The sequence below is a fragment of the Streptomyces sp. NPDC054834 genome (genome assembly GCF_053611185.1).
This window is the reverse complement of record NZ_JBSGZV010000007.1, coordinates 57,672-170,532: the sequence shown is the minus strand read 5'-3', so window position 1 is coordinate 170,532 and position 112,861 is coordinate 57,672. Positions and strand designations below refer to the sequence as shown.

Below are 112,861 nucleotides of genomic sequence, written 5' to 3'. Positions count from 1 at the left end.
ACTGGCTCGACCGACCACCTGGCGTCGTCCTCGGGAAGCGACTCGACGACCTTGGCGAGTTCGATGCCGCCGTGTACCTGCTCGCCTTTGAGCAGCTCCTCGGTGAGGAACGGATCGACGGCCGAGGTAGGGAGCAGCGCCAAACGCTCCGGAACGTGGTTCGGTTGGGTGATCACTTCTCACTCTCTCGGTTCGTCTGTTCCAGACTGCGGATGGCATAGGCAAGCGCCCTGGTGGCATCAGCACGGCGGACAGCCGCGTAGTGGATGCGGGTCTGGAGCTCGACCCAACCCGAGTCTCCAGTGCGCCGGCGATGGACCTGTCGCAGGGCTTCCTCGACATGCACGCCGGGAATCACGTCCGGGAGCATCTCGCGCAGGACCTCGCCCTGCCAGTCGCTCGGGAAGACCGGGCCACCACCAGGTTCCACCTCCAGATCACCGATGGCACTGTGGAACACCGCGGTCCAGACATCGGTGGCCATCTGAGCGACCAGGAGGTCACGCACCTTGCTCTCCACACCAGAACCGCTGCTGTCCAACAGCCCGATGACCCCCTCGACATCGGTGTTCACGAACACCGTGGGAACCCTGGCCGAGGTGTCCACGATCCAGGGCGCGTCGGCGTAAGCCTGCAGCCACTCCCGGGAGCTCCTCTTGAACGAGGCTTTCTGTACGTCCAGTTGGAGCCCACGGACCGGCTCCTCGGAAACCGTGTCGACGATCCAGCTCCGGTCGGTCTCGGCGATCGACCGTCCACGTATTCCGTTCACCGTCCCGACGGCATGCACGGCGAGGGAGGCCCGACCCAAGTGATCGTCACGAAGCACCTCCAGGGAGCCCGACCAGTCACGGCCGTCCTCAGCGTCACGTGTGAGGGCCGCGGAGGTGCGGACATTGGTCTCACCGTCCGTCAGAACGGCGAGGACGCGCAGATCGGACCAGGCGGCGTCCGGCGCGTTCGCCCCGGGCGGGAGCGTCGCTGAGAGGCCGATCGTGGCGCTCACCCAGTCGGTGTGGCCCGCGATGCCAAGTGCGACGGCCTGCTGCTGGGTCGAGTACGCGGTGGTCTCCAGCTGATCGCGGGTGCCGTCGGAGAGCTTGAGGGACACCGAGGTCACCCTGAGCGTGACCGGCCGGTTGAGCCGCTTGTACGGGTAGATCTTCACGCGTCACTCCCCCTTGCCGGCACGGAGTTCGAGGACGAGGCGGGTGAGCGTGGTCCTCACCGGGTGGCTGGTGACATCGGTGGATCCTCGGAACTTCGCGCGCCGCGCGCCCGGCGTGAAGCGCAGGGTCCCGTCCTCCACCTCACAGCCCTCGATGGCCACTAGTTCTGCCCAATCCAGCTTCGGGCGACCCCCGGAGCGCACGTCCAGCTGGGCGACCGGCACCATCGGGACGACCTCGTCGCCCCGCGGGATGCTCACTTCTGCGGTGATCTGCCACTCACCGCCATCGCCGATCGTGGCATCGAGCGCGTCCAGTACCGGAACCACCGGCCCGGACGGTGCCTTGGCCTTGGGCCTCTTCTTCACGGTCAACGCCTTGCGCAGGGCCTCACCGCCTTCGCGACTGCCACGCTTGGGCCTTGCGACGAGTTCCTTGACAGCATTGTTGACCTCAGTGGTCAGCGTATTGATCCGCCGGTACGCCGAGGGCGACCAGCGCAGGGTCAGCTCCTCCGTCTGCCCCCACCGGTCATGCTCAGGCGGTTCCGCCGCACGCAGAAACTCCTCGGCCTCCTCCGCAAAGGGGGCCGATTCCCCGGCTGCGTCCCCCACCAGGAGAACGGCCTGGAAAGGGTTGGTACCGAGCGGCAGGTTCGGAACTGTGGCCTTCTTGACGGTCATGCGGTTACCACGCAGCGAGTGCACCTGGTTCTTCGGCGTGTCATTGTCATTGGCGGCTTCAGTGACCAACAGGACCGCTTGGTGCGTCCCGAGAGTCCCCACGGCGCCTCCGGACAACGGAAGCTTCAACGGAACACTACGTGCCGCCACCTGCCCGGCTTCGGTGAGCCGATCCACGGTGGTCCCCTCGTAATGAGCCCTCAGGGCACGAGTCCGGGAGGGTTGCTCGACAGACGGGTCCACCTGTTCCTCCGGTACGACCACGTCGCCGTTGCGCAACGTACGGACAGAGACCTCTAGGAGGGGAAGCCTGCTGCCCCCACCGGTCATCGCGGCCCAGAAGTCACGCCCCAGCGCCTTGACCAGTCGGCGGTGCATCTTACTGATGTCACGCGTGTCCTCATTGCCCTCCTCACCCATGGTCTCGTCGTCCCCCTCGGACGATTTCTCCTCAAGACTGGCCACGTCATGCGCGCCGACGATGAGGAAGGAAGTGCCGGGTTCGTCGCTTTCCCGGGTCAGGTGCAGGTGAGCCACGGTCTCCTCGTCGGCCCACCAGGAACGGGCAACCCTGGCCCCGGGCGAATCAGGATCGGGGCGCCCGAACCAGGCAGGACCCGCGTACGGCTCGCCGTCGACCTCGCGCCACGGCAGTTCGAGGCGGCCGATGACCCGACGTTCGGTACGCCCCTCATGAGGCACGGACAGAGTGGAGTTGATGAGGACGAGTCCGAGGGCGCTGGTGGCCCACAACGTCGCCTTGCCCAGGCCGTACGAACCACCCGCGCCGTGCCCGGACTTGAGGCTCTCCAGCTGACGCCTGACCACGGCGGCGAACTTCCCGTCCGCGTAGTCGTCGCCGATGAGGCCGGAAGCGTTGTAGTCGTCGACTCGGAGCAGGACCAGACGACCCTTTTCGTACATGTCGCGCACCCCGGCGTCCACGACGCGACCGACTTTCTGGTTGCCGGCGATCTCCGAGACCGCGGAGTAGTGGGGGAAGAGGTCGTTCCAGAGAATCGCCTCACGGAAGGCGTCCAAGGCCTCGCCAGTCAGCTCGTGCAGGGTGTAACGGACACGGACCGGGCGGCCGTTCTGCGCCAGTCGCTCGTCGAGGCTGTTCTGACAGGTCTCGCGTGCGAGGACCTGGACGTCGGCGTCGAAGGCGAAGGCAGCCGCGTTACCCAGTTCACGGCCGCCGTCGGGGTAACCGGGACGGTGGTACCAGGTGACCGGGAGGCCGACCTGGGTATCGGTGGTTCGGGTGTGCACCGTGCCGAGGTCCGTGCCGAGCGCCCTGGCGATGTCCGTCATGACGGTCGGCCGGGGAGTCGACCTTCCGGTGATCCACGCGGAGACGGCAGCCCGAGTCAGCCTCAGCTCATCAGCCAGTTCGGCCTGCGTCTTCCCTGCGAGCTTGAGCTGTCGGGCCAACCAAGGCCCGAACTCCTCACCTGTCTCCACGCGCCACCTGCTCCTTCCGGGGGCCGCGTGCGGCTCGCAAGCGGCAGACCAGGAGGCTAATTTGACGATCAAGATCCTGTCAATCATTAGTTGATAGATCCGATTGCCCTGATCGCTTTCACTTCACTGCCCGTTCTGTCCCATTGCATACCAATAGGCCTCCCTGGGGTGCACTGAACGCTCTCAAGTCACGCCGATCCTCAACCAGACGCCCTCGCCCCCACCGGTGGGGGCAGGCCCCCTCGCCCGCCCCCACCGGCAGAGCAACGAGATCCCCGCCTTCCGGGCCCCTGTTCGACAGGGTCCGCCGTCTGCCCTGGCGTGCCTGGCATGAGATCAGCCTCGACCACCCCGGCAATCCGGCGGCTGAAGGCCGCCGCCTGCGGTGCTGATCGCTCGGCGTATTCGCACACTTCGAATACGCCGATGCCCGCCAGGCCCTCCAAGTCGTGCGCTGGAGGAAGGACTTCACCAGCGGCAAGCTCACCATCGAGCGCGTCTGCCTGATCACCGGCTGCCGCCCGGCGGGGTTACCGGCGCCCAGCTCGCCGAGCAAGGGACTCTGATTCCCGAGCCAGGCTCCACGAGCAGCTTGCCACGAAGGAACGACCCAACGCCCGTTTTTCCACGAGGAGTTGGTCTTGCCAGATCGCGGGACCATTCGGTAATGTCCATGACGGCGGAAGTGCCGCCTCGCTCACGAAACACCTACGGGTAGACCGGGCGGCCGAGAGAGAAGTGCGCCCATATCCCGACTTCGTAGATCAACAACGCTCGCACACCTGACACGATCAAGCATTCGCGCGGCCGCCAAGTCGGTGCGGCCTAGCAAAATTTTCCCGTTTTCTCAAAACACTGGCGACGCAAGCTCTGCGCCCGCTAGCGTGTTTTACCGGTACGCATCTCAAAAAGATGAGCTACCCATTCAGGGGGACATGAACCATAACCACCCCTGCGCGACTTGACGACTTCGACACGACAGGGGTGAAACATTCATGGACGAACAAGGATACGGCGAGTACCTGAACTCAGGCCGGGAAGTAAATGGATTTAAGCTGCAAATGCAAATAGCAAAGAACGGAGAGGAGGTGGCCGAACTCCTTGAGTGGTACTGCCTGTCCGAGGCAGATTTCATCAAGGGTTTCCCTGACCTGGCCGAGCGCGTTCTGAAGCTGCCTTCAGGCACCCACTCCTTGGGTTGAGATTTTTCAATACACCACGCTGAAGCGTATTAGAGACTCCTTGAGGGCCCCGATCGCGCCTTCCGTCGAGTCACTCCCATGAGCATTTTGCGACGCATTCTAACCCCTGCTCCAAACGTTTACGGGTCGGCTGCATCGAAGCCGGCAGCCGGCCCGTCTCCCAACTTTCCTCTCAACTCTCACTTTCCAGGAGTGCAAATAGTGCAAGCTTCGCTCTCTTCGGTGATCGACACTGTTCTCGAGCAGTCTTCCCGTGTCCTGAAGACTTACTCCGTGGACCCCGGCCTCGTAGCGGAACACGCAAATGGAGAGCGCCGTATCACGCAGGGCGGGTACGGTGACCGTCAGCTTTTCGAGCTGGTTCAGAACGCGGCCGATGAAATCGCCGGCGATCCGGGAGGCCGAGTCCAAGTCGTCCTCACCACAACCCATCTGTACTGCGCCAACGAAGGAGACCCGGTAACCCCGGAAGGTGCAGAAACAATCCTCCGGATGAGCATGTCGAGGAAGCGTGGCGGCCAGATCGGACGATTCGGTGTCGGGGTCAAATCCGTCCTCGTGGTCACGAACGCGCCGGAATTCTTCAGCCGCACCGGAAGTTTCGGATTCGACCGCGCCTGGTCGTACGCACAGATAAAGGCCGTGCCCGGTGTGACAGCGCGCTACGGCCCGGAGTTCGACGCCCCCGTCCTGCGAATGGCCCGGCCGCTCGACATGCAGGCCGAGCGGGCCGCCGACCCCGTCCTGCACGAGCTGCTGACCTGGGCGACCACCGTCGTCAGACTCCCCTTGCTACCGAAGGCGGACGACCGACTGGGACGGGACATGCACGGCGGTCGCGCCAAGGAGCACGGCGAGCCTCGCGACGAGTTCCCGGTGGGATTCCAGCTCTTCTCACCCCACGTCGCGAAGGTCGTGCTGGAGGATCGTCGGCTCCGTCCCGTGGCCCGCCGGACACTGACCACCCAGCAGGTCGGCGACCTGCACACCGTGGTCGAGGAACGGACCGGGAAGCCCGTCGCCACCGACCGATGGCGGGTGTTCACCACCACCCACGAGCCCGGTCCCGCAGCCCGCGAAGACGCTGGCGAACTACACGACCGGCTCTCGCTCGACCTCGCCTGGGGTGTCCCCGCTTTGGCGAAGGACCCGGAAAGCGGCCTGTACGTCAGCCCCCGCTCGCGCGGTCGGGGAAGGTTCTGGTCCTTCTTCCCCACCAAGTACGAGATGTCGCTGAGCGGCATCCTCAACGGCGCCTGGAAGACGAACGAGGACAGGCAGAATCTCCTCGATTCCTCACCTTTCAACCAGGAGATGATTCGAGTCGCGGCGCGGCTGGTCGTCGACTCGCTCCCCGACCTGGCACCCGCCGAGGATCCCGCTGCCTACCTCCCGTTGCTGCCCGGCCGTGTCAAGGAAGCCATCAGCTGGGCCGACGAGTTCCTGACCCGGGAGATCTGGGCCCGCACCGCGGTCGGCCCGTCGCTGCCCGACCAGGACGGACTGCTGCGCGTTCCGACGGAACTACGAATCCATCCCCGGTTCGACCGAGACCTGAAGAAACTCTCTGGTTGGCTGCGGATGTGGCACGAATGCCCCGGGCGCCCCTCGAACTGGTTGCACCCCAGCGTCGAGGCGGATTCTCTGCGCTCCGGAAAGGTCGAGCACATTCTCGGCGCTGCCGGACACGAACGAGCCGACGTCCGCACTTGGTTGGAGGCCCTGGTCGAGAGCGGCACCGCAGAAGCGTCAACGGTTGCCATCAAGATTCTGGCGGAGATGGTCGAGGTTCGTTCCCCGTACGCCGAGGAGGCCCGCAAGGCTCGCATCGTCCTCACCGAGGAGCACGGCCTCGTCGCCCCCGTACCCGGTCGTGTGTTCCGCCGCGCCGACGAGGGCGGCCTCCGCGAAGCCCTGGTATACGTGGTCGACACGCTCGCCCAGGACGACTCGTTGGCACACGCGCTCGACACCCTGGGCATCCAGGAGGCCGATGCCGAGGGCCGCTTCGTCAGCGTTCTCGACCAGAGCTTCGCCCACTACAGCGAGACCGACTGGGAGCGGTTCTGGGAGTTGTTCCGCCAGGCCGGCATCCGACGACTCGCCCACAAGGTCCTGGAGAGGGTGCCCGACCCGCGTTCGACCCTGCGCGTGCGGACCGCCGACGGGCGGTTCCGGTCGATCGAGGACTGCATGCTGCCGGGCGTCGTGGTCGACGCGACGCGTGACCCGAGTGTCGCTGTCGACATGGACTTCCACTCCGACGACAAGCCCTTCTTCTCCCAGGTGGGCCTCCGTGAGCGGCCGACCAGCGGCATTCAGCCCAGGACGGGCGAGGCCTGGTTCGAGGAGTACCGTGAGGCTGTCCACGCCGCCTACCTGCGTGGCTTGGACAGCCGCGCCCCCCGTCCCACACTGAACCGCATGAAGGTCGAGGGAGCCGCGATCGGGGGGCCGCTCCACCTCTTCCGCGTACTCTCGGAGGAGTCCCGCGCCGCCTTCCTGAAGGCGCTTCCGGACGACGCCGTGGTGGACAACTGGACCCGCCAGCTCGGCGCGCAGAGCAACACCCGACAGGCCGTTCCCTCGCCGATCCGCTGGATGCTGCGGAAGCACGGCACCGTCGCCACCTCGCAAGGGATCAAACCGCTGAAGGAGGCAGTCGGTCCGCAGCTCGCCGCCTACCGTGACGTGCTGCCGGTCGCCGACCTCTCCCCCGAGAAGGCCCGCAAGCTGCGTCTCCCGACCACAGTCGACGAGGTGCCGTCCGACCGCTGGAACGCACTCCTCGACGAGGTGGCCCGCAGCGAGGACGACTCCTTCGTCGGCGCCACCTACGTGATGCTGACCCGGTTCGGCGCGGACTTCCCCGAGGACTCCCTGACGCGCTGCCGGATCGGCGACACCTGGGATATCCGGCCTGACGACGAGATCACCCTAGCCGTCAATGCCGCTGAGTACCGGGCGCTGCGTGCCGAGCAGTTGCCCGCGCTGCTCGTGCCGACCGCCGAGGACGCCGAGCTGATGGTCGAGAAATGGGGCATGCTCCGCTACTCCGACGTGATCAGCCGGGAGACCCGCGAGGTGGCCGAGGGAGACCCGGTGCCGCTCGTCGAGCTGTACCCGGCTCTGCGCCAGCGCCTGAACAGCGGAAACCGGAACAGCCTGGTGCAGCGCTGCACCGAACTGGAGGAGATCACCCGCACACCCAATGGCACACACGCCACCCCGCTCAAAGCGGTCAGTCAGAACGGCACTGTCAAGGTCCGCGTCCCGCTGGGGCCCGAGCCGATGCTGATCCTGATCGACCACGAACTCGGCCTCGGTCTCGGAGCGGCCGGGTGCCGGGCCGTCCTGGAGCACCAGGAGCGCATGGCGCGGGACAGCGCCATGCAGGCCGCGCAGAAGGCCGTACGTGACGCCGAGGACGCGGTCGCGAAGATCGAGCTGCTGATCGGGGCGGAGGCGCTGCGTGCCGGGCTCCCCGAAGGGTTGATGGAGGCCGAGCTGCAGGCGGCCGACGGCGTGGAGCCCTCCGGACGGCGGATCGCGCAGATGGCGTTCAACGCGCACGGCGACGGGGTGCTCCATCAGCACGCCCGGGACATCCAGGCACGTTTCCCCAACGCGCCGGTCGGGTACACGGGTTCGTCGGCCGCCATCGCCTTTGTCTCACAGATGAAACTGCCTATCGCGTTCGCCGGTTCAAGGACTCCGTCCCCGCCCCCGTTCGAGACCGTCGAGGGCCCGCGGGACTTCCCGAGTCTCCACGACTACCAAGAGGACCTGGTCCGGAACATCTCCATCATGCTCGACCGGCTGGCCCCTCAGCGCGGCATGCTGTCCCTGCCCACAGGGGCCGGCAAGACCCGGGTCACCGCCGAGGCTGTGATCCGCTGGGTCAAGCGCGTCGGTGACCTCAAAGGGCCGCTGCTGTGGATCGCCCAGACCGAGGAGCTGTGCGAACAGGCGGTTCAGAGCTGGAAGTTCGTCTGGAGCAAGGTCGGCGCGGAGCGCTCGCTCACCATCAGCCGGTTGTGGGGCACCAACGAGGTCGGGAACGTTGTCGACCACCCCCACCTGGTGGTCGCCACCGACGCCAAGCTGGAGCGGTGCCTGAGCACCGACCAGTACGCCTGGCTGCGACAGGCCGCGCTGGTGATCGTGGACGAGGCACACACCGCGATCTCCAAGCGGTACACCGAGATTCTGGGCCAGTTGGGCCTCACCCAGTACGAGACAAGCCGGCATCTGCTCGGCCTGACAGCCACCCCTTTCCGTAACACCAACGAAGAGGAGACCCGCCGTCTGATCAACCGCTTCGGCAACAAGCGACTCGACCAAGGAGTCTTCCCGTCGGGCGACCCGTATCGCGACCTTCAGAAGTGGGAGATGCTCGCCCAGGTCGAGCACCGCACCCTAGAGGGTGGCTGGATCGAACTGACCCGGGACGAGAAGACGCACGCCGATCGCATGGCGGTGCTCTCCCGATCCGCCGAGCAGCGGCTCGCCGACGACCACGCGCGTAGCCGGCGCATCGTCGATTCGGTGGCCGGCCTGCCGGACGACTGGCCGACGTTGCTCTTCGCCACCTCCGTCGACCACGCCAAGTACCTGGCGGCGATGCTCAACGACCGAGGTATCCGATCCGCCGCCGTGGACTCGACGACGAGTGCGCAGGACCGTCGCAGTCGCATCGAGAACTTCCGAAACGGTCGTATCCGTGTGCTGACCAACTACGGTGTCCTCACCCAGGGATTCGACGCACCCGCCACCCGTGTCGTGGTCGTCGCCCGCCCGGTCTACAGCACCAACGTCTACCAACAGATGATCGGGCGTGGTCTGCGCGGGCCCAAGAACGGCGGCAAGGACACCTGCCTGATCCTCAACGTCTCCGACAACATCGCCAACTTCGACACTCAGCTCGCCTTCACACAGTTCGAGCACCTCTGGAGCCGTAAGTGACCGACGCCTACCTCGACAGCCCTCCGCTCACCGACGAGCAGCGGGCCGTGGTCGAGCAGCCCTGGGACGCACGCGTCCTTGTCACGGCGGGTGCTGGGGCGGGGAAGACGCACACGTTGGTGCGTCGGCTGGATACCCTGTGCGGGCACCAGGACCCTGACGAGGCACTGGAGGCCGCCGAGATCTTGGTGCTCACCTTCTCCCGGGCCGCTGCCCGCGAGTTGCGCGATCGCATCGCCCGGCACGGGGAGCGGGCCCGCCGGGTGCGCGCCCAGACCTTTGACGCCTGGGCCTACGGGGTACTCCTCCAGGCGTATCCGGACGGCGAGTGGAGCACTGTCGGCTTCGACGAGCGGATCACAGCCGCGACCCGGGCGATCGAGAACGGAGCGCTGGAAGCCGGCGATGCCGTTCCGCCCGCTCATGTCGTGATCGACGAAGTGCAAGATCTTTTGGGAAAACGCCGAGAGCTCGTTGAGGCGCTTCTGGACCGATACCAGGACAGTTGCGGCTTCACTGTCGTCGGAGACGCCGCCCAGTCCGTCTACGGCTTCCAGATTCAGGGCCTGACCGAACGCTCCGACGAGATCGGCCGGTTCTTCGACTGGCTGCGCTGCTCGTACCCCGACGACCTGGTGGAACTGCACCTGGGGCAGAACTTCCGGGCCATCACCCCCGAGGCCCGGATCGCGCTGACGCACGGTCCTCGGCTCCAACAGGTCACCGACGCCAAGGATGCGGTGACGCTCTACGAGGAACTGCGCGACCTGCTTCTGGCTCCGACGAACGCAATGGGCGACCTCACCGATCCGTTCACTCTGGACGGGTTGCGGACCCTCTCCGAAACCTGCGCAATCCTCACCCGTGACAACCGACAGGCCCTGGTCGTCTCCGGCCTGCTCCACGAACACGGCGTCGAGCACCGGCTGCGGCGCCCCCTCGAAGAGCGGCCTGTGCCGTACTGGGTGGCTGAGTTGTTGCGCCGCACCGAGGCGACCGGCCTCACTGAGGAGCGCTTCCGCTCTCTGCTGGCGGAGATCCCTTTGCCGTTCGAACCACATGTGAGTGTCCTGTGGACGGTGCTGCGCCGGGCCACACGTACGGCTGGGCGCAACGCGCTGGATCTGGAGCAGCTGCGCCGGTTGGTCGCCGACGGCCGGTTCCCGGACGAGGCTGCCGACCCGGAGACCACACGGATCGTCGTATCGACCGTGCACCGGGCCAAGGGCCTCGAGTTCGACCGGGTGATCATCCTGACCCCGCCGACCATCGCCGAACTCCAAAAGCAACACAAGGACGAGGTGGACCTCCCCGCCGAGGCCCGAGCCCTGTACGTGGCGATGACGCGTGCCCGCCAGGACCTTTACCACATGGACCCACCGGAGCTGCCTGTTCTCAAGACGGCGGGCGGCAGGAGCAACGGCCGCCGGTACGTGGGCGGGTGGCGGTCGTACGACAGATACGGAGTCGTCGCCGAGGCGGGCGACGTCTGCAGGGACAACCCGCCCGGCCATGAGACCGATGCTGTGGCGACCCAGGCGTATCTCCTGGAGCAGGTCACCCCCGGGCAGGAAGTGGTGCTGCGCAAGCGCCACGACCTGCCCATGGGTGAGTGTCAGAGCCCGCCGTATGCCTTGGTGCACAACGGGCGGGAGATCGGTGAGGCGTCAGAGCGGTTCCGCGAGGAGCTGTTCCAGGTGCAGAAGCTGAACCGAACGTGGGACCCCTGGTGGCCCGACGAAATCCACGGGATACGCGTGGACACCCTGGAGAGCGTGACAGGCAGCGTCGCCGCCGGAGCGAACGCCGGTCTCGGCGATCGTGGCGTGTGGATCGCCGCCCGGATCACAGGCATCGGAAGATATCGGCGGGCCAACAACGACGAGGAGCAGCGCGCATGACGCACGTAGCAAGTCTGCACTCCGAGCACTATCGGGTTCGGGACGAAGAACTCCTGGTGGGGCTCCGCCGCGAACTCCTCGGCCCTGCTCCGGACGCCGCGCCGGACGACCGTGACGAAGTCCTCACCGAGGATGCGCCGATCGATCGCTACCTGGCCGGCGTCCTCTACCCACGATCGGCGAATGCGACCGCCGAGCAACGGCTCCGTGAGGACGACGCCGAGTACAAGGGCCTGGACATCACCCCGCAGCGCAGCCGTGACAACCTCGAGGAATCCGGTACCGCGGAAGAGGTCGGCGCCGCAGGGTCCCGCCGCCCTTCCTCGATGGGCCTCACCTTCGCGGTCGACCCGGCCATAAGCGACACGATTGTCGTCCTGGCGCGCGCCGCCGTCTACCAGCCCACCGACGCGGAGGGAAAGCCCGTCCCGGCCCGCCGTGCCGAGGCTCGCACGACTTCCGACCAGCGGGAGCAATGGCGACGAAAGGAACTCGAACTTCCCAACACCACGCTCGACGTGACCACGCCCGCCCCGGACATGAAGGTCGACCTCGGGTCTGGGGCTGCGCTGCGCGTCAACGTCCGACGCCCCAACCCGACCACCGGTACGGTCACGATCACGGTCACTCTGGTCAACACACACCGGGTCGGCGAGCGGGAGCTCCAGGACGCGTTCTGCCTGTTTCAGTGCGGTCTCACGATCCGCGCGGCCAACGGCTCCACCGCCTTCGTCGAGCGCCCCGCCCCGGCAGCCGCCCATGATCCCGAGGTCGCCACCAGCCGTCTGCTCCACCGCCACGCTCCGACGTTCGCGGTCGGCCACGGCTGCGCCGCCGAGTGGGCTTGGACGCCACCGCCGATCGGCATGACCGACACCGTCAAGGCCGCAGTCACCGAGGTGCGGAGCGAGTTCGTGCCCACCGTGGAGGTACTGCTCACCGACTCCAACCCGGAGATCGACAGCTCCGCTCTGTCCATGCTCGGCCTGGCGGAGCGCTCCGACACCGAGATCCTGACGGCCCTGGAAGCGCTCGCCACGGGCTACGAGCGTTGGATCGACCGCAAGGAGGCTGAGGCAGACGCCCTGGTAGGGCGCACGTTCGAGAAGCCCGCGCAGGATCAGGTGGAGGCCTGCCGTGAAGCGCTCGGCCGCATCCGCGAGGGCATCGACCTGTTGGAAGCCAAGCCCGACTTGATGCGGGCGTTCCGCCTCGCCAACCGCGCCATGGCCGATCAGCGAGCACGCAGCGCGTGGGTGAAGAGCGGCCGAAGCGGTTCCCCCGATCCGGCTGCCGGCCGTTGGCGCCCCTTCCAGATCGCATTCATGCTGCTCTGCCTAGCCGGTATCGATGACCCCGAGCACCGTGATCGGGGCGTCTCCGACCTGCTGTGGTTTCCCACCGGTGGTGGCAAGACGGAGGCGTACCTCGGTCTGATCGCCCTCACCTCGTTCCTGCGTCGCATCCGCAGGGGCGCTGACGGCGGCGGCGTCACCGTGCTCATGCGCTACACGCTGCGGCTGCTCACACTCCAGCAGTTCGAGCGCGCCGCGATCCTGCTCTGCGCCATGGAGCGCATACGCCGCGATACCCCGGAGTTGGGCCACGAGGAGTTCTCCATCGGCATGTGGGTGGGTCGATCCGCCACCCCCAACACTCTCGAGGAGGCCGATAGGAAGCTCGCCGAACTCCGCAGGGATCTCGACAAGCGTCTCGCCACCGAGAATCCCGTCCAGCTGCACGCGTGCCCCTGGTGCGGCGCCCGCCTAGACGCCCGTGCCTACGAAGTCGAGGAGAACGCCAAGCGGATGTACGTCCGTTGCCCTGGTACCGACTGCGACTTCGTCGATGGCCTGCCGGTCCACCTGATCGACGAGGCGGTGTACGCCGCCCGACCGACGCTGGTGATCGCCACCGTCGACAAGTTCGCCTCGATGCCGTGGCGCCCGGCCACCGCCGCGCTCTTCAACCGCGACGACCCGAGCGACCGCACCCCGCCGCCGGAACTGATCGTTCAGGACGAGCTCCATCTGATCTCAGGCCCGTTGGGAACCCTTACCGGCCTCTACGAAACCGCCGTGGACGCGCTCGCCGATCGTCCCAAGGTGATCGCCTCGACGGCGACCATCCGTCGCGCCGCCGATCAGGGCTGCCACCTCTTTGCCCGCGAGGTCCGCCAGTTCCCGCCCGCCGGCCTGGACTCCCGGGACTCCTGGTTCGCCGTGGAAACCCCGCGCGAGGAGAAGGCGAGCCGCCGCTATGTCGGCCTCCTGGCCCCCGGCACCAGTCAGTCCACCCTCCTGATCCGCACGTACGCCACCCTGCTCCACCGGGCCAAGCACGCACGCACCGAGGACGAGGTGCGCGACGCGTACTGGAGCCTCGTCGGCTACTTCAACAGCCTTCGGCTGCTGTCCGCGGCCGAACTCCAGGTACACGACGACGTTGTGGCCTACCTCGAGTTGCTCGCCGAGCGCGAGGGGGTGGCTGTCCGCTCTGTCGCCAATCACTCGGAGTTGACGAGCCGGATCGACGCCAGCGAGATCCCCACCCGCCTCAAGGGAATCGAGAAGAAGCTCCCCGACGAGGACACCGTGGACGTCCTCCTCGCCACCAACATGATCGCGGTAGGCGTCGACGTGGACCGGCTCGGTCTGATGGCCGTGATGGGCCAGCCGCAGACCACCGCCGAATACATCCAGGCCACCAGCCGTGTCGGTCGTGCCCACCCGGGACTGGTCGCCGTCATGCTCAACGCGACTCGTTCCCGCGACCGCTCCCACTACGAGAACTTCCTGCATTTCCATTCCGCCCTCTACCGCGAGGTCGAGTCCACCTCCGTCACTCCGTTCTCCGCCCGTGCCCGTGAGCGGGGCCTGCACGCGGTGATCGTCGCCCTGGCCCGCATCCTTATCCCGGCGGCCCGTCCCAACGAGTCGGCTGGCCTGGTCGACTCCTACGAGAGCGTTCTCCGCGAGGACATCAAGCCTGTCCTGCTGAGCCGTGTCCGCGGCGTCACTCCGGAGGAGGCAGACGCGGTGGCTCGCGCCTTCGACAAGTTCGTCGATTGGTGGTGCGAAGAGGCCGACACACACGGCGGCCTGCTTTTCGAACCGAAGAAGGGCAGTCGAACCCCCTCGCTCCTGAAGTCGTACGACGACGAGTCGGAGGACGCCGAGGCCTGGCGCACCCTGTGGAGCCTGCGCGACGTCGATGCAGAGTCCGCCCTGTTCATGGAGGCATCCCGATGACCCCGCCCCCCGCACTCCGTCGCCGGACCGGCAAGGACGGCGCCGCGCCCGCCCGCAACCTGCCCCGTCGTGGCGCGGTTCGTCGCGCCCAGGCGATCACCACGTACGGTATCGGCTCGCTCGTCGCCGTTGACCACGAGTCCTTCATCGTCTCAGGCCTCGATGGGGCCGACGAGCACTGGGACAGGGACGAGTCCCCCCGGATCCACGAGCGGCGCCTCGCCCGTGTCCTCGGCGTCCAGTACTTCCGGCTGCCGCCCGCGTCCGACGACACCAGCAAGGACGGCCTCCGGGTCCGCCGTTTCCCTCTCATGCACTCCTGCCCTGAGTGCAACGACCTGCGCCGGCACCGTGACTTCACCCCGCCGCCCGGCCGGAGCATCTGCGGCACGTGTGAGGCCGACCTCGTCCCCTCGCGTTTCGTCATCGCCTGCGAGGCCGGACACCTCGACGAGTTCCCGTACTGGCAGTGGGTCCATCGCTCCTCCGACCGCGGTGCCGCGACAGCAGGACAGTGCGGTGGAACCCTCAAATTGCGATCGTCGGGCCGCAGTTCCTCGCTCCGCTCGATCCGCATCTCCTGCACCTGTGGGGTACCTGAGGTCTCGATGGAGGGCTCTTTCCGCAAAAGCGCTCTCAAGGATCTGGGCCTTCGATGTCGTGGCACCCGCCCCTGGCTCGGCACGTCCGTCCCCGCCGAGGCCTGCGGCCTGACCCCGCGCACCCTCCAGCGCGGTTCCTCGGCCGTGTGGCAGCCGGTATTGAAGTCGGCGCTCTCCATCCCGCCATGGAGCGACGGCCGTGCCGATCCACTCGCCGAGCACTGGGACGAACTCCGCAAGCTGAACAGTCGTGCGGAGGTCGAGATGTGTCTCAAGTTCGCTTTCAAGGGAGAAAGTCCGGTCCCGATCGAGGAGGTGATGGCGCTCCTCGACGCGGAACGCGAGGAGGACCCGAGCGGCGAGGACACTCCCACTTTCGACCACCGCTACCGCGCCCTGCGCAACAAGGAGTACGAGCGGCTCCGCTTGGGCAATGACGAGCGCGAGCGGTCCCGCGACGAGCAGTTCATCTGCGAGACCCCGCTTGGCGACGCAACCGTGCTTCGGCCGCTCGGTGTCGCGGGCCCGATGCTGGTGAAGAAGCTGCGCGAGGTGCGCGCTCTCAAGGCGTTCACCCGGCTCGCCGACCCAGACTCGACGACCGAGTCCAACGAGGTCCCGCTCTCCGCCTCCGCTCTGCAGTGGCTCCCCGCCATGGAGGTTCACGGCGAGGGGGTCTTCCTCCGCCTGGACGAGGATCGACTCGTCTCCTGGGAGAGGGCCACTGCGGTGGCCGCCCGGGTCGAGAGAATGCGCACCGCTCACCAGAGGGTGATGGAGCAGCGCGCAGCAGACCCGAGCCGGGTCGCCCCTTCGCCCGCCACGCCCCGCATGGTGCTGCTGCACACACTGGCCCATGTCCTCATCAACGAATGGAGCCTGGAGGCGGGCTATCCAGCCGCAGCCCTGCGCGAGCGCCTGTACGCCGCCGACGACATGGCCGGAGTTCTCGTCTACACCGCGACCAGCGACTCGGCGGGCAGCCTCGGCGGGCTCGTCGCCCAAGGGGAACCGCATCGCCTCGACCAAGCGATCCGTTCGGCCGTTCACCGCGCCGAGTGGTGCTCCTCCGACCCACTCTGCGTCGAGTCCGAGGCATCTGGCACGGGCGGAACCAACCTCGCGGCCTGCCACGCATGCGTGATGCTCCCGGAGACCAGCTGCGAGCACAACAACATCCTGCTCGACCGCGCGCTGCTCGTCGGAACCCCCGAGGATCCAGCTGTGGGCTTCTTCCGGCATGTCCTCGCCACCTGAACCGGTCGACCGACGTCCCTGTCACTTTCCGACTCTGCCCAGTCGTGTGCTGGAGCACGATCACGGCACCCGGCCACCTCACAGCCGCGTGCTCGGATCCGGTTCACCACGCGAAACGCTCTTGCCTCGCGCAGAACGAGCAGGCCTTCGGCTGCGAGACGGCGGATCCCCTGACGAGCCCGTTCGACGGCGGCAGGCTGGTTGCCAGCTCGCACCAGGTCACCTTGCGGTCCGGGTGGAGGAGAATGCCCCAGCGGGTGGCCACGGCATCGACGAGGGTCATACCTCTACCGCTCTCGGCGTCGTCGGTCGCGTCCAAGAGCACGGGCATGGCACGGGTGTCGGGGTCGTGGATCTCGATACGCAGGTCGGTGCCGTTCATGGTCACCGTGAGGGTGGCCGGGGTGCTGGCGCCGACATGCGTGATGACGTTCGTCACCAGCTCGCTGACACAGAGTTGAGCAGGCTCCGTAAGCTCCGTCAGGCCCAAGGCCCCCAAGTGCGCCCGCAGAGCGCGTCGTAGTGCCGCCACTCCTTCCGGCTCCGCAAGAAACGGAATCTCCCACGGCTTCCTCGGCGTGCAAGCGGTGCAGTCCATCCCTCTCAACTCTCCTTCATTCGTCTTCCAGTCCTGCGTGACGCGGCGAGCAGTGGCCTGTCGCCCTGGCGCGGGCCCACCCCTCCCAGGGCAGGAGAGATCGGGCGGGCATACGCGATGCGCTTCTGCTCGCAGCGGTAAGCGGTGCGATGTTCAAGCTAGGGGGCATCGAAGGTAAATTTGCCACTCTCTTCGACAAATTAGCCCGATCGTGGCTTCCGTCGAAGACACACGGCAGACTGCCGTCTGAGCGAACACGGAAGGATCGACATGCCCTCGAAGGCGGTCCCCACTCAGCGGCAGCGGCGTCTCGGCAGCGAGTTGCGCAGGATGCGGATAGCGGCGGGGGTGTCCGCGGAGCAGGCGGCCGGCCTCCTGGGCGTCGACCGGGGGAAGATCTCCTACATGGAGTCCGGTGTTCGGACCATCAGCGAGGAACGCTTGCGGGCGTTGGCGCACCACTGCCGCTGCGAGGACACCAAGTACGTCGACGCGTTGGTGGAGATGGCCCGGCCCGGCACGCAAGGCTGGTGGGAGCAGTACCGAGGCTCGCTTCCTCAGGGGATGCTGGACATCGCCGAGTTGGAGGCGCAGGCCACGCGCATGCGGACGGCCTGCGCGGTGCACATTCCGGGGCTCTTGCAGACGTCGGACTATGCGCTGGCGGTGTTCCGCGCCGTGCTCCCTCGTCTACCAGAGCACGAAGTTGCGATGCGACTCGCTCATCGGACCCGGCGGCAAGAAGTACTGAACGGCGAGGCATCCTCTCCCTTCATCGGCATCGTGCACGAAGCCGCCCTGCGAATGCAGTTCGGGGGGCCACGTGTGGCTCTCGCTCAGCTGGAGCACCTACTCCAGTTGAGCGAGCGGGAGGGTGTGACCGTGCTGGCCATTCCGTTCACCCATGGTGGTTTTCCCGGTGCGGGTCAGACTGTTCTGTACGCGGAAGGCGCCACAGAGCAGTTGGACACCGTGCAGATCGACAACTCCCACGGTCCGGACTTCCTGTACATGGACACCGAGTTGACCAAATACCGTGCCCATCTGGACTGGATGGAGGAGCTCGCATTGTCGGCGAATGATTCCAGAGACTTCATCCATGCAATCGCACGTGAACTCTGAGGAGATACCTGATGGCCGAGATCGAATGGGAAGATCCGTTCTGCGGAGAAGGGAACTCCTGCTTCCGCATAGGGACCGACCAAGCCGGCAACGCGTACGTGGCCGTCCGCGGCCAGGAAGACCGCTTCATCGTCGACAGTCGGGACGCGCTGCGTGTCATGATTCGAGACATCAAGGCTGGCAAGGCCGACCATTTGCTCCAGTGAGCCAGCCATGGATCCCCTCCCCTCCGATCCGCTTTGGGAGGAGGGGAACCACTCGCACATGTCGGTGTTCTCAGAGAGCGGTTTTCAAGACTTTGGGGCGCGGACTGGCGGTGCTCATCTCTCGGGGTCTGGCCAAGTCGCCGCAAGGGCTCGCCGATCTGGGAAGCGGGAGCCGGAGACCATCTCCTGGGTGATCTCACCGTTGAGCCAGCACACTTGCTCGGGGCCGCCGTCGCCGGTGTCGAACAGGCAACATACTCCGCCGCTGGCGGCGGTGAGGTCGGTGAACGCCTTCCTGATGTTGGTCGACCGCGCGAACAAGCGGCTCATCCCCGACGTCGCTGCCCAGCACTCCACCGACGCGTAACCAGGGTGCAGGAAGGACTCGAACCGGATCGTCGCGTAGATGTAGCCGATCTGGATGCGCCCGTCCGCCTCGGGTTGAGGGCCGCCCGTCTTCGCGTACTCGCGCAGCGCGTCATCGACGTCGAACATGAGGGACGTGTCGAGCTCGAGCGTGCTGCTCGTGGAGCAGTCGACCGGCTCGCTCTCGAAGTGGGACGTGAACGGGACGACTAGCCGCTCACCGCCGGGCAGGGTGATCTCGAGCGGCGGCACGCGCGGGGCCGGTGGCGCCAGCTCGGCCAGATTGGCCAGCGCCTTGGCGACGTTTCGGGGACGCAGGTAGATGTCGTAGCCGTAGCTCAGTCCCATTCTTCCCCCTCTGCTGGATCGAGCCGCACCTTCTCATGACCCGCCTTGGTGGAGCCTGCCAGTTTCCCAGGGGCGCGCCGATCCGGCTGCAACTGCCCCTTGCCCGCGCAGCCGCACCGCGATTGGCAGATATGGGCCAGGAGCGGAGAACGAAACCGCAGGTCGCGGAGCTTGGGCGTGGCCCATATCTGCCAATCGCTCCCCCGAGAGGGCGGTCCAGGTGCAGCAGTCGACGAACAAGTGCGTCGGAGGCCGCCCGCTTCCTTTTCAGGGTCGTGGTTCCGCGCCCCGAGTAAAGGGCGCTTCCGCTCCGCTGCGCTGCGCTCTCGCGTCGGCTGGCGCCGATGGCCCTTCGGGCCACCCTTGACTCGGCTCGCGGAATCACGGGGGAGAAGCGAGCGGGCGGCCCGGGGAAAGTGGGGGCCTGGGTGGGGCACCCCTTGGGTGGGCTGGGTGGTGGGGCGGTGGGAGGAGGGTTGGGTTGCCTCGGGTTGGCGTGAAGGTGGGCCGCGGGCCGGACCGCCTTCCTCGGATACTGGCGGCATGGCGCTCTACGACTCGCTCGGTACGACGTATGCGCGGACCCGGCGGGCCGATCCGCGGATCGGCCCGCGGATTCAGGGCGCGCTCGAGGGTATGGCGAGTGTGATCAATGTGGGGGCGGGGGCCGGGTCGTATGAGCCGGCCGCGACTGTGCTGGCGGTGGAGCCCAGTCGGGTCATGGTGGATCAGCGGCCGGTGGGGGCCGCGCCCGTCGTGCAGGGGGTGGCCGAGCGGTTGCCGGTGCGGGACGGTGCGGCCGATGCCGTTATGGCGCTGCTCACCGTGCATCACTGGGACGATCTGGCCGCGGGGGTGCGGGAGTTGCGGCGGGTGGCTCGGCGGCGGGTTGTCGTGCTGACCTGGGACCAGGTGGTCTTTCGGGAGCGGTTCTGGCTCGTGCGGGAGTATCTGCCGGAGGCGATGGCGTTCGACGACGCGCGCGCCGTGCCGGTGGAGGCGTTGGCCGAGTTGCTCGGTGGGGCGCGGGTGGAGACCATTCCCGTTCCGCATGACTGTACGGATGGGTTCGGCGCTGCTTATTGGCGTCGGCCCGAGGCTTATCTCGATCCGGAGGTGCGGGCGGGGATCTCGCTCTGCGCGCAGACCGGGGAAGAGCTCATCGCGCCTGGGCTGGAACGGCTTGCGGGGGACCTGGCGAGCGGGCGTTGGCGTGCGCGGCACGCTGAGTTGCTGGGGCTCGAGGCCATCGATGTGGGTTACCGGCTCCTGGTGAGTAACGTGTGACGTCCGACGTGACGGGAAAAGGGGGCCCAGCATGAACGCGGTGGTCACAGCGGTCAGCAGCAACGGCGAGTACTCGTTCACCAAGCCGAACCGGGAGAGCATCAACCTGCTCGCCGGGCTCGGGGTGGAGGGGGATGTGCACTCCGGGGTGACCGTCAAGCATCGGTCTCGGGTCGCGCAGGATCCCACGCAGCCGAATCTTCGGCAGGTGCACCTCATTCATGAGGAGCTCTTCGGGGAGGTGGGGGGTGCGGGCTTTCGGGTGGCGGCCGGGGAGCTCGGGGAGAACATCACCACCCGGGGGATCGATCTGCTGGGGCTGCCCACCGGCACGCTGTTGCGAATCGGGGACGAGGCCGTCGTCGAGGTGACCGGGCTGCGGAATCCCTGTCTGCAGATCGACAATTTCCAGCGGGGGCTGCTGAAGCAGGTCGTCGGGCGGGGGCAGGACGGGGCGCTCGTGCGGAAGGCCGGGATCATGAGCGTCGTGGTGGTGGGTGGGGGCGTGCGGCCCGGTGACACCATCAAGGTCGAGCTTCCGGAGGGGCCGCATCGGGCGTTGGAGCGCGTCTGAGTTGCCTCACGTTCGCAGAGGGGTGTGGCGCGCTGCCGTGAGCAGGCTCGTCAGGCCGCCCAGGGACTGGCCGATGAGGTTGCGGGGGCCAAGCGTAGGTGGTTGATCAGGCAGCGCGTCGGACACCGCCGCCGCTCGCGTCATGTCCGGTGGTGTGCGCGTGTTGTCGCCGTGGCCTCTCGCGTCGTACGTCACCCCGCCGTGGCCGTCGGTGAGGAGGCAGGCGGTCAGGTCGTCCCATTCGGCCATGTGGCCCGCCAGGCCGTGGTGAGGTGGCTCGTGGGGGCCGTGGTTTCTGGGGGCCGTGGTTTCTGGGGGCCGTGGTTTGTGGGGGCCGTGGTTTGTGGTCGCGGTCGCACGTCGTCAGGGTCGCCCGCCGAGCCGGGCGCCGCCACACGAATCCGGCACGAGAAGTCGTGTGGCGGTCCGGCTCGGCAGGGTGACTGGAAGATATGGGCCAGGGTCAGCCGAAGAAAGCGCAGGTGGGCAGGGGCCGGGTGTGGCCCATATCTTCCGATGTGCCGCGGATCCGGCCCGTCGGCCGGGGCGGGCCGGGTCAGCGGGCGGTCACGCGGTGCGGGACAGGTCCGCTCGGCCGAACAGCAGGGCGTAGCCGGGCGGGAGTTGGGTGAGGATGCGGGTGATCAGGTCGTCGCCGACCAGGTCCGGGAGCACGCTGAGGACCGAGCTGACGTCCCAGCGGGCCATGGCGGGGGTCGCTCGCTCGATGCGGGCCGCGATCGAGTCGACGAACTCGGGGGCGGTCCGGGGGTGGGTGGCCGGGATCTGGGAGGCCACCGTCTTCGCCGCCTCCTCGGGGAGGGCGCGGGCCAGGGCCACGCGTTCGTCGCCGATCACGTGGGCGCCGAGGGCGGTCAGGACCGTGCGGGTGATGTGTTCCGCCTCCTCGCGCGTGGGGTAGCGGCCGGCTTCCTGGACCTTCTCGATCAGGTCCGTCCAGGTGTTTCCTTCGGTCCGTGCGCCGTGTGCGGTTTCGTGCGGTATGCGGGGTCCGCTCAGTGTCGTCGGCGTCGGCAGTGTCACTCTGGGCACTGTCACGGTCGGCACCGTCGTCGCGGTCATCGTGTGTGAGCTCCCTTGCCTGGGTGACCTCGTCCCGCGGGCGTGGGAAGGGGTGACGGCCCGCGGGACGCTTCTTTCCTGGTGCGGTCAGCTGGTTCGGTCAGCCGCTGGTTCGGTCAGCCGCTGATCTGCCTGCGGCCGGTGTCGCCGCCCGTGATCTGGATGCGGCGCGGCTTGGCCTGCTCGGCCACCGGGATGCGCAGGGTCAGGACTCCGGCCTCGTAGGAGGCGTCGATGCGCTCCGTGTCGAGGGTGTCGCCGAGGAAGAGCTGGCGGGTGAAGATGCCCGTGGGCCGCTCGGCGACCAGCAGTTCCGCACCCTCGGGGGCGGGGGACCTGCGCTCGGCGCGGACGTTGAGGACGTTGCGTTCGACGTCCAGTTCGATCGTCTCGGGGTCGATGCCGGGGAGGTCGAAGTGGACCAGGAATTCGTCCCCGGACCGGTAGGCGTCCATCGCCATCGCGGACGGGCGGGCGGTGGTTGTGCCGAAGACCTGCTGCGCGAGGCGGTCGAAGTCACGGAACGGGTCTGTACGCATGAGCATCACGGGTCACTCCTCTCTTCAGGTACTGAGGTGCGATGCCCTACGCCTTCTTATATAGCTCCGAAGAGGAAAGTTGACAACCTCCGACTCAGGTTCAGCTGGTTGCTGATCCGGGAGTTAGTTTCGGCGCAGAACAGAAGGAGGCAGGTATGGCCAAGGTTCCCAGCTCGGTGGTGGCGGCCACGGGGCTCGTCGGTGGGTACGGTGTCGCCCGCTGGACCAAGAAGCGGCAGCTCGGCGGGGCCGTTCTGGCCGTCGCGGGGGCGGCGGCCGCGCAGCAGTGGCGCAAGCAGGCCGGCGGGAAGGCCGCGGGTGCGCTGACCGCCGCTTATGTCGCCGCGTTCGCCGGGTCCCATCCACTGGCGAAGAAGGTAGGGGCGTGGCCGTCGGTGTTCGGGGTCGCCGGGGCCGTGGCGCTGGCCTCCTGGGCCGTGGCCGACCGGCGGGGCTGAAGCCGGAGGCGGGGAGGCGGGGAGGAACACAGGAACGCGCCGCCTGGCAATAATCCGTTGAGCCATGGCATCAACGCCACTTCCGCAAGATCACCGCGCGGCCTAGCGTCGCCCCGTGAACAAGTTCCTCCTCGCCGTCCACGTCCTCGCCGCGATCGTCGCCGTCGGGCCCGTCACCGTCGCCGCCAGCATGTTCCCGCCTGCCGCCCGGCGGGCCCTGGCCGCGCCGGATGATCTACGGGCCGGCGAGACCGTGCGGCTGCTGCACCGGATCTGCAAGGTGTACGCCGTCTTCGGTGTCGCCGTCCCGGTCTTCGGGTTCGCCACCGCCAGCAATATGGGTGTGCTGGGCAGCGCCTGGCTGATCGTGTCGATCGCGTTGACGGCGCTCGCCACGCTCGTGCTGGTCGCGCTGGTGCTGCCCGGGCAGAGTGCGCTGGTGGAGGGCGGCGGTACGCGCGAGGCGACCGTGCGGCTCGCCATGTTCACCGGGATGTTCAATCTGCTGTGGGCCACGGTGACGATCCTGATGATCGTGCGGCCGGGGTCCACCACCGGAGCCTGAGTTGTCGTTGTCGACCACCGGAGCCTGAGTTGTCGACCACCGGAGCCTGAGTTTCTGTTATCGGCGGTCCTGGGCCCCGTCTCCGGGGCATGCACGAGACTCGACACCTCACCCGCCGCGGCCTGCTGAAGACCGTGGGAGCCGCGGGAGCAGCCGTAGGAGCAGTAGGAGCCGCAGGCGGTGCCATAGGCGTGACCGCCCCTTCGGCCGCGGCCGCCGGCGGGGCCTTCGCGCACCCCGGGCTGCTGCACACCCGTACCGACCTCGACCGTATGGCGGCGAAGGTCAAGGCGGGTGCCGCGCCCTACACGGCGGGATTCGCCAAGCTGACCGCCAACCGGCACGCGCAGAGCGGCTGGCGGGCCAACCCGCAGGCGACCGTGTACCGGGGGGCGGGCAGTCCGCAGAACTACGCGACCCTCTACAACGACATCCACGCCGCCTACCAGAACGCCCTGCGCCATCACGTCAGCGGAGAGGGCGCGTACGCGGACACCGCCGTCGCCATCCTCAACGCCTGGTCGGGGAAGCTGACGTCGATCGCGGGCAGCGCCGACCGGTTCCTCGCGGCCGGGCTGTACGGCTACCAGTTCGCCAACGCGGCGGAGCTCGTCCGCGACCACCCCGACTTCGACCTGGCGGGGGCGAAGAAGGTGCTGCGCGACGTGTTCTCGCCGCTCAGCGAGTCCTTCCTGACCCAGCACAACGGCACCGTCATCACCAACTACTGGCCCAACTGGGACCTGACCGCCATGGCCTGCGTGCTGGCCACCGGCATCTTCTGCGACGACCGGGACAAGGTCGACCGGGTCGTGGAGTACTACAAGAGCGGGGCCGGGCTCGGCTCGGTGAAGAACGCGATCCCGGTCGTGCACGATGACGGGCTCGCCGAGTGGCTGGAGGCCGGCCGCGACCAGGGGCACGCGCTGCTCGGCGTCGGCCTGATGGGCACCGTCTGCGAGATGGCCTGGAACCAGGGCATCGACCTGTACGGCCACGACGACAGCCGCTTCCTGAAGGGCGCCCAGTACGTGGCCAAGTGGAGCCTGGGCGGCACTGTCCCGTACACCGCCAACACCCGGAAGAAGGGGGCGGTGGGCGGCTGGTCCGGCTCGGAGACCGCCAGCGCCGCGGCGGGCGTCGACCCGGGTATGACCCGGCCGATCTGGGCGATGATCGCCAACCACTACACCAAGCGCCGGGGGCTGTCCGCCACCTACCTCACCCGGTTCGCCGCCAAGGCCGCGCCCGAGGGCGGCGGCGGGGACTACGGGCCGAACAGCGGCGGGTACGACCAGCTGGGCTTCGGCACGCTGGCGTACACGCGGGACAAGGCGGCGGACCCGACGGCGGCGCCCACCCCGACGGCCTCGGCCGATGCAGACTCCGGGTCCGGCTCGGGCACTCGCCCGCAGTCGGCCGCCTCCCCCTCACCCGCTACCGGCTCCGGCTCCGGCTCCGGCCACGACCTCGCCGCCACCGGTTCCAGCGACCTCCTCGGCTGGTCCGCCGCCGCGGGCGTCACCGCCGTGGCCGGAGGGCTGCTCCTGCTGCGGCGGCGGGACCGGGCGCGGCGCGAGAGCTCGTAGCGCTCGCACTCGCCGCCGGGCGGCACCTTGCCTCGCCCGCCACCGAGCACAGCTCAGGGGAGGTTCCGCAGTGGAGCTCCCTCGATCGCGCACTGGGTACGGATGTCCTCGGTGGCGGCGTGCAACCGTTCGGGGTCCTGGTCCTGAGCGGCGACGAGCAGCCCCTGGAAGGCGGAGGCGAGGCGGGTGTTGCCCGCCAGCCGGGCGAGTTGCGTCGCTTCATAGAGCCCGGCGTAGACGTCGGCGGTGGTCAGGGAATCCATGGATCCCAGTAGATCGTCGAAATCCTGACAGGCGGTGGTGGCCGAGGAAACCGTGGGCGTGGCGGCCGGCGGGGACGCGTCGTCAGGTGTGGAGCCCTGTGCCTGCTCGGTGGGACCGACGGCAAGAGAGAACGCCAGGACCAAGGCGGCGGAAAGGCAGACCGAGCCGATCGCGAGCCGTCGCCGCCGCTCAGAGGCACGCGTGTGGAGGTGTGCCACGGGCGCTTGGAGCGGTACCGGCGGTATGGGGTGCGACACCCCAGGAGCATGCCCCGGTACGGGTGGTGGCGCGGCCGGGCGCTCGGCACGCAGGCGGGCGAGGACAAGAGCCACCGCCACACCGAGGAGAACACACAAGAACCCTCCGACCAGGACCCGCAGCAGAGTGTTGCGAACCAGGGAAGGAGGCAGGTCCAGTGAGCAGGGGCCGGGGGCAAGGGCGAGGACGTCCACGCAGCCGGCCAGGACGACTCCGCTGAAGAGCAGCAGGGTCAGCAGGCAACCGGTCAGGTAGGCGGTCAGCAGGCCGAACGGGACGGCGAGCCAGCCGTGCCTACGTCGTACGAAGACCGTCGCGGCGGCGGCAACTCCTTGCAGCAGCACCGCGGCGCCGATCTGCCAGTAGACGAAGGCGAGGACGAAGCCGTCCTGGCTCCGTACCTCCTGGCTCACGCCGTGATGGAGCGCCAGGCGCAGAACGAGCTGGAACGAGGCGAAGCCCCCGGCTGCCAGGAGGCTCGTCGTCAGGGCACCTCTGAACCACGCCACATCGCCCGGCAGGCGGCGGCGCCACAGTGCGGCAATGGGGAACAGCCACACGACGACGACGGCCCCGACGAGCGGCGTCCACTGCGTGAACCAGAGCAGCAAGGGGTGTTCCACCGAGGCCCACAGCCAGAAGGGGCCCACCGGTGCCACCGCGCTGATCATGTGGAACTCGTCCCGGGCGGAGGCGTGGATCGGACCGAGTTCGTCCGCCATGTCGTAGAGGAACATCCATCCGCCGAGGAGCACCGCGAAGGGCAGCGCGGCGGCGAGGAGCCCGGCCGACCAGGCCTTTCCGGGAGGATGCAGCTCGGTGCCGAACCAGACGAGCGCGGACCGCGCCATCCACGCCACCAGTGCCACCACGAGCACGCACAGCACCACCGACCACAGCACGGCGGCTGGGCCGGGCATCCATGGACGGTCCATCAGGACGATGCCGTTCTGCAGGGCGAGCGGCTGGCCGACGACCAGGCCGAGGGCCAGGCCCAGTCCCGGCAGCAGGACCGTGGACGGGTTCCCGGCGTACAGGACCGCGCGCCAGATACCGAGGCCGACCACGGCCAGGGCGGCGGGTGTGCACAGCAGCGCGATCGTCCACCGCGCGTCGAGGGCGTCGAGCCGGTTCATCGTCAGCCACAGCAGGATGAGCAGTCCGTTGGCGGCGACCGAGACCGCGAGGCCGGAGGCGAAGCACTCGGCGAAGCCGAGCCGGAACATCTCCCGCGGGCTGCCGATCTCGGCGGCCCGTTGCGTCGGGGGCGGATGCCAGGCCAGCGGCCCTCGCCGCCACCAGGGAGCGCGCTCCCCGGTCCCCTTGCAAACCGTCTCCAGGAGCCCTTGGCCCACCCCCCAGGACGCGGCCCGGACATCGGCGCCGTACTCACGGGCCCGCAGCACGGACGCACACGTGACCCAGACGAGTAGGACCAGCGCCAGGGCACGCCAGGCCACCGAGAAGACGCCCTCCGCCGGCGTCCCGATCAACGCGACGGCGAGGGGGAGCAGTCCGGTGGGTACGAAAGCCAGGACCAGGGCGACTGTGAAGTAGAAGATCCCGGTGTCCTTGTTCCGCAGATGCGCCAATTCGTGCAGGACGACGGCCCGGGACCGGTGCGGGGCCTTGCCGTACGACGCGATCGTGCCCTGGAACAGCGCCACCCGACGGCGGCCGTGCCGGCCGAACGCACGCGCGTCCACTGTGCGGTATCGCGGGTCGGGGCCGGTCACGAGGAACTCGGGCGGCTGCCGCAGCCCCGCTTCTCGGCACAGGGCGTACAACTGCCCCAGCAGCCAGGCGTGGTCGGGGTTGTACGGCGACAGCGATTCCATCTTCGCGCGGTCGATGAGGAACCTCGGGGTGAGGAGGTAGATCGCGGTAGCCGTCACGGCCAGCGACAGGATTCCCGCGAGGATCCACCACGCCTTCTCCCGTTCGTACGGGGCGATGCAGGTCAGGAAGGCATGGGTGGAGGACAGGGCGTCGGCTCCGGATCCCTGCTCCGCCGGTGCCGCCGCGCACTGCCGGTAGACGGTTATGGCGCGATCGCGGTCGGGCGAGAAGGTGAAGTAGACCAGGTTGTGGACGAACACCATCGTCCCCACCAGAGCGGTGACAGCGAGGACGAAACGGAACTTCACGCCGCTGGGCAGCGCGAACGGATCGGGCGGTGCGGTCTGCACGGGAGTCTTCCGCCGGTCATCGGCGCACGCGGGCCAAGCCCGCGAGCACGTCCGCCAGCAGCCGGGCCTGCGCCTCGTCCAGGCCGTACCGGAGCAGCATCCGGTACGCCTCCTCGCGCATCGGCTCCGCCTGGTCGGGGGTGAGCCCGCTGTCCACCGGCCCTGTGCCGTCGTCGGCGGCCGGTTCGGCGCCTCCGGAGCGACGGAACAGTGAGCCGAGCCACCTGCGAACGGCGGCGCCGCTCTGGTCGGCGAGGTTCGCGGCGTACTTTTCCAGGAGGGAGGCGAGCACTCCCTGGACCATGGCGAGGGCGAACGGAGTGAGCAGCACCACGACCTCGGCGCCGGCGCCGGCCGCGCCGAGCGGACTCTCCTTTGCTTGGCCACCCTCTCCCGTGGCCGTCTCGAGTGTTCCTGCCGGGTCCTGGAAGTAGGCCCGGCTGTTCATGCCGAACATGACCATTTCCGCTGGAGCGGCCTGCGCGACCACGGATCGGGCCACGTCGCGCACCACGTCCTCGTCCACCACGGTGAAGTGATCACACATGGCAGCCCCCCTTTTTGGTTCTTGTTCACGGCGAATTTCTTCCGGAGGACGTCAATGTCCACGTGGGCTAATTGACCTGCTGCACATAGCTCACACCGTCCAGCATGAGAGAATCGAAGAGATATCCGTATCCCGCGTCGATCCGATCGATGTACCAGCTCTCATAGACGATCGGTCCGCCGGGGACATAGAGAGTCATCCGGGAGTCCTCCACGACCGCCGGGCCCTCCAGGACCTGACGGTTGTTGTAGAGCAGGCGCACATTCCCGTCGGCGAAGAAGGTGATCTTGTCGAGCCGCGCGGACCCTTCGCCGTCCCCGTCCCACTCCCCCACGAGCCTGTCGGGCACCTGTCCCACGATCACTGGATCGTCTTCGTTTTTCTCCGGCGTCGGTGTTGGCTGTGGGTCGGACGGTCGCGTGAGAGGCGGATCGGTATCGCCGGGATCAGTGTGGACGGGGTCGGTGATGACCGGTCGCGAATCACCACCCCCCGCGTCGCCGGATTCACCGCCTCCACAACCGGAAAGCAGCGATGCGGCCAGCGCGGCTGCTGCCGCACTTCCGAGAAAAGCGATACGCATGATTCCCCCCGGTGCATCATGCCCGCACCCGGGCGGAATGACGGCATGCACCGGCTTGTTTATTCCACTCGAAGCCGACCCCACACCTCATTGATACAACCGATCAAATTCTTTCACCCTCCCGCAGAATTCGATCGGAAAATCATAAAGTCAGGACAGAGCTCCGGTGACTCCGGAACCTGGTCGAAGGCGAGCCCTAGGCCTTCGCCGTCCTGGACCGGGTCGAACCGGCGGAGCCCTTCGTCACCGCCTTCGCCCTGCCCGCCACGGCCGACAGCGGGCGGGCGACGTCCTCCAGGGAACGGCGTTCCGCCCCTACCGCGAGGAACGCGGCGACCAGGCCGGCCAGGCACATCAGGGACGCGCCGATCTGGAAGGCGAGGACCGTGTCGCCGACCTTGCCGGTGCTGGTGAGGTCGGCGAACAGCAGGGGGCCGCTGATGCCGCCGGCGGCGGTGCCGAGGGCGTAGAAGAAGGCGATGGACATCGCCCGGGTCTCCATCGGGAAGATCTCGGAGACGGTCAGGTAGGCGCTGGAGGCGCCCGCCGAGGCGAAGAACAGCACCGCGCACCAGCATGCTGTCAGGGTGCCCGCGCTGAGCGAGCCCCGGTCGAAGAACCAGGCCGTGCCGAACAGGAGCAGGCCGGACAGCAGGTAGGTCGAGGAGATCATCACCCGGCGGCCGACGGTGTCGAAGAGCTTGCCGAGCAGCAGCGGGCCGCAGAAGTTGCCGATGGCGATGACCGCGAAGTAGTAGCCGGTGTGGTCGGCCGGGACGTCGAAGAACTTGGTGAGGATCGCGCCGAAACCGAAGGTGATGGCGTTGTAGAGGAACGCCTGGCCGATGAAGAGGGAGAAGCCGAGCGTGGCCCGCTTGCGGTACTGGCCGAAGACCGTGCGGGCGATCTCCAGGAAGCCGACGGTCTTGCGCTGGCGGATCTCCAGCTCGCCCTCGGGCTCCGCGAGCGGCTCGCCCTTCTCGGCCTCGACCCGCTGTTCGATCGAGGAGACGATGTCCTCCGCCTCGCGTTCCCTGCCGTGGATCAGCAGCCAGCGCGGGCTCTCGGGCACATGGCGTCGTACGAGCAGGATCACCAGGGCGAGGACGGCGCCGAGTGCGAAGGTCAGGCGCCAGCCGACGTTCGCGGCGAGCAGGCCGGTGTTCAGGGCGACGATCGACAGCAGCGAACCGCCGACCGCGCCGAGCCAGAAGCTGCCGTTGATGATCAGGTCGACGCGGCCGCGGTAGGTCGCGGGGATCAGCTCGTCGATCGCGGAGTTGATCGCCGCGTACTCGCCGCCGATGCCGAAGCCGGTCAGGAACCGGAAGAGGAAGAACCACCAGGCCTCGGTGGACAGGGCGGTCAGCGCGGTCGCCGCGAGGTACACCGCCAGGGTGATCATGAAGAGTTTCTTGCGGCCGAAGCGGTCGGTCAGCCGGCCCCAGAACAGGGCCCCGATGCAGGCGCCCGCCACGTACAGCGCGGCCGCGATGCCGGTGACCTGACCGGAGGAGATCGACAGCCCGCTGCCCGGCTCGGACAGGCGGCTCGCGATATTGCCGACGACCGTCACTTCCAGGCCGTCGAGGATCCACACGGTGCCCAGGCCGACGACGATCGTCCAGTGCCAGCGGGACCAGGGCAGGCGGTCGAGCCGGGCGGGGATGCGGGTGGTGACGGTCCGGCCGGTCGGGGCCTCGGCTGCTGTGGTCATGGACTCCCTCCTCCTGACCTTCTCCTCGAGGTCGGAGTGCGGGTTCCCGTGACCTGCGCCCCTACGCTCCTACGCCCCCAGGACCCGCGACACCGTGAAGATCAGCAGCCCCACCAGCGAGCCCACCACGGTGCCGTTGATCCGGATGAACTGGAGGTCACGGCCGATGTGGGCCTCGATCTTGCGGGTGGTGTGCTCGGCGTCCCAGCTCGCCACCGTGTCGGTGATCAGGGAGGTGATCTCCTTGCGGTAGGTGGTGACGACGTGCACCGCCGCGCCCTCGACCCAGCTGTCGACCTTGTCCTGGACCATGGGCTCGACGGCCATCCGGGAGCCAAGGGAGAGCAGGGAGGCGCGGACACGCAGCCGCAGTTGGCTGCGCTCGTCCTCGGCCGCGGAGACGATCATGGCACGTACCGCGGTCCAGGCGGACGCGATCAGGTCCTGGACCTCGCCGCGGCCCAGCACCTCGCCCTTGAGGCGCTCCACGCGCGCGCGGGTGTCCGTGTCGGACTGGAGGTCGGAGGCGAAGTCGGTGAGGAAGCGGTCGAGGGCGCCGCGCGCGGGGTGGGAGGGCATGTCCCGCATCTCCGTGCAGAAGCGCAGCAGCTCCTTGTAGACGCGTTCGCCGACCTTCTTGTCGACGAAGCGCGGGGTCCAGCCGGGGGCGCCGCCCTGGACGGCGTCCATCACGCTGTCGCCGTGCAGGACGAGCCAGTCGTGGGCGCGGGCGACCACCAGGTCGACGACCCGTTTGTGGCCGCCGTCCGCGACGATCTTCTCCAGCATCTTGCCGATGCCGGGCGCGATCTCCTGGGCGTCGGCGCGGCGGGTGATCGCCTCGCCGACCACCGCCTGCACGTCCTGGTCGCGCAGTACGGTCAGCGCGCCGCGCAGGGCGGTGGCCAGTTCGGCGGTCACCCGGTCCGCGTGTTCCGGTTCCGCCAGCCAGGCGCCCAGCCGGCTGCCGATGCCGACGGCACGCAGCCGCTGCCGTACGACGTCGTGGGAGAGGAAGTTCTCGCCGACGAACTCGCCCAGGGAGACGCCCAGGGCGTCCTTCTTGGTGGGGATGATCGCGGTGTGCGGGATGGGCAGGCCGAGCGGGTGGCGGAAGAGGGCGGTGACCGCGAACCAGTCGGCCATGGCACCGACCATGCCCGCCTCGGCGGCCGCGGCGACATAGTCCGCCCAGGCGCCCGCGCCCTCGTGGGAGGCCACCTTGGCGAGGACGTACACCACGGCCACGAACAGCAGCATCGCGGTCGCCGTGAGCTTCATGCGCCGCACCCCGCGCTGCCGCTCCTCGTCGGCGGGGGTGAAGGCGGTCATGGTGCGGTAGGACGCCGTGCCGCCAGGTGTCCCCGGGGCCGTTCCCGGCGTCCCCGGTGTCCCTGAGGCCGCTTGCGTTCTCGTTTCCCTACGTTCCATCTGCTCCACCCGTCCGGTGATCCCGCACACAATTGTCCCTTCCTGACCTACTCCCGGAACAGAAAAGGAGTTCCCGGCGTCTGTGTGGGCGGGTCCATGACGCATCATGGGCTCATCAGATCGGAGCCTTGGGCTCCCATCGCCCGAGGAGAACAACACAAGAATGACCAAGCGTCATGCCGGGGGTGCGGGGGTGTCCCCCGCCAAGCACGGCGCCCTGCTCAGTGCGCTCGTCGCATTGGTCGTGGCCCTGTCCGCCGCCATCTACGTCGGGGTCGCGGCCGACGAAGGCACCTCCAGCGGCACCGTCGCCGACGGCCGCCCCCACCACGGCACCGCCGTCGCCCCCGCCTCCACCGGCACCTGGGTCGGCGCCTGGTCCACCTCCCCGGCGGGAGCCGAACCCGGCACGGAGACGAACGGCATGGCGGGCCGCTCGGTGCGCAACGTCGTACACGCCGGCACCGGGGGTACGAGTGCCCGCGTCACGCTGTCCAATCTCTACGGCCAGTCCCCGCTGACCATCACGCACGCCACGATCGCGGCCGCCGCCGACGACAACACGGCGGCGGCAGCTGCGGAAACGATGCGGCGGCTCACCTTCGGCGGCAACACCACCGTCGTCATCCCGGCCGGCGGTCAGACGGTGAGCGACACGGTCCGCGTCACCATCCCCCTCGGCACGGACGTCCTGGTCACCACCTACTCCCCCACCCCCTCGGGCCCGGTGACCTACCACCCGCACGCGCAGCAGGTGTCGTACATCGCGGTGGGCGACCACACCGAGGACACCACGGCCGCCACCTACACCGAACAGACGCCGTACTGGCGTTACCTGACGGCCCTTGACGTGCTGAGCAACGAGTCCGACGGCACCGTCGTCGCGCTCGGCGACTCCATAACCGACGGCATAACCTCCACCGTGGGCGCCAACCACCGCTGGACCGACGTGCTCGGCGAACGGCTGCGCACGGCCGTCGAGAGCGGCGCCGACCTGCCCCGCTACAGCGTCGTCAACCAGGGCATCAGCGGCAACCAGGTCCTCGCCGACGGCCTCGGGCGGCCCGCCGACAACCAGAGCGGGCTCGGCCGCTTCGGCCGTGACGTGCTCTCCCGTACGAACGTCAAGGTCGTCGTCATAGACCTCGGCGTCAACGACATCCTGCGCAACCCGAAGCTCGCCGACCCCGCGAAGGTCACCGCCGGTCTGCGCACCCTGGTCCGCCAGGCCCACGCCCGCGGCCTGAGGGTCGTCGGCGCCACCCTGATGCCGTTCGGGGGCCACCGCGGCTACACGCCGGCCCGTGAGGCGGTGCGCGAGCAGATCAACGCCGAGATACGCGCGGGCCGGGTCTACGACGCCGTGGTCGACTTCGACAAGGCCCTGCGGGACCCGTACAACCCGCGCCGGCTGCGCTCCGACTACGACTCGGGCGACCACCTGCACCCGAGCGACCAGGGCTTCCGGAAGATGGCCGAGGTGTTCGACCTGCGCGAGCTGAAGGGCGCCGGGCAGGCGCAGCTGTAGGCGCCGCCCCGCGGAACCATGTGGCCGGGGAGCGGCTCAGCGCTCCCCGTGCCGGCGGTGCTCCCGCTCCTCGCGGCGGGACTCCCGCTCCTCGCGGCGACGCTCACGCAGCTCGTGCCGGGCCTCGTGCAACTCGTGCCGCTCCGCCCCGCGGTCCAGCTTCTCCTGGCGCCGCTCCTCCTTGAGGCGGGCCCGCTCGGCCCGGGTCCGCTTGCGTTCGATGCCGACGCCGCCCCAGAAGGCGAAGCCCGACACGATCACCCGCGGAGCTCCCGGCTCCGCGGGGACGCCGTCCTCGCGGTGGTCGAAGCCGCCCATGATCCCGAAGCCGCGCACGACGACCTCGACGCCGGGCGGCACCACGATCTGCATCCCGCCCATGATCGCGACGCAGTTGATCTCCACCTCGGGGTCCGCGAAGTCCGCCTCCCGCAGGTCGATCTCCCCGCCGCCCCAGAAGGCGAAGCAGTTGAACCGCTTCGGCACCGTCCAGCGCCCCTTGCGCTGGAAGCCGGACATGATGGCGACGGCCCCCGCGGACGAGCCCTCGCCGCCCACGATCCGCCCCGCCCAACTCCCGTCCGGGGCAGGCTCCTTGCGCATGGACACGGCGGGCGCGGTACCCGTACCGGCACCGGGCGCCGGCAGGTCGCGGGTGATCGGCGTCAGCTCCCCGTAGGTGCGCGCCTTGTACGTCGCGTCCAGCCGCTCCTCGAACTCCTCCATGTCGAGCCGCCCTTCGGCCAGGGCGTCCCGCAGGATCTCGGTGACTCGTTCACGATCGGCGTCAGAGGCACGGAGTTCCGGGGCATCGTCGGTCATGACAGCAGCCTACGAGTTCGCCGCGCGCAGGGCTATGACACCGGCTCCTCCCGGCTGCCGCCCCGCGCCCCCCGCGCCGACTTCTCCGACTGCTCGGCGTACATCGTCGCGATCACCGCCTCGATGTCCGGCTCCCGCACCGACAGGTCCACCAGCGGATACTCCGCCGCGACCCGCGCCACCAGCGGCGCCGCCGACTGCGCGGCGGGAAACGCCAGCCACTGCCGGGGCCCTTCGACCTTGACCACCCGTGCCTCCGGCACCTCGATCGGCGGCAGCTCCCGCTCCAGGTCCACCACCAGGGTCCGCTCGCTCTCCCCCACCTCGTGCAGGCCCGCGAGCGGACCGTCGTACATCAGACGGCCGTGGTCGATGACCATCACCCGCGAGCACAGCTGCTCGATGTCCTGGAGGTCGTGCGTGGTCAGCAGGACCGTCGTGCCGCGCTCGGCGTTCAGCTCCCGCAGGAAGCCACGCACCTTGGCCTTGGAGATGACGTCCAGGCCGATGGTCGGCTCGTCGAGGTAGAGCACCTCGGGGTCGTGCAGCAGCGCCGCCGCGATGTCGCCGCGCATCCGCTGGCCGAGGGAGAGCTGACGGACCGGCACGTCCAGCAGATCGGACAGCTCCAGGAGTTCCACGCAGCGCTCCAGGTTCTCCTTGTACCGCCGGTCCGGGACGCGGTACATGCGGTGCACCAGCCGGTAGGAGTCGATCAGCGGCAGGTCCCACCACAGCGTCGTACGCTGCCCGAACACCACCCCTATGCGGTGCGCCAGGCGGGAGCGCTCGCGGGAGGGGTCGATGCCGGCGACCCGCAGCCGGCCGCCGCTCGGGGTCAGGATGCCCGTCAGCATCTTGATCGTCGTCGACTTCCCGGCACCGTTCGGGCCGATGTAGCCCACCATCTCACCGCGCGCCACACGGAAGGAGATCGAGTCGACCGCCCGCACCTGCCGGCGCTCCCGTTTCAGGAAGCCGGTCTTCCTGCGGACGTCGAAGACCTTCTCGACGCGGTCGAGTTCGATGAAGTCACTGTCCACTGCGACGTCGTTGCCCATTGCGAGGTCCATTGCGAGCTAACTCCCTGTACTCCGATACGACCGAAGCCCCGTCCGCCACGCCAGCCCTGCCAGCGCGCAGCAGCCCACCGCCACCAGCGGCGAGGTGAACGCCGTCCACGCCGGCAGGCCGAGCGGATAGGGCCGCCCCAGCACATAGCTCGCGGGCAGCCAGTTGACGAAGGCCAGCGGCAGTACGAAGGTCACCCCGCGCACCAGCTCCTTCGCGAACACCGTGGGCGGGTACTGGAGCAGGGTGGTGCCGCCGTAGGTGAACGCGTTCTGCACCTCGGAGGCGTCCTGCGCCACGAACTGGAAGGCCGCCCCGGCCACGAACACCGCGCAGAAGATCCCGGTGCCGCTGAGCATCATGAGCGGCATCAGCAGCAGCTTCGGCACGCTCCAGTCGATGTCGACCGTGCTCAGGGCGTAGCCGAGGACCAGCACGCTCTGCGTGATCCGGCCCAGGCGGCGCAGGCCGAAACGGTCGGCGGCCACCTGCGCCAGCACCGGCGCGGGACGCACCAGCAGTGTGTCCAGGGTGCCGTCGCGGACCCGGCGGCCCAGCCGGTCCATCGAGCCGATCGCCAGATCGGCCAGGCCGAACGCCACACCGGACAGGCCGTAGAGGAAGGCCACCTCGGGCAGCGAGTAGCCGCCGAGCACGTCGACCCGGGAGAACATCAGCAGGATCGCCACGAAGTCCAGCCCGGTCGCCGCGAAGCTCCCGATCGTGGTCATGATGAAGGAGGCCCGGTAGGCCATCGTGGAGCGGATCCACATCCCGGCGATCAGCCGGTAGGCGCGCACACCCTCGGCGAGCCGGCCGGTCTCAGCCACCCTGGACCACCACCCGCCGTGTCGCCACCGACTGCACCAGTCGCCCCGTCGCCAGCAGCGCCACCGCCCACGCCCCCTGGAACGCGAACGTGTGCCACGGGTCGGCGTGGCCGAGCAGTACGTCCGCGGGTGCCTGGAGGAGCGACGACCACGGCAGGGCCCGTACGATCTCGCCGAGCGCGCCCGGGAAGACGTTCAGCGGGAGTGTCATCCCCGAGCAGAACACGCCGACGATCCACGCCATCTGCGTCATACCGGTCCCGTCCAGCAGCCAGAACGCGCTCAGCGCCACCAGGAACCGGATCCCGAAACCGACCAGCGCCGCGAGCAGCACGGTGCACAGGAAGGCGGCCCAGGTCGTCACGTCGGCGGGCAGGGCCACCGGATAGCACAGCGCCCCGAACACGAACGGGATCACTCCCCGGCCCAGCAGTTGGAACAGCGCCCGGCCCAGATCGGCGGCCAGCCACCACAGTTGCAGGTCGGCGGGCCGGTACAGGTCGATTGCCACGTCACCCGTACGGATACGTTCCATGAGCTCGTCCTCGACGCCGCCGCCCGAGATCGCCAGCGTGGCGAACAGCGCCTGCCCGAGCCACACATAGGTCACCGCCTGCGCCTGGTCATAGCCCCCGAGGTGGGGCCGCTGGTCCCACAGGGCCAGGTACGTGTAGACGAGGATCAGGCCGAAGGCCGTGTTGGTGAACACCCCTGCCGCAGTGGCCGCGCGATACGTCGCGTACCGTCTGAAACCCCCGGCCGCGACGGCCGCGTACAACCGTCCCGCGCCCACGTCTATCTACCTCCCGGAGCCTTTGACACCGAAGCGCAGGAGCCTACTGCGCGGCCGGTCCGGCCGGCCACGCATTTTCCCGCCGGACGCGCGCCGGAATCCGGGAACGGAACGCTTGGTGCGAGAGTCTTCACTCGGGGGTGCAGAAGGCGTACGAGTGCGTACGGCGACACGACGTTACACAGGAGTCCGTGCACGACATGAGTGACGAGCCGCAGCCGCAGCAGCCGAACAAGGGCGGGGCGCCGAGAGAGCCAATGGCGGCTGAAGGGCCTGGGGAGCCGGAGGGCCGGGAGGAGACGGCGGACAGGGGCGACGAAGCCGATAGGACCGACAAGGCCGACCGGAACGGTGAGAACGGCGACCAGGGCGAGAACGACGCCCCGGCCGCCGGGGAAGGCCGGACGGGCAAGGGCGGTACCGATGCCCCGGCGGCGAAGGCAGCCGCGGAGCCCGGGGCGGCCGAGAGGACCCAGACCCTCCGGCGCATCAAGGCGACCCAGGCGACTCCCTCGGCCCCGAAGGGGACGGCCACTCCGGCGACCCCTGCTGCTCCGCCGGCTCCGTCGGCGCCCTCGGCCAAGGGGAGCGCAGCGGCCAAGGCGCCCGGGGAGCCCGAGGCTGCGGAGAAGACCCAGGTCCTCCGCCGTATCAAGGCGACCCAGGCGACTCCCGCGACTCCGCCGGCTCCCGCAGCCGCGGCGGGTTCGGCGGCCCCGGCTGCCCCGAACAGCCCGGTGGCCCCCGCTGCCGCGGCGGGTTCGGCGGGTTCGGCGGGTTCGGCGGCCAAGGCTGCTGAGGGAGCTGAGGCAGCCGAGAAGACCCAGGTCCTCCGCCGTATCAAGGCGACTCAGGCGACGCCGGCAGCCCCCGCAGGCCCCGCAGGCCCAGCGACCCCCGCGGCTTCGGCAGGTCGCGCGGCCATGGCGAGTCCGACGCCCCCCGCGCCCCCGGTGTCCCGGCAGCCCAAGGCGGGCGGCAGGACCCAGGCGACCACCGCGGCCCAGGCGGCGCACGAGTCCGAGGCCCCCGCGACCACCCGGATCCCCCGGCAGACCGCCCCGGCCCCTGCCGCAGCCACCCCCACGGGCAGCGCGGCCGACGGCGGGAGCGACGGGACCGGCAAGGGCAAGAAGCCCAAGCGCCCCAAGCGCACCGGCTGGCGCCGGCTGATCCCGACCTGGCGGATGGTGCTCGGCACCTTCGTCATCGGCGTACTGCTGCTCTTCGGCCTGTTCTTCCTCGGCTACTCGATGGTGAAGATCCCGCCGGCCAACGCACTCGCCATGAAGCAGAGCAACGTCTTCCTCTACGCGGACGGCTCCCAGCTGGCCCGCGACGGCGAGATCAACCGGGAGAACGTCACCCTCGCCCAGATCTCCAAGGACGCCCAGCACGCCGTCCTGGCCGCCGAGGACCGCGACTTCTACACCGAGTCCGCCGTCGACCCGAAGGCAATGATCCGCGCCGCCTGGAACACCGCGACCGGCAAGGGCAAGCAGTCCGGCTCGACGATCACCCAGCAGTACGTGAAGAACTACTACCTCGCGCAGGAACAGACCGTCACGCGCAAGGCCAAGGAGTTCTTCATCTCGATCAAGCTGGACCGCAACAAGAGCAAGGACCAGATCCTCGAGGGCTACCTCAACACCAGCTACTTCGGCCGCAACGCCTACGGCATCCAGGCCGCCGCCCAGGCCTACTACGGCCAGGACGCCGCCGGCCTCGACCCGGCCCGCGCCGCCTACCTCGCCGCGCTGGTCAACGCGCCCAGCGAGTACGACGTCGTCGCCCACCCCGAGAACAAGTCGGCGGCTGTCGCCCGCTGGAACTACGTTCTCGACGGCATGGTCAAGAAGGGCTGGCTGAGCCAGTCGAAGCGGACCGGCATGAAGTTCCCGATGCCGAAGGAGCAGACGACCTCCACCGGTCTGTCCGGGCAGCGCGGCTACATCGTCTACGCGATCAAGGACTACCTCACCCAGAACAAGATCCTCACCAAGGACCAACTCGAGGCCGGCGGCTACCGGATCACGACGACCCTCCAGAAGAGCAAGCAGAACGCCTTCGTGAAGGCCGTCGACGACAAGCTGATCTCCAAGCTGGACAAGAAGAACAACAAGGTCGACAACTACGTCCGCGCGGGCGGCGCCTCCGTCGACCCCAAGACCGGCAAGGTCGTCGCGATGTACGGCGGCATCGACTTCGTCAAGCAGTACACCAACGGCGCGACCCGGGGTGACTACCAGGTCGGCTCCACCTTCAAGCCGTTCGTGTTCACCTCGGCGGTCCAGAACGGTTCGACCACGCAGTCCGGCCAGACCATCACGCCGAACACGTACTACGACGGCACCAACCAACGGACCGTGCAGGGCTGGAGCGGCGGCGCCTACGCCCCGGAGAACGAGGACTCCAAGTCGTACGGCGAGATCACCGTGCGCAAGGCGACCGACCTGTCCGTGAACTCGGTGTACGCGCAGATGGCCGTCGACGTCGGCCCGGCCAAGGTCAAGCAGACCGCGGTCGACCTCGGCATCCCGTCCGGCACCAAGGACCTCCAGCCCTACCCGTCCATCGCGCTCGGCACGGCCACCGCGAGCGTCCTGGACATGGCGGAGGCGTACGCCACGCTCGCCAACCACGGCAAGCACGGCACGTACACGATGATCGAGAAGATCACCAAGGACAACAAGAACGAGGTGCGGCTGCCCGAGCAGACGACCAAGCAGGCCGTCAGCCGCGAGGCCGCCGACACCACGACCTCCATCCTCCAGAGCGTCGTCCAGACCGGCACCGCGACCGCCGCCCAGCAGGCCGGCCGTCCCGCCGCCGGCAAGACGGGCACCGCGGAGGAGGACACGGCGGCCTGGTTCGCGGGCTACACCCCCGACCTCGCCACGGTCGTGTCCGTCATGGGCCAGGACCCGGTGACGGCCGCCCACAAGCCGCTGTACGGCGCCCTCGGCCTGCCCCGCATCAACGGTGGCGGCGCGCCCACCGAGATCTGGGCGCAGTACACCCAGGCCGCGCTGAAGGGTAAGACGGCGAGCGACTTCGACCTGGAGCTCCAGCAGGGCGCGGACGTCCAGGCGCCCAGTTCCAAGGCGCCCACCCAGCCGGCCACCGGCGGCACCACCGACGGCGGCACCCCGACCACCGGCAGCCCGGACACCGAGGGCCAGACGGCCGGCCAGACGGACGGCGGCACCACCGCGGGCACCACCGACGGCGGCACCCCGACCGACGGCGGCAACACCGCGGGCACGGCCGACGGCGGCACCACCACCGGCACGGAAGACGGCGGCGACACCGCGGGCACGGCCGACGGCGGCACCACCACCGGCACGGGAGACGGCGGCGAGACCGCGGGCACGGGGGACGGCGGCACACCGACGGACGGCGCCCCCGGAGGCACGGGGGACACCGAGGGCGCCTTCGCTCCGCAGATGGCGGCCAGACGTCAGTGACCGCGAACACGTGAAAGGGCTGGTGACCGGAGACGGTCACCAGCCCTTCCGTTGTTCCGCGTACCGCGTACCGCGTACCGCTACAGATACAGCCCCGTGGAGTCCTCGGACCCCTCGAACCGGTCCGCGGCCACCGCGTGCAGATCACGCTCGCGCATGAGCACGTACGCGACGCCCCGCACCTCGACCTCGGCCCGGTCCTCCGGGTCGTACAGGACACGGTCGCCCGGCTCCACGGTCCGTACGTTCTGACCGACCGCGACGACCTCCGCCCAGGCCAGCCGGCGCCCGACCGCCGCCGTCGCGGGGATCAGGATGCCGCCGCCCGAACGCCGCTCGCCCTCGCCGGTCTCCTGCCGGACCAGAACCCGGTCGTGCAGCATCCGGATGGGCAGCTTGTCGTGATGGGTGCTGTGGTCGTTTCTGTTGGCGCTCACGTTCTCGAACCTACCTGCCTTTGCCGCGCGCGGACGCCGCCGGGTCAGCCCTTACGACGGCGAGTCCCCAGGGCGAGCAGCCCGACGAGCCCGACGGCCACGAGCGCGACGGGCACGACACGCTCCAGCCGGGGTGCTCCCTCCTCGTCCACGAACTGGGCCCGCACCTCGCTCACGGCCCGGTTGACCTGGATGTAGGCGAGCCCGAGGGTGTGGTCGATGTTCGAGACCACCTTGGCCTTGGCGTCTCCGACGATGGTCTTGGGATGCACCCGCACCCCGATCTCGTCCAGCGTCTCGGACAGCACCTCGCGGCGGCGCTTGATGTCCGCCTCGATCTGCGCCGGTGTTCTGGTGTCCGACGTCTCCGCCACCGTACGGCCTCCGAAGTCTGCTGAGTGCGCTTTGTGCTGGACAGTCTGTCAGCTCCGTGGCCGGCAGCACCGTCAGGACCCCCGGTTACGCTAGATCGATGAGCGAGCGACTCCAGCCCGGGGACGTGGCCCCCGCCTTCACCCTGCCCGACGCCGACGGCACCGAGGTGTCCCTGGCCGACCACAAGGGCCGCAAGGTCATCGTCTACTTCTACCCCGCGGCACTCACTCCAGGCTGCACCAAGCAGGCCTGCGACTTCACCGACAACCTCGACCTCCTGGCCAGCGCGGGCTACGACGTCATCGGCATCTCCCCCGACGCCCCCGAGAAGCTCGCGAAGTTCCGCGAGAAGGAATCCCTCAAGGTCACCCTCCTCGGCGACCCCGACAAGACCGCCATCGAGGCCTACGGCGCCTACGGCGAGAAGAAGAACTACGGCAAGACCTACCTCGGCGTCATCCGTTCCACGATCGTCGTGGACGAGGAGGGCAAGGTCGAACGGGCCCTGTACAACGTCCGCGCGACGGGCCACGTGGCGAAGATCATCAAGGACTTGGGGATCTGAGGCCTCCACCGCACGTTTCTGCTGCTCGGCGACCCGCATCTGGAGGACCTGGTGCGGGTCGTTTTCCATTCCGGGCGTGACTGCCCGATAAGCGGTTCGGGCGGCGGCCGCCACCGCCAACAGCGTCCGCGGTGTGGCCCGTTCACTGGGCGTGCCGGACGACAGCCGCTCACGCGCCACGCCGGCCCGCATGCTGCGCACCCACGGGATCGACATCGAGTGACGGAGACGTGGTGCCGCCGGAAGGGAGCGGTGCCTCTCGCCGGGTAGTCCTTCCAACCCGTAGACTGAGCGCCGCCGGTCGAGCGCGATGACCGTTTTTGAGCGGCCGTGATGGAATTTGGCAGTCATGCTGGGTTTAGGTCCCAGTGGGTTCACACCCGTGTGGGTTCGAGTCCCACCGGCCGCACACACCTAGAGGGGCCGTCCGACCGGACGGCCCTTCCGCTACCCCTCAGCCCAGCAGTTCCCGCACCACCGGCACCAACGCCCGGAACGCCTTCCCCCGGTGGCTGATCGCGTTCTTCTCCTCGGGCGTGAGTTCCGCGCAGGTTCGTGAGTCGCCGTCCGGCTGGAGGATCGGGTCGTAGCCGAAGCCGTTGGTGCCGGTCGGGGTGTGGCGAAGGGTGCCGCGGAGTTGGCCCTCGACGACCTGTTCCCGTCCGTCCGGGAGGGCCAGGGCCGCCGCGCAGGCGAAGTGGGCGGCGCGGTGTTCGTCGGCGATGTCGGAGAGCTGGGCGAGGAGCAGGTCGAGGTTGGCCTTGTCGTCGCCGTGGCGGCCTGCCCAGCGGGCCGAGAAGATGCCGGGGGCACCGTTGAGGACGTCCACGCAGAGGCCGGAGTCGTCGGCGACGGCGGGCAGGCCGGTGGCCTGGGCGAGGGCGTGGGCCTTGAGGAGGGCGTTCTCGGCGAAGGTGACGCCGGTTTCCTTGACGTCGGGGATGTCGGGGTAGGCGTCCGCGCCGACGAGTTCGTGGGGCAGGCCTGCGTCGGCGAGGATCGCCCTGAGTTCGGTGATCTTTCCGGCGTTGCGGGTGGCGAGGATCAGGCGGGTCATGCTCCCAGTATCAGGGGGCGCAGACCTTCGTCAGTTCGCCGGTCGCGTCGGTGACCGGGCTGAGGTCGGGGGTCTTGTCGCCGTCCTTGATCGCTGTGCGGACGTTGTCGACGGCCTTGTCCAGGTCGTCGACCGCCTTGTTGACGTCGGCGTTGTCCGTCTTGCCCCCTATCTCGTCGAGATCCTTGTCGATGGAGTCGAGCGAGGCGTCGGCACGCTTCGGATTGACGACCGCGTGCGCGGCCGCGAACTGTAAGTCGGTGACGTCGTCGGCGATGGAGTGCGCGGTCTGCATGCAGTCCAGGGCCTTGTCGACGGTGGTGGAGCAGCTGTTGGCGAGGCAACCGGTGAGTGCGGCGGTGGCCGCGGCGAAGGCGATCGCGTTGTGTCGGAGTCGGCGTGCGGCCATGGCTGGGTTCCCTCCCCTGGTCGGGCCCCCGCGGGAGGCCCCCGTTGGTATCCGTCGGGACGCGGGGGCGGGGGGCCGGGTTGCGTGCGCCGACCGCCCCGCCTGATGCTCCCGACGCCGGCTAGGGGACGTCTCGAGTGCTGCCTGAGAACCGCCTGAGGCCGGCTACTTCGCGAGGACCGTCTCGAGCGCCTTGCGCTGGAGGTCGGCCAGCTCGGTGCAGCCGGCGACGGCGAGGTCGAGCAGGGCGTTGAGTTCGTCGCGGGCGAAGGGTTCGGCCTCGGCGGTGCCCTGGACCTCGACGAAGCGGCCGTCGCCGGTGCAGACGACGTTCATGTCGGTCTCGGCCTTGACGTCCTCCTCGTAGCGGAGGTCCAGCAACGGCACCCCGCCGACGATGCCCACCGAGACCGCCGACACCGTGCCGGTCAGCGGCTGGCGGCCGGCCTTGATGAGCTTCTTGCCCTGGGCCCAGGCGACGGCGTCGGCGAGGGCGACGTACGCGCCGGTGATGGCGGCGGTGCGGGTGCCGCCGTCGGCCTGGAGGACGTCGCAGTCGAGGACGATGGTGTTCTCGCCGAGCGCCTTGTAGTCGATGACGGCGCGCAGGGAGCGGCCGATGAGGCGGCTGATCTCGTGGGTCCGGCCGCCGATGCGGCCCTTGACGGACTCGCGGTCGCCGCGGGTGTTGGTGGAGCGGGGCAGCATGGCGTACTCCGCGGTGACCCAGCCCTCGCCGCTGCCCTTGCGCCAGCGGGGGACGCCTTCGGTGACGGAGGCCGTGCAGAAGACCTTGGTGTCGCCGAAGGAGACGAGGACGGAGCCCTCGGCGTGCTTGCTCCAGCCGCGTTCGATGGTGACCGGGCGGAGCTGTGCGGGGGTGCGGCCGTCGATTCGAGACATGGCGATGAGCCTAGTCGCAGATGGGGACGGGGCTCCTCCCGCGGTGGGAGGAGCCCCGTCCGGGTGAGCCGGGGGGAGGGCTCACATCATGTCTTCGATCTCCGCCGCGATCGGGTCGGCGTCGGTGCCGATGACGACCTGGATGGCGGTGCCCATCTTGACGACGCCGTGGGCGCCGGCGGCCTTCAGGGCGGACTCGTCGACCAGCGAGGGGTCGGCGACCTCGGTGCGCAGCCGGGTGATGCAGCCCTCGATCTCCTCGATGTTGTCGATGCCGCCGAGCCCGGCGACGATCTTCTCAGCCTTGCTGGCCATGTCCGTCTCCCTGAATTCCCTGGTCCGAACCGCTGTGTCGCGGTAATCACAGTTGGTCCGATTTCGCTCGCTTTCATGTCGGACATACCGAATGATGGCGATCGCGACAGTGGAACCGAACCGTATCGACTGGTCTACACCAGCTGACCGACGGCCGCCAAGCCCGGCAGGCGGCGGGCGTCCCTGATTGGGAATGGCGGGTTCCTTATGCCGCCTTCATCTGCTACAACATGGTCTACACCACTGGGTGGTGTAGACCAGAGACGCCGCCGTCCTCCCTCCCCACGCTCCGGGGCGGCGCCATGCCCAATGGAGGAAGTATGAGCACCGCCACCGCGCCAGCGGCGGTCCCCACGAAGAAGCGGGGATCCGGCCTGTTCCAGGGCCTGCAGAAGGTCGGCCGCAGCCTTCAGCTCCCGATCGCCGTGCTCCCGGCCGCGGGCATCCTGCTTCGGCTGGGCCAGCAGGACGTGCACGACAAGCTCAATCTGCCCGACAAGGTCACTGCGGTGTTCGCCACGGCCGGTGGCGCGATCTTCGACAACCTGCCGCTGCTGTTCTGCATCGGTGTCGCGATCGGCTTCGCCAAGAAGGCGGACGGCTCCACCGCGCTGGCCGCCCTGGTCGGCTTCCTGGTCTACAGCAACGTCCTGAAGGCGTTCCCGGTCACCGAGGCGAAGATCCAGAAGGGCGCGGACATAGCCGCGACCTACAACAACCCCGGGGTCCTCGGTGGCATCCTGATGGGTCTGCTGTCCGCCGTGCTGTGGCAGCGCTACCACCGCAAGAAGCTGGTGGACTGGCTCGGCTTCTTCAACGGCCGCCGTCTGGTCCCGATCATCATGGCCTTCGTCGGCACCGCCATGGGCGTCTTCTTCGGGCTGGTCTGGAAGCCGATCGGCGAGGGCATCTCGAACGTCGGCGAGCAGATCACCGGTCTCGGCGCCGCCGGTGCCGGTCTGTTCGGTCTGATCAACCGCGGGCTGATCCCGATCGGCATGCACCAGTTCGTGAACTCCGTCGCCTGGTTCCAGATCGGCGACTTCAAGGACTCCGCCGGCACGGTCGTGCACGGCGACCTCACCCGCTTCTTCGCCGGTGACGCGACCGCCGGACAGTTCATGTCGGGCTTCTTCCCCATCATGATGTTCGGCCTCCCGGCCGCCGCGATCGCCATCGCGCACTGCGCCCGCCCCGAGCGCCGCAAGGCCGTGCTGGGCATGATGATCTCGCTCGCGCTGACCTCCTTCGTGACCGGTGTGACCGAGCCGATCGAGTTCTCGTTCATGTTCATCGCCCCGGTGCTGTACGCGATCCACGCGGTGCTCACCGCCCTGTCCATGGCGATCACCTGGGCGCTCGGCGTGCACGCGGGCTTCACCTTCTCCGCGGGCTTCATCGACTACGCGCTCAACTGGAACCTCGCCACCAAGCCCTGGTTGATCATCCCCATCGGCCTGGTGTTCGCGGCGATCTACTACTCGGTCTTCCGCTTCGCCATCACCAAGTGGAACCTCCCCACCCCGGGCCGGGAGCCCGAGGAGGAGGTCGAGGACCTCACCAAGGCGTGAGTCCCGCCCCGGCGTGACGGAGGCCCCGGAACCGCGGAGGTTCCGGGGCCTTCACGTACGCGGGAGTCAGATCTCGTACGACTTCCTCGGCACCGCCAGCTCGACCGGCCCGTCGAAGACCTCACGGGCGTCGGTCAGGTTGGCCCGGGGGTCGGTCCACGGGGGGATGTGGGTGAGGATCAGGCGGCGGGCGCCGGCGCGGGCGGCTGTCTCGCCGGCCTCGCGGCCGTTGAGGTGGAGGTCGGGGATGCTCTCCTTGCCGTGCGTGAACGCGGCCTCGCACAGGAACAGGTCGGCGTCCCGGGCCAGCGTGTCGAGCGCCTCGGTGACGCCGGTGTCGCCGGAGTACGTCAGCGACTTCCCGCCGTGCTCGATGCGGATGGCGTACGCCTCCACGGGGTGGCGGACCCTCTCGGTGTGCACGGTGAACGGGCCGATCTCGAACGTGGACGGCTTCACCGTGTGGAAGTCGAAGACCTCGCTCATGGAGGAGGCGGTGGGGGTGTCCGCGTAGGCCGTGGTCAGGCGGTGCTCGGTGCCCTCGGGGCCGTAGACCGGGATCGGGTCGCAGCGGCCGCCGTCGTGGCGGTAGTAGCGCGCCACGAAGTACCCGAGCATGTCGATGCAGTGGTCGGCGTGCAGATGGCTGAGGAAGATCGCGTCGAGGTCGTAGAGACCGCAGTGGCGCTGCAACTCGCCCAGGGCGCCGTTGCCCATGTCGAGAAGCAGCCGGAAGCCGTCGGCCTCGACGAGGTAGCTCGAGCAGGCCGATTCCGCGGACGGGAACGACCCCGAGCAGCCGACGACGGTGAGCTTCATGAAGCAGAAACCTCCGCTGGCGGGACAACCGGGATAACCGGGATAAGGGGCGAAATTGGGGGCTGACAGGGGTCGTGCGGTCCGTCGAGCGTAAGGCGCAAAAGCGCCGGTCGCTCCTCCGCCAGGGGCCGTTGTGGGCGAACTCACCTGTGCTGTCACCGGTTCGGCTGGACCCTGGGCGCAAAAGGCTTACGAGAGGGCGCGCATTGATAATCGCGCGCCGGTAACGTCATCCGTATGGACACGTCCTGGTGGCTCGCGCTCGCGGCAGTGGTATTGCTCGCGCTGGTAGCCACGCTAGTCGACGGCTGGGGGCGGGGCCGCCGGCCGCCGCGGCGCAGGACCCGCCCGCCGGGCCACCCCGAGGGCTTCCACGGCCAGGCGGCGGCCCGTCCGCACCCCGGGGACATCTGGTGGGCCAACGTCCCCTACGAGGACGGTCCGGGTGGCAAGGATCGGCCCTGCCTGGTGCTGGCGGTGCGCGGCAACCGGGCGACCGTCGCGAAGATCACCAGCAAGTACCACGACGAGCGCGCCGGGGTGATCCCGCTGCCGCCGGGTTCCGTCGGGGACGCGCACGGGCGGCCGAGCTTCCTGGAGACGGACGAGCTCAGGCACGTGGCGGTGTGGGACTTCCGGCGCCGGGTGGGCGTGGTGGACCCGGTCCTGTGGGACCAGGTACGGCACTTGGCGGGCTGAGCGCGCCGCCCCGGAGGCCGCGTGTCAGCGGACCTCCACGGTCACCGTCCAGTCCTGGATGCCCTTGCAGGACATCTGGCCGGGGCGGCTCGCGCACAGCGGGCGGGACGAGGTCAGGCGGGCCGTGCCGGGTGCGACGGCCTCGAACGCGGCGACCGCGTCGCCCGGCTGGATCACGAACCCCGGGTTGGTGGCCTTCAGCGCGCCGCCCTCTTCGGTGACCGGTTTCCAGGGCCGGTCCTTGGTGCCGTCCAGGGTGAGCCGGAGCACCTGGCCCTTGGCGAGGCAGACGGTACGGCCGTTGTCGGTGGCGTCGAGCTGGGTGCGGGGGGTGCAGGACCCGGCGGACCCCGGCCCGGTCGGGGGCGAGGACGGCGAGGCCGACGGTGACGTGCTCTGGGACGCCGAGTCGCTCGGGGCCGGGGACTGCGACTGCGAGGGTGACTGCGACTGCGAAGGTGACACCGAGCCGCTGCCGGCCTCCCCTCCCCCGTCCTGCGAGCCGCAGCCGGCGAGGAGCAGCGCCGCCGCGGTGGCGGCGACGGCGAAGGTGCGGTGGAGCGTCGTACGGGGCATCGGGTGACGGCGCATGGGGGTCCGCCCTTTCCGCGGTGACCGGTCCTGGTACGGATGTGACGTACCGGACGCGCATCCGGATCCACGGAGGACCCCGGCCGTCGTGGCCGGGGCCCTCCTCGCAGCGGCGGTGCGTCAGCTGGTCGTCATGGCCGTGTCGTCCAGGACGAAGCTGGTCTGGAGCGAGGAGTCCTCGGCCCCGCTGAACTTCAGCGTGACCGTGGACCCGGCGTACGAGGACAGGTCGAATGACTTCTGGGTGTAGCCGGAAGCCTGGTTGAGGTTGGAGTAGGTGGCCAGGGTGGTCGAACCTGCGGTCACCGTGAGCTTGTCGTAGGCGGTGCTGGTGCTGGTCTCCGCCGTGTCGACGTGCAGGTAGAAGGTGAAGGTGGCCTTGCAGCCGGAGGGGATGGTCACCGACTGGGACAGCGTGTCGGTGTGCGTGGAGCCGTAGCCGTCGAGCCAGGCGTAGTACGAGCCGCCGTGGGCCGTCTCACCGCTGTCGTTGGTGATGACACCGCTGGAGGCGGTCCAGGTGGTGTTGCCGGACTCGAAGCCGGGGTTGCCGAGCAGCTGCGCCGAGGTGCAGGTGCCGCCGCCTCCGCCGGCGCTCACCGTCCAGGTGAAGGAGGCCGAGCCGGAGGCGCCGGTGGAGTCGGTCGCGGTGACGGTGACGCCGTAGGTGCCCGCGGTGGACGCCGTACCGGAGATCAGGCCGGTGGAGCTGTTGATCGACAGGCCGGTCGGCAGGCCGCTCGCGCTGTAGGTGAGGGTGGCGCCCGCGCTGTCGCTGGCTTTGATCTGGAGGCTGGCCGAGCCGCCGGTGGTGGTCGACTGGCTGCCGGGGTTGGTGACGGTCACCGTGTTGCCGGTGCTGGTGCCGGAGGTGAAGGCGGCGGTGCCGTCGGGGGTGCCCCAGCCGGTCGGGCCGTCGTATCCGGTGGCCGCGGTGCAGAAGTACGAGGTCGAGCAGCTGCCGTTGTTGCCGCTGGTGACGTCGTACAGGTTGCCGGTGTGGCTGTAGGGGTACTTCGCCGGGTAGTCGCCGGGGCCCGGGGTGCCGGCGAGGGCGTACACGCCCGCGATGATGGGCGCCGAGGCGCTGGTGCCGCCGTAGACCGCCCAGCCGGAGCCGCCGTAGGTGTCGTAGACCGCGACGCCGGTGGCCGGGTCGGCGACGGCGGAGACGTCGGCCTCCATGCGCTTGGAGCAGCCGGTGTCGGTCTGCCAGCTCGGCTTCGCGTCGTACGAGGAGCAGCCGGAGCCGGTGCCCTCGGAGCTGGACGTCTTCCACACCGACTCGGTCCAGCCGCGGGAGTTGGAGGACGTGGACAGTGCGGTGCCGCCGACGGCGGTGACGTACTGGGAGGTCGCCGGGTATTCGGCGCCGTAGCCCTCGTCGCCCGAGGAGACGGTGATGGCGACGCCGGGGTGCTTGAAGTAGGAGGTGTCCTCGCTGGTCTGGGAGGAGGACTCGGAGCCGCCCCAGCTGTTGGAGACGAACTTGGCGCCGAGCGCGACGGCCTCGTTCTCGGCGGTGCCGAGGTCGGAGTCGGTCGCGGAGTTGGCCTCGACGAGGATGATGTTGCAGTTGGGGCAGACCGCGCTGACCATGTCGATGTCCAGCGCCTCCTCGCCCGCCCAGCCGCTGTCGTTGGACGGCAGGGAGGTGGTGGAGCCGGTCTGGCTGACCTGCTTGAAGCAGCCGTTGGCGACGGTGCACGCCGACAGGCCGTACGTCGAGCGGTAAGTGGCCAGGTCGGAGGCCGCGTTGGGGTCGTTGTAGGCGTCGACGACGGCGACGGTCAGGCCGGAGCCGCCGGTCGAGGGCAGGGCGTACGCGCTGTGCAGGTTGGCCGGGCTGAGGCCGGAGGGCGCGGCGGCGACCGCGGCGGCGAGCCGCTGCCTGATGTCGGTGCGGCGCTGGGCGAAGCAGGCGGCGTGACCGGGCTTCGCGGTGGCGCACAGGTGCGTGGTGGGCACCTTCTGGCCGGCCTTGCCGGTGGAGTGGAAGGTCTGCCGCTCGGGGGCGGTCAGGGCCTTGGCGTTCTGGGCGGTGCGGGAGGTGTGCGCGGCGGCGGGGGCGGCCTGGGCCCCGGCCGTGGGTGCCGCGACGAGTCCGGCGACGGTGAGGGCGAGGGCGGGCATGGCGACGGCGAGGAGTCTGCGCAGGCTCCGTCTCCGCCTGCTCGGGCGTGACTCACGCATGGGGTTCTGCCTCCATCGGTGGGGTCGAACTGGATGGGCAGGCCCGTGACGCGCGTAGCGGCGGCGAAACCGCGCAGTCATGAGCATGACATTTCTGGGGAGGGGAACACCCCGCGTGCCGAGCCGAGCAAGACATGACAGGGTGCGGGCAGAACGTAGCCCCCGCGGCCGGGCGACGGCAGACCCGCACGGGGTTCTTTGCCGTCCTGTGGACAGCGCTTAGCCCCCTCATAGGAGGGGGATGGCGCTTCGATGATGAGCCCTATGCCCAGAGCTGGCCCTGGAGCGTCTCGATGGCCTCCTCGGTGGTGGCCGCCGTGTAGACGCCGGTCGAGAGGTACTTCCAGCCGCCGTCGGCCACGATGAAGACGATGTCGGCGGACTCCCCCCCCTTGATCGCCTTGTTGCCGACGCCGATCGCCGCGTGCAGGGCGGCGCCGGTGGAGACGCCCGCGAAGATGCCCTCCTGCTGGAGGAGTTCACGGGTGCGGGTGACCGCGTCGGCCGAGCCGACGGAGAAGCGGGTGGTGAGGACGGAGGCGTCGTACAGCTCCGGTACGAAGCCCTCGTCGAGGTTGCGCAGGCCGTACACCAGGTCGTCGTAGCGCGGCTCGGCGGCGACGATCCTCACGTCCGGCTTGTGCTCGCGCAGGAAGCGGCCGACGCCCATCAGGGTGCCGGTGGTGCCCAGGCCCGCGACGAAGTGGGTGATCGAGGGCAGGTCGGCGAGGATCTCCGGGCCGGTCGTGGCGTAGTGGGCGCCCGCGTTGTCCGGGTTGCCGTACTGGTAGAGCATCACCCAGTCCGGGTGCTCGGCGGACAGCTCCTTGGCGACGCGCACGGCGGTGTTGGAGCCGCCGGCCGCCGGGGAGGAGATGATCTCCGCGCCCCACATGCCGAGCAGGTCCCGGCGCTCATGCGAGGTGTTCTCCGGCATCACGCACACCATCCGGTAGCCCTTGAGCTTGGCGGCCATGGCGAGGGAGATGCCGGTGTTGCCGGAGGTCGGCTCCAGGATCGTGCAGCCGGGGGTCAGCCGGCCGTCCTTCTCCGCCTGCTCGATCATGTGCAGCGCGGGACGGTCCTTGACCGAGCCGGTCGGGTTGCGGTCCTCGAGCTTGGCCCAGATACGGACCTCGGGGGACGGCGAGAGCCGCGGCAGGCGCACCAGAGGGGTGTTGCCCACCGCGGCCAGCGGGGAGTCGTAGCGCATCGCTGATCAGCGGCCGATCAGGCCATGCCGCCGGCGACGGCGGGCAGGATCGTCACGTTGTCGCCGTCGGACAGCTTGGTGTTGATGTTGTCGAGGAAGCGGACGTCCTCGTCGTTCAGGTAGACGTTGACGAAGCGGCGCAGCTGGCCGTTGTCCACGATGCGGGCCTGGATGCCCGAGTGCCGGGTCTCGAGGTCGGCGAACAGCTCGGCGAGGGTCTCACCACTGCCCTCCACCGCCTTCTGACCGTCGGTGTAGGTGCGGAGGATGGTGGGGATGCGGACCTCGATGGCCATGGTTGCGGGCTCCTGTCGGAAAGTGTCTGGTCTGTGGGCGCGCGGCGGCGCGGAGTGCGGGTCGTGCTCGGGGTGCCGCGGCTCAGGCCGTACGGCGGCAGGGCAGCGTCAACAGATGGCGCTGTTCAGCCTGCACAGGTCGACGTGCAGCCGCGCCACGAGCAGCAAACTCGGCGCCTTCTCGCTCACGTCGTTCAGAACCATGGGCTCATCGTATCGATTCCCGGTCGGGGTCCCGGAGTGTGATCTCGCATGCTGGATGAATTCTGATCGAACTGCGAGATCAGTAGCTCTCCACGACCTTGACCTCCTCCTCCGTGACCTCTCCCTCCACGATGCGGTAGGAGCGGAACTGGAAGTCGCCGAGGCCGTCGGTGTCGGCGGTGGACACCAGGACGTAGTGGGCGCCGGGCTCGTTCGCGTAGGAGATGTCGGTGCGGGACGGGTAGGCCTCGGTCGCCGTGTGGGAGTGGTAGATCACCACCGGCTCCTCGTCGCGGTCGTCCATCTCGCGGTAGAGCTTGAGGAGGTCGCCGGAGTCGAACTCGTAGAACGTGGGCGACATGGCCGCGTTCAGCATCGGGATGAAGCGCTCGGGGCGGTCCGAACCCGCCGGGCCCGCTATGACGCCGCACGCCTCGTCGGGGTGGTCCTTGCGCGCGTGCGCGACGATCTGGTCGACGAGGGCCTGGGTGATGGTCAGCATGGTGGCCAATATAAGCAGTGGGCCGCTCCGTACCGAGGTGTGGTACGGAGCGGCCCGTATGCCGGACGCCCTGAGCGGCAGCCGGAGCGGGTGCCACGAGAACCCGCTGCGGCCGGACGTCCGCGGTGAAGGTCGGAGGTGAAGGTCAGCCCACCTTCTCCAGCTCCGGCTCGCGGCGGTCGGCGACCTCCGGGTTGCGGGCCTTCAGCGCCAGCCAGCCGACGCCGAGGGCGGCCGCCCAGCCGGCCATCACGTACAGGCAGACGCGCGAGTCGGCATCGTAGGCGATCAGACCGGTGACGAAGAGCAGGAAGGCGATGGCGATGTACGAGCAGACCGCGCCGCCCGGCGCCGGGAAGGAGGAGGCGGGCAGCCGGCCCGCGCCCACCGCACGGCGGTAGAGGACGTGGCTGATCAGGATCATCAGCCAGGTCCAGATGCCGGCCGCGGTCGCCACCGAGGTGACGTAGCCGAAGGCCTTCTCCGGGACGATGTAGTTGAGGATCACGCCGATGCCCATGAAGGCGACCGAGACGGTGATGCCGAGCGCGGGGGTCTTGGAGGCGGAGAGCCTGCTGAAGGCGCGGGGGGCCTCGCCGTTGTCCGCGAGGGTGCGCAGCATGCGGCCCGTGGAGTACATGCCGGAGTTGCAGGACGACAGGGCGGCGGTGAGCACCACGAAGTTGACGATGCCGGCGCCGGCCGGGATGCCGATCATCGCGAACGCCTTCACGAAGGGGCTGACGCCCGCCGCGAACTGGGTCCACTTCACCACGCACAGGATGACGGTGAGGGCGCCGACGTAGAACAGCGCGATGCGCCAGGGCAGCGTGTTGATCGCCTTCGGGAGGGTCTTCTCCGGGTCCTCCGACTCCCCGGCCGTGACGCCGACCAGCTCGACGGCGAGATAGGCGAACATGACGCCCTGGAGGGTCATCAGGGAGGAGCCGACGCCCTTGGGGAAGAAGCCGTCGAACTGCCAGAGGTTGGCGACGGAGGCGGTGTCTCCGGCGGCGCTGAAGCCGAAGGTGAGCACACCGAGGCCGATCACGATCATGCCGACCAGCGCGGTGACCTTGACCATCGAGAACCAGAACTCGATCTCACCGAAGAGCTTGACCGAGATCAGGTTGGCCACGAAGAGCACGACGAGGAACACCAGCGCCGTCACCCACCGGGGGACGGCCGGGAACCAGTAGTTGACGTAGATCGCGGCGGCCGTCAGCTCGGCCATGCCGGTGACGACCCACATCAGCCAGTACGTCCAGCCGGTGAAGTAGCCGAAGAACGGGCCGAGGAACTCGCGGGAGTACTCCGCGAAGGAGCCCGAGACCGGACGGTAGAGCAGGAGCTCGCCGAGCGCCCGCATGATGAAGAAGATGATCACGCCTGCGAGGGCGTACATGAGGATCAGGCTGGGACCGGCCTTGGCGATGTTCGCCCCGGCGCCCAGGAACAGGCCGACGCCGATGGCGCCGCCGATGGCGATCATCTGGACCTGCCGACTGCCGAGCCCGCGCTCGTAGCCCTCTTCCGGGGCCTCGGTGGCCTCGTTGACCTGCGAAGAGGTCATCTGTGGTGCGCCTTTCTCCATGCCGACCCGGGCCGCTGGTCGGCCTCGGATCGGGTTTCGATCCCCCCGGATGACTGGAGTGAGCGGGTTTTCGCGAGCCCGCTCGTGCCTGGCCGGCGGTTGCCGGCTCGGTGGCGCACCCGGCCGAACATGGGTGGTGTTCGCCGGGCGGTCGTGAAGATTTATCACGGCCGCAATATTGATCGCCCTTGCGGAATGTCGTGCACGCCACAGGGAAAATGGGACAAAGAACCCCCAGGCGCGGCAAAACAGGCCGCAACGGTAACGCGATCGTTATCCGGATTTGAGCGTCCGCTGAGCGAACAGGAAATCGGACCGAATCAGGGCATCAGGGTCGAGACAAGCGTCTCCTGAAGCCCGCCCAGCCAGAGGTACGCCATCACCATCGGCTTGCGCGGGTCCTCGTCCGAGAGCCGGTAGAGCACGTCGGTGTCGTCCTCGTCGGCGATCTCCAGCCGGGCGCCTATCGCCAGGCGGAGGTCATTGAGGGCGCCCAGCCACTGCCGGGACTCCTCGGGGCTCAGACTGAGCACCGCCTCGTCCTCGCCGGCGGCCCCCAGCGCGTCCAGCGAGCGGATCACCGACAGCGCGCTCTCCCGCTTGCCCGCCCGCAGGTCGTTCTCGGTGAAGCGGCGGAACTCGGCGGAGTGCGCGCGCTGCTCCTCGGCGTCCCCCGGCGAGGCGGGGGCCTGCTCCGGGTCGCAGTAGGCGTCCGGGAAGAGGCGCCGCAGCACCGGGTCGGCGGGCGGCTCGCTCGGGCCCTCGGCGAACAGCTCGGCGAGCGGGTCGGCGGGGGCGTCCTCGGCGGGGCCGGGGCCGATGAGTTCCAGGAGCTGGACGGCCAGCGACCGGATGATGGAGATCTCGACGTAGTCGAGCGCGACGGCCGCGCCGCCGCCGGGGAGCGGTTCGAAGGTTCCGGGCATCGGTGGGTCGTTCACTCCGGTCTATTTCCGGTTACTTCCGGTCCTGCTGAAGGGTGGCCCACAGACCGTAACCGTGCATCGCCTGCACGTCGCGTTCCATCTCCTCGCGGCTGCCGCTGGAGACGACCGCCCGGCCCTTGTGGTGGACGTCGAGCATGAGCTTGGTGGCCTTGTCCTTGGTGTACCCGAAGTACGTCTGGAAGACGTACGTCACGTAGCTCATGAGGTTGACCGGATCGTTGTGGACGATCGTCACCCAGGGGACGTCGGGCTCGGGGACGGCGAAGACCTCCTCCGCCGACTCGGTGCGTTCGATCTCTACGGGAGCGGGTGACGTCACATCTGCCATGCTGCCACGCACGCCAGAAATCGTCACACTGACGAGATAGGAGTACCATCGACTGCCATGAACACAGCGGACCTTGGGCTGCCGGTGGACGTTCCCTCGACGGCGCTCTTCACTGACCAGTACGAGTTGACGATGCTGCAGGCCGCCCTGAATGCGGGTACAGCCGAACGGCGCAGCGTCTTCGAGGTCTTCACCCGGCGGCTGCCGGACGGGCGCCGCTACGGCGTCCTGGCGGGCGTCGGCCGGGTGCTGGACGCTGTGGAGAACTTCCGCTTCGACAACGGCGTCCTCGGCTTCCTGCGCGAGCGGCAGATCGTCGACGAGGAAACACTCAAGTGGCTGGCCGGCTACCGCTTCTCGGGTGACATCTGGGGCTACCCGGAGGGCGAGATGTACTTCCCGGGCTCGCCTCTGATGCGGGTCGAGGGCTCCTTCGCCGAGTGCGTGCTCCTGGAGACGGTGATCCTGTCGATCCTCAACCACGACTCGGCGATCGCGGCCGCGGCCTCCCGGATGCACTCGGCGGCCGGCGGCCGGCCGCTGATCGAGATGGGCGCCCGCCGCACCCACGAACTGTCCGCCGTTGCCGCGTCCCGCGCCGCCTACATCGGCGGCTTCGCCTCCACCTCCGACCTCGCCGCCGGCTTCCGCTACAACATCCCGACCGTCGGCACCTCCGCCCACGCCTTCACCCTGCTGCACGACAGCGAGCGGGACGCCTTCCAGGCCCAGGTCGACTCGCTGGGCCGGGGAACCACCCTGCTGGTCGACACCTACGACGTCGCCGAGGCGGTCCGGCTGGCCGTCGAGGTCGCCGGGCCCGAGCTGGGCGCCGTGCGCATCGACTCCGGTGACCTGCTCCTGGTCGCCCACCGGGTGCGGCAGCAGCTGGACGAGCTGGGTGCGCGGGACACGAAGATCATCGTGACCTCGGACCTGGACGAGTACGCCATCGCCTCGCTGGCGGCGGCGCCGGTGGACGCGTACGGCGTCGGCACCCAGCTGGTGACCGGCTCCGGGCACCCGACGTCCGCCATGGTCTACAAGCTCGTCGCGCGTGCCGAGTCCGACGAGCCGAGGGCGCCGCTGACGGCGGTGGCGAAGAAGGCCAGGGGCGGCAAGACCTCCATCGGCGGCCGCAAGTGGGCCGCGCGGCGGCTGGACGCGTACGGGGTGGCGGAGGCCGAGGTCGTCGGTACGGGCCCGGTCCCCAAGGAGCTCGCCGACCGGCAGCTCCTCGTCGAGCTGGTCAAGGGCGGCGAGATCGTCGCCCGCGAGCCGCTGGACGCCGCCCGTGACCGGCACGCCGCCGCCCGCGGCAACCTGCCCCTGTCGGCGACCCAGCTCTCCCGCGGCGAACCGGTCATTCCGACGGAGTACGTCCACGTGGGCTCGGGTAGCTAGCTCGTGTCGTCACCGCGAGGGCGGTCGAGTACAGGGGGAGGGGGCCGGGCGCCGTGAAACGGGCGGGAATCGGCCGGGCGGGCCCCGGGGCTCGTCGCCGGAGCGCGCCGCGCCCGCGCGCGGTGCGTGCCCCCTCCCGCGCCCGGTGTGAAGTCTCTAGGCTCGGAGGTTCCCCGCCGGGCCCGCGCCCCTTCACCACTCGAGATCCCATAGCCGAAGGACACCGACCATGCGCCGCGCCTTGATCGTCGTAGACGTGCAGAACGACTTCTGCGAGGGGGGCAGCCTCGCGGTGGCCGGTGGTGCCGACGTGGCCGCCGCCATCACGGAGCTGATCGGGCAGGCCCCCGCCGGATACCGGCACGTGGTGGCCACCCGCGACCACCACATCGCGCCCGGCGGCCACTTCGCCGACAACCCGGACTTCGTCCACTCCTGGCCCGCGCACTGCGTCGCCGGCACCGAGGGCGTGGGCTTCCACCCGAACTTCGCCCCCGCCGTGGCCTCGGGCGCGATCGACGCCGTCTTCGACAAGGGGGCGTACGCGGCGGCGTACAGCGGCTTCGAGGGGGCGGACGAGAACGGCGTCGGCCTCGCGGACTGGCTGCGGGCCCGGCAGATCGACGAGGTGGACGTGGTCGGCATCGCCACCGACCACTGCGTGCGGGCCACCGCGCTGGACGCCGCCCGCGCGGGCTTCCGCACGCACGTGCTGCTCGACCTGACCGCCGGGGTGGCCGCGGAGACCACCGAGCGGGCGCTGGAGGAGCTGCGCGAGGCGGGGGTGGAGCTGACCGGCAAACCGGTCGTCTCCGCCTGACCCGGCCCGCTCTCCCGCTCCCCCGCTCCCTCTCACGCCTGGGCCGTCGGCTGCCTCAGCAGGGCCCGGATCGGGCGCCACAGCTCCGTGACGAGTTCGGGCGAGGTGACACCGTTGTCGGGGGCCGTACGCCATATCAGGCCGTCGGGGTGGTGCAGCACGGCGGTGATCTCGTCCGGGGTCGGCGGGGCCGCGTTGCCCCGCAGATAGACCGCGCGCATGCCGAGATTGCGCAGCCTGGTCAGGGCGCGGGCGCGGTTCTGGGCGTGTACGAGCACCCGCACGCTGCCGGGGCCGCCGGCCGGGGGGCGGGGCAGGTTCAGCGCCACCACCACCGTGCCGTTCGGCAACTTGCAGAAACCTCCTGCGGCCATGCGGTCATACCCCCGTGTCGGTCGGTGTCAATAAGAGAGCCACAGGACGCACCTAAACACGATCGGCGGCAGCCCGCCAAGGGGCTACCGCCGATACGCTTCTGACCTGCGAAAACGCGGACTACTTCACCGCGGGTCCGACTTCCAGCTCGATCGTCGAGCCGTCCTTGCCCTGCTTGAGGATCTTGATCTTGGTGTTGGTGTCAGTGATCTTGACCCCGGCCGCCGGGTTCGAGGCGTCGTAGTAGGTGCTGGTGTGGTCGTTGAAGACCGGCACACCCTTCGAGGACTTGATCTTCGTGGCGACGTCCGCCTTGTGCAGGGTGATGCCGTCGGTGCGCTCCAGGCCGAAGGGCGAGTCGTAGGCCTGGACGCGGTTGCGCATCAGCGTGCCGTCGGTCCACTTCAGCGGGGCCGGGTGCGAGTCGATCGGCAGGATCAGGCCGGTGCCGGCGTGGTCCTTGGTGTTGTTGTCCGCCTGGGAGGTGTCCCACTTCCAGATCAACAGACCGTTCTGGTACGGGTAGTGCTCCACCCAGTCCGGACGGGTCGTCGAGAAGCCGAAGTTGTACGGGCCGACCCTGAGGGTCTTGTCGTACGACACGTACTCGCGGTTCTCGGCGATGTAGTACTGCTTGTAGTCCTTGGTGAAGGACGAGCCGATGCGGGAGAAGCCGTTCGCGGTCCAAGCGGCGTCCGCGCTCTCGGCGTTGTCGGAGAAGAGCGCCGAACCGTCGGCGGTCAGCGTGATCTCGTCGGCCGCGAAGCCCTTCAGGGCCACACCGCCGTCCGTCTGGTAGCGGAAGCGGAGCTGGATCTTCTTGCCCGCGTACGCGTCGAGGGAGTACGACAGCTTCTTGTAGCCGTCGACCGTGCCGGTCAGGGCCGGGGTGTTGCTGGCGTCACGCGGGATGGCCTGGCCGTCCACCGTGCCGTCCAGCGCGGTCCAGTTGGCGCCGCCGTCGGTCGACACCTCGGTGTAGAGGTAGTCGTAGTTGGCCTCGATGTCGTAGTAGCCGTCGAGGCTCAGCGTCGCCGAGGACTTGCCGGTGAGGTCCACGGAACGGGTCAGCGTGTTCTTGAGGTCGTTGCCGCTGCCGCTCCACCACTGGGTCGAGCCCTGCGCGGGGGCGACGACCTCGGTGGTGACCGCCTTGTCGGGCAGGTTGACCACCAGCGCCTGCCGGTGCTTGGTGTTGTACTCGGCGACACCCAGCTTGTGCCAGGACTTGATGCCGGCCTTGGCGGTGTCGTAGTTGAGCCAGCCCAGCTGGAGCTTGTCCCAGGCGTTCATGTCGCCGGGGAGGTTGCCGATGGCCTCCTTGCCGGTGCCCAGCCAGGAGCCGGAGGACATCAGCGTCCAGAAGCCGGTGGAGTTCTCGCCGCCGTTGGTGTCGTACTCGTCCGGCAGGCCGAGGTCGTGGCCGTACTCGTGGGCGTAGACGCCCAGGCCGCCGTTCTCCGGCTGGATGGTGTAGTCGCCGATCCAGATGCCGCTGTCGCCGATCTGCGTGCCGCCGAGCTTGTTGCCCGTCGGGCCGGTGGCGCCGGCGTCGGTGCCGAAGGCGTACCAGCGGTGGGCCCAGATCGCGTCGGTGCCCTGGACGCCGCCGCCCGCGGACTCGTCCTCACCGGCGTGCACGATCTGGAAGTGGTCGATGTAGCCGTCGGGCTCGTTGAAGTTGCCGTCGCCGTCGTAGTCGTAGCGGTCCCACTGGTCGAACTGCGCCAGGTCCGCCTTGATGGCCGCGTCGGACTTGCCGGCCGCCTTCTGCTGCGCGACCCAGGCGGTCACGCCGTCGCTGACGACGTTCCACACGCTCGGGCAGTTGGTGGAGCCGCAGGCGTTGTTGCCGTAACGGGCCTCGTTGTACGGGACCTTGACCCAGTCGGCGACCTCGCCGTCCACCGAGTAGCGGCCCGAGGACTGCTTCTCGTAGTACTTCTTCACCGACTCGGTGTTCTTGCCGGTGCCGAAGTACAGATCCTGGAAGTGCTTCTGGTTGTAGTCCTTCTGCCAGGCCGTCGAGTTGTCCTTCGTACGGTCCGGCGCGGCTATCTGGTTGTGCAGGGGGCCGGCGGTGCCGCCGTACTTCGGGTCGGTCTGGTCGCCGAACTCGACCAGGATGGTGAAGATCTTGTCGGTCTTCTCCCGGCTCAGCTCGACGTACTTGCCGTCGCCCTTCTTGCTCTTGAGCTGGACGACCTTCGAGCCGTTGCGCTCCTTGGCCTTGGCCTTGCCGGATATGACCTGGTTGAGGGCCTCTTGGCGCTGAGCCTCCTGGGTCTTGCTCAGCGGGCCGTCGAGGTTGTGTTCCTGCTGCTTCACCGGCGCCGGGTCGTGCCGGTTGGCGGCAGCGGACTTGGCGGTGGTGCTCGCCTCCGCAACGGCGAAGGTGGAGAACGTGGCGGAGGCCGCCGCGAGCGCGACGCCGATCGCGGCCGCTCTGAACGTCCAGGGTCTGCTGGTCACTTGAGTTCCTCCCCCGCGTCCGCGCGCACGGAAAGAGGGTCCCGGTCATGGAAGGAAGCCCGTGCGCGCCTGATCAACGCGTGTAGTCAAGTGACGACATTTGACTAGAGGTTTAAGAGAAAAGACAGACCTTGACTTGAGCAGGTCAAGTGCACTATGCGGAGCGGGGGTTCGCTTTAACGAACACCTCGCGTCCCACTCGACGGGCGCGTGAGCCCGTCCACTTGCTGGACCCCATGACTCCGTGCGCCCCCTGTGCACCGGTACCGTGGGTTAGGTCACGCTTACCAGCCGTTCCACTCGGGCATGCAGGCGAATAGAGTCGAATGGTGGAACGCCCGGAAGTCGGCGGAAACACAGGCCGGCGTCCCGTCTCACCCCCACATCTTCCGAGGACACGATTGCCATGCCTCGTCCGACCGCCGCACAGCTCGCCTACGGTTCCTGCACCGTGATCTTCTCGACGCTCGCCATGCTGCTGCTGTCACAGACGAGTTCGGGCCTCGGGGTCGCGGTCATCGCCCTCGCGGCGCTCGCCCTCGGGCTCCTGGTCGCCATGACGGTCCCGCTGCCGAAGCCGCGCACGGTCGCGGCCCCGGCCGAGGAACCGGCCCCGGCACCGGTGGCCCGCGAGCGGGTGCCCGCGCGGCGGGAGCCGGTGGCCGCCTCGGTCGAGCCGGTGCGCGAGCCCACGGCTCCCTGACACCCGCTGGGCCGTCACCCGGTGCTGACCACCACCGTCTTGGCGGCCTTGTCGTGCAGCCCCTGCTTGTAGGGCTTGTCGAAGAAGCTCCAGCCGCCGCAGATCGCCGTCCAGATGCAGGCGCAGCAGAACGCGAACGGCAGCCACAGCACCAGGGCGCGCAACAGTGAGGTCTGCCTGGAGGGCGTGCTGCCGTCGTTGAGGTCGGCCACCCGCATGCGCAGCCACTTCTTGCCGAGGGTCTGGCCCGACCGGGCGATCAGGACGGTGTCGTAGGCGACGTAGAGCACGGCGGCGATGAGCGACTGCGTGAGCCCCTTGCCGACCTCCATCCGCTCGCCGTTCACCTGGTACTCGCGCACCCCGAACCCCCAGGTGAGCAGCCAGACCACGATGCCCACCAGGATCATGTCGATGATGCGGGCCAGGGTGCGCTTGCCGCTGTCCGCGAGCGGGGGCATACCGGCGAGCGGGTCGCTGGCATAGCCGCCGGCTCCGGGCGGGCCGCCGTAGGGCGGGGGCTGGCTGCCGTACGGGGGCTGCTGACCGCCGTAGGGCGGCGGCTGCTCACCGCCGCCGGGGGGCTGCTGACCACCGTACGGCGAGCCCTGCCCCTGGTCCGGCGGGGGCGGTTTCCTGAACGGGTCGTCCTCCGGGGGCTGCGGTCCGGAGCCGGGGGGCGGTTCGCTGCTCATGGCCCGAGTCGATCGCGAACACCCCGGCTCCGCACCCGGCGGACGGCCGTCCGGAGTACGCGGTCCGGACGGGCTCTAGGGCCTGTTGCGAAAGTCCCGTCGTCCGCCCGGAGGGCGGGCCCGGCGGCGTCCGGTGCGTGCTCTCGGCGTGCCGGGCGCAGGCCCTCGTACTGGACGTACTTGGGTCTGTGCCCGGTGCGGCGAGAGTGCGTGCCGGACGTCGCTGGGCAGGCGAGACTTTCGCAACAGGCCCTAGCCCGCCACGAAGGTATGGGCCGCCTTGTCGTGCCAGCACTGGTGCCAAGGCCGGTCGAACAGGCACCACAGCACGCCGACGACGCCGATGCCGAGCAGGCCGGGGACGCTGTAGACCAGCCAGCGGCGCAGCGCGAGCCCGAAGGACGGCGGCTCGTGCCCCTCGATGTCCCGCACCTGAAGGCCGCACAGCTTCTTGCCCAGCGTGCGACCCCACTTGGCGGTGGGCAGCACCTCGTACAGCACGCCGACGAGGAGCAGAACGGCGAGGACGATGCCGAGGCAGGCGCCGGTCGTGCCGTCCAGCAGCCAGACGGTGGCGGTACGGCCGGACAGCTTGGCCGCGTCGATCTTCTCCTGGACGTGGTCGACCGCCTCGGCGCCCAGCGGTACGGCGGCCGCGGCGGTGACGGCGCCGAGGACCAGCGTGTCGACCAGACGGGCGGCCAGCCGCTTGCCGAGGCCTGCGGGCCGTGCCGCCGCCTGCCGTCGGGCGACCGCCTGGAACGGGTCCTCGACCGGCGGCTTCCACGGCGTCACGGGCTGCTCGTCCCCGACACCCGCGAGCCGGTGCACCTGCTGCGCCCAGGACGACTGCCCGCCGCCCATCCCACTGGCCATCGGGGTACCGCCGCCGGACAGGGGGGCGCCCGCCTGGGGAGGCACCGAGGCGGCGGCCGGAGCCCCCGGCGTCTGGGAGACCGACCCCGGCTGAGCGCGGCCCGTGTCGCCCTGCGCCTGCCCGGGGACCTGGGCCTGGCCGTGGCCCGGGACGCTTCCCTGGGGCGGGGCCGAGGCCTGGCCGGGGACCCGGGCCTGGCCCTGGCCCTGTGCCTGCGCCGAAGACGCACGGGCAGCGGCGGCCTTCCCCGCGCCGAAGCCGGGCCCGGAGGGGGCTCCGGAGGAGGCCGCGCCACCCGCTTGCGGCCCACCGGAACCGGCCCCGACGGGGCCGTGCACACCGAACCCGGGCCTCGAACCTGCTGCCCCCTGACCGCCCGGCGCCCCGCCGGCGCCCTGGCCGGGGGCCGGGCCGTTCGAGGAGACGGGCCGGAACGTCATCGTCCCGTCGTCCGCCGGACCGGCGGAGCCACCTGTCGGGCGCCGGAAGACGAACGTGCCGCCCGAGTCGACGTCGTCGGGGGCCGGATCGGCGGGCGGGATCGTCGCCGTGCCGTCGGTGCGGGCAGCCCGGCCGTCCGGCTGGGCCGGGGAGTCGGCCGGCATCCGCGGATCGGCGCCCCAGGAGACCCGGCGGTCCTGGTCGCCGCCGAAGCCGGACTGCTGCGCCCGGTCGGCACCCCACGCCGACGCCGGTTCCGCCGGGCCGCCCCCGGGCGGGTCCTCGTCGAAGAAGTGCGGGCCGGTCTCCTCGACCGACGGCGGGGCCGACGCCGGGCCCGGTGACCGGTCCGGCCAGTTGCCGGGCGGCGGGGCGAGCGTGTCGCCTTCCTCCGGCGCCGGCCGGCTGGTGCCCGGCACCCAGGCGGCGCCGTTCCAGTACCGGACGTAGCCGGGGATGGACGGGTCCGGGTAGTAGCCCTCGCGGGGCCTGTCGTCGCCGGGGGCCGGGGTTGGGGCGCTCATGTCCGCGTCGTCCCGTATCTGCTCGGGGGTCGTATGGGGGGCTCCACATCTATCAGACGCGCGCCGTCCCGAGCGCCAGTCACGCAGGACCCGCCCCTTTCGGGGCGACCCCGTGCTAGGACTTCACAAGTCCCGGTGCCCGGGTTCGAAAAAAGTCCCCCCGAACCCGCGTAATGCCCGGGCCCCGGCCGCCTCTCATCTCGTACGGGCCCCTCCCGGCGGCCCCGGCGAGAGAGGAACCGCACGTCATGCAGCACACCGTGGTGGAACGCGAACTGGAGCTGCGGCTCATCCTGTCCGCCGACCGGAGCGTCCCGGTCCCGGCCCGGCTCGGCTACCGCTCGGACGACCCGTACGCCGTCCACATCACCTTCCACATCACCTCCGAACAGCCCGTGAACTGGACGTTCTCCCGTGACCTGCTGGTGCAGGGGGTGTTCCGGCCGAGCGGGCAGGGAGACGTCCGGGTGTGGCCGACGAAGGTGGAGGGGCGCAGCGTCGTCCTGATGGCGCTGAGTTCACCCGACGGAGACGCCCTCCTCCAGGCGCCGTCCGCACAGCTGTCCGCCTGGCTGGAGCGCACGCTGCGCGCCGTGCCCCCGGGGAGTGAGGCCGAGCGCCTCGGGATCGACGACGCGCTCGACCACCTGTTCGCCCAGTGAGCCTGGCGCGGGACCGTCAGAACAGCTTGCCGGGGTTCAGGATTCCCAGCGGATCGAACACCTGCTTGACCGCGCGTTGCATCTCCAGGCCCACCGGGCCGACCTCGCGGGCGAGCCACTCCTTCTTCAGGACGCCGACGCCGTGCTCGCCGGTGATGGTGCCGCCGAGTTCCAGGCCGAGGGCCATGATCTCGTCGAAGGACTCGCGGGCCCGCCGGGACTCGTCGGCGTCCTGGGCGTCGAAGCACACGGTCGGGTGGGTGTTGCCGTCACCGGCGTGGGCGCACACGCCGATGGTCAGCCGGTACTTCTCCGCGATCCGCTCGACTCCCTCGAGCATCTCGGCGAGCCGCGACCGGGGCACGCACACGTCGTCGATCATCGTCGTGCCCTTGACGGCCTCCAGGGCGACGAGGGCCATCCGGCGGGCCTGGAGGAGGAGTTCGGACTCGGCGGCGTCCTCGGCCGGGACCACCTCGGTGGCGCCCGCGGCCTCGCACAGCGCGCCGAGGGCGGCGAGGTCGGCGGCGGGGTCCGGGGTGTCGAAGGCGGCGAGGAGGAGGGCCTCGGTGCTCTCCGGCAGGCCCATGTGGCCGAGGGCGTTGACCGCCTTGACGGTCGTACGGTCCATCAGTTCGAGGAGGGACGGCACATGGCCGCCCGCCATGATCCGGCACACGGCGTCGCAGGCGTCGGCGGCGGAGGAGAACTCGGCGGCCAGCACCAGCTGCTGCGGCGGCTTGGGCCTGAGCGCGAGCACGGCCCGCACGACGATGCCGAGCGAGCCCTCCGAGCCGACGAACAGGCGGGTGATGTCGTAGCCCGCCACACCCTTGGCGGTGCGGCGGCCGGTGGACATCAGGCGTCCGTCGGCGAGGACGACGTCCAGCCCGAGGACGTACTCGGCCGTCACCCCGTACTTCACACAGCACAGCCCGCCGGAGCCGGTGCCGATGTTGCCGCCGATGGTGCACATCTCCCAGCTGGAGGGGTCCGGCGGGTAGTACAGGCCGTGCTCCTCGACGGCGCGGGAGAGGGCGGCGTTGATCACGCCCGGTTCGACGACCGCGACGCGGTCGACCGGGTTGATCTCCAGGATGCGGTCCATCCTGGTCAGGGACAGCACGATGCAGCCGTCGGAGGCGTTGGCCGCTCCGGACAGACCGCTGCGGGCGCCCTGCGGGACGACCGGCACGCGCAGCTCGGTGGCGGTGCGCATGACGTGCTGGACCTCCTCGACCGTACGCGGCAGCACGACCACGGCCGGGGTGCCGGCCGGGCAGAAGCTCGCCATGTCGTTGGCGTAGGAGGCGGTGACATCGGGGTCGGTGAGGATCGCCTCGGCCGGCAGGCCCGCGAGCAGCCGGTCGGTGAGGTTGCCCTGGGCTTCGTCACGCGGGGCTTCGATACGGCTCATGATCACAGCGTCGCACCCGGGGCCATCGGTGTGAACCCCGTCCATGGCTCCCTTGGGCCACCCGGATGTGGTCGTCATATTGACGCACAGTGTGCGCCATGGAGAAGCGACAGTCCGGTCCGGGAACGTCCCTGGTGGCCGAGCGGCCCCGGCGGCGCCGTCGCCGCCTGCTGCGGCGGGTGCTGGTGGCCTCGGTGACGGGCACCGCGGCGGTCGGCGGTGCGCTGATGCTGCTGCCGAAGGAGCCGCCGCCCAGGGCCGGCCTGCCCGCGGCGGGCCCGAGGGCGCAGGCACCGGCCGCGGTGACCGCCGGGGTGCCGGCCGCGCTGCCCGACCTGACCCGGCTGATCGGGGACCGCGAGAACCACCTGCGGACGCATCCTCGGGACGCGCGGGCGTGGGCGGTCCTGGGCACCGCCTATCTGGAACGGGGCCGGCGGACCGCCGACGCCGCGAACTATCCGCGGGCCGAGCGTGCGCTGCGGGAATCCCTCGAGGTCAAGGGCGGCAAGAACGTCGAGGCGCTGGAAGGGCTCGCGGCGCTGGCGAACACGCGCCGGGACTTCGAGGTGGCCCGGGACTGGGGCGAGCAGGCACAGAAGCTGGCGCCCAAGCGCTGGACGACCTACGCGGTGCTGATCGACGCCTACGCCGGGCTCGGCGACTACAAGGCGAGCCGGAGCGCGCTGGACAAGCTGCTGGCGCTGCACACCAAGGGCGCCGCACACCCGGCGGTGATGGCGCGGACGTCGGCCGTCTACCGCGACCGGGGCTGGCGCGAGGACGCGGCGGCCCAGCTGGCCGACGCGGCGGCGGCCGCCCGGACCCCCGCCGAGCAGGCCGACTACCTCACCCGCGCCGGGCAACTGGCCTGGGAGCGCGGCGACCGCGAGGACGCGCTGCGGCACTTCCAGGAGGCCCTGCGCGTCGACCCCGGCCAGCGGGCCGCGACGGCCGGCCGGGGCCGCGTCCTGGCCGCGCTGGGGCGCACCTCCGAGGCGCTGACCGCCTACCGGGCGGCGCTCGCCGAGCGGCCCTGCCCCGAGTACGCCCTGGAGCTGGGCGAGTTGTACCAGTCGCTGGGCAGGGAGGAGGAGGCGCAGGCGCAGTACGACCTGTTGCGGGACCGGGCGGCACGGGACGAGGCCGACGGGGTGGACGAGGAGCTGCTCCTCGGGCGGTTCGAGGCGGACCACGGGGACCGGGAGGAGGCCGTCGAGCGGTTGCGGGACGAGTGGGAGATGCAGCCGGGCATCGAGGTGGCCGACGCGCTGGGCTGGGCGCTGCACCGGGTGGGGGACGACGAGGAGGCGCTGGAGTTCGCCCGGATCGCGACGGACAAGGACAAGGGGGGCGGGGTGCGCAGCGCGCTGTACTCGTTCCACCTGGGCATGATCGAAGGGGAGCTGGAGCTCACCGGGCCCGCGCGGCGCCATCTTCAGGAGGCGCTGCGGATCAACCCGTACTTCTCGCCGTTGCGGGTGCCGGTCGCGCGGGCGGCGCTGGCCCGGTTGGGTGAGCCGCCCGAGGAGGATCCGCCGGAAAGCTGAGCTACTGCTTGTAGTAGACCGAGAGCCGGCGCGCGCCCACTTCCCCCGAGGCGAAGCCGATGCACAGCCGCGGGGCCGGGGACCGGCGCACGGCGAGGCCCTCGGGTTCGCGGTGGTCGAGGGAGTAGCCGGCCTCGGTGCGCCGTTGCTGGAGGAGCGCGCCGGTGTGAACGTCGAGGCAGGACAGGTAGGCGTTGCCGTGTCCGGCGGGCGGGTTGGCGGTGTCGTCGTAGGCCGATCCGGCGAGCTGGTAGAGGTGGTCGCCGCACAGGGCGTACCCCTGGAACGGGACCTCGGGGTCGGGGTGGGCGCCGGTCTGGGCGAGGTCGGCGACGGGGTTCGCGTAGTCGCGGGCGACGAAGGCGTCGAGGTCCCAGACGCGGTAGCGGGGGACGTTGTCCAGGCGGTAGCGGACGGCGATGCGGCGGGTGGCCATGCACACGGCCGGCTGGTTGTTCTTCGAGCCCTTGACGGGATAGCGGATCTTGACGTCCTCGGCGGTGCGGGTGGCGCCGTCCACGAAGTGGAAGCGGGTGACGCCCCTGCCGTAGCCGTGCAGCGCGTCGGCCTCGGTCCAGATCCAGGCGGTGCCGTCGGTGTCGTTCTGCACGCCCGTGCTGACGCCGTGCCCGAAGCCCTTCAGGTACATGTGTCCCAGAGCGTCGCCCTTGTAGTCGAGCCGGTTCAGGCACAGGTCGCCGGCTTGCTGGCCGCCCTTGGTGACCTGGAGGACGTACAGGTGCCGGTTCACCTCGTCGAGGGCGAAGGACTGCGGGACGGTCGGCTCCCGGAGGGTGCCGAGCCGGTGCAGCCAGCGCTGGGACGGCGCGGCGAGGTCGACGCGCTGGTCCACCGTGCTCACGGGCCACCTCACATCCTGCGGGTGCCGCTCTGGCACCCGCAGGACATGAGAACGTCAACCCACGTTCCCCGGTAGCCCGTTCGGCGGATTCACAGGTTTCCGCGCCGCTCCTGCTCCCGCTCGATCGCCTCGAACAGGGCCTTGAAGTTGCCCTTGCCGAAGCCCATGGAGCCGTGCCGTTCGATGATCTCGAAGAAGACGGTCGGACGGTCCTGGACCGGCTTGGTGAAGATCTGGAGCAGGTAGCCGTCCTCGTCGCGGTCGGCGAGGATCTTCAGCTCGCGCAGGGTCTCCACGGGCACCCGGGTGTCGCCGACCCACTCGCCGAGGGTGTCGTAGTAGGTGTCGGGCGTGTCCAGGAACTCCACACCGGCCGCGCGCATGGTGCGTACCGTCTGCACGATGTCGCCCGTGTTCAGCGCGATGTGCTGGACGCCGGCGCCGCCGTAGAACTCCAGGTACTCGTCGATCTGGGACTTCTTCTTGGCGATCGCGGGCTCGTTGATCGGGAACTTCACCTTGAGCGTGCCGTCGGCGACGACCTTCGACATCAGGGCGCTGTACTCGGTGGCGATGTCGTCGCCCACGAACTCCTTCATGTTCGTGAAGCCCATGACCTTGTTGTAGAACTCCACCCACTCGTTCATCCGGCCGAGCTCGACGTTGCCGACGCAGTGGTCGACGGCCTGGAAGGTGCGCTGGGCGGGCGGCTCGACCATCGGCTTCGCGGCGACGTAGCCGGGCAGGTAGGGGCCGTCGTAGCCGGAACGGTCGACGAGGGTGTGGCGGGTCTTGCCGTAGGTGGCGATGGCGGCGAGGACGACCGTGCCGTGCTCGTCCTTCAGCTCGTACGGCTCGGCCACCGAGCGGGCGCCGTGCTCGATGGCGTAGGTGTACGCGGCACGGGCGTCCGGGACCTCGATGGCCAGGTCGATGACGCCGTCGCCGTGCTCGGCCACGTGCTGGGCGAGGAAGTGGCCCCAGGTGGTGGCGGGCTTGATCACCGAGGTGAACACGAAGCGGGCGGAGCCGTTCTCCAGGACGTAGGCGGCGGTCTCGCGGCTGCCGTTCTCCGGTCCGGAGTAGGCGACCAGCTTCATGCCGAAGGCGGTGGAGTAATAGTGCGCGGCCTGCTTGGCGTTGCCCACGGCGAAGACGACCGCGTCCATTCCCTTGACCGGGAAGGGGTCGGCCTGCCGGGCGGTCGTGTCGGGAGTGTGGTGTGTGGTCTGCGTCATGTCCGAAGGGTGGCTCCGGTCAGCAAGGTGCGCAATAGTTTGCGTATTCGCTGGGCATTCTGCTCAGCGGTACGGCCGTTTCGGCGGGCTTTCTGTACACGATGACCACCTGGGAGGCGGGCATGGCGATCGATCAGCTGGACGGGCGCATCATCGTGCTGCTGGCCCGGGAGCCGAGGATCGGGGTCCTCGAGATGTCCCGGCGGCTGGGGGTGGCGCGGGGCACGGTGCAGGCCCGGCTGGACCGGCTTCAGTCGAACGGAGTCATCCGCGGATTCGGTCCGCAGGTGGACCCGGCGGCCCTCGGCTACCCGGTCACGGCCTTCGCCACGCTACAGATCCGGCAGGGCCAAGGAGCCGATGTACGGGCCCACTTGGCGACCGTGCCGGAGGTGCTGGAGCTGCACACCACCACCGGCAGCGGGGACATGCTGTGCCGTCTGGTGGCCCGCTCGAACGCCGATCTCCAGCGGGTGATCGACCGGGTTGTCGGATTTGATGGCATCGTCCGGGCCGCCACGGCGATCGTGATGGAGAACCCCGTCCCGCTGCGGATCATCCCGCTCGTGGAACAAGCGGCGGAACACCCGGAGGAGAGGACGTCCTAGCCGGATTACGGGGTGAGGCCGCGTGAGCTTCTGGGAGTACCTGGCCGACCGCCACCAGCAGTTGCTCGCGGACGCCTGGCAGCACGCCTCCGCGGTCTTCCAGTGCATGGTCGCGGCCACCGCGCTGGGCGTGCTGATCGGCGTCGCCGCCTACCGCAGCGACTGGGCGGGCAACCTGGCGACCACCGCCGGCTCGGCCCTGCTGACCGTCCCGTCACTCGCCATGATCGGCCTGCTGATCCCGGTCGTCGGCCTGGGGGTGGCGCCCACGGTGATCGCCCTGACGCTGTACGGGCTGCTGCCGGTGGTCAGGAACGCGATCGTGGGGCTGCGCGGGGTCGACCCCGACCTGGTGGACGCGGCCCGGGGCATCGGGATGTCCCGCCGGGCCCGGCTGCTGCGGGTGGAGCTGCCGCTCGCCTGGCCGCCGATCCTGACCGGCGTCCGGGTCGCCACCCAGATGCTGATGGGCATCGCGGCCATCGCCGCCTACGCCTCCGGGCCCGGCCTCGGCAACGAGATCTTCCGCGGCATCGCCTCGCTGGGCAGCGCCAACGCCCTCAACCAGGTGCTCGCGGGCACCCTCGGCATCATCGTCCTGGCCCTGCTGTTCGACGCCGCGTACGTCCTGCTCGGACGGCTGACCATTCCCAGGGGGATCCGTGGCTGAGACGTCCACCACCGGGGCGGCCATCGAGTTGGAGAACCTCACCAAGCACTACCCCGGCAGCCCGCACCCGTCCGTCGACCACGTCAGCATGGCCGTCGAGGCGGGCGAGACGGTGGTCCTGGTCGGGCCGTCCGGCTGCGGGAAGTCCACGACGCTGAAGATGATCAACCGCCTGATCGAGCCGACCGGCGGCCGCATCCGCATCGGCGGTGAGGACGTCACCGGCATGGACCCGGTACGGCTGCGGCGGAGGATCGGGTACGCCATCCAGTCCTCCGGGCTCTTCCCCCACCTGACCGTCGCCCAGAACATCGCGCTGGTGCCGCGGATGGCCGGCTGGCCGAAGCCCCGGATCCGGGAACGGGTGGCGGAGATGCTCCACCTGGTCGGGCTGGAACCCGGCGAGTTCCAGGACCGCTACCCGCGTCGGCTCTCCGGGGGTCAGCAGCAGCGCGTCGGCGTGGCGCGGGCGCTGGCGGCCGATCCACCGGTGCTGCTGATGGACGAGCCGTTCGGCGCGGTCGACCCGGTCACCCGCGACCGCCTCCAGGACGAGCTGCTCCGGCTCCAGCGGGAACTGCGCAAGACGATCGTCTTCGTCACCCACGACTTCGACGAGGCGATCAAGCTGGGCGACCGGATCGCGGTACTGCGGGAGCGTTCCCGCATCGCCCAGTTCGACACCCCGGAGGCGATCCTCACCAACCCCGCGGACGACTTCGTCTCCGGTTTCGTGGGCGCGGGCGCCGCCCTGAAGCGGCTGAACCTCACCCGCGTACGGGATCTGAGGGTCGGGAACTGCCCGACGGCGACCGTGGACACCCCGCTTCAGGAGATCCTCGGCAGGCTGCGCGGCAGCGGCGCCACCGAGATCCTCCTGCTCGACCGGCACCGCCGCCCCCACAAGTGGCTCAGGCGCGGCGACCTGACGCGGGCCCGGGGTTCGCTGGCCCGCGCGGGCAGACCGGTGCGGCACACGGTGACCCGGGATGCCACGCTGCGGGACGCGCTGGAGGCGGTGCTGAGGAGCGACGCGGGGCGGGTTCCGGTGACGGGGCGACACGGCGTGCATGAGGGCGTGGTGGACATGGAGACGCTGATGAGCCGCGTGCGTGAGCTGCTGGACGCCGACCGCCTGAACGCCCTGGAGCACCGGAGCGGGTGGGCGGAGGCCCGGGCCGGCCGGACGCGTGGCGGGGAGCGGACGAGGTGATCGCGGCCGAGCTGGAGCGGCCGGCGGAACCGCGCGGACCGGGCGGATCGGGAGGCGTCGAGGAGCCGCGGGGACCCGCGGCTCCTGCGCGGTCCGCCGGGAGGCGGTTCACCTGGCAGAAGCTGACGCTGCTGCCCGCGTTCCTCCTCGCGGTGCTGCTGGCGACCTGGCTGTGGTTCCGGCAGGCGCAGCTGGACGCGGTCTCGGCGAACGCCCTGTCGAACGGTCAGGTCTCCAAGGCCCTGTGGCAGCACATCGAGCTGACCGTGATCTCGACCTTCTTCGTGCTGGTCATCGCCGTCCCGCTGGGCGTGCTGCTGACCCGTGAGGCCTTCCGGCGGGCCGGTCCGGTGGTGACGGCCCTCGCGAACGCGGGCCAGGCGACACCCGCGATCGGCCTCCTGGCCCTGCTGGTGATCTGGCTCGGCATCGGCCGGAAGGCGGCCCTGGTCGGCATGATCGCCTACGCCGTCCTGCCGGTGCTGGCCAACACCGTCGCGGGCCTGAGGGCGAACGACCCGACCCTGCTGGAGGCGGCCCGCGGCATCGGAATGTCCCCGCTCGGCGTGCTGACCCGGGTGGAGCTGCCGCTGGCCGTCCCGCTGATCCTGGCGGGCGTCCGTACGGCCCTGGTCCTCAACGTCGGCACGGCGACCCTGGCCACCTTCGGGGGAGGTGGCGGTCTGGGCGTGCTGATCACCGCCGGCATCACCAACCAGCGCATGCCGGTGCTGGTGCTGGGCGCGGTGCTCACGGTCGTACTGGCCCTGCTGGTGGACTGGCTGGCCTCGCTGGCCGAGGTGCTGCTGCGGCCGCGGGGGCTGGAGACGGGGAGTCCGGAGACGGGGAGTTGAGACGGCTCGCCGCTCCGCTGGCCGCCGGGGCACTGCTCGTGGCCTCCGGCTGCGGCCTGAGCAGCGGCTCCCCGATGGCCGACGACGTCGGGCCCGGCTCGCTCGGACGGGGCGAGCCGCTCAAGGGCGCCCATCTCACCGTGACGTCCAAGGCTGACACGGAGAGCCTCATCCTCGGCGCGATGGCCGGGATCGCCTTCCGGGCGGCCGGCGCCGACGTCCTGGACCGGACCGGCATCCAGGGTTCCATCGGCAGCCGGGAGGCGGTCAGGGGCGGGGACGCGGACGCCATGTACGACTACACGGGCACCGCCTGGATCACGTACCAGGGCCACAGCGAGCCCATTCCCGACCCGCGAAAGCAGTGGCAGGCGGTGCACGACGCCGACCTGCGCAACGGGCTGACCTGGCTGCCGCCGTCCCGGCTGAACAACACCTACGCGCTGGCCATGAACCGGGCCGCCTTCAGGAAGTACGGCACCCGGACGCTGTCGGACGTGGCCGCGCTGTCCAGGTCGCGCCCCGGGGCGGTGACGCTGTGCGTGGAGGGCGAGTTCGCCAACCGGACGGACGGGCTGCGGGGCATGCAGCGGGCGTACGGCATGCGCGTGCCGGCCAAGGACACCACGCAGATGGACACCGGGATCATCTACACCCAGGTGGCCAAGGGGAGTTGCACATACGGGGAGGTCTTCACCACCGACGGCCGCATCAAGTCGATGGACCTGGTGGTGATGGAGGACGACAGGAAGTTCTTCCCCGACTACAACGCGGCCCCGGAGATCAACTCCCGGTCCCTGAAGCGGTGGCCGGCGATCGCGGACGTTCTGGACCCGATCACCAGGAGGCTGGACAACGCGGTGGCACAGGAGCTGAACGCGAGGGTGGACGTGGGCGGGGAGGATCCGCATCAGGTGGCGTTGGAGTGGATGCGGGCGGAGGGGTTCGTGAGGTAGTACCGGGGTCGGCCTCGCGAAGAAGTCGATGCAAAGAAGGACGTGCAAAGAAGTCGATGCAAAAACGTCGTTGCAAAGGACTCTTTGCAACGCTACCTTTGTATCCATGACGGAGCACGACGAGCCGAAGCACAGGCGCCTTGATGCCCGCGCGTTGCGCGGCCTGGCCCACCCGCTGCGGATGCAGTTGTTGAGCACACTGCGGCAGCGCGGTCCGGCGACCGCCTCCCAACTGGCCTCGCGGCTCGGCGAGTCGAGCGGCGCGACCAGCTACCACTTGCGCCAACTCGCCGCACACGGCTTCGTCGAGGACGCCCCGGAGCACGGCAAGGGCCGGGAGCGCTGGTGGAAGGCGGTGGATGAGGGAATCGTCTTCGACAGCACCGAGTTCAAGACCGCGGGTCCCGAAATACGGGGAATGGCCGAGATGTTCCTGCACGAGCTCGCGAGCACTCATGCCCGCGAGCTGTCCACCTGGCTGAGCGCCCGGGACGAGTGGTCCGAGGCCTGGTCCCACTCCTCCGACATGAGCGACATGACGCTACGGCTGACGCCCGAGCTCGCCGCCGAACTCGTCCAGAAGATGCACGACTTGATCGACGGCTACCGGAACCGCGTGACCGACACGGACACCCCCGGTGCCGAGCAGGTGCGCATCCACACGCACCTCTTCCCCATCGAAACCGACTGAGCGAAACCGACTGAGCGAAACCGACCGAGCGAAACCGACCGAGACGACCCGGAGGCTTCCCCATGCACACGCACATCCAGCTCGTCCAGCAGCACATGGCCGAACTCCGCACCCAGGCCGACGCCTACCGCCTCGCCGCCCAGGCCAAGCGCCCGAGCGAACTCCGCACCCGGCTCGGCTGGACCCTCGTGGAGGTCGGTCTGCGTCTCGCCGCCACGCGCGAACCGGCCCCGGCGATGGCTTAGCAGCTCGGTACGGAGCCCTTCCCCTTCTCCAGGGCCACCAGGGAGTTCACCGCTCCCTTCAGCGTGGTCACCGGAACCAGCCTGAGCCCCTTCGGCAGCTCACCCTTGGCGTCGGCGCACTCGTCCTCGGGAACCAGGAAGACGGTCGCCCCGTCCCGCCGGGCGGCCTGCGTCTTGAGGCCCACGCCGCCGACCGCGCCCACCTTGCCGTCGGTGTCGATCGTGCCCGTACCGGCGATGGTGCGGCCACCCGTCAGGTCGCCGCCGCTGCCGTCACCGTGCAGTTTGTCGATGATCCCCAGGGAGAACAGCAGCCCCGCGCTGGGCCCGCCGACATCGGCGAGCTTGAGGGTGACCTTGACGTCCTTGCTGTTCAGGTTCAGGTACTTCAGCGCCGCCTCGGTCGCCGCGTCCTGGGACTGCTGCATCTGCTCGATGTTGTGCTTCTCGATCTCCTTGACGGTGTCGCCGCTCGGGTAGACCGCGTCGTGCGGCATGACCGCGCTGTCCGTGCGGAACCAGTTGTCGAGCACGTCGCCCAGCGACACGCGCGTGTCCGGAGAGGTCGCCACGATCGTCGTCATCCGCAGCTGCCCGCTCGTCGCGCGGGTCGGTGCGCCGGAGACGGTGATCACGGCGGTGCCCTTGTTCTTGCCCAGCACGTTCGCCGTCATCCCCGGCTGCGCCACCGAGAACGGCAGCGGAGCGAAGGCCACGGTGGCGATCAGGGCCACGACGGGCGTGGCGCAGACGGCGACGGCCTGGAGGCGCGTGAGACGAGAGAGCACAGGATCAATCTACGGGACGACCACTTCCGGCAACGGTCCGGTCAGCCCGGGTCAGACCGCGTCAGACGGGTCAGCCCGGGTCAGACCGCGTACAGGTCCCGTCGCTCCCGGGCGAACCGGCGCAGGACCCCCGGCAGGGGCGCGGTGCGACAAGGGCGAAGCCCGGCAGGGCCGCCAGGGCCAGGCAGGTCAAGCGAAGCCACCCCCGCACCCGGCCCCGGCCGCCGGCTCACCCAGCCGAGCCCAGCTCACCCGCCGAGCACAGCACAGCGCAGCCCAGCACAGCTCAGCACAGCTCAGCGCAGCGCCTCCGCCACCTCTCGCGCCGCGTCGACGACCCGCGGCCCCACTCGCTCCGGCACGGCATCCGCGAGCATCACCACACCGACACTGCCCTCGACTCCCGTGACCCCGAGCAGTGGAGCCGCGGCCCCGCTGGCCCCGGCCTCGAGCTCCCCGTGCGTCAGGGTGTACCCCGGCTCCGCCGACGGCGACTGCCGCGCGGAGAGGATCGCCTTGCCGGCGGCTCCCCGGTCCAGCGGATGCCGGAACCCCGCCCGGTACGCCACGTGGTAGTCCGTCCACGTCGGCTCGACCACCGCGACGGCCAACGCCTCGCTGCCGTCCACGAGCGTCAGATGCGCGGTCGCCCCTATGTCCTCCGCCAGCGACCGGAGCGCGGGCAGCGCGGCCTCCCGTACCAGCGGATGCACCTGCCGCCCCAGCCGCAGCACCCCGAGCCCGACCCGGGCTCGCCCGCCCAGGTCACGGCGTACGAGCGCGTGCTGCTCGAGCGTGGCGAGCAACCGGTACACGACGGTCCGGTTGACGCCCAGTCTGGTGGAAAGCTCGGTGACGGTCAGCCCATGGTCCGTGTCGGCCAGCAGCTTGAGGACACGTAGCCCCCGGTCGAGCGTCTGAGAGGTCTCCGCGGTCACGACGCCCACTCCTTAGTGGTGAGGTCGGCAACCCCTGCGCGGCGGATGCGTCGCCGAGTCCCGTCAGCGACGCGTCAGAGGCCGCCGATCGGCAGGACGGCCCGGCGGCTCCGGGCCCAGTCGCTTCACGGCTGCGCTCCGCGGCGGCGCTGCCACGGGGCGTGTGCGTAGCGGGACAGTAGCGAAGCCGGTTCGCTGAGCGGAAGCCTTCGTCCAGAATCCGGGCACCGCCCGGCATGACCTGCGACCTTCGTCCGGATACGTACAGCGCGCCGCGGGGCGCCGCACGCCCCCCGAAAACCGGGGCGGCGTCACTTCATCCGCGTCGCCCACTCCTGCACCTTGGCGATCCGCTGCCGCAGCTGACCGGCCGTCGCCTCGGCGCTCGGCGGGCCGCCGCACACGCGCCGCAGCTCGGTGTGGATCACCCCGTGCGGCTTGCCACTCTGGTGCACGTACGCGCTGACCATGGTGTTGAGCTGCTTGCGCAGCTCCATCATCTCCTTGTGCGAGACCACCGGCCGCCGCTCCGCGGGGAGCTCCAGCAGGTCGGCCTCCTCGTCCGGCTTCTTGCGGCTGTGCGCGATCTGCCGGGCCTGCCGCTTCTGGAGCAGCATCTGCACCTGGTCGGGTTCGAGGAGCCCCGGGATGCCGAGGTAGTCCTGCTCCTCCTCGCTCCCCGGGTGGGCCTGCATGCCGAACTCGGCGCCGTCGTACAGCACCCGGTCGAAGACGGCGTCGGACTCCAGCGCCTCGAAGGGCAGCATGTCCTGCTCGCCGGTGTCCTCGTCCTGCTCCTTGTTCGCCTCGTCCATCTCCTTCTCGGACTCGGCGTACGGGTCCTCCTCGCCCTCCTTCTTCGGCTTGTCGAGGGCGTGGTCGCGCTCGACCTCCATCTCGTTGGCGAAGGTGAGCAGGTCGGGGACGGTCGGCAGGAAGACGGACGCGGTCTCGCCGCGCCGCCGGGACCGTACGAAACGCCCGACGGCCTGGGCGAAGAAGAGCGGGGTGGAGATGGTGGTGGCGTACACGCCGACCGCGAGCCGGGGCACGTCGACGCCCTCGGACACCATGCGGACGGCCACCATCCAGCGGTCCTCGTTCCCGCTGAAGTCGTCGATCCGCTTCGAGGCACCGGCGTCGTCGGACAGCACGAGCGTGGCCTTGTTGCCGGTGATCTCCCGGATCAGCTTGGCGTACGCGCGCGCAGAGTCCTGGTCGGAGGCGATGACGAGGGCACCCGCGTCCGGGATGGCCTTCCTGACCTCGGTCAGCCGCTGGTCGGCGGCGCGCAGCACGGCGGGCATCCAGTCACCGCGCGGGTCGAGCGCGGTGCGCCAGGCCTGGCTGACGGCGTCCTTGGTCATCGGCTCGCCGAGCCGGGCGGCGACCTCGTCACCGGCCTTCGTGCGCCAGCGCATGTTGCCGCTGTAGGAAAGGAAGATGACGGGGCGGACGACGTGGTCGGCGAGCGCGTTGCCGTACCCGTACGTGTAGTCGGCGGCGGACCGCCGGATCCCGTCCTGCCCCTCCTCGTACGTCACGAAGGGGATGGGGTTGGTGTCGGACCGGAACGGCGTACCGGTGAGCGCGAGCCGCCGGGTGGCCGGCTCGAACGCCTCCAGGCACGCCTCGCCCCAGGACTTGGAGTCACCGGCGTGGTGGATCTCGTCGAGGATGACGAGCGTCTTGCGCTGCTCGACCCGGTTGCGGTGCAGCATCGGCCGCACACCGACACCCGCGTACGTCACCGCGACGCCCTGGTAGTCCTTCCCCAAGGGCCCCGCGCTGTACTCGGGGTCGAGCTTGATGCCCACCCGCGCGGCCGCCTCCGCCCACTGCTTCTTCAGGTGCTCGGTCGGCGCGACCACGGTCACCTGCTGCACGACGTGATGGTGCAGCAGCCAGGAGGCGAGCGTCAGCGCGAAGGTCGTCTTGCCGGCACCCGGCGTGGCGACGGCGAGGAAGTCACGCGGCTGATCCTGGATGTACTTCTCCATGGCCCCCTGCTGCCAGGCACGCAGCTTGCTGGCGGTGCCCCATGGGGCGCGGCCTGGGAAGGCGGGTGAGAGGTGGTGCGAGGGCGAGGCGGCGGTGGTAGTCACGGTCTCCGTGCGGGGGTCGGGCGGCTCGGCTGGGTATGACAACCGGGCCACCCTACCGGCGGGCCGGCGGTGCCCATGCGCGGACGAGGGCGGGTCGGGATGGGTGGGATCCACGTCACAGCACGCGGAGTCGCCCGGCGATCACGGCGACGTCACTCTCCTTTCCCGAGGCCACGTCGATGACCAGGTCGTACGCCGTGTCCTGGTCGACGGCGGCGAGATCGACGCCGTTGAGGGCGAGGAAGGTGGCGGTGGCGAGCCAGGCGGTGCGCTTGTTGCCGTCCACGAGCGGGTGGTTCGCGGCGAGGGCGTGGAGCAGTGCGGCCGCCTGTTCGTACAGGTCGTCGTAGGCCGCCGTACCGAACATACGGGCGCGCGGCCGGTGCACCGCCGATGCGAGCAGGCCCGGCTCGCGTGCCTCGGGCGCCCGGCCGCCGAAGGCGACCTCGGCGAGGGCGGTGACGTCGGCGACGGTCAGGTGACGGGTCACTCGCCCAGCCTCCTCAACAGGTCGGCGTGCGCCCCGGCCAGCCGCTCCGCGATGGCCCGCACGGCCAGGGTCTCCTCGCGGAGATACCTGTGCACGGCCTCCAGCACCACCTCTTCCGAGGGGCGGTCCTGCGCGTCCGCGAGGTCGTCGAGGGCCTGCTGGGTGGCGGGGTCCAGGGAGACGGTCAGCTGGTGCATGCGGAGCAGAGTAGGGGGCGGGGCCACGGCTCGGCGACCGGATTCCGGCGGCTCAGCGTTCCCGCAAGCGCGTCGTCACCCAGGCCCCCACCAGCGCCACCCCGGCCATCGGCAGGAACACCGCGGCGAAGGCCGCCGGGTGGGTGCCGGAGGCGGTCGTGGCTTCCGCCGCCGTGGTGGTCGCCGTGCTGCCGCCTCCCAGCGCCGCGAAGGCCGCGCCCGCCGCCGCGAGCAGGACGACGTTGGCGAGGGCGTCGGAGATCTGGAGGGCGGCCGAGTTGGCGCCGGCCTCCTCCGGGGCGGAGAGCTGGAGCAGGAGCACGCTGGTGGACGAGATGACCAGCCCCATGCCGAAGCAGCCGAAGGCCCAGGCGACGGCCACCGTCCAGGCGGGCACGGAGTGGACCAGCACGCTCGGCGCGGTGGCGACGGCGGCCGCCACCAGCACCATCCCGACGGTCATCAGCCGCTCCCGGTACGGCTCCACGCGCGCCCGTGACTGCACCCAGGAGGCGAGCGCCCACGTCGCCCCGCCCGCCGCGAGCGAGAGGCCGGCCAGTGTCGGCGACAGCCCCCGCTGGGTGACCAGCATCAGCGGTACGAAGGAGTCGGCGGCGATGAAGGAGCCGGCGGCGACCCCGCGCAACAGCACGACCGACGGCAGCCCGCGCGCCGCCCGGTAGGTGCCGGGCGGCAGCAGTCCGAGCACGGCGGGTACGAGCAGCGCGGCGCCGGCGGCACCGGGCAGCGCGGAGATCCACCGCAGGTCCTGCGCGGCGTACTGAAGCAGCCCCGCGCCGAGGGAGATCCCGAGCGCGAGCCGGATGCGCCGCCGGTCGAACGCGGCGACCGCTCGCGCCTCGACGGGCCCTCCGGCCCGCCGCCGTATCTGCGGCAGCGCGAGCCCCAGAGGGAAGACGACCAGCACCGGGATGCCGAGGAACACCCACCGCCAGCCGAGGTGCTCGGTCACCGCACCCGCCGCCAAGGGGCCCACGACCGACGGCACGACCCAGCTCGCCGCGAACGCCGCCATGATCGCCGCTCGCAGCCGCTCGGGATAGGCCCGGCCCACGACGACGTACAACGCCACGATCACGAGCCCACCGCCGAGCCCCTGGACGGCCCGCCCCACGATGAACACCCACATCGTCCCGGCGGTCCCGGCCACCACCAGCCCGGCCGCGAAAGTCCCGATCCCGGTGGTCAGCGCGCCCACCGGCCCCCGACGGTCGGACCACTGCCCGGAGAGCACCATCCCGAAGAGACTCGTCGTGAAGTACCCCGAGAACGCGAACGCGTACAGCGACACCCCGCCCAACTCCCGCGCGGCGACCGGCATCGCCGTACCCACCGCGGTCGCCTCGAAGGCGATCAGCAGCACGACCGACACGATGCCGATGCTCAGCGCACGGTAGGCCCGCCCGAGGACCGTGTCCTCCGGGCCGTCGGCAGGGGCGTCAGCGACTCCGGTGTCGCGTCGTTCAAGGGCAGCCATGGTCGCCAGCGTAAGGTGCGCAGCCTGGTTTGACCCCTGTCCGAAGTCGCCCGCCCTCATGAACGGCGTGTGGCAGTCCTGTTGCAGCCCCGGCGATTCCCTTGAACCGCCCCCCGGGCGACCGTACATTCATTTCACGAACACGGCCGTGTGCCCGAGTGGTTTAGGGACTCGCCTGCAAAGCGAGTTACGTGGGTTCGATTCCCGCCACGGCCTCTTCACGCACCTGATTCACCGGCAAATTGTGGTCTTGACGTAGTTTCCGTTGATGTCGATCGTTTCACGGATGTAGCACGTCTGACCGTTGTTATTGCGGGTGTTGTCGTTGTAGCGGTTATTGTTACCGCAACGGTTGGGGTGACGATCGCACCAGTTCTGGGGCAGCTGCGCGGTGGCATGATGACGGGCCTGCGAAACCGTGGGAGCCGCACCAGCCGCGGGGTAAGCCGCCGAGAAGGCGAGCGCCACTACCGCACAGAACATGCCCCCGGATTTGGGTATTCGCCGCCAAGTATTCCGATTCATGGCAACGCTCTCTTTTCTGGAGAGTACTTGCTTGAGGCGCCGTAACTCCAGGCTCCTCCTGCTCGTCACGCCGCGCAACCGATGTCTTCTTCGATTCCGGCCCCCTGTTCCATCACGTGTTCAATCACGTGTTCAATCACGGGCAGCGTATGTCAGAGCACGCCGCCCGCCTCGTCCTGGAAGAGTTCTGTCCAGTAGTGCCAGTCGGCGTCGGTCGTGGTGCCGGTGGGGTCTACGGATGCCAGGGTCTGGATCATGGCCGCGGCCAGCTGGTCGTAGGCCTCGGTGGTCAGTTCGTGGTTCAGGTGGTCGTCGATGGTCCGCTCGTGGTGCAGGAGCCAGAGGGCGAAGGCGAGGGTGGAGACGTCCGTGTTCAGCGGGTACAGGGTCGCCTCGGGCTCGCTGAAGTTCAGGACCGCGCCCGTCGTGCCGTCGACCACCAGGCTGTTGTCCTCGACGAGGTGGCCGAGGCGTATGAGGCGGTCGGCGTGGGCGGGGAGGTACTCCAGGGGGTAGTCGTCGGCGCGTTCCGAGGTGAAGTACTCGGTCAGCGTGAGGAGGGGGACGTCGGTGTCCAGGTGGAAGAGGACCGCGTCCTCGGGCAGGCCGGTCTCGCGCAGGAAGCGCCGCGTCGGCTCGTGGGTGAGCGTGACGGGAAAGTCGACCTCCTCGAAGCGGGCCACCCGGCCCTGGCCGAACTCCTGGTCCAGCAGCCGGCCGGGGAGGTCCAGGGCGAGGCCGGAGTCCGTGCCGGGGCCCGCGACCAGGGCGAGGGGGCGGATCAGCGCGGCGGCCTTCCAGTACGGCGGGATCTCGCCGTCCGTGCCCTCCTCGAAGAGGGCGAGGAGGCGGCGGGACGCCTCGGTGGCCGCCTTGGTGCCGTAGCGGCCCGCGTAGGCGGCGAACTCGCCGCGCAGACCGGCCAGTTCCTCGGTGACGGAGGCGAACCGCACGAGCGCCTCGAGCGAGGGCGCGAACGGGCGGCTGTCCATCGCGTCGAAGAGGTACGTGGTCGTGATCTCGCCCGTGCCGCCGTCGAGGAGGAGGGATTCCGGGTCCATGCCCGCGGGGTTGAGCAGTGCGCCTATCACCAGCCGGTCCCGCAGGTTCTCCGCCGGACCGTCGGTCGCCTCCGCCAGCGTGCGCAGCCCCTCCGTGCGCAACGGCTCGAACGTCAACAGGCCGCTGCCGGCGGGCAGTCCGGGGCCGGTCAGCCAGTGGCGCGTCGGCGCGTGGGTGACGTACGGACCGAGGTCGTCCTCGGTCAGGGTGATCGCCGCGACACCGGCGTCGGTCGTGCTCATCGCTCCCCCGCGATTTCAGTCGTACCTGGTACGTCCCGTCGGAGCGGCCTGAGCAGCCGTCCCCCACTGCTCAGGACACTACGCCGCCCCACTGACAACGCGCCCCGGGAAAAGGACGTCAGGCGACCCGGGCCCGTTCCGCCCCCGCGAGAATCGCGTCCACCGTCTCGGTCACCGTCAGCTCCGAGGTGTCCAGCCACAGTCCCGTGCGGGGGGTTTGCGCCCGCAGCCCCACGTCCAGCTGCGCCACCGTCCACGCGCCGTACCCGGTCTTCGGCCGTCCGGCCTCCCGCGCCGCCACCACCTCGGGCGCCGGGGTGAGCACGACCACGTACAGCGGGCGGGCGCGGACCAGTTCGACGTACTCGGTGAGGGCCGCGCCGAGCAGTACGTCCTGTACGACCGCCGTGAACCCGGCCGCCGCGTACGCGTCCGCGGTCGCCGCCGAGAGGCGTCGGCGCAGACGGAGCTGGGTCTCGGCCTCGCTGCCGGCGGCGGATCCGGGGACGTACTCCTCCCGGCCCGACACGATCATCCGGCGGAAGACGTCCCCGCGCACGTGCGCCGCCCGCGGCAGCCTCCCCCACTGCCTCAAGGGCGTGGGGGGACCCCCATCGCCAGTGCCTGGGCGACGGTCGACTTCCCCGACGCCATCACGCCGGTGACCACGACGACCCCGTGCATCAGACGACCCTGTGCATCAGGCGGCCCCACGCATCAGGTGAAGTAGATCCCGCCCAGCACCACCACGACCGCCGCCACCACGAACAGCAGGATCCACAGCAGCAACTTGCCGACCGCGGGCGGTGGTTCGTAGCGCGGCTGCTCCTGGGGTTCCTGCTCGCTCACTGGCCGGTCACCACCGCGGCCTGGGGGCGGATCGGGAGGCGGTTGACCGGGCGGCCGGTCGCCGCGCGGACGGCGGAGGCGATGGCCGCCGGGGAGGTGACCACCGGTACCGCGCTGACCGCCTTGGCGCCGAAGGGGGCGACCACGTCGCGTTCCTCGACCAGTTTGACGATCTGGATGTCGGGGACGTCCAGGGCCGTGGGCAGCGCGTACCCGGTGAGGTCGGGGTGCCGGATCAGGCCGCGCGGGCTGCGGAGGTTCTCGGTGAGCGCGATGCCGACGCCCTGGGTGACCCCGGCCTCGATACGTGCGGCGAGCTGCGCCGGGTTGAGCACCTGGCCGACGTCCTGGGCGACGGCCAGCTCCACGACCCGTACCGAGCCGAGTTCGATGTCGACGTCCACCACCGCGCGGATCGCGCAGAAGGCCAGGCCCACGAAGGCGTCGCCCTGGCCGGCGGCGTCCAGCGGTTCGGTGGGGTGCGGACGGCACTGGGCCGTCGCCCAGAGTTCCTTGCCGTCCATCGCCTCGGTGACGGTGGTGGACAGCACACCGTCGTACGAGGTGATCTTGCCGTCGGTGATCTGGAGCAGCTCGGTGGACATGCCGAACTTGTGTGCCAGGGGTTGCAGCAGTTGGGTGCGGACCATCTTCGCCGCCCGTTCCACCGCGCCGCCCGACACCCAGGTGTGCCGTCCGTGGCAGCTCGGCCCGGCCGGGGGCTGGTCGGTGTCGACGGGTGCCACGTGCACCTCGTCGATGCCGAGGGTCTCCTGGACGATCTGCCGGGCCAGGGTCGTGAAGCCCTGACCCGTCTCCACGGCCGCGCACAGGACCGTGGCGATGCCGTCGTGGACCTTCACCGTCGCCGTGGAGACCTCGTCGGCGCCCTCCGCGCCGAGCATGTGCACCATGCCCAGCCCGTAGCCGACCCCCCGGCGCACCGCGCCCGGTTCGCCCGCACCCTCGGGGCCGCCGGGCAGCAGCCACTCGTGCTCGGGCGTGTCCTTGGGCAGCGCGGGGAGCGGGAAGTCGCGTACCGCCTGGAGGAGTTCGGCGACGGGGGCCGGGCAGGTCACCGTCTGGCCGATCGGGAGGACGTCACCGGTCGCGAGCGCGTTGCGCAGGCGCAGTTCCGCCGGGTCCAGTGCGAGCTTCTTGGCGAGCTTGTCCATCTGCGCCTCGTAGGCGGCGCACACCTGCATGGCGCCCTCGCCGCGCACGTGGCCGGAGGGCGGGTTGTTGGTGCGGACGGCCCAGCCCTCGATGAAGGCGTTCGGCACGACGTACGGGCCGCAGGCGAAGGAGACGGCGGCGGCCAGGGCCTCGGCGGAGGCGTCGGCGTACGCGCCCGCGTCGAGGAGGATCTGCGCCTCGACCTTGACCAGCTGGCCCTCGGCGTCGGCGTGGTGCCGGTACCGGAGCAGGGTGGGGTGGCGGTGGGTGTGACCGAGGAAGGACTCCTCGCGGGTCGCCGTGAGCTTCACCGGGCAGCCGGTCTTGAGGGCGAGCAGGCCGAGCGGAAGCTGGAAGCCCTGGTCCTCGCGGTCGGCGGTGGCGCCGGGGACGCCGGTGACGACGATCTTCACCCGCTCGGGGGTCAGACCGAAGACGGCAGCGGCCGTGTTGCGGTCGCTGTGCGGGTCGGTGGAGGCGAGGTAGAGCTCCACCCCGCCGTCGGGGCGGGGCACGGCGAGGCCGGCCTCCGCGCCGATGGGGGCGGGGTCCTGACGGCCGATGCGGTACAGGCCCTCGACGACGACCTCGCCCTGCGCGTCCGGGTCGCCGTGGCGCAGCGGGATGTGCCGGATCAGGTTGCCGTCGGGGTGCAGCGCTTCGGCTTCGAAGGCCTGCTCCGGGTCGGTCACCGGGTCGAGCACCTCGTACTCGACGATGACGGCCGCCGCGGCCATCCGCGCGGTGTCCGGGTGGTCGGCGGCGACGGCAGCGATGGGCTCGCCGTGGTGGCGTACGAGCTCGGAGGCGAACACCGGGCGGTCGGGGGTGCCCCGGCCGTGGCGCGGGGTGCCGGGGACATCCTCGTGGGTGACGACGGCCCGTACGCCGGGCATCTCGCGCGCGTGGGAGATGTCGATCGACACGATGCGCGCGTGCGCGTGCGGGGAGCGCAGTACGGCCGCCCAGAGCAGGCCCTCGGCCCACAGGTCGGCCGCGTACGGGAAGGTGCCCTCGGTCTTGGCGCGGGCGTCGGCGGCGGGCAGGGAGGCGCCGAGGCCGTGCGGCAGCGGTTCGGTGTCGGGGGCGGGCTCCGCGGCGGTGGTCGCGGTGGCGGCTTCGTTGCTCACGCCTGGCCTCCGTCCTGGCCGTAGTGCTGGTCGTGCGGTACGGGACTGCCGAAGGTCCCCGGTGAGTCGAAGGCCGACGCGTTGACGCCGCCGGCTCCCGGGCCCGCCTGGTGCGGAATGCGTACGCCGTCCGTGTCCGCGTCGGTATCGGCGGCGGCGTGCCCCTCGCGCTCGGCGACGACCTCCTGGACGGCGTCCAGGACGCCCCGGTAGCCGGAGCAGCGGCACAGGTTGCCGCACAGCGCCTGACGCGCCTCCAGGTCGGTCGGGGCCGGGTTGCCCTCCAGCAGGTCGTGCACGGTCATCGCCATGCCGGGGACGCAGAAACCGCACTGCACCGCACCGCAGTTGGCGAGCGCCCGCTGTACGTCGGAGGGCCGGCCGTCGGCCGCCAGGCCCTCGACGGTGCGCACCTCGCTGCCGGCGGCGGTGGCGGCGGGCACCAGGCAGGAGGCGACGAGCCGTCCGTCGACCTGGACGTTGCAGGCCCCGCACTCGCCCTGCGAGCAGCCGTCCTTGGCCCCGGCGAGCCCGAGCCGCTCGCGCAGCACGTACAGCAGCGACTCGCCGATCCAGGCGTCGGTGACGGGGCGGTCGGCGCCGTTGACGCGCAGGACGTAGGAGGCGAGGGGGTGTTCGTCGTGCGCGAGGGGCGGGGGCGGCTCCTCCTCGGCTGCCTGCGCGGCGTCGGGCGGGGTCGCGGCGTCATCGCCCGTGGCGGCCTCTTCGGCAGCCTCCGGCTCGGGCGCGGTCTCCACGTCCGTCCCGGGGGCCGCGGGGGGCTCAGCGAACCCCTCAGGGGCCTCTGCGGCCTCCTGTGCCTGTGGGGGCGCCCCGGCGGGCTCGGCGGCTTCGGTCTCCGGCGCCTGCCCGGCCGGCGGTCCGGCGTACGGCGTGCCGGGCCGGAAGCCCTCGTGGGCGGGCTGCCCGGCCGGCTGTTCGCTGTCCGGCTCCTGCTGCCGCCCCCAGGGCTGGCCCGCCGTCTCCGTCGCCCAGGGCGCGGGGGCTCCGCCCGGGAGTGTGGCCGGTGGGGCGCTGCCCCACTGCTCGACCAGGGAGGACGTGGTGAACTCGCCCGATTCGTCCGGAAGGTCGCCCCCCGCGACGGGGATGGACCACTCCCCGGTCACATCGCGCCCGGGGGCCGACCCGGCGGGCGCGGGCCCGTCGAAGGTCCACTGCTGCGTGGTGGGGGGGTTGTACGAGAACCGGTCGTCCGCCCCGGTGTTCCCGCCCTGCGGTCCGGCGTTCGGGTCGGGCCACCGGGCGCCGGCGTCCGGCACCGCCCAGGTGCCGCCGGCCGCCGGGTCGGCGCCGGGGTCCACACCGGGGGCCACCGTTATCTGCGGCGGCACATAGCCGTGACCGGGCGCGGCCAGGAGGGCGTCGATGCCGCCCTCGGGGAGCTTCACGAAGGCGGTGGCCCCGTCGTCGTAGTCGCCCTGGGGCAGCGGGTCCCAGCGTCCACCACCCTGGGACGTGCCCTCTCCGTGCTGGTCGTCGGTCACGACAGCGCCCTCCCCAGTGCTCGTCGGGCCAGCGCGGCGACGGTGCGCCGCAGGTGCAGTACCGCGGGCGGAAGCGGCGGTACGGAGCCGTCCTGTTCCGGCGCCGGGTCCGGGATGCAGGCCGCGGCGACGTACTCGCCGAAGGCGTTCAGCGCCTCCGGGACGATCGCGCGGTCGTTGTCCCAGTCGATGAGCTGGGCGACCCACTGCTCGGCCTCCAGGGGCCGCAGCGGCATCGGCGCTATGGCGCCCACCGCGCACCGCACTCCGCGCCGGGCCGGGTCGAGGACCAGCGCCACGGAGGCGATCGCACGGCCGGGACCGGTCCGCCCGGTGGCCTTCAGGAAGACCTGCGGGGCGTGCAGCAGCGGCACGCGCACGTAGCCGATGAGTTCACCGCCGCGCAGCATGTCGACCCCGGCCAGCAGGTGCGACACCGGGATCTCCCGGCGGGCCCCGCCCTGGCCCGCGATGATCAGCGTCGCCTCCAGGGCGGCCAGGACCGGCAGCGCGTCGCCGGTGGGCGCGGCCGAGGCGATGTTGCCGCCCAGGGTGCCCGCGTTGCGGATGTGCGGCGGGCCCGCGGCGCGCGCGGCGGCGGCGAGCGCCGGGATGAGGGCCGCGAAGTCGGGGCGGCCCATGCGGGCGTGCGTGAGGCCGGCGCCGAGCAGTGCGTGGCCGTCCAGGTACTGCCAGCCGCGGATCTCACTGATCCGGCCGAGCCCCACCAGGGCGGCGGGCCTGAGCTGTCCGGAGTTGACGGCGGCCATCAGATCGGTGCCGCCCGCCACCGGCACGGCGGTGGGCATGGCGGTGAGCGCCGCCACGGCCTCGTCCAGTGTCGTGGGCAGCGTGACGGCCTGCGCCGCCTGAGGTGCGTGCGTGGTCAAACCGGCTGCCCCTTCCCGCTGCCCCACCTGGTCCCACCTGTGTTGCCGTACGGTACGTGCTGACAGGGCGGACGTGGCAACTCTGGCACATCTTCGCAGGGCCGTAACGCGGGGGTCCGCTAGGAGGCATTAGGGGTTTTGGCGCCACGTTCACCCACTTGTCCATTTTTGTCTACCTGTTCGGCGGCGGCCCCTCGATCGGGCGCCCGAGCACGCCGGGCCGCCGCTGCCACGGCCGGGGCCCGGCCGGCGGGCGGTAGGCGACGCCCAGGGCGTCGAGCCTGCGGTAGTGGGCGGCCATCCGGCGCTCGAAGCCGGCGAAGTCCCGTTCCGCCGGGGCGGGCAGGGCACTCCAGGCCACCTCGGCGAAGGCGGCGAGCCGCGGGAAGGTCTGGTAGTCCACGCGCGCGGCGTCCTCCATCACCTCCGTCCACACGTTGGCCTGGGTGCCCAGCACACGGCGCGCCTCCTGCTCGGTGAGCTGCGGCGGAACCGGCTCGAAGCGGTAGACGTCCTCCAGGGTGCGCACGAAGCCGATCGGTACGGGTTCGTCGGCGCCGGAGTCCTGGCGGTGGTCCAGGTACACGTACTGCTCGGGGCACATCACGACGTCGTGGCCGGCCCGCGCCGCCGCGATCCCGCCGCCGTACCCGCGCCAGGACGACACGGCCGCGCCGTCGGCGAGCCCGCCCTCCAGGATCTCGTCCCAGCCGATGAGTCTGCGTCCGCGCGCGGAAAGCCACTTCGCGAAGTGGCCGACGAACCAGGACTGGAGTTCGTCCTCGTCCGCGAGACCGAGTTCCTTGATACGGGCCTGGGCGGTCGGCGATCGCCGCCACTGTTCCTTGGGGCATTCGTCGCCGCCGATGTGGATGAACTCCGACGGGAAGAGGGCGAGTACTTCCTCGAACACCGCCTCGTAGAAGCGAAGGGTGTTGTCGGTGGGGGCGAGTACGTTGGGATTGATCCCCCAGGTGTCCCAGACGGAAAGGGCGGTGGTGTCGATGACGTCGGTGTTGCCGAGCTCGGGATACGCGGCGATGGCGGCCTGCGAGTGGCCCGGTACGTCGATTTCCGGGACCACGGTGATATGCCGCTCGGCGGCGTAGGCGACGATCTCCCGGATGTCGTCCTGGGTGTAGTGGCCGCCGTGCGGCTTTTCGTCCCACAGCGGTGAGGCCCGATGGCCGAATTTCGTCCGCGCCCGCCAGGATCCGGTCTCGGTCAGTCCCGGATACCGCTCGATCTCGATCCGCCAGCCCTGGTCGTCCGTCAGATGGAGGTGAAGGACGTTGAGTTTGTGCGCGGCCAGGAGATCCAGATAGCGCAGCGCGCCGTCCTTGGGCATGAAGTGCCGTGCGACGTCGAGCAGGAGGCCGCGCCAGCGGAAGCGCGGTGAGTCCTCGACGGTCCGGTGCGGGATCGCATGGGTGGCGTCCGGGCGCACGGGAGCGCGCCGGAAGGCGTCGGGGCCGAGCATCTGACGCAGGGTCTGGGCGCCCCAGAAGACCCCGGCCGCGTCGCCGCCGCGGATCTCGACGCCCCGGCCGGCGACGACGCCGAGCCGGTACGCCTCCGGCTCCAGCGTGTCGTCCAGGCGCAGTCGTACGGAATCGCGCGCGTCCTCCGGCCCCGGCGGCAGGGGCAGGCCGAGGGCGGCGCCGAGCGTGGAGCGCAGCCAGCGCTCCGCGGTGCCGGTGCCCGGGGCGGCCCACAGGGTGGTGTCCCGGTCGAGCGTGACGGCGTGGCCCACCGGGCCGTCGTCGATGGTGCGCGGTGCCGGAATCAGTTCGCTCACGTCAGCCCTCGTCCCCCAGTCGCCGGAGCGGGCGTTGCAACATGCGCAACGACCGTTTCACGCATCACAACACCAGGAAGGCTAGGGGCGCGCCGACACGCCGACAAGAGGTCTCGACCACGTCCCCGCGCGGGCGCACGAAAGCCCCCGGGGCGTGCCACGCACACCCCGGGGGCCTCGCCGACAGCTACCTGCCGCTACTTGTCCTTGCCACCCTCGTCGCCGCCGCTGCCCATGGAGTCGTAGATCTCCTTGCACATCGGGCACACGGGGTACTTCTTCGGGTCGCGGCCCGGCACCCACACCTTGCCGCACAGCGCCACGACGGGGGTGCCGTCGAGGGCGCTCGCCATGATCTTGTCCTTCTGGACGTAGTGGGCGAAGCGCTCATGGTCGCCGTCACCGTGGGACACCTGCGGCGTCGGCTCAACGAGGGTCCCCGTACCAGTCCCGCGCTCGGGCTCGAGAGTGCTCATACGCCCCAGGGTACTGAAGCTCACACGCATCAGTTGAGCGTAGGGTCGTCCGGATAGGTGGCCACCATCGCCAGCTCACTGCGCTGGCGGCGCAGCACCTCGCGCCAGAGTCTTTCCGGGGACGGGGACGAGACGTCGCCGGGCTCGGATTCGACGACGTACCAGGCACCCTCCACCAGCTCGTCCTCCAGCTGGCCGGGGCCCCAGCCGGCGTATCCGGCGAAGATGCGCAGGGAGCCGACGGCAGAGGCGAGCAGCTCCGGCGGGGCCTCCAGGTCGACGAGCCCGATCGCGCCGTGCACCCGGCGCCAGCCGAGCGGGGCGCGGTCGCCGTTGGTACCGCCGGGGATGACCGCGACGCCGAGCGCCGAGTCCAGCGACACCGGGCCGCCCTGGAAGACCACGCCGGGCTCGCCGGTCAGATCGGCCCAGCCCTCCAGGATGTCGCCCACATCCACCGGGGTGGGGCGGTTGAGGACGACGCCGAGGGAGCCCTCCTCGTCGTGGTCGAGAAGGAGCACCACCGCACGGTCGAAGTTCGGGTCCGCCAGGGCGGGCGTTGCCACGAGCAGCCGCCCTGTGAGCGAGGACACCTCGGTCATGCCAGACATGATCCCGCATCTTCCCTTCGCATGGGGAGCCAATCGGTGCCCGCGAGTGAATGCAGCTCAGGGCGCAACGATGCGCGGCCGAGCGCGCGGCCGGGGCGGTGACGGGACGTGGCCGACGGGAAACGGTTCGTGTTGTGACACAGCTATGACCTAGCTGGGCGGTCCTTGGGCTTACGGGAGGGGGGTAATGGGCGATTACCCTGTCTCTCCGGCCCCTGCGCAAAGTGATCGGCCGACCCCTGCCCGACTCATCGGAACGCGAGATACATGACCGTCAACGACGATGTCCTGCTTGTCCACGGCGGCACCCCGCTGGAGGGCGAGATCCGTGTCCGCGGCGCGAAGAACCTCGTGCCCAAGGCTATGGTCGCCGCCCTGCTGGGCAGTGCGCCGAGCCGACTGCGCAACGTTCCGGACATCCGTGACGTGCGCGTCGTACGCGGCCTGCTCCAGTTGCACGGGGTGACGGTCCGTCCGGGTGAGGAGCCCGGCGAACTGGTCCTCGATCCGACGTACGTGGAAAGCGCGAACGTCGCTGACATCGATGCCCACGCCGGTTCGAGCCGCATCCCGATCCTGTTCTGCGGTCCCCTCCTGCACCGTCTCGGCCACGCCTTCATCCCCGGCCTGGGCGGCTGCGACATCGGCGGCCGGCCCATCGACTTCCACTTCGACGTGCTGCGGCAGTTCGGCGCGACGATCGAGAAGCGCGCGGACGGCCAGTACCTGGAGGCTCCGCAGCGGCTGCGCGGTACGAAGATCCGGCTGCCGTACCCGTCCGTCGGCGCGACCGAGCAGGTGCTGCTGACGGCCGTACTCGCCGAGGGCGTCACCGAGTTGTCCAACGCGGCCGTCGAGCCGGAGATCGAGGACCTGATCTGCGTTCTGCAGAAGATGGGCGCGATCATCGCGATGGACACCGACCGCACGATCCGCATCACCGGTGTGGACAAGCTGGGCGGCTACACCCACCGTGCACTCTCGGACCGCCTGGAGGCCGCGTCCTGGGCGTCGGCGGCACTGGCGACCGAGGGCAACGTCTATGTCCACGGCGCCCAGCAGCGGTCGATGATGACCTTCCTCAACACCTACCGCAAGGTGGGCGGCGCGTTCGAGATAGACGACGAGGGCATCCGCTTCTGGCACCCCGGCGGCCAGTTGAAGTCCATCGCGCTGGAGACGGACGTACACCCCGGCTTCCAGACGGACTGGCAGCAGCCGCTGGTCGTGGCCCTCACGCAGGCGACCGGCCTGTCGATCATCCACGAGACGGTCTACGAGTCCCGTCTGGGCTTCACCTCCGCGCTGAACCAGATGGGCGCCCACATCCAGCTCTACCGCGAGTGCCTGGGCGGCTCCGACTGCCGGTTCGGCCAGCGCAACTTCCTGCACTCCGCGGTGGTGTCGGGCCCCACCAAGCTCCAGGGCGCCGACCTGGTCATCCCGGACCTGCGCGGCGGCTTCTCGTATCTGATCGCAGCGCTGGCCGCCCAGGGCACGTCCCGCGTCCACGGCATCGAACTGATCAACCGCGGCTACGAGAACTTCATGGAGAAGCTCGTGGAACTCGGCGCCAAGGTCGAACTCCCGGGCAAGGCGCTCGGCTGACCCCAGCCCCACCCCCACCGCCCGCCTCCGACCCGGGCAGCCCGCTCCTCGTCCGGGGGGCCGGGGGGCCGGGGGTTGCCCCGGGGCAAGGCGCTCGGCTGAGCCGGCCCCGGCCGCACCCCCAGCCACGGGCAGCCCGCCCCGGCTGGGGTCCGGGGCCCTGGGCGGGGGGGTGTACGCGGTCAGGAGCTGCGAGCGTTAATGGGGCGGCACCCGGAGTCCGGGTGCCGCCCCATTGGCGTTCTACAGGCCGTACACCGTCCCGTGGCATACGGACGGCAAGGTCACTGGCCCTTGGCCGCTTCCTTGAGCTTGCTGCCCGCGGAGACCTTCACGCTGTAACCGGCCGGGATGTTGATGGGCTCACCGGTCTGCGGGTTACGAGCGGTACGAGCGGCACGGTGGGTGCGCTCGAAGGTCAGGAAGCCAGGGATGGTGACCTTCTCGTCGCCCTTGGCGACGACCTCGCCGACGGTCTCGGCGAACGCGGCCAGCACTGCGTCGGCGTCCTTGCGGGTCACCTCGGCACGGTCGGCCAGCGCGGCCACCAGCTCACTGCGGTTCATGTTGTTACTCCCGTGTTCTTCTTGCCGTTGAGGCGTGCCACGCGGCAGAGCCGCATGTCGGGCACGGCCATGCCGATGCTGCCAGGGTCCTCGGAGAGTCCCCGGACCCGGGTCCGTCGTCAGACCCTCGCGCCCAGGGACGCATCCTGCCCCTACCTGCGGCGGGAAAGCCAATCCGGCACCCGTAGGAGTCGTGAGAACACCCTAGGGAGTCACACGAAAAGAGTGCCCGAGCGTGGCCGACACCCTAGACGGCGGCTCCGCGCGCCGGGTTCCACGACGCGCCGGTACGACGCCCCGCCGTGGGGATGCTCACAAGGCTATGCACATCACCCACGGCAACGCATACCCGCCCCGCGGCCTACAAAGCCGCGCCCACCGTCTTGGCCGCCTCCCGCACCGCGCCGGCCACGGCACCCGCGACCTTGTCGTTGAACACGCTCGGGATGATGTAGTTCGGGTTCAGCTCGTCCTCGGTCACCACGTCGGCCAGCGCCTGCGCGGCGGCGAGCATCATCTCGGGGTTCACCGTTCGGGACTGCGCGTCCAGCAGACCGCGGAAGACGCCCGGGAAGACCAGCACGTTGTTGATCTGGTTGGGGAAGTCGGAGCGGCCGGTGGCCACAACTGCGGCCGTCTGGCGGGCGATTGCCGGGTCCACCTCGGGGTCCGGGTTCGCGAGCGCGAACACGATCGCGCCCTCGGCCATGGCGGCCACGTCGTCACCGTCGAGGACGTTCGGGGCGGAGACGCCGATGAAGACGTCGGCGCCGCGCACGGCCTCCTTCAGGGTGCCAGTGAGGTTCTCGGGGTTGGTGTTGTCGGCGATCCAACGCAGCGCCGAGCCGACCGGGGCGTCCACCAGGTCCTCGCGGCCCGTGTGCACGACACCTTGGATGTCGGCGACGACGGCGTTCTTCACACCGGCGGCGATCAGCAGCTTGAGGATGGCCGTACCGGCCGCGCCGGCGCCGGACATCACGACGCGGATGTTCTCAATTGCCTTGCCGGTGCAGCGAAGTGCGTTCTTCAGGGCGGCGAGGACGACGATCGCCGTACCGTGCTGGTCGTCGTGGAAGACGGGGATGTCGAGGGCCTCGCGCAGCCGCGCCTCGATCTCGAAGCAGCGGGGCGCGGAGATGTCCTCCAGGTTGATGCCGGCGAACCCGGGGGCGATCGCCTTGACGATCTCGACGATCGCGTCGGAGTCCTGGGTGTCCAGGCAGATCGGCCAGGCGTCGATGCCGGCGAAGCGCTTGAAGAGGGCCGCCTTGCCCTCCATGACGGGCAGCGCGGCCTTCGGACCGATGTTGCCGAGACCCAGCACGGCGGAGCCGTCCGTCACGACCGCAACGGAGTTGCGCTTGATGGTGAGGCGGCGGGCGTCCTCGGGGTTCTCGGCGATCGCCATGCAGACGCGGGCCACGCCGGGCGTGTAGACCATGGAGAGGTCGTCACGGTTGCGGATGGGGTGCTTCGACGCCATCTCGATCTTGCCGCCGAGGTGCATGAGGAAGGTACGGTCCGAGACCTTGCCCAGCGTGACGCCCTCAATGCCGCGGAGCTCCTCGACGATCTCGTCGGCGTGCGCGGTCGACGTGGCCGCGATGGTGACGTCGATACGGAGCTTCTCGTGGCCCGACGCGGTGACGTCGAGGCCGGTCACCGAGCCTCCGGAGGACTCCACGGCGGTGGTGAGCTGCGAGACTGCGGTTCCGCTCGCGGGCACCTCCAGCCGGACCGTCATCGAGTAGGAGACGCTGGGCGCCGTTGCCATGGCCGACTTCCTCTGCTTTCACCGTGTCTCGGGTAATGCCGTCCGATCGTCGCACCTACCGCCGAGTAGGCGTTAGCCAGGCCGCATTGAGAACGTTTTGTTCACAACAAAAGAGGCCCACGTCACATCGGACGTGGGCCTCTCGAACGTTCAGTGACACCGACCCGCCATGCTCGCCTCGCGGCAAGTGGTCGCTCGTAGCGACTAAGGTTGGGCCCGGGGGCTTGGATCGGGCCGGTGCCACACCCAGGCTAACAAACGGATCCCGTAAGGCCATTCCCCTACGGACGGTTCACAGGAAACCGGGACACAGGCACCGGACCTCAGTCCCGGAGCAGATCCGGCACCCCGGCCGCGTCCGGCTGGTCCCGCTCCCCGGAGACCACCGTCAGCTGCTGGGTGGCCCGGGTCAGCGCGACGTACAGCACCCGCAGCCCGGCCGGCGACTCGTCGGCGATCTCCGCAGGTGAGACGACCACTGTGGCGTCGTACTCCAGGCCCTTGGCCTCCAGGCTGCCCAACGCCACCACCCGGTCGCCGAGCCCGGCCAGCCAGCGGGCGGCCTCCGCGCGCCGGTGCATGGCGACGACCACGCCGACCGTGCCGTCCACCAGGTCCAGCAGCCGCTCGGCCTCCGCGCGCACGGTCTTCTCCAGCGAGTCGCATACGACGCTGAAGCGGGGCTCGACGCCGGTGGAGCGCACGGCCGACGGGGCCTCGGAGCCGGGCATGGCGAGGGCGAGGATCTTCGCGGCCAGTTCGGCGATCTCCGCCGGGTTGCGGTAGTTCACGGTCAGCTGGAAGCGGCGGCGCGGCCGGGTGCCCAGGGCCTCGTCGCGGGCCTCGGCCGCCTCGTCCGGGTCGGACCAGGAGGACTGGGCGGGGTCGCCGACGACCGTCCAGGTGGCGTGCCTGCCCCGGCGGCCGACCATGCGCCACTGCATCGGCGTGAGGTCCTGCGCCTCGTCGACGATGACGTGCGCGTACTCGATGCGTTCCTGCGCCAGCCGCTCGGCCCGCTCGCGCTGGGACTCCTCGCGGACCGGCATCAGCTCCTCGAGGCCGGTGAGCTGGTCCATCGGGTCCAGCTCGCGTCTCTTCTTCGGGCGGGCGGGGGCGCCGAGGACGGCCTGGAGCTCGTCGAGCATCGCGATGTCGTGCACGGAGAGGCCGTCCCGCTTGAGGGAGCGGGCGACCTTGCGGACCTCGCCGGGGTTCAGGATCCGCCGGGCCCAGCGGCCGAGCCGCCGCTCGTCCGCCATGGCCGCGAGGACGGCCTTCGGGGTCAGCTCGGGCCACCAGGCGTCGAGGAACGCGAGGAAGCTGTCCTCCGTACTGACGTCCTCGTCGAACGAGGACCGCAGCTCGGCGGCCAGCTCGGGGTCCGTGTGCCGGGTGCCCGCCCCGGACTGGGCCCACAGAGCGTCGAGCAGCAGCTTGCGGGCGCGGGGGCGGAGCAGGTTGACGGGTGCGGTGCCGCCCAGGGCCGTATGGCGGACACGCTCCAGCGCGCCCGCCCCCAGCTCCAGCCGCCGCCCGAAGGCGACCACGCGGAGCCGGTCCGGCGGACCGGCGGGGGTGTCCTCGTCGCCGAAGGCGAGCTGGCCCGAGGCGGCCGGGTCCGCGCTGCCCGTGCCGCCGACCGGCCCCAGTTCCAGAGCCCCCCGGGCCGCCTTCCGCAGCACCTTCAGCATCCGGTACGAGCCCTTGGCGCGGGCCACGGACGGGGAGTCGTACAGGGTGGCCTCGGCGCCCTCGACCAGCGAGCCGATCGCGCGGATGGCGACCTGTCCCTCCTCGCCGAGCGAGGGCAGCACGCCCTCGGTGTACGCCACGAGCAGCGGGGTCGGCGAGACGATCAGGATGCCGCCCGCGTACCGGCGCCGGTCCTGGTAGAGGAGGTACGCGGCCCGGTGCAGGGCGACGGCCGTCTTGCCCGTGCCCGGCCCGCCCTCGACGTAGGTCACGGAGGCGGCGGGGGCGCGGATCACCAGGTCCTGCTCGGCCTGGATGGAGGCGACGATGTCCCGCATGGTGTGCGTACGGGCCTGGCCGAGGGCGGCCATCAGGGCGCCGTCGCCGATCACCGGCAGTTCGCCGCCGTCCAGGTGTGCCTTCAGCTCGGGGCGCATCAGGTCGTCCTCGACCCCGAGGACCCGGCGCCCCTTGGAGCGGATGACGCGCCGGCGGACGACCCGGCCGGGGTCGACCGGGGTGGAGCGGTAGAAGGGGGCCGCGGCGGGCGCCCGCCAGTCGATCACCAGGGGGGCGTAGTCCTGGTCGAGGACGCCGATGCGGCCGATGTGCAGGGTCTCGGCGATGTCGGCCGTACCGTCGTCCCGGACGGCTCCCTCGGCGGGCTCGACCGCGGTGTACGCGCCGTCGGGGCCCTTCTTTCCGTCCTTGCCGAGCAGCAGGTCGATCCGGCCGAACAGGAAGTCCTCGAACTCGTTGTTCAGCCGGTTCAGGTGGACGCCTGCCCGGAAGACCTGCGCGTCGCGTTCGGCGAGCGCGCCGGGGGTGCCGACCTGGCCGCGCTTGGCCGCGTCGTGCATGAGGAACTCGGCCTCGTGGATCTTCTCCTCGAGGCGCCGGTACACCCGGTCCAGGTGTTCCTGTTCCACGCTGATCTCTCGGTCGCGCAGGGAGTCCTGCGCCGAGTCCTGAACCGAGCCGACCGCGGATTCCTGTTGAGCCTGAGCGGCCACCGGGCCCCCTTCTGACGTGCTGGGCAGCCGTCAACCGTACGCGAAGAGGGCCCCTCGATGCGAGGGGCCCGCCCGGCCGACCGGCCGGAAACACCCGGGCCCGGCGCACACACCTGCGGCGATGCCACAGACGCACACACCGGGCCCGGATCGCCCGTGCCGGTCGGGAGACGCCTACGCGTCGATCTGCACCAGCTTCTTGCCGTCGAAGGTCATGACCTCGAAGTGATCGATCTCGTTCGCCTTGAAGGCGGCGCCGCCCTGGGCGTAGAGCGGTTGCTTGGCCTTCTCCGTCTTGGCGTCGGGGATGCCGTAGCCCTCGTTCGGGACCGACCAGGAGGTCATCGTCTCGCGCTCGCCGTTCTTGCCGACGGCGATGAGCGAGCACTTCAGGGGGCCCTTGACGTTGCTGATCTGGACGACGCCCGCGGTGCCCCAGTCCCTCTGCTTCATCGCCACGGTCGCGGTGACCTTGGTGCTCGCGTCCGTCGCCGTGACCCTGTCGGACATGGTGTTGAACGCGTCCTTGGCGGTGGCCGTCAGCGTCGTGCCCTGCTGGGCCGAGTCACTGCCGCCGTTCACCGCCATCACGGCCACCGGACCGGTGATGATCAGCGCGGCAGCCGCGGCGATCATGTAGAAGCTCCGGCGGCGCTTCTGGGCGTGACGCTCGGCGACCTCGTCGACCAGATTGTCCATCAGCCGCGGCGTGGGCTTGGCGGACAGGGTTTCGCCGATCGCGGGTGTCCCGGTGCCCGGGAGGTCCGCGAGGGCGGCCAGCATCGGCTCCATCCCGGCGAGCTCGTCGAGCTGCTGGGCGCACCACTCGCAGGTCGCGAGATGCGCTTCGAAAGCGGTTGCTTCCGCGTCGTCGAGGATGCCGAGGGCATAGGCGCCGACGGTTTCATGCTCGTTGGGCACCGGGCCCTGCCTGGGGCTCATGGGTCCAGACATACCCGGACCTCCCGCTCCGAATCCCCCGTAGACACTCATCACGCCGTCACCCCCCGCTCCTCCAGTGCGAGCTTCATCGACCGCAGGGCGTAGAACACCCGAGAGCGGACCGTGCCGCTGGGAATGCCCAGCGTCTCGGCCGCCTCGTTGACGGTACGCCCCTTGAAGTACGTCTCGACGAGGACCTCCCGGTGGGCAGGGGTCAGGTCGTCGAGCGCGTCCGACAGCGTCATCAGCCACAGCGCCTTGTCGATCTCGTCCTCCGCGGGGATGACCTCCAGCGGCGACGGATCGACCTCCTGCGGCCGGGCCTGCCGGCTGCGGTGGCCGTCGATGACGATGCGACGTGCGACCGTCACCAGCCAGGGGCGTACCGATCCGGTCGCTCGATTGAGCTGGCCGGCGTTCTTCCAGGCACGGATGAGCGTCTCTTGCACGACGTCCTCGGCGCGTTGCCGATCACCGGCGACCAGCCGAAGGACATACGCAAGGAGTGGTCCGGCGTGCTCGCGATACAGAGCACGCATCAGCTCCTCATCTGGTTCCGAGGGCTGGGACATGCGATGTCGGGCCCTCGATCCACGTTCATTGGCCACGGCCGCATCCTTGCGCACGCCCACCTCCGGTGTCCGGGGGTTCCCCCAGTCGGTCGCTCGCCCACACGTACGGATGTGGCCCGCGGTGTGTTCAAACCCGAGTGACAAATTTCTCGGGGATGACGTGACGAGGGGGACATGCGCGCACATTCCCACCGCATGATCTTTACATTTCCGACACATCGCCGAGCGGGCCGGAGCTGCCCGCACGGCACCGAAGGCAAACGCGGTGTTGTCGAAATCACTTCGACGCCAGACCGGTGCTTAGTTCACAGAAAGCACCTACCGGACACTCACGCTCGCGCGAGTGCCGCCCGCCGACGGTGCCTCGCGACCCGTTCCCGGTTCCCGCAGACCTCGCTCGAACACCACCGCCGGCGCCGCCCGCGGGACGTGTCCACGTACATGATGGGGCAGTTGTCCCCCTCGCACTCCCGCACGGCCGCCCACGCGACCGGATCGGTCAGCAGCTCCACGGCGTCCCGGGCGACGGCCGCGAGCAGCGCCGCGCAGCACGGCGGGCCGTCCAACTCCCCTACGAGTGCGCCGCTCTCGGCACGCACCGCGCGCGGGACCGGGGGCGCGGGCCGGGCGAAGTCATTGAGGCGGGCGAGCGCGAGATCGTACGGAACGCTGCCGGTGCCGGGCCCGGGCGTCCGGGAGTTGGCGCCCGCCCGCATCAACAGGTCGACGCATCCGCGCAGTTCACGAAAGCCCGCGAGCCAGGAGCCGTCGGCGTGCGCCAGGGGGGTGCCGGGCGGTACGAGTCCCGAGCCGGTGATCCAGGCGCGCAACGGCTCGACGGAGTAGAGCCGTTCGCCGGGGTGGGTGGTGGAGAGGAGATCCAGGCAGATCCGCCCCGCGTCGAACCGCAGCTCGTACCGGTCCGTGGCCGTACCCAGTGCCATGTGCCTGTCACCGCCTTGGGCTGGGGAACCGTTCCCCCTCCCACAGTGCCTGCCCACGCGCGGAGCCGGAACCCCTCGTACCGGCGGCGGGCACGCCCCGTCTCCCTCCCCAGGCCGTCCCACCCCGTCCCACGGGGTGCCCGTCCGGCCCCTGAGCGGCGGGGACGCCGGTGGCGGGCGCACGGCCCGTCCCGTTCCGGTCCAGATCCGCCGTCAGGTCGCGTGCCCGTCAGGCGTCGGCGTACTTCGCGTCGGCCGCCGGATCGAGGGCGAGCCGGTAGCCCCGCTTCACCACGGTCTGGATCAGCTTCGGCGCCCCGAGTGCCGTACGCAGCCGGGCCATCGCCGTCTCCACGGCGTGCTCGTCCCGCCCGGCCCCCGGCAGGGCCCGCAGCAGCTCCGCCCGGGCCACCACCCAGCCCGGCCGCCGCGACAGCGCCCGCAGCAGGGACATCCCGGCCGGCGGTACGGGCTTCAGGTCGCCGTCCACCAGCACCGCGTGCCCCCGGATCTCCACCCGGTGCCCGGCGACCGGCAACGCGCGCGCCCGGCCCGGCAGCTCCTGGCAGAGCAGCTGGACGAGAGGCCCGAGCCGGAACCGCTCCGGCTGGACCGTTTCGACGCCCCGCGCCTGGAGCGGCACCGCGGTGACCGGCCCGACGCACGCCGGCAGCACATCGCCGCTGAGGGCGGCGAGCAGCTCGGCCAGCATCCCCCGCTTCTCGGCCCGGGACAGCAGCGACGCGGCGGCGGGCGCGCTGGTGAAGGTCAGCGCGTCCAGCCCGCGCGAGACGGTGGCGTCCAGCAGCCGGTCGACGGGAGAGATGTCCTCCGGCGGCATCCACCGGTACACCGGCACCAGCACCACCTCGGCTCCCCCCTCCCGCAGCGCCTCCACGAAACCGGGCAGCGGCTCACCGTGCAGCTGTACGGCGATCCGGCGCCCGTCGACACCCTCCTCCAGCAGCCGGTCCAGCACCTCGGCCATGGACTCGCTAGACGGCGACCACTCCTCGGTCAGCCCGGCGGCCCGTATCGCACCCTTGACCTTGGGCCCGCGCGCCAGCAGCTCCACCCCCCGCAGCCGCCCGAGCAGCTGCTCGCCGAGCCCCCACCCGTCGGCGGCCTCGACCCAGCCCCGGAAGCCGATCGCGGTGGTGGCGACCACCACGTCCGGCACCTGGTCGATGATCTCCTTGGTGGCGGCGAGCAGTTCACCGTCGTCGGCGAGCGGCACGATGCGCAGGGCAGGCGCGTGCAGCACGGCCGCCCCGCGCCGCTGGAGCAGCGCCCCGAGCTCGTCGGCCCGGCGCGCGGCCGTCACGCCCACGGTGAACCCGGCGAGGGGGCCGTGTCGGCTGTGGTCCGGTCGCTGCTGTTCGTCGTACATGGCTCTCCTAGCTGACCTGCATGCCGAACGAGCCTGTCAACGGCGCGTGACAGGCTCGGTTCGGGTTGATGTCGCCGGTGTTACGTCACACCTCCGCGTAGCCGAGCTGCGGTTTCGCCTCGGCGGCAGCCGCGGCGCGGGCCTGGCCGGCCGGGCGGCGAAGGTATACGGCCCAGGTCACCGCGAAGCAGACACCGTAGTAGGCCAGGAAGACGACGAACGCGCCGGTGCCGGAACCGTAGGAGAGGAAGGACTGCCGGAAGGCCATGTTGATGCCCACGCCGCCGAGCGCGCCGACCGCACCGATGAGCCCCATGGAGGCCCCGGACAGCCGCCGACCGTGGGCCGCCGCCGCCTCGCCCTCCAGCCCCTTGGCCAGGGCCTTCGCCTGGAAGATGCCGGGGATCATCTTGAACGTCGAGCCGTTGCCGAGCCCGCTGAGGACGAACAGCACCACGAACGCGGCCACGAACAGCGGCAGCGACTTCCCGATGCTGGCCCCGACCAGGACTGCGGTGGCGGCGGCCATACCCACGTAGTTCCACAGCGTGATCTTCGCCCCGCCGTACCGGTCGGCAAGCCAGCCGCCGACGGGCCGGATCAGCGAGCCCAGCAGCGGTCCGATGAAGGTGAGGTAAGCGGCCTGGAGCGGGGTACGGCCGAACTGGTTGGTCAGCACCTGCCCGAAGGCGAAGCTGTAGCCGATGAACGACCCGAACGTCCCGATGTAGAGGAACGACATGATCCAGGTGTGCGCGTCCTTGACGGCGTCCTTGGCCGCGCCCGTGTCGTTCTTCACGGAGGCGAGGTTGTCCATGAACAGCGCGGCGAGGACGGCGGCGACGACGATCAGCGGGATGTAGATCCCCAGCAGCACCCGCGGCCCGCCGCTCGCCCCGATGATCGCGAGGGCGACCAGTTGGATGACCGGCACGCCGATGTTGCCGCCACCGGCGTTCAGGCCCAGCGCCCACCCCTTCTTCCTGAGCGGGAAGAAGGCGTTGATGTTGGTCATGGACGAGGCGAAGTTGCCGCCGCCGATGCCCGCGAGCAGCCCGACGAGGAGGAAGGTGTCGAACGACGTCCCCGGCTTCATCACGGCGAACGCCGCGATCGTCGGGATGAGCAGCAGGCTCGCCGAGATGATCGTCCAGTTCCGCCCGCCGAAGACGGCGACCGCGAAGGTGTAGGGCACCCGGACGACGGCACCGACCAGCGTCACCACCGACGTGAGCAGGAACTTGTCGGCGGGGGTCAGCCCGTACTCGGGGCCCATGAACAGCACCAGCACGGACCACATGGTCCAGACCGAGAACCCGATGTGCTCGGAAAGCACGGAGAAGACCAGATTCCGCCGGGCGGTCTTCTCCCCGCCCTCCTTCCAGAAGGCCTCGTCCTCAGGATCCCACTGCTCGATCCAACGTCCTCCCCTGCCGCGCGCGGCGGGGGCCGTACTGGGGGCTGGGGCTGGGGCTGTCATGACGCCTCCACGGTGCTCCGGGGCTCGGTCTGCCATCGACTCGACTGACTCAACCCGAAGGTAGGAAGGACGCGTTTCCGGCCTGTGGCTGTGGGTGACCGGAAAGGAACTTTGCTCTCACCCCGCCCGAGGACGGGATGAGAGGTTGTGCGGGTTGTCCGCGCTCCTACGGCACACAAGCCCCCTTGAAGACCGTCACCTCGTCGCCCGCGCCGGCCGCGACGACGATGTCCGCCGTGCCGTCGCCGTCCAGGTCAGCGACCGAGGCGTCGTAGGCGCCGTAGGCGCCGTCGGCGGAGAGCGTGGTCAACAGGGAGACGCCCTCGCCGCCACCCGTGTACACCGCGACGGAGTCCCCTACACCGCGACGGAGTCCCCCTTGAGGGAGGACACCAGCAGATCCGTCACACCGTCCCCGTCGACGTCACCCGAGCCGACGGCGACCGGCGGGGACTCGGTCGTAAGGGCGGTGGCCGTGGCAAAGGTCCCGTCACCGTTGCCGAGCAGGACATCGAGAGCGTCGGAGCCGTTGCCGACGGCGGCCAGGTCGAGGTTGCCGTCGCCGTTCACGTCCCCCGTGGTCAGCGAGTAGAGACGGGAGGTCCCCGCGTACGACACCGCCGCACCCAGCTGTGGATGACGTGTCACCGGACTGTGCGGGGGCAAAGCATGGCGGGACCAGGGGGGGATCAGCGCTGCGGGGGCTGCCAGTCGGGGTAGTGCTGCGGTTGCCGGGGCTGGCCGTAGGGCCCGGTCCCATACGGCCCGGCGTCGTACGGCCCGGTCCCGTACGGCCCGGCGTCGTACGGCCCGGTCCCGTACGGCCCGGTCCCGTAGGGTCCGCCCTGCACCGGTTGCTGGACCGGTGGCACCACCGGCGGGCTCGCATAGGGCCCCATCTGAGGCATGTACCCCCCGAACGAAGACTGCGAGCCGGGCGGCAGATACCGCACCCGCCCGCCTTCCTCCGTCACCCGCAGGAATCCGGCGGCCTGAAGCCGACGGGCGAACTTCGCATTGCGCCGTCGGTTGACGAGGAATCCGATCCCCATGATCCCCATGAAGACAACCCAGGCGCCACCCGCGACGGCGAAGTTGAAGGCGCCCCCGCCTTTCCGCGCCGCATAAAGCACAAGCCCGACGGTGATACCCAAACCCCCGTAAGCCATGCGCTTCTCGGCGTTCTTCCCGGTGATGTCGAACTGGATCCGCGCCTTGAGCAGTTCGAGCGCATCGGGCACGACCGGCGGCAGCGAGACCCCGTCCGCGGCGCTCGGGTACTGCGCCCAGTTCTGCGCGGCACGCGCCCGGGCCTGCGGGCTGTGATCGGGGACGACGACCAGCTTGAGCACGTTGTTACGGGACCCGGTGAACCGCGCGTCGGCGTACTCGTACCCGAACTGCTGCGCGTAGAAAGCCAGCCGGGCCAGCCTCTTCACGGAGGCCATCCCATTGGTGAGCTCAACGGGCTCCCCGCTCGCCATCAACCGCAGCATCTTCCGCACTTGCCGCTTACTCACCGCGCCTGCCCCCACCCGACGACCACGTCGCTCTCCTCACTTGAGCAACCTGGCCAGTTTTCCACGGGTCCACGGACCTGAGGCACCGCGAGCGAAGCGGTTGACGGGAACTTGGCAGAGGCTTGAGGGAGCCACGATCGGTCAGCCCTGCTGCCCGCTCCCACCTACTTCGAACCACAGCAGCTTTCCCGCACCCCGCCCGAGGACGTCGTCCCCAAGCGGCCGGCCACCCCACGAGTCGGCATACAGCTGCACGAGCCCCAGCCCACGCCCACCATCGGCGTCGGCCGAGGCGAGCGGGGCGCGAAGAATTCACGAAGAACTACCAATAGCCACTCGTGTGGGTGACCTGCACACCCCCGCCAAGTACAGGAGCGACTCGCCATGCCACCCGCCACCACCCCGACCCTGCGTCAGCAGCGCCTGGGCACCGAACTGCGGAGGCTCCGCGAGCGTGCCGGGCTCACATCCACTGCGGCTGCCGCGCTCCTCAGCGGGCCACAGGCACGGATCAGCAACATCGAGGCCGGCCGATATGCAGTGAGCGCCGACCGCGTACGTACATTGGCGCGCAATTACAACTACGCCGACGACGAGGCATACATTGACGCCCTGGCCGCGATGACGGGTGGCCGCAAGAGGGGCAGGTGGGAGGAATACCGGGACACCCTTCCTTCCGGCTTACTTCTGGCTCGTTAAACGGCAACGGCAGTGGCGATCGGTGCAATGGCCGCATCTCAGTCGGCTTCCCCTGCGGTCTGTCGGGACAGCGTGGGAGCTTGGTGACAAGGATTGTTGCGGTGTGCCCAAGTGGCTTGAAGGCCGACTCAAACATGCCCCGTTATCCTCTAGCAGGCCCACACAGGAATGAGAGATGCCCATGTCCGCCGGTTCGACACACGAGGGACCCACGGCACAGCCTCCTCGGCGCTCCTTCGTGGGCAATGTCGCTTTCGGGGCGGGATTGGTCCTGGTTCTGGCGACGATGACGCTCGGAGCCTTCGCGGGTGTCATGCTCGTCAGCGACCTGGCGAATGCTCCCCTTTTGTCGACCGTTGTGCCAGACGATGGGCGCACCGTCCTGATGGTTGGAGCCATCGCTCTCGGCGGTATCACCGGTCTGATGCTGCCGGTGATCCTGCTGGGCATGGTGCGGGGAAGCGAGGACAAGCCCAGGATCGGTGTTGGCGCAGCGGTGCGAAAGGTCCTCGCCGTGCTGGCATTCGATGCCTACCTGTTGCTCGTTGCAGTCCTTGTGTCCCAGCTGGGCTGGATCTTGCCCAAGGGGGCCACCACCCTTGTCGCTGTATTCGCTGTCGGCTTCAGTTGGATGCCGCTGGCCATGGTGCCGTGGGAGAAGTTGGGGCTGGGCGAAGTGGTTGGAAGCCGCCTCAGCTCACGCGGCACATCCAACTCACGCCAAACGGACTGAATCCGCCAACTCGTCGGCGATCTTGCCCAGCTCCTCGCCGAGCCCCAGCGCCGTCCATAGGAGGCGACATTCCAGGGCCGTGCGGTGCTGTCGTGGCAGGATGTAGTGAGCCACTCCTTCCACGATGGCGCCGCTGTCAGTATCCGGAGCTGTGGGCTCAAGGCGATGGACGCGGAGGGCGGGCCCCAAGGGAAGTTCAGCTTCCACGAGCGCCGGCTTACCGAAGCAGGGCCCTACAGCAGACTCTGCCTCCGATCGCAACGCTGCGATGGTCAGCAGTCCCGAAGGGATCCTCAGCTCCCTCACCGTGTAGCTGGCGAGGATCGCGTCGTTCAGCGGGGCGAGCACCGCCGCGCACAAGGCGCCCTGTCGCACTGCTGCGCTCCAGTACCAAAGGAGATCCTCGGCGAAGGCGTCGTACCACTCGGGCCCGGAGCCTCTGTCGAGGTGCTGTTCGGCGACTTCGCGTGCCCAGGTCTCCGGCTCTTCGCTCCTCAGGTCGAGCACCAGCCAGTTCTCCGGGCCGGGGAGTGCGATCCGGCATTCCCGCCAGCCTTCCGCAGGCGTCACAGCAACGCTCACCTTCCGGCCAGCGACGCGTCAGGGCCAGTAACGTCGGGCTCCGGATCACTACTCCACAGACCGATGAAGCTGTTGGTGTCGGAAGCCGCACCCGTGCCTGTAGCGCCCAGAGCCCAAGAGTTGTACGTCAGGGCCTGCTTGAACGCACCGGGTGTACCGATGAAATGCAAGTCAGCTGAATCGACGGCCTTCATTCGCCCCAGTTCGTCAACCATGCCCGGTCCGACGTACATGCTGGCCAGGCCACGTGTTCCTGCCGCGTGGTACGCGTCACGGGCCGCGGAGAGGTTGTCCCCGACCTTGAACAGATCCCGCCAATTGCTGCGGACAACGCCCAGGTCGTCTGCGAAGGAGCGTGGCAGGCCCTTGAAGGCCGCTGCCAGAGACACGTCGGGGACCGCTGCACCGGCGACCGCTCTTGCCCGCGGACCGACCATCTCAATGACGAGTGCACGCCTCGCTGCCGCGCTGAGCGCTGGGTTCCAACCACGGACGTACTGTGTCGCGGCCGTCCAGACGCGACTGCGTCCGACCGTGGCCGCAAGCTTGGAACCCGCGGAGAAAACACGGCCGACCCCGAAGGTCGCAAGCCCGAGCACATCCATCGCCACGTCGCCCCAGGATCCGTCCCCGTTGATGGCGAGGAGCACATGGCAGATGAGCGAGACAACTGTCATCACTAGGGCGATGGTGCCCAGGACCCCGGCAAGCGCCTGCCCGATGATCGGGATCCAGCCAACAAGCAGCGACACCACCCCGCAGACCGCGGCAATGGCTCCCGCGACATTGCTGATGATGGTCAGCGCATCACGCAGATCGTCCAGCCACGAGTCGTTGAGCCCGTCGGATTCTGTGGTGTCGTGAATGAGCCGTGCCGCCTTGTTGCCCGCGTTCTTGTGGCGAGTCTTCAGAGTGGCAAGCTTCCCGCGCAGGCCGTCCAGTCCGGCTTGGAGATCGGTCACCTTCTTGTCCAGCTTGCCCTGATCGCTCGCTTCGGTGCCCTTCGGTGGATGCTCGGCCTTGGACTTGGCTGCGGAGAGGTCGCCGCTCTGCGTCTCGGCCTGCTTGAGAAGCTTGTCTGCCTCATCCTGGATGGTCTCGAGATCGGTGTAGTACTCCTTGAGAGCGGCACCGGCATCAGCATAGCGGTCGTGCGCCTTGCGCACCGTCTTCGCCGTCTCATTCGCCTTCTCGGCGAACGCCTTTCCCGCTTTGGAGTCCCAGCTCTCCATCTTCCCAATACGGTGCAGGGCCGCAACCGTGTCGGAGATGGTCTTCGCCGTCGTCTCGAACCGGCGCGAGAGTTCTTTCATCTCGTGGACGTCGCCGGGTACCGGGTCGCTGCTCTCCCCCAGCACCTCCCACCTGTGCTCTGCCGGGCGACTCACTTCTTCTTTCCCTTGCCCACGAGCGCGTTGTACAGAGCAGTGTCCAGTTCCGTGTACGCCTTACCCGCTTCGTGGGCGATCTGGCCGAGGCCCTGGATCTCTTCGACCATCTTCTTGCGGTTGTCGTCCCAACCGTCGGAGAAATCCTGCAGCCGCTCGTACAGGACTTTGTGTCCGACCGTACGACGGTCATAAGCGTCCATGAGCCTGTCCAAGCCTTCGAACTCCGTGGCCAAGGTGCGCAGACCCGTTCCAACCGTGTGCAGGTCATCCGTGGAGACCCTGAGCCGCTCGCTCAAGCCTGCGTCCCCTCCGTCTCTTCATCTCCGTGCTGCCAGCGCAGCGTCCCGGCGACCGCGTCGAAGAGCCCCACCATGGCTTCCGCGATCGGCTCCAGCGGAGTGCTGAATGTCAGCATCAGGACTTCGTCACGACGCGGGACCGGTACGAAATACTCCAAGATGGTGTCCTGGAACTCGGAGCCCAGTCGCCGTGACTGCTTCGTCTGCTCGCGTCGAAGCAACCGGGCTGCCCGCCCGGCGGCCTGGAGCGTCACCAACCCGACTTCGCCGGAGCCGGTAAGCGCGGCGACGGCATCGAGGCCGTCGAACTTCTCGTACAAGCGAGACACCAGCAAAGAGGCGGACAGCGGGATGCCTGCCGCCTCCAGGAACGACAGGTAGAGCACCACGCCGCCTTGTTCGGCTGCTGCCTCGGCCGTTCCGAGAAGCTCCTCCTCCGCTTTGCGGCGTAGGAGGGGCTGATCATCCACTCCCGCGAACTGCCGCCGGATCAGCGCGCTCACCGATGCCTCGCGACGGTCCTGCGGTCGGAGCGGAATGCGGTACCAGTCCTCAGGGGTGATCAGGCCGAAGGCCGGTGCACGTTTGCCTGCCCGTGCTTGTTCCAACTCTGTCTCCATCACGACATGCGTCGCGTCCCTCAGCGGTTGACGGCCTGGATTTCCTGCACCACGACATCCTGATTGGCCCCGAACGTGCCGTCAGGCAGGTCGCCGCCCGTGTTGCCTGTGCCCGTCCAGTGGATCTTCCAGGTGATGGTGGCCTTGAGGGGGTAGGAGCCGTTGCCGGAGGAGTGCAGGTATTTCACTCCACAGGGTGGCGTCTCGTCGGACTTCCCCTTGGCGTAGGGCTCGCCGATGCTGCCGCCCTTGATCTGGCAGACGCCCGACGCCGGGTACGTCTCCGCGTCCGACGTGCCGGGGTCGATCTTCAGGGACACCGGTTCGGCGGTCGTCGTCGCGGAGATACCCAGCACCGGGATCGAGGCGGTCACCGAGACCGGCTTGAACTTGGCGCCGTCCAGCCAGGCCCACGTGGGGAGGTTCACCTTGGTCGTGTGCGCCGGGGCCAGCGCCACCTTCGTGCTGGGAACGCGGATCTCGTTGTAGGCCAGCTCGGCGAGGATCTTCGGGGTGACCGCGTTCTCGACGTCCGCCGGCGGGGGGTCACCCTTGTCGACCCAGAAGAAGGGCTCCTTGCACTTGTCCCAGCCCGGCGGGAAGTCCTTGTTGACGTACGAGTCCCACCAGTAGCCCTTATCGGCCTTGTCCTTGTTGAAGTCCTTGTACGGATGACCGTCGACGTACCGGGCACGCTGCTCGGCATCCCACTCGTAACCCGTGGAACCCGCCTCCCAAATCGGCTCCAGATAGGCCTTGAGCTGGGCCGGCGTGTACTTCGGCGCGTACCAGCAGGCCGGCGGGGTCCAAGAGGTAGTGGACGTGACAGCGCCCACCGAGTCACCGGAGCCGTTCTTCGAGCGGTCGTAGACGATGACGCCGACGGTCGAGGAAAGAGTGCCGTCACCGGAGGCATTACCGGACGTGTTCGAATCCGATCCGCCGCCGAACGTCCCGCCCCCGGGCGGCTTTTGGCTGGCGTTGGCCGACGGAGCGAGGACGAGACAGGTTGATACAGCGAGCAGGACAGCACCAGCACGAAGGAGCCGAGTCACGGCTGGCACCTGTCCGCTCCCCGAGTGGAAGCGATTTTCACGAGCTCCCAAACCCCCTTCTCGTTCTTCTGTACCTGGAGGCCATAAGCGACGTAGCTGTCCTTGGTGACCTTCGTGTCCTTGATTTTGTTGGTCTTGATGACCTTGCTGTAGCCCTTACTCTCGTCTCCGCAATACGTGAGCGACGCCTTGTTCTTGGACTCAACGCTGACCTGCCGGTCGAAATAGCGCACAGTTCCGGTGATCGTCCAGCCAGCGTCTTTAAAGGACTTGACCCACTGCTGGGCCGCTACGGCTCCTTCGCCCTCCGTGTAGTACTCGAGAGCGGGAAGACGAGGATCCTGGGCGACGATGGCAGCGTCGAGAGCACGAAGGAGCTCCGCGTTGTCGCTCAGAATCGCGTCCTTGACAGTGTCTCCCGTCTTTTCCGGCGCGAAGGTCAGCTTCACATCCGACGGCAGTTCGATCTTCGGTCGACCAGCCGCAGTCGACGCCGAAGCACTCGGGGAGGCCGACGACTTACCCCCGGTGTCCGCGCCCGCGATCTTGTCGTTGCCCTTCGAGCCGCCGTCCCCACCCCCGCCGCAACCGGCAAGGAGAAGCGCGGCCATCGCACCGGCGGTGGCTGTCGTGAGCAGGCGAAGGCGGCGGGTCACGGTGGGCTCCTGATGGGGCGTTCGGGCTGGCGGAAGCAGTCGATACGGTATCGAGGCTGCCAGTTGGGGCGCCAGAGAGGGTTGGTGTGACCCGGAGTCGGCGCCGTCTCAGGACATTGCAACAGGGCAAGCGGGGCCGCTGCTTGGTCCTCTCAAGGAGGAGTCCCTACTCACCCACGCACGGTCCCTTGTAGGAGCCGGTCGCGTACTTCTCGCCCATGCCGATGGGGAGGATCTTGATGTCCTCGACGCCAGCCGGTCTGCCACGTGAGGGGTGGGTGGCCTATCCGTTGGCGCGCTGTGTCACCGGTTGACGGCTTGGATCTCCTGCACCACGACATCCTGGTTGGCTCCGAACGTGCCGTCAGGCAGGTCGCCGCCCGTGTTGCCTGTGCCCGTCCAGTGGATCTTCCAGGTGACGGTGGCCTTCAGGGGGTACGAACCGTTGCCGGAGGAGCGCAGGTATTTCACTCCACAGGGTGGCGTCTCGTCGGACTTCCCCTTGGCGTAGGGCTCGCCGATGCTGCCGTCCTTGATCTGGCAGACGCCGGACGCCGGGTAGGTCGTCGCGTCGGACGTGCCGGGGTCGATCCTGAGGGAGACCGGCTCAGCGGTTGTCGTCGCGGAGAGATTCAGCACGGGGATCGAGGCGGTGACGGAGACCGGCTTGAACTTGGCGCCGTCCAGCCAGGCCCACGTGGGGAGGTTCACCTTGGTCGTGTTCGCCGGGGCCAGCGTCACCTTCGTGCTGGGAACGCGGATCTCGTTGTAGGCCAGCTCGGCGAGGATCTCTGGGGTGACGGCGTTCTCGACGTTCGCCGGCGGGGGGTCACCCTTGTCGACCCAGAAGAAGGGCTCCTTGCACTTGTCCCAGCCCGGCGGGAAGTCCTTGTTGACGTACGAGTCCCACCAGTAGCCCTTGTCGGCCTTGTCCTTGTTGAAGTCCTTGTACGGATGACCGTCGACGTACCGGGCACGCTGCTCGGCATCCCACTCGTAACCTGTGGAACCCGCCTCCCAAATCGGCTCCAAGTAGGCCTTGAGCTGGGCCGGCGTGTACTTCGGCGCGTACCAGCAGGCCGGCGGGGTCCAGGAGGTGGTGGAGGTGACGGGGCCCACCGAGTCGCCGGAGCCGTTCTTCGAGCGGTCGTAGACGATGACGCCGACGGTCGAGGAAAGAGTGCCGTCGTCAGTGGCGTTTCCGTGTTGCTTGGTCTGCCCGTTGGTGCCGTGCTTGTCGCGCTCAGCGAAGGCCGCATGGGACGCGAAGACGGGAACGCTCACAAGGGTCACGACCGTCGTGATCCTCGCCAACTTTCTTAGGGCTGGCACGCCTTGTCCCCCCTGTTCGAAACGATGTTGGTGGTCTGCCAGACGCCGTCGGCGTTCCTGGCGAGTGTGGTGTGGTAGAGCACGTAGGCGTTCGCGGTCGTCGGCGTCCTATCGACCTTCTTCGTCTTTTTGTCCTTGATGAAGGACTTGCTCTCATCAGAGCAATAGGTGACGTAGGCCTCTTTCGCTCCTGAAAGTGTCACCTTGCGGTCGAAGTACCGGGTCTCACCGATCCACGTGTCGTTGTCGTCGATATATCCACGCACGTACGTGATCGACGAGCTAAGGGCCTTGCCGGTGTTGTAGAAGCCAAGCGCCTTCGTGCTCGCACTTCCCTTGAAGATGGCCTCGTCCACGGAATTGACGCTCAGAGCGCTGTCCGCAAGGACCGCATCTTTCGTCGCATCACCGGTCTTCGTGTCCTCGAAGACGTTCTTGGCGTCGGACGGGAAAGTGATCTTTGGACGTCCGGCAGCCGCAGACGCCGAAGCGCTCGGCGAAGCCGAAGCCGAGTCCCCCGTGTCCGCGCCCGCGATCTTGTCGTTGCCCTTCGAGCCGCCGTCCCCACCCCCGCCGCAACCGGCAAGGAGAAGCGCGGCCATCGCGCCGGCGGTGGCTGTCGTGAGTAGGCGGGGGCGGCGGGTCACGGTGGGCTCCTGGTGGGGGGATCGGGGTTGGTG

106 protein-coding genes, 2 tRNA genes and 1 pseudogene (1 of these 109 running past the window's edge) are annotated in these 112,861 nt (G+C 69.7%); 34 read left to right on the top strand and 75 right to left on the bottom strand.

Features of this window, described 5'->3' with window-relative positions; translation table 11 throughout:
• The 3 genes in view from ACWGJM_RS12605 to ACWGJM_RS12595 are tightly spaced (at most 3 nt apart) and all read right to left on the bottom strand, a layout consistent with a single transcriptional unit that may run on beyond the window.
• Positions 1-176 carry the beginning of a DUF6339 family protein gene (locus ACWGJM_RS12605; RefSeq protein ID WP_453411644.1) on the bottom strand. 715 nt of this gene lie to the left of the window's left edge, so the window shows 176 of its 891 coding nt (coding positions 1-176); the start codon lies at positions 174-176; its stop codon lies beyond the left edge, outside the window.
• Complete coding sequence (locus tag ACWGJM_RS12600) at positions 173-1,168, bottom strand: hypothetical protein (RefSeq protein WP_453411643.1); 996 nt, start codon at positions 1,166-1,168, stop codon at positions 173-175. The genes ACWGJM_RS12605 and ACWGJM_RS12600 overlap by 4 nt, the downstream gene beginning before the upstream one ends.
• A gap of 3 nt (positions 1,169-1,171) precedes the next feature.
• Positions 1,172-3,316, bottom strand: coding sequence for a helix-turn-helix transcriptional regulator (locus ACWGJM_RS12595; RefSeq protein WP_453411642.1), 2,145 nt, complete (start codon positions 3,314-3,316; stop codon positions 1,172-1,174).
• A 995-nt stretch (positions 3,317-4,311) separates the two neighbouring features.
• On the opposite strand from ACWGJM_RS12595, the gene ACWGJM_RS12590 reads away from it, so the two are divergent.
• From ACWGJM_RS12590 to drmB, 5 genes are all read left to right on the top strand, one after another.
• Positions 4,312-4,518 carry a hypothetical protein gene (locus tag ACWGJM_RS12590; protein WP_453411641.1) on the top strand — a complete coding sequence of 69 codons (207 nt, stop codon included), beginning with the start codon at positions 4,312-4,314 and terminating at the stop codon, positions 4,516-4,518.
• Positions 4,519-4,596: 78 nt separating this feature from the next.
• Positions 4,597-9,483: a DEAD/DEAH box helicase gene (locus ACWGJM_RS12585; RefSeq protein WP_453411640.1), complete on the top strand. Its 4,887-nt coding sequence runs from the start codon at positions 4,597-4,599 to the stop codon at positions 9,481-9,483.
• Positions 9,480-11,384: a UvrD-helicase domain-containing protein gene (locus ACWGJM_RS12580; protein ID WP_453411639.1), complete on the top strand. Its 1,905-nt coding sequence runs from the start codon at positions 9,480-9,482 to the stop codon at positions 11,382-11,384. The genes ACWGJM_RS12585 and ACWGJM_RS12580 overlap by 4 nt, the downstream gene beginning before the upstream one ends.
• A complete protein-coding gene (locus ACWGJM_RS12575; RefSeq protein ID WP_453411638.1) occupies positions 11,381-14,635 on the top strand; it encodes a helicase-related protein in 3,255 nt (1,084 codons plus the stop codon). The genes ACWGJM_RS12580 and ACWGJM_RS12575 overlap by 4 nt, the downstream gene beginning before the upstream one ends.
• Positions 14,632-16,494, top strand: a complete 1,863-nt coding sequence (gene drmB / locus ACWGJM_RS12570) for a DrmB family protein (RefSeq protein WP_453411637.1) — start codon at positions 14,632-14,634, stop codon at positions 16,492-16,494. Before ACWGJM_RS12575 ends, drmB begins: the two co-directional genes overlap by 4 nt.
• A gap of 103 nt (positions 16,495-16,597) precedes the next feature.
• Here drmB and ACWGJM_RS12565 read toward each other — a convergent pair whose 3' ends face one another.
• Positions 16,598-17,092, bottom strand: a complete 495-nt coding sequence (locus ACWGJM_RS12565) for an ATP-binding protein (RefSeq protein ID WP_453411636.1) — start codon at positions 17,090-17,092, stop codon at positions 16,598-16,600.
• 270 nt (positions 17,093-17,362) lie between these two features.
• Here ACWGJM_RS12565 and ACWGJM_RS12560 point away from each other — a divergent pair, with 270 nt between their 5' ends.
• Positions 17,363-18,214, top strand: coding sequence for a helix-turn-helix domain-containing protein (locus ACWGJM_RS12560; RefSeq protein WP_453411635.1), 852 nt, complete (start codon positions 17,363-17,365; stop codon positions 18,212-18,214).
• Positions 18,215-18,225: 11 nt separating this feature from the next.
• Positions 18,226-18,420 carry a hypothetical protein gene (locus ACWGJM_RS12555; RefSeq protein WP_453411634.1) on the top strand — a complete coding sequence of 65 codons (195 nt, stop codon included), beginning with the start codon at positions 18,226-18,228 and terminating at the stop codon, positions 18,418-18,420.
• A gap of 114 nt (positions 18,421-18,534) precedes the next feature.
• Here ACWGJM_RS12555 and ACWGJM_RS12550 read toward each other — a convergent pair whose 3' ends face one another.
• Complete coding sequence (locus tag ACWGJM_RS12550) at positions 18,535-19,134, bottom strand: hypothetical protein (RefSeq protein WP_453411633.1); 600 nt, start codon at positions 19,132-19,134, stop codon at positions 18,535-18,537.
• A 543-nt stretch (positions 19,135-19,677) separates the two neighbouring features.
• Between ACWGJM_RS12550 and ACWGJM_RS12545 the strand changes: the two genes are divergently transcribed.
• Both ACWGJM_RS12545 and ACWGJM_RS12540 read left to right on the top strand, forming a co-directional pair.
• Positions 19,678-20,421, top strand: coding sequence for a class I SAM-dependent methyltransferase (locus ACWGJM_RS12545; RefSeq protein ID WP_453411632.1), 744 nt, complete (start codon positions 19,678-19,680; stop codon positions 20,419-20,421).
• A 31-nt stretch (positions 20,422-20,452) separates the two neighbouring features.
• A complete protein-coding gene (locus tag ACWGJM_RS12540; RefSeq protein WP_453411631.1) occupies positions 20,453-20,995 on the top strand; it encodes an MOSC domain-containing protein in 543 nt (180 codons plus the stop codon).
• A 6-nt stretch (positions 20,996-21,001) separates the two neighbouring features.
• On the opposite strand, the gene ACWGJM_RS12535 is transcribed toward ACWGJM_RS12540, so the two are convergent.
• The 3 genes from ACWGJM_RS12535 to ACWGJM_RS12525 form a co-directional block, all read right to left on the bottom strand.
• Positions 21,002-21,256: an alpha/beta fold hydrolase gene (locus tag ACWGJM_RS12535; RefSeq protein ID WP_453411766.1), complete on the bottom strand. Its 255-nt coding sequence runs from the start codon at positions 21,254-21,256 to the stop codon at positions 21,002-21,004.
• A gap of 306 nt (positions 21,257-21,562) precedes the next feature.
• Positions 21,563-22,078, bottom strand: coding sequence for a DUF2267 domain-containing protein (locus ACWGJM_RS12530; RefSeq protein ID WP_453411630.1), 516 nt, complete (start codon positions 22,076-22,078; stop codon positions 21,563-21,565).
• A 116-nt stretch (positions 22,079-22,194) separates the two neighbouring features.
• Entirely contained in the window at positions 22,195-22,623 is a 429-nt protein-coding gene (locus ACWGJM_RS12525; protein WP_453411629.1) for an Hsp20/alpha crystallin family protein, read from the bottom strand.
• Positions 22,624-22,772: 149 nt separating this feature from the next.
• On the opposite strand from ACWGJM_RS12525, the gene ACWGJM_RS12520 reads away from it, so the two are divergent.
• The 3 genes from ACWGJM_RS12520 to ACWGJM_RS12510 all read left to right on the top strand — a co-directional run bounded on the left by ACWGJM_RS12520 (position 22,773) and on the right by ACWGJM_RS12510 (position 25,229).
• Positions 22,773-23,075 (top strand): hypothetical protein, encoded by a 303-nt coding sequence (locus ACWGJM_RS12520; RefSeq protein ID WP_453411628.1) that lies wholly within the window; start codon positions 22,773-22,775, stop codon positions 23,073-23,075.
• Between the two features lie 115 nt (positions 23,076-23,190).
• The gene (locus tag ACWGJM_RS12515) at positions 23,191-23,640 is read left to right on the top strand and encodes a hypothetical protein (RefSeq protein WP_453411627.1); all 450 of its coding nucleotides are present in this window, start codon (positions 23,191-23,193) and stop codon (positions 23,638-23,640) included.
• Positions 23,641-23,729: 89 nt separating this feature from the next.
• Positions 23,730-25,229: an alginate lyase family protein gene (locus ACWGJM_RS12510; protein ID WP_453411626.1), complete on the top strand. Its 1,500-nt coding sequence runs from the start codon at positions 23,730-23,732 to the stop codon at positions 25,227-25,229.
• 53 nt (positions 25,230-25,282) lie between these two features.
• Here ACWGJM_RS12510 and ACWGJM_RS12505 read toward each other — a convergent pair whose 3' ends face one another.
• The 5 genes from ACWGJM_RS12505 to ACWGJM_RS12485 form a co-directional block, all read right to left on the bottom strand.
• The gene (locus ACWGJM_RS12505) at positions 25,283-27,940 is read right to left on the bottom strand and encodes a M48 family metalloprotease (RefSeq protein WP_453411625.1); all 2,658 of its coding nucleotides are present in this window, start codon (positions 27,938-27,940) and stop codon (positions 25,283-25,285) included.
• Between the two features lie 16 nt (positions 27,941-27,956).
• Positions 27,957-28,487, bottom strand: coding sequence for a hypothetical protein (locus ACWGJM_RS12500; protein WP_453411624.1), 531 nt, complete (start codon positions 28,485-28,487; stop codon positions 27,957-27,959).
• 67 nt (positions 28,488-28,554) lie between these two features.
• Positions 28,555-29,070, bottom strand: a complete 516-nt coding sequence (locus ACWGJM_RS12495) for a hypothetical protein (protein WP_453411623.1) — start codon at positions 29,068-29,070, stop codon at positions 28,555-28,557.
• A 196-nt stretch (positions 29,071-29,266) separates the two neighbouring features.
• Complete coding sequence (locus ACWGJM_RS12490) at positions 29,267-30,787, bottom strand: MFS transporter (protein ID WP_453411622.1); 1,521 nt, start codon at positions 30,785-30,787, stop codon at positions 29,267-29,269.
• A gap of 69 nt (positions 30,788-30,856) precedes the next feature.
• A complete protein-coding gene (locus ACWGJM_RS12485) occupies positions 30,857-32,119 on the bottom strand; it encodes a DUF445 domain-containing protein (protein ID WP_453411621.1) in 1,263 nt (420 codons plus the stop codon).
• Between the two features lie 262 nt (positions 32,120-32,381).
• Here ACWGJM_RS12485 and ACWGJM_RS12480 point away from each other — a divergent pair, with 262 nt between their 5' ends.
• Positions 32,382-33,746, top strand: a complete 1,365-nt coding sequence (locus tag ACWGJM_RS12480) for an SGNH/GDSL hydrolase family protein (protein ID WP_453411620.1) — start codon at positions 32,382-32,384, stop codon at positions 33,744-33,746.
• Between the two features lie 36 nt (positions 33,747-33,782).
• Here ACWGJM_RS12480 and ACWGJM_RS12475 read toward each other — a convergent pair whose 3' ends face one another.
• From ACWGJM_RS12475 to ACWGJM_RS12460, 4 genes are read right to left on the bottom strand one after another with little or no spacing between them, the layout of a single operon-like run.
• Positions 33,783-34,568 (bottom strand): DUF1707 SHOCT-like domain-containing protein, encoded by a 786-nt coding sequence (locus tag ACWGJM_RS12475; RefSeq protein ID WP_453411619.1) that lies wholly within the window; start codon positions 34,566-34,568, stop codon positions 33,783-33,785.
• A gap of 32 nt (positions 34,569-34,600) precedes the next feature.
• Positions 34,601-35,641, bottom strand: a complete 1,041-nt coding sequence (locus ACWGJM_RS12470) for an ABC transporter ATP-binding protein (RefSeq protein ID WP_453411618.1) — start codon at positions 35,639-35,641, stop codon at positions 34,601-34,603.
• Between the two features lie 6 nt (positions 35,642-35,647).
• A complete protein-coding gene (locus ACWGJM_RS12465; RefSeq protein WP_453411765.1) occupies positions 35,648-36,412 on the bottom strand; it encodes an ABC transporter permease in 765 nt (254 codons plus the stop codon).
• A gap of 49 nt (positions 36,413-36,461) precedes the next feature.
• Positions 36,462-37,268 (bottom strand): ABC transporter permease, encoded by an 807-nt coding sequence (locus ACWGJM_RS12460; RefSeq protein WP_453411764.1) that lies wholly within the window; start codon positions 37,266-37,268, stop codon positions 36,462-36,464.
• Between the two features lie 917 nt (positions 37,269-38,185).
• Here ACWGJM_RS12460 and ACWGJM_RS12455 point away from each other — a divergent pair.
• Entirely contained in the window at positions 38,186-40,729 is a 2,544-nt protein-coding gene (locus ACWGJM_RS12455; protein WP_453411617.1) for a transglycosylase domain-containing protein, read from the top strand.
• An 80-nt stretch (positions 40,730-40,809) separates the two neighbouring features.
• Here the strand turns inward: ACWGJM_RS12455 and ACWGJM_RS12450 are convergent, their stop codons facing one another.
• Both ACWGJM_RS12450 and ACWGJM_RS12445 read right to left on the bottom strand, forming a co-directional pair.
• Positions 40,810-41,166: a GroES family chaperonin gene (locus ACWGJM_RS12450; protein ID WP_453411616.1), complete on the bottom strand. Its 357-nt coding sequence runs from the start codon at positions 41,164-41,166 to the stop codon at positions 40,810-40,812.
• A 44-nt stretch (positions 41,167-41,210) separates the two neighbouring features.
• Positions 41,211-41,540 carry a DUF3618 domain-containing protein gene (locus ACWGJM_RS12445; protein WP_453411615.1) on the bottom strand — a complete coding sequence of 110 codons (330 nt, stop codon included), beginning with the start codon at positions 41,538-41,540 and terminating at the stop codon, positions 41,211-41,213.
• 98 nt (positions 41,541-41,638) lie between these two features.
• Between ACWGJM_RS12445 and bcp the strand changes: the two genes are divergently transcribed.
• Both bcp and ACWGJM_RS12435 read left to right on the top strand, forming a co-directional pair.
• Positions 41,639-42,106, top strand: a complete 468-nt coding sequence (bcp, locus tag ACWGJM_RS12440) for a thioredoxin-dependent thiol peroxidase (protein WP_453411614.1) — start codon at positions 41,639-41,641, stop codon at positions 42,104-42,106.
• A 324-nt stretch (positions 42,107-42,430) separates the two neighbouring features.
• A tRNA-Leu gene (locus ACWGJM_RS12435) sits at positions 42,431-42,515 on the top strand.
• 45 nt (positions 42,516-42,560) lie between these two features.
• Here ACWGJM_RS12435 and rdgB read toward each other — a convergent pair.
• From rdgB to ACWGJM_RS12415, 4 genes are all read right to left on the bottom strand, one after another.
• Positions 42,561-43,163, bottom strand: coding sequence for an RdgB/HAM1 family non-canonical purine NTP pyrophosphatase (rdgB, locus tag ACWGJM_RS12430; protein WP_453411613.1), 603 nt, complete (start codon positions 43,161-43,163; stop codon positions 42,561-42,563).
• Between the two features lie 10 nt (positions 43,164-43,173).
• Positions 43,174-43,572 carry a hypothetical protein gene (locus ACWGJM_RS12425; RefSeq protein ID WP_453411612.1) on the bottom strand — a complete coding sequence of 133 codons (399 nt, stop codon included), beginning with the start codon at positions 43,570-43,572 and terminating at the stop codon, positions 43,174-43,176.
• 165 nt (positions 43,573-43,737) lie between these two features.
• Positions 43,738-44,475, bottom strand: a complete 738-nt coding sequence (gene rph, locus ACWGJM_RS12420; protein WP_453411611.1) for a ribonuclease PH — start codon at positions 44,473-44,475, stop codon at positions 43,738-43,740.
• 81 nt (positions 44,476-44,556) lie between these two features.
• Positions 44,557-44,790 carry a glucose PTS transporter subunit EIIB gene (locus ACWGJM_RS12415; protein WP_132851550.1) on the bottom strand — a complete coding sequence of 78 codons (234 nt, stop codon included), beginning with the start codon at positions 44,788-44,790 and terminating at the stop codon, positions 44,557-44,559.
• A 320-nt stretch (positions 44,791-45,110) separates the two neighbouring features.
• Between ACWGJM_RS12415 and ACWGJM_RS12410 the strand changes: the two genes are divergently transcribed.
• Complete coding sequence (locus tag ACWGJM_RS12410; protein ID WP_453411610.1) at positions 45,111-46,361, top strand: PTS transporter subunit EIIC; 1,251 nt, start codon at positions 45,111-45,113, stop codon at positions 46,359-46,361.
• 66 nt (positions 46,362-46,427) lie between these two features.
• Here the strand turns inward: ACWGJM_RS12410 and ACWGJM_RS12405 are convergent, their stop codons facing one another.
• Positions 46,428-47,180 (bottom strand): MBL fold metallo-hydrolase, encoded by a 753-nt coding sequence (locus ACWGJM_RS12405; RefSeq protein WP_453411609.1) that lies wholly within the window; start codon positions 47,178-47,180, stop codon positions 46,428-46,430.
• Between the two features lie 237 nt (positions 47,181-47,417).
• Here ACWGJM_RS12405 and ACWGJM_RS12400 point away from each other — a divergent pair, with 237 nt between their 5' ends.
• The gene (locus ACWGJM_RS12400) at positions 47,418-47,879 is read left to right on the top strand and encodes a type II toxin-antitoxin system PemK/MazF family toxin (RefSeq protein WP_453411608.1); all 462 of its coding nucleotides are present in this window, start codon (positions 47,418-47,420) and stop codon (positions 47,877-47,879) included.
• A 24-nt stretch (positions 47,880-47,903) separates the two neighbouring features.
• Here the strand turns inward: ACWGJM_RS12400 and ACWGJM_RS12395 are convergent, their stop codons facing one another.
• From ACWGJM_RS12395 to clpS, 9 genes are all read right to left on the bottom strand, one after another.
• Entirely contained in the window at positions 47,904-48,470 is a 567-nt protein-coding gene (locus ACWGJM_RS12395; protein WP_453411607.1) for a hypothetical protein, read from the bottom strand.
• A gap of 120 nt (positions 48,471-48,590) precedes the next feature.
• Positions 48,591-50,663 carry a putative Ig domain-containing protein gene (locus ACWGJM_RS12390; protein WP_453411606.1) on the bottom strand — a complete coding sequence of 691 codons (2,073 nt, stop codon included), beginning with the start codon at positions 50,661-50,663 and terminating at the stop codon, positions 48,591-48,593.
• A 262-nt stretch (positions 50,664-50,925) separates the two neighbouring features.
• Positions 50,926-51,876, bottom strand: coding sequence for a PLP-dependent cysteine synthase family protein (locus tag ACWGJM_RS12385; RefSeq protein WP_453411605.1), 951 nt, complete (start codon positions 51,874-51,876; stop codon positions 50,926-50,928).
• A gap of 17 nt (positions 51,877-51,893) precedes the next feature.
• Entirely contained in the window at positions 51,894-52,172 is a 279-nt protein-coding gene (locus tag ACWGJM_RS12380; protein ID WP_453411604.1) for a MoaD/ThiS family protein, read from the bottom strand.
• Between the two features lie 108 nt (positions 52,173-52,280).
• A complete protein-coding gene (locus ACWGJM_RS12375; protein WP_361450311.1) occupies positions 52,281-52,376 on the bottom strand; it encodes a putative leader peptide in 96 nt (31 codons plus the stop codon).
• A 79-nt stretch (positions 52,377-52,455) separates the two neighbouring features.
• Positions 52,456-52,878, bottom strand: coding sequence for a Mov34/MPN/PAD-1 family protein (locus tag ACWGJM_RS12370; protein WP_453411603.1), 423 nt, complete (start codon positions 52,876-52,878; stop codon positions 52,456-52,458).
• A gap of 145 nt (positions 52,879-53,023) precedes the next feature.
• Positions 53,024-54,451, bottom strand: a complete 1,428-nt coding sequence (locus ACWGJM_RS12365) for an amino acid permease (RefSeq protein WP_453411602.1) — start codon at positions 54,449-54,451, stop codon at positions 53,024-53,026.
• Positions 54,452-54,792: 341 nt separating this feature from the next.
• Entirely contained in the window at positions 54,793-55,398 is a 606-nt protein-coding gene (locus tag ACWGJM_RS12360; protein ID WP_453411601.1) for a DUF2017 domain-containing protein, read from the bottom strand.
• A 31-nt stretch (positions 55,399-55,429) separates the two neighbouring features.
• Positions 55,430-55,747, bottom strand: coding sequence for an ATP-dependent Clp protease adapter ClpS (gene clpS, locus ACWGJM_RS12355; RefSeq protein ID WP_453411763.1), 318 nt, complete (start codon positions 55,745-55,747; stop codon positions 55,430-55,432).
• A 57-nt stretch (positions 55,748-55,804) separates the two neighbouring features.
• Here clpS and ACWGJM_RS12350 point away from each other — a divergent pair, with 57 nt between their 5' ends.
• The gene (locus ACWGJM_RS12350; RefSeq protein WP_453411600.1) at positions 55,805-57,151 is read left to right on the top strand and encodes a nicotinate phosphoribosyltransferase; all 1,347 of its coding nucleotides are present in this window, start codon (positions 55,805-55,807) and stop codon (positions 57,149-57,151) included.
• A 229-nt stretch (positions 57,152-57,380) separates the two neighbouring features.
• A complete protein-coding gene (locus ACWGJM_RS12345; RefSeq protein WP_453411599.1) occupies positions 57,381-57,971 on the top strand; it encodes an isochorismatase family protein in 591 nt (196 codons plus the stop codon).
• A gap of 32 nt (positions 57,972-58,003) precedes the next feature.
• On the opposite strand, the gene ACWGJM_RS12340 is transcribed toward ACWGJM_RS12345, so the two are convergent.
• Both ACWGJM_RS12340 and ACWGJM_RS12335 read right to left on the bottom strand, forming a co-directional pair.
• Positions 58,004-58,345, bottom strand: coding sequence for a hypothetical protein (locus tag ACWGJM_RS12340; protein WP_453411598.1), 342 nt, complete (start codon positions 58,343-58,345; stop codon positions 58,004-58,006).
• Between the two features lie 121 nt (positions 58,346-58,466).
• Positions 58,467-60,818: an immune inhibitor A domain-containing protein gene (locus ACWGJM_RS12335; RefSeq protein ID WP_453411597.1), complete on the bottom strand. Its 2,352-nt coding sequence runs from the start codon at positions 60,816-60,818 to the stop codon at positions 58,467-58,469.
• Between the two features lie 406 nt (positions 60,819-61,224).
• Here ACWGJM_RS12335 and ACWGJM_RS12330 point away from each other — a divergent pair, with 406 nt between their 5' ends.
• Positions 61,225-61,521: a hypothetical protein gene (locus ACWGJM_RS12330; RefSeq protein ID WP_453411596.1), complete on the top strand. Its 297-nt coding sequence runs from the start codon at positions 61,225-61,227 to the stop codon at positions 61,519-61,521.
• Between the two features lie 14 nt (positions 61,522-61,535).
• Here the strand turns inward: ACWGJM_RS12330 and ACWGJM_RS12325 are convergent, their stop codons facing one another.
• Both ACWGJM_RS12325 and ACWGJM_RS12320 read right to left on the bottom strand, forming a co-directional pair.
• Complete coding sequence (locus ACWGJM_RS12325) at positions 61,536-62,216, bottom strand: RDD family protein (protein WP_453411595.1); 681 nt, start codon at positions 62,214-62,216, stop codon at positions 61,536-61,538.
• A gap of 252 nt (positions 62,217-62,468) precedes the next feature.
• Positions 62,469-64,058, bottom strand: coding sequence for an RDD family protein (locus tag ACWGJM_RS12320; RefSeq protein ID WP_453411594.1), 1,590 nt, complete (start codon positions 64,056-64,058; stop codon positions 62,469-62,471).
• A gap of 248 nt (positions 64,059-64,306) precedes the next feature.
• Between ACWGJM_RS12320 and ACWGJM_RS12315 the strand changes: the two genes are divergently transcribed.
• Positions 64,307-64,720, top strand: coding sequence for an SsgA family sporulation/cell division regulator (locus ACWGJM_RS12315; RefSeq protein ID WP_453411593.1), 414 nt, complete (start codon positions 64,307-64,309; stop codon positions 64,718-64,720).
• Between the two features lie 16 nt (positions 64,721-64,736).
• Here the strand turns inward: ACWGJM_RS12315 and ACWGJM_RS12310 are convergent, their stop codons facing one another.
• Positions 64,737-66,143 carry an FAD-binding oxidoreductase gene (locus ACWGJM_RS12310; RefSeq protein WP_453411762.1) on the bottom strand — a complete coding sequence of 469 codons (1,407 nt, stop codon included), beginning with the start codon at positions 66,141-66,143 and terminating at the stop codon, positions 64,737-64,739.
• 92 nt (positions 66,144-66,235) lie between these two features.
• Between ACWGJM_RS12310 and ACWGJM_RS12305 the strand changes: the two genes are divergently transcribed.
• Positions 66,236-67,687, top strand: coding sequence for a tetratricopeptide repeat protein (locus ACWGJM_RS12305; RefSeq protein ID WP_453411592.1), 1,452 nt, complete (start codon positions 66,236-66,238; stop codon positions 67,685-67,687).
• A gap of 1 nt (position 67,688) precedes the next feature.
• Here the strand turns inward: ACWGJM_RS12305 and ACWGJM_RS12300 are convergent, their stop codons facing one another.
• Both ACWGJM_RS12300 and hppD read right to left on the bottom strand, forming a co-directional pair.
• On the bottom strand, positions 67,689-68,549 hold the full coding sequence (locus ACWGJM_RS12300) for a phage baseplate protein (RefSeq protein WP_453411591.1): 861 nt from the start codon (positions 68,547-68,549) through the stop codon (positions 67,689-67,691).
• Between the two features lie 89 nt (positions 68,550-68,638).
• Entirely contained in the window at positions 68,639-69,787 is a 1,149-nt protein-coding gene (gene hppD, locus ACWGJM_RS12295; protein ID WP_453411590.1) for a 4-hydroxyphenylpyruvate dioxygenase, read from the bottom strand.
• 122 nt (positions 69,788-69,909) lie between these two features.
• Between hppD and ACWGJM_RS12290 the strand changes: the two genes are divergently transcribed.
• The 7 genes from ACWGJM_RS12290 (at position 69,910) to ACWGJM_RS12260 (ending at position 75,024) form a co-directional block, all read left to right on the top strand.
• Positions 69,910-70,395, top strand: coding sequence for an Lrp/AsnC family transcriptional regulator (locus ACWGJM_RS12290; RefSeq protein ID WP_453411589.1), 486 nt, complete (start codon positions 69,910-69,912; stop codon positions 70,393-70,395).
• Positions 70,396-70,417: 22 nt separating this feature from the next.
• Positions 70,418-71,065 (top strand): ABC transporter permease, encoded by a 648-nt coding sequence (locus tag ACWGJM_RS12285; RefSeq protein ID WP_453411588.1) that lies wholly within the window; start codon positions 70,418-70,420, stop codon positions 71,063-71,065.
• The gene (locus ACWGJM_RS12280) at positions 71,058-72,278 is read left to right on the top strand and encodes a betaine/proline/choline family ABC transporter ATP-binding protein (protein ID WP_453411587.1); all 1,221 of its coding nucleotides are present in this window, start codon (positions 71,058-71,060) and stop codon (positions 72,276-72,278) included. The genes ACWGJM_RS12285 and ACWGJM_RS12280 overlap by 8 nt, the downstream gene beginning before the upstream one ends.
• A complete protein-coding gene (locus tag ACWGJM_RS12275; protein WP_453411586.1) occupies positions 72,275-73,132 on the top strand; it encodes an ABC transporter permease in 858 nt (285 codons plus the stop codon). The genes ACWGJM_RS12280 and ACWGJM_RS12275 overlap by 4 nt, the downstream gene beginning before the upstream one ends.
• Positions 73,133-73,206: 74 nt before the next feature.
• The gene (locus ACWGJM_RS12270; RefSeq protein ID WP_453411761.1) at positions 73,207-74,088 is read left to right on the top strand and encodes a glycine betaine ABC transporter substrate-binding protein; all 882 of its coding nucleotides are present in this window, start codon (positions 73,207-73,209) and stop codon (positions 74,086-74,088) included.
• Positions 74,089-74,194: 106 nt separating this feature from the next.
• Positions 74,195-74,779: an ArsR/SmtB family transcription factor gene (locus ACWGJM_RS12265; protein WP_453411585.1), complete on the top strand. Its 585-nt coding sequence runs from the start codon at positions 74,195-74,197 to the stop codon at positions 74,777-74,779.
• A 62-nt stretch (positions 74,780-74,841) separates the two neighbouring features.
• Positions 74,842-75,024 carry a hypothetical protein gene (locus tag ACWGJM_RS12260; protein WP_453411584.1) on the top strand — a complete coding sequence of 61 codons (183 nt, stop codon included), beginning with the start codon at positions 74,842-74,844 and terminating at the stop codon, positions 75,022-75,024.
• Here the strand turns inward: ACWGJM_RS12260 and ACWGJM_RS12255 are convergent.
• The 6 genes from ACWGJM_RS12255 to ACWGJM_RS12230 form a co-directional block, all read right to left on the bottom strand.
• Positions 75,021-75,812 (bottom strand): S16 family serine protease, encoded by a 792-nt coding sequence (locus tag ACWGJM_RS12255; protein WP_453411583.1) that lies wholly within the window; start codon positions 75,810-75,812, stop codon positions 75,021-75,023. The genes ACWGJM_RS12260 and ACWGJM_RS12255 overlap by 4 nt on opposite strands.
• 296 nt (positions 75,813-76,108) lie before the next feature.
• Positions 76,109-76,750 (bottom strand): IclR family transcriptional regulator, encoded by a 642-nt coding sequence (locus tag ACWGJM_RS12250; protein ID WP_453411582.1) that lies wholly within the window; start codon positions 76,748-76,750, stop codon positions 76,109-76,111.
• Between the two features lie 311 nt (positions 76,751-77,061).
• Complete coding sequence (locus ACWGJM_RS12245) at positions 77,062-78,855, bottom strand: DEAD/DEAH box helicase (protein ID WP_453411581.1); 1,794 nt, start codon at positions 78,853-78,855, stop codon at positions 77,062-77,064.
• 115 nt (positions 78,856-78,970) lie between these two features.
• Entirely contained in the window at positions 78,971-79,345 is a 375-nt protein-coding gene (locus ACWGJM_RS12240) for a type II toxin-antitoxin system death-on-curing family toxin (protein ID WP_453411580.1), read from the bottom strand.
• Positions 79,342-79,542, bottom strand: coding sequence for a hypothetical protein (locus ACWGJM_RS12235; protein ID WP_453411579.1), 201 nt, complete (start codon positions 79,540-79,542; stop codon positions 79,342-79,344). The genes ACWGJM_RS12240 and ACWGJM_RS12235 overlap by 4 nt, the downstream gene beginning before the upstream one ends.
• A 52-nt stretch (positions 79,543-79,594) precedes the next feature.
• Positions 79,595-81,040 carry an MFS transporter gene (locus tag ACWGJM_RS12230; RefSeq protein WP_453411578.1) on the bottom strand — a complete coding sequence of 482 codons (1,446 nt, stop codon included), beginning with the start codon at positions 81,038-81,040 and terminating at the stop codon, positions 79,595-79,597.
• A gap of 144 nt (positions 81,041-81,184) precedes the next feature.
• Here ACWGJM_RS12230 and ACWGJM_RS12225 point away from each other — a divergent pair.
• Positions 81,185-81,256: transfer RNA gene (locus ACWGJM_RS12225), tRNA-Cys, on the top strand.
• Between the two features lie 15 nt (positions 81,257-81,271).
• Here ACWGJM_RS12225 and ACWGJM_RS12220 read toward each other — a convergent pair.
• The 10 genes and pseudogenes from ACWGJM_RS12220 to ACWGJM_RS12175 form a co-directional block, all read right to left on the bottom strand.
• Positions 81,272-81,508, bottom strand: a complete 237-nt coding sequence (locus ACWGJM_RS12220; protein ID WP_453411577.1) for a hypothetical protein — start codon at positions 81,506-81,508, stop codon at positions 81,272-81,274.
• 209 nt (positions 81,509-81,717) lie between these two features.
• The gene (locus ACWGJM_RS12215) at positions 81,718-82,869 is read right to left on the bottom strand and encodes an SUKH-4 family immunity protein (RefSeq protein ID WP_453411576.1); all 1,152 of its coding nucleotides are present in this window, start codon (positions 82,867-82,869) and stop codon (positions 81,718-81,720) included.
• A 118-nt stretch (positions 82,870-82,987) separates the two neighbouring features.
• Positions 82,988-83,553 (bottom strand): annotated as a pseudogene (locus ACWGJM_RS12210) (AAA family ATPase).
• Between the two features lie 33 nt (positions 83,554-83,586).
• Positions 83,587-83,718 (bottom strand): hypothetical protein, encoded by a 132-nt coding sequence (locus ACWGJM_RS12205; RefSeq protein WP_453411575.1) that lies wholly within the window; start codon positions 83,716-83,718, stop codon positions 83,587-83,589.
• Positions 83,715-86,024, bottom strand: a complete 2,310-nt coding sequence (locus ACWGJM_RS12200) for a xanthine dehydrogenase family protein molybdopterin-binding subunit (protein WP_453411574.1) — start codon at positions 86,022-86,024, stop codon at positions 83,715-83,717. Before ACWGJM_RS12200 ends, ACWGJM_RS12205 begins: the two co-directional genes overlap by 4 nt.
• Entirely contained in the window at positions 86,021-87,532 is a 1,512-nt protein-coding gene (locus ACWGJM_RS12195) for a 2Fe-2S iron-sulfur cluster-binding protein (RefSeq protein ID WP_453411573.1), read from the bottom strand. Before ACWGJM_RS12195 ends, ACWGJM_RS12200 begins: the two co-directional genes overlap by 4 nt.
• Positions 87,529-88,422 carry an FAD binding domain-containing protein gene (locus ACWGJM_RS12190; protein WP_453411572.1) on the bottom strand — a complete coding sequence of 298 codons (894 nt, stop codon included), beginning with the start codon at positions 88,420-88,422 and terminating at the stop codon, positions 87,529-87,531. Before ACWGJM_RS12190 ends, ACWGJM_RS12195 begins: the two co-directional genes overlap by 4 nt.
• 172 nt (positions 88,423-88,594) lie before the next feature.
• The gene (locus tag ACWGJM_RS12185) at positions 88,595-90,220 is read right to left on the bottom strand and encodes a beta-N-acetylhexosaminidase (RefSeq protein WP_453411571.1); all 1,626 of its coding nucleotides are present in this window, start codon (positions 90,218-90,220) and stop codon (positions 88,595-88,597) included.
• Between the two features lie 197 nt (positions 90,221-90,417).
• Positions 90,418-90,696 (bottom strand): DUF3039 domain-containing protein, encoded by a 279-nt coding sequence (locus tag ACWGJM_RS12180; RefSeq protein ID WP_310777786.1) that lies wholly within the window; start codon positions 90,694-90,696, stop codon positions 90,418-90,420.
• Positions 90,697-90,725: 29 nt separating this feature from the next.
• Entirely contained in the window at positions 90,726-91,298 is a 573-nt protein-coding gene (locus tag ACWGJM_RS12175; RefSeq protein WP_453411570.1) for a YqgE/AlgH family protein, read from the bottom strand.
• Positions 91,299-91,574: 276 nt separating this feature from the next.
• Between ACWGJM_RS12175 and murA the strand changes: the two genes are divergently transcribed.
• Positions 91,575-92,915: a UDP-N-acetylglucosamine 1-carboxyvinyltransferase gene (gene murA, locus ACWGJM_RS12170; RefSeq protein ID WP_453411569.1), complete on the top strand. Its 1,341-nt coding sequence runs from the start codon at positions 91,575-91,577 to the stop codon at positions 92,913-92,915.
• A 284-nt stretch (positions 92,916-93,199) separates the two neighbouring features.
• Here the strand turns inward: murA and ACWGJM_RS12165 are convergent, their stop codons facing one another.
• From ACWGJM_RS12165 to ACWGJM_RS12115, 11 genes are all read right to left on the bottom strand, one after another.
• Positions 93,200-93,481, bottom strand: a complete 282-nt coding sequence (locus tag ACWGJM_RS12165) for an HU family DNA-binding protein (RefSeq protein WP_067273695.1) — start codon at positions 93,479-93,481, stop codon at positions 93,200-93,202.
• Positions 93,482-93,842: 361 nt separating this feature from the next.
• Entirely contained in the window at positions 93,843-95,258 is a 1,416-nt protein-coding gene (locus ACWGJM_RS12160) for a malic enzyme-like NAD(P)-binding protein (protein ID WP_453411568.1), read from the bottom strand.
• A gap of 323 nt (positions 95,259-95,581) precedes the next feature.
• A complete protein-coding gene (locus tag ACWGJM_RS12155; RefSeq protein ID WP_453411567.1) occupies positions 95,582-97,966 on the bottom strand; it encodes a HelD family protein in 2,385 nt (794 codons plus the stop codon).
• A 174-nt stretch (positions 97,967-98,140) separates the two neighbouring features.
• On the bottom strand, positions 98,141-98,908 hold the full coding sequence (locus tag ACWGJM_RS12150; protein WP_453411566.1) for an anti-sigma factor family protein: 768 nt from the start codon (positions 98,906-98,908) through the stop codon (positions 98,141-98,143).
• A gap of 50 nt (positions 98,909-98,958) precedes the next feature.
• The gene (locus tag ACWGJM_RS12145) at positions 98,959-99,480 is read right to left on the bottom strand and encodes a sigma-70 family RNA polymerase sigma factor (protein ID WP_010039908.1); all 522 of its coding nucleotides are present in this window, start codon (positions 99,478-99,480) and stop codon (positions 98,959-98,961) included.
• A 329-nt stretch (positions 99,481-99,809) separates the two neighbouring features.
• Positions 99,810-100,424, bottom strand: coding sequence for a CGNR zinc finger domain-containing protein (locus ACWGJM_RS12140; protein ID WP_453411565.1), 615 nt, complete (start codon positions 100,422-100,424; stop codon positions 99,810-99,812).
• A gap of 229 nt (positions 100,425-100,653) precedes the next feature.
• Complete coding sequence (locus tag ACWGJM_RS12135; RefSeq protein ID WP_453411564.1) at positions 100,654-101,814, bottom strand: uroporphyrinogen-III synthase; 1,161 nt, start codon at positions 101,812-101,814, stop codon at positions 100,654-100,656.
• 85 nt (positions 101,815-101,899) lie between these two features.
• A complete protein-coding gene (locus ACWGJM_RS12130) occupies positions 101,900-103,294 on the bottom strand; it encodes a nitrate/nitrite transporter (protein WP_453411563.1) in 1,395 nt (464 codons plus the stop codon).
• Between the two features lie 166 nt (positions 103,295-103,460).
• Positions 103,461-103,637, bottom strand: coding sequence for a hypothetical protein (locus ACWGJM_RS12125; protein ID WP_453411562.1), 177 nt, complete (start codon positions 103,635-103,637; stop codon positions 103,461-103,463).
• Between the two features lie 14 nt (positions 103,638-103,651).
• Positions 103,652-103,942, bottom strand: coding sequence for an FG-GAP repeat domain-containing protein (locus ACWGJM_RS12120; RefSeq protein ID WP_453411561.1), 291 nt, complete (start codon positions 103,940-103,942; stop codon positions 103,652-103,654).
• A gap of 41 nt (positions 103,943-103,983) precedes the next feature.
• The gene (locus ACWGJM_RS12115) at positions 103,984-104,814 is read right to left on the bottom strand and encodes a hypothetical protein (RefSeq protein ID WP_453411760.1); all 831 of its coding nucleotides are present in this window, start codon (positions 104,812-104,814) and stop codon (positions 103,984-103,986) included.
• 384 nt (positions 104,815-105,198) lie between these two features.
• Between ACWGJM_RS12115 and ACWGJM_RS12110 the strand changes: the two genes are divergently transcribed.
• Positions 105,199-105,513 carry a helix-turn-helix domain-containing protein gene (locus ACWGJM_RS12110; protein WP_453411560.1) on the top strand — a complete coding sequence of 105 codons (315 nt, stop codon included), beginning with the start codon at positions 105,199-105,201 and terminating at the stop codon, positions 105,511-105,513.
• A gap of 238 nt (positions 105,514-105,751) precedes the next feature.
• On the top strand, positions 105,752-106,246 hold the full coding sequence (locus tag ACWGJM_RS12105; protein WP_453411559.1) for a hypothetical protein: 495 nt from the start codon (positions 105,752-105,754) through the stop codon (positions 106,244-106,246).
• Here ACWGJM_RS12105 and ACWGJM_RS12100 read toward each other — a convergent pair.
• The 8 genes from ACWGJM_RS12100 to ACWGJM_RS12065 all read right to left on the bottom strand — a co-directional run bounded on the left by ACWGJM_RS12100 (position 106,229) and on the right by ACWGJM_RS12065 (position 112,828).
• A complete protein-coding gene (locus tag ACWGJM_RS12100) occupies positions 106,229-106,816 on the bottom strand; it encodes a hypothetical protein (protein ID WP_453411558.1) in 588 nt (195 codons plus the stop codon). The genes ACWGJM_RS12105 and ACWGJM_RS12100 overlap by 18 nt on opposite strands.
• 8 nt (positions 106,817-106,824) lie before the next feature.
• Positions 106,825-108,186, bottom strand: coding sequence for a hypothetical protein (locus tag ACWGJM_RS12095; protein ID WP_453411557.1), 1,362 nt, complete (start codon positions 108,184-108,186; stop codon positions 106,825-106,827).
• Positions 108,187-108,212: 26 nt separating this feature from the next.
• Complete coding sequence (locus ACWGJM_RS12090) at positions 108,213-108,515, bottom strand: hypothetical protein (RefSeq protein ID WP_453411556.1); 303 nt, start codon at positions 108,513-108,515, stop codon at positions 108,213-108,215.
• On the bottom strand, positions 108,512-109,141 hold the full coding sequence (locus ACWGJM_RS12085; protein WP_453411555.1) for a hypothetical protein: 630 nt from the start codon (positions 109,139-109,141) through the stop codon (positions 108,512-108,514). The genes ACWGJM_RS12090 and ACWGJM_RS12085 overlap by 4 nt, the downstream gene beginning before the upstream one ends.
• Before the next feature lie 17 nt (positions 109,142-109,158).
• Positions 109,159-110,202, bottom strand: coding sequence for a hypothetical protein (locus ACWGJM_RS12080; RefSeq protein WP_453411554.1), 1,044 nt, complete (start codon positions 110,200-110,202; stop codon positions 109,159-109,161).
• Positions 110,190-110,849 carry a hypothetical protein gene (locus ACWGJM_RS12075; protein WP_453411553.1) on the bottom strand — a complete coding sequence of 220 codons (660 nt, stop codon included), beginning with the start codon at positions 110,847-110,849 and terminating at the stop codon, positions 110,190-110,192. Before ACWGJM_RS12075 ends, ACWGJM_RS12080 begins: the two co-directional genes overlap by 13 nt.
• A gap of 303 nt (positions 110,850-111,152) precedes the next feature.
• Positions 111,153-112,133 carry a hypothetical protein gene (locus tag ACWGJM_RS12070; protein ID WP_453411759.1) on the bottom strand — a complete coding sequence of 327 codons (981 nt, stop codon included), beginning with the start codon at positions 112,131-112,133 and terminating at the stop codon, positions 111,153-111,155.
• Positions 112,134-112,168: 35 nt separating this feature from the next.
• On the bottom strand, positions 112,169-112,828 hold the full coding sequence (locus ACWGJM_RS12065) for a hypothetical protein (protein ID WP_453411552.1): 660 nt from the start codon (positions 112,826-112,828) through the stop codon (positions 112,169-112,171).
• Positions 112,829-112,861 lie beyond the last annotated feature (33 nt).

Bases quoted from the DNA above. Each gene is read 5' to 3' on its own strand.
- ACWGJM_RS12475 (WP_453411619.1), bottom strand. From the start codon at position 34,568: ATGACCGACGATGCCCCGGAACTCCGTGCCTCTGACGCCGATCGTGAA.
- drmB (WP_453411637.1), top strand. From the start codon at position 14,632: ATGACCCCGCCCCCCGCACTCCGTCGCCGGACCGGCAAGGACGGCGCC.
- ACWGJM_RS12365 (WP_453411602.1), bottom strand. From the start codon at position 54,451: ATGACCTCTTCGCAGGTCAACGAGGCCACCGAGGCCCCGGAAGAGGGC.
- ACWGJM_RS12455 (WP_453411617.1), top strand. From the start codon at position 38,186: ATGGCGAGTCCGACGCCCCCCGCGCCCCCGGTGTCCCGGCAGCCCAAG.
- ACWGJM_RS12340 (WP_453411598.1), bottom strand. From the start codon at position 58,345: ATGGCCGCAGGAGGTTTCTGCAAGTTGCCGAACGGCACGGTGGTGGTG.
- ACWGJM_RS12175 (WP_453411570.1), bottom strand. From the start codon at position 91,298: ATGACCGAGGTGTCCTCGCTCACAGGGCGGCTGCTCGTGGCAACGCCC.
- ACWGJM_RS12270 (WP_453411761.1), top strand. From the start codon at position 73,207: ATGGCCGACGACGTCGGGCCCGGCTCGCTCGGACGGGGCGAGCCGCTC.
- ACWGJM_RS12345 (WP_453411599.1), top strand. From the start codon at position 57,381: ATGCGCCGCGCCTTGATCGTCGTAGACGTGCAGAACGACTTCTGCGAG.
- ACWGJM_RS12490 (WP_453411622.1), bottom strand. From the start codon at position 30,787: ATGACCACAGCAGCCGAGGCCCCGACCGGCCGGACCGTCACCACCCGC.
- ACWGJM_RS12110 (WP_453411560.1), top strand. From the start codon at position 105,199: ATGCCACCCGCCACCACCCCGACCCTGCGTCAGCAGCGCCTGGGCACC.
- ACWGJM_RS12545 (WP_453411632.1), top strand. From the start codon at position 19,678: ATGGCGCTCTACGACTCGCTCGGTACGACGTATGCGCGGACCCGGCGG.
- ACWGJM_RS12395 (WP_453411607.1), bottom strand. From the start codon at position 48,470: ATGCGCCGTCACCCGATGCCCCGTACGACGCTCCACCGCACCTTCGCC.
- ACWGJM_RS12555 (WP_453411634.1), top strand. From the start codon at position 18,226: ATGGCCGAGATCGAATGGGAAGATCCGTTCTGCGGAGAAGGGAACTCC.
- ACWGJM_RS12540 (WP_453411631.1), top strand. From the start codon at position 20,453: ATGAACGCGGTGGTCACAGCGGTCAGCAGCAACGGCGAGTACTCGTTC.
- ACWGJM_RS12550 (WP_453411633.1), bottom strand. From the start codon at position 19,134: ATGGGACTGAGCTACGGCTACGACATCTACCTGCGTCCCCGAAACGTC.
- ACWGJM_RS12495 (WP_453411623.1), bottom strand. From the start codon at position 29,070: ATGCGTATCGCTTTTCTCGGAAGTGCGGCAGCAGCCGCGCTGGCCGCA.
- ACWGJM_RS12480 (WP_453411620.1), top strand. From the start codon at position 32,382: ATGACCAAGCGTCATGCCGGGGGTGCGGGGGTGTCCCCCGCCAAGCAC.
- ACWGJM_RS12530 (WP_453411630.1), bottom strand. From the start codon at position 22,078: ATGACCGCGACGACGGTGCCGACCGTGACAGTGCCCAGAGTGACACTG.
- hppD (WP_453411590.1), bottom strand. From the start codon at position 69,787: ATGACGCAGACCACACACCACACTCCCGACACGACCGCCCGGCAGGCC.
- ACWGJM_RS12160 (WP_453411568.1), bottom strand. From the start codon at position 95,258: ATGGCAACGGCGCCCAGCGTCTCCTACTCGATGACGGTCCGGCTGGAG.
- ACWGJM_RS12560 (WP_453411635.1), top strand. From the start codon at position 17,363: ATGCCCTCGAAGGCGGTCCCCACTCAGCGGCAGCGGCGTCTCGGCAGC.
- ACWGJM_RS12165 (WP_067273695.1), bottom strand. From the start codon at position 93,481: ATGAACCGCAGTGAGCTGGTGGCCGCGCTGGCCGACCGTGCCGAGGTG.
- ACWGJM_RS12585 (WP_453411640.1), top strand. From the start codon at position 4,597: ATGAGCATTTTGCGACGCATTCTAACCCCTGCTCCAAACGTTTACGGG.
- ACWGJM_RS12385 (WP_453411605.1), bottom strand. From the start codon at position 51,876: ATGCGCTACGACTCCCCGCTGGCCGCGGTGGGCAACACCCCTCTGGTG.
- ACWGJM_RS12500 (WP_453411624.1), bottom strand. From the start codon at position 28,487: ATGTGTGATCACTTCACCGTGGTGGACGAGGACGTGGTGCGCGACGTG.
- ACWGJM_RS12305 (WP_453411592.1), top strand. From the start codon at position 66,236: ATGGAGAAGCGACAGTCCGGTCCGGGAACGTCCCTGGTGGCCGAGCGG.
- ACWGJM_RS12375 (WP_361450311.1), bottom strand. From the start codon at position 52,376: ATGGTTCTGAACGACGTGAGCGAGAAGGCGCCGAGTTTGCTGCTCGTG.
- ACWGJM_RS12330 (WP_453411596.1), top strand. From the start codon at position 61,225: ATGCCTCGTCCGACCGCCGCACAGCTCGCCTACGGTTCCTGCACCGTG.
- ACWGJM_RS12410 (WP_453411610.1), top strand. From the start codon at position 45,111: ATGAGCACCGCCACCGCGCCAGCGGCGGTCCCCACGAAGAAGCGGGGA.
- ACWGJM_RS12415 (WP_132851550.1), bottom strand. From the start codon at position 44,790: ATGGCCAGCAAGGCTGAGAAGATCGTCGCCGGGCTCGGCGGCATCGAC.
- ACWGJM_RS12325 (WP_453411595.1), bottom strand. From the start codon at position 62,216: ATGAGCAGCGAACCGCCCCCCGGCTCCGGACCGCAGCCCCCGGAGGAC.
- ACWGJM_RS12130 (WP_453411563.1), bottom strand. From the start codon at position 103,294: ATGACAGCCCCAGCCCCAGCCCCCAGTACGGCCCCCGCCGCGCGCGGC.
- clpS (WP_453411763.1), bottom strand. From the start codon at position 55,747: ATGGCAGATGTGACGTCACCCGCTCCCGTAGAGATCGAACGCACCGAG.
- ACWGJM_RS12135 (WP_453411564.1), bottom strand. From the start codon at position 101,814: ATGTACGACGAACAGCAGCGACCGGACCACAGCCGACACGGCCCCCTC.
- ACWGJM_RS12525 (WP_453411629.1), bottom strand. From the start codon at position 22,623: ATGCTCATGCGTACAGACCCGTTCCGTGACTTCGACCGCCTCGCGCAG.
- ACWGJM_RS12290 (WP_453411589.1), top strand. From the start codon at position 69,910: ATGGCGATCGATCAGCTGGACGGGCGCATCATCGTGCTGCTGGCCCGG.
- ACWGJM_RS12230 (WP_453411578.1), bottom strand. From the start codon at position 81,040: ATGGCTGCCCTTGAACGACGCGACACCGGAGTCGCTGACGCCCCTGCC.
- ACWGJM_RS12315 (WP_453411593.1), top strand. From the start codon at position 64,307: ATGCAGCACACCGTGGTGGAACGCGAACTGGAGCTGCGGCTCATCCTG.
- ACWGJM_RS12400 (WP_453411608.1), top strand. From the start codon at position 47,418: ATGGACACGTCCTGGTGGCTCGCGCTCGCGGCAGTGGTATTGCTCGCG.
- ACWGJM_RS12370 (WP_453411603.1), bottom strand. From the start codon at position 52,878: ATGCTGACCATCACCCAGGCCCTCGTCGACCAGATCGTCGCGCACGCG.
- ACWGJM_RS12180 (WP_310777786.1), bottom strand. From the start codon at position 90,696: ATGAGCACTCTCGAGCCCGAGCGCGGGACTGGTACGGGGACCCTCGTT.
- ACWGJM_RS12235 (WP_453411579.1), bottom strand. From the start codon at position 79,542: ATGCACCAGCTGACCGTCTCCCTGGACCCCGCCACCCAGCAGGCCCTC.
- ACWGJM_RS12405 (WP_453411609.1), bottom strand. From the start codon at position 47,180: ATGAAGCTCACCGTCGTCGGCTGCTCGGGGTCGTTCCCGTCCGCGGAA.
- ACWGJM_RS12590 (WP_453411641.1), top strand. From the start codon at position 4,312: ATGGACGAACAAGGATACGGCGAGTACCTGAACTCAGGCCGGGAAGTA.
- ACWGJM_RS12260 (WP_453411584.1), top strand. From the start codon at position 74,842: ATGCACACGCACATCCAGCTCGTCCAGCAGCACATGGCCGAACTCCGC.
- ACWGJM_RS12140 (WP_453411565.1), bottom strand. From the start codon at position 100,424: ATGGCACTGGGTACGGCCACGGACCGGTACGAGCTGCGGTTCGACGCG.
- ACWGJM_RS12265 (WP_453411585.1), top strand. From the start codon at position 74,195: ATGACGGAGCACGACGAGCCGAAGCACAGGCGCCTTGATGCCCGCGCG.
- ACWGJM_RS12575 (WP_453411638.1), top strand. From the start codon at position 11,381: ATGACGCACGTAGCAAGTCTGCACTCCGAGCACTATCGGGTTCGGGAC.
- ACWGJM_RS12215 (WP_453411576.1), bottom strand. From the start codon at position 82,869: ATGAGCACGACCGACGCCGGTGTCGCGGCGATCACCCTGACCGAGGAC.
- ACWGJM_RS12150 (WP_453411566.1), bottom strand. From the start codon at position 98,908: ATGAGCCCCAGGCAGGGCCCGGTGCCCAACGAGCATGAAACCGTCGGC.
- ACWGJM_RS12425 (WP_453411612.1), bottom strand. From the start codon at position 43,572: ATGGCCGCACGCCGACTCCGACACAACGCGATCGCCTTCGCCGCGGCC.
- ACWGJM_RS12510 (WP_453411626.1), top strand. From the start codon at position 23,730: ATGCACGAGACTCGACACCTCACCCGCCGCGGCCTGCTGAAGACCGTG.
- murA (WP_453411569.1), top strand. From the start codon at position 91,575: ATGACCGTCAACGACGATGTCCTGCTTGTCCACGGCGGCACCCCGCTG.
- ACWGJM_RS12485 (WP_453411621.1), bottom strand. From the start codon at position 32,119: ATGACCGCCTTCACCCCCGCCGACGAGGAGCGGCAGCGCGGGGTGCGG.
- rph (WP_453411611.1), bottom strand. From the start codon at position 44,475: ATGTCTCGAATCGACGGCCGCACCCCCGCACAGCTCCGCCCGGTCACC.
- rdgB (WP_453411613.1), bottom strand. From the start codon at position 43,163: ATGACCCGCCTGATCCTCGCCACCCGCAACGCCGGAAAGATCACCGAA.
- ACWGJM_RS12390 (WP_453411606.1), bottom strand. From the start codon at position 50,663: ATGCGTGAGTCACGCCCGAGCAGGCGGAGACGGAGCCTGCGCAGACTC.
- bcp (WP_453411614.1), top strand. From the start codon at position 41,639: ATGAGCGAGCGACTCCAGCCCGGGGACGTGGCCCCCGCCTTCACCCTG.
- ACWGJM_RS12320 (WP_453411594.1), bottom strand. From the start codon at position 64,058: ATGAGCGCCCCAACCCCGGCCCCCGGCGACGACAGGCCCCGCGAGGGC.
- ACWGJM_RS12470 (WP_453411618.1), bottom strand. From the start codon at position 35,641: ATGGACCTCGCAATGGGCAACGACGTCGCAGTGGACAGTGACTTCATC.
- ACWGJM_RS12565 (WP_453411636.1), bottom strand. From the start codon at position 17,092: ATGGACTGCACCGCTTGCACGCCGAGGAAGCCGTGGGAGATTCCGTTT.
- ACWGJM_RS12145 (WP_010039908.1), bottom strand. From the start codon at position 99,480: ATGTCCCAGCCCTCGGAACCAGATGAGGAGCTGATGCGTGCTCTGTAT.
- ACWGJM_RS12520 (WP_453411628.1), top strand. From the start codon at position 22,773: ATGGCCAAGGTTCCCAGCTCGGTGGTGGCGGCCACGGGGCTCGTCGGT.
- ACWGJM_RS12360 (WP_453411601.1), bottom strand. From the start codon at position 55,398: ATGCCCGGAACCTTCGAACCGCTCCCCGGCGGCGGCGCGGCCGTCGCG.
- ACWGJM_RS12350 (WP_453411600.1), top strand. From the start codon at position 55,805: ATGAACACAGCGGACCTTGGGCTGCCGGTGGACGTTCCCTCGACGGCG.
- ACWGJM_RS12465 (WP_453411765.1), bottom strand. From the start codon at position 36,412: ATGTGGATCCGCTCCACGATGGCCTACCGGGCCTCCTTCATCATGACC.
- ACWGJM_RS12380 (WP_453411604.1), bottom strand. From the start codon at position 52,172: ATGGCCATCGAGGTCCGCATCCCCACCATCCTCCGCACCTACACCGAC.